This is a genomic window from Bradyrhizobium sp. LTSP857, assembly GCF_000938285.1.
Lineage (GTDB): Bacteria > Pseudomonadota > Alphaproteobacteria > Rhizobiales > Xanthobacteraceae > Bradyrhizobium.
Genome location: NZ_JYMS01000045.1, coordinates 57672 through 173014, shown reverse-complemented (window position 1 = coordinate 173014; position 115343 = coordinate 57672). Strand labels below are relative to the sequence as shown.

Genomic DNA, 115343 nt, shown 5'->3' with positions numbered 1-115343 from the left:
CTTCGTGCTCCATTTGCTCGACGGCGTTGGGGTCGCCGCCGTGCAGGGCGCGGCCTACGGGCTGTCACCGTATTTCCGTCTGTCGATCGCGACCTCTATGGAGGCGATCGAGGAAGCCTGCAACCGTATCGAGACGGCTTGTCGGGCGCTTCGTTGAGAATGTGTCTCAGTGCCTGAGAGAGCAGTCTGTCGAAATCGGCGGGTCCGGAAAGAATCTCATTGAAATCAATGATCTAGATAACGGATAGTGCCGGACGGGCTGGTGTTTTCACAAACGGTCGTGCGAGACAGATGAGCGTCGATTTCAGGAAGCTGAAGAGCTTCGTCAAGGTCGTCGATGCGGGCAGCGTCTCGCGCGCAGCCGGTCTGTTGCGCACGGCGCAGCCGGCGCTGTCGCAGCAAATCGTGGCCCTCGAAAGCCATTTCAAGCACAAGCTGCTCCTGCGCAGCAATCACGGCGTCGTCCCGACCGAAGCGGGCCTCATTCTCTATCGTCATGCCCAATTGCTGCTGAAGCAGATCGAGCAGGCGCAGATCGACATCGAGCAATCGACCAAGGCGCTGGCCGGGCGCGTCTCGATCGGGCTTGCGACTTATTCGGCATCAAGCACGCTGTCGCTGCCAATATTGAAAGAGATGTCCACGCTGCATCCGCAGATCATCGTCCATATCAACGACAGTTTCGGCCATGTGCTGAGTGAGCTCATCATGACTGGCAGGATGGACATGGCCATGATCTACGGCTCCGGCCCAATCAAGGGCGTCAAGCTCCAGCCGCTGTTTCGTGAGGAGCTCTATCTCGTATCCCGTTCGGAGCCGACGGCGAAGAAGCAGACGGATGAGCCGCTGCCGCTTTCGGCTCTTGCCGACGTCAAGCTGCTGCTGCCCAGCCAGGGCCATTTCCTGCGACGACTGATTGATGAATCCCTGGCACGGGCACGGGTGACGCCGAACGTCGTATCCGAGATCGAATCCGTTTCCTCGCTCGGCGCGGCCGTGACGGAGGGGCTTGGCTCGACCATCCTGCCGGCCTCGGTCGCAGCGAGTGCGTTGAGCTTTGGCGGCGTCGAGGTGCGGCGGCTGGTTCGCCCCGCGATCGAAGCGACGGTCTCCTTGTGCATCTCCGACCATCTGCCGCTGTCGGAGCCGGCGCTTGCCACGCGATCGGTGCTTCTGACCGTTGTCGAGAAGCTGATGCGCAGCCATCCGCAGGGCATCAAGGCTGTTTGAGTCTCAAATTGCGGCTCAAGCGCCCGCGCCATAAACAAAACCTATGGCGGCAGACGGGAGTTGTGGTGGTCGGTTGCAACCGCATTTCCTACGCTCGAAGACAATCGCTTCGAGGACACAGATGGCCAAGCTCGCATTCGATACCGGGGGAACTTTTACCGATTTCGCGCTGCTCGACGACAAGGGCGAACTGCATCTCCACAAGGTGCTGAGCACGCCGGCCAATCCGGCCGAGGCCGTGGTTCGCGGCGTCTCCGAGCTGCTCGCGCAATTCGGCGACGGCGTCGATCTGGAAGGGCTTCAGGTGCTCGGCGCCACCACCGTCGTCACCAACGCGGTGCTGGAGCGCAAGGGCGTCAAGACCGGCTTCATCTCGACCGCCGGCTTCCAGGACATGCTGCGCATCCGTAACGAGGGACGGTACGATCTCTACGATCTGAATTTGAAATATCCGGACCCCCTGGTGACGCGCGCCAACAGCTTTGGCGCCGTCGAGCGCATCTCCGCCGGTGGCGAAGTCGTCACCGCACTGGAAGAGGAGACGGTCCGCGAGATCGCCGGCCGGTTGCGCGAGGAAGGCATCAAATCCGTCGCCGTCTGCCTGCTGCACGCCTACAAATATCCGACCCACGAGCAGCGCATCGCGGCGCTGCTGCGCGAGGAAGATCCCGATATCTTCGTGTCCCTGTCCTCCGAGGTCTGCCCGGAGGTGCGCGAGTTCGACCGCGCCTCGACCACGGTCGTCAACGCCTACACGCGGCCGCAGATGTCGGGGCACGTCGCCCATCTCGAGCGCGAATTCGCCGCCAAAGGGATCAGCCGCCAGGTGCTCTGGATGACCTCGTCCGGCGGTCTCGTGCCGAGCAGCCGGGCCGCGGAGCTGCCGGTGCGCCTGATCGAATCGGGGCCGGCCGCAGGCGCGGTCGCTGCCGCCGAGTTCGGCCGCATCGCGGGCGAGGGCAGCGTGCTCTCCTTCGACATGGGCGGCACCACTGCAAAACTGTGCCTGATCCCGAACGGCGAGCCGACGGTCGGCACCGATCTCGAAGTCGCGCATCATCATCGCTTTCGCAAGGGCTCGGGCTTCCCTCTAAAAATCCAGTCGATCCGTATGATCGAGATCGGCGCCGGCGGCGGCTCGATCGCCGCGAAGAATCCGCTCGGCCTGCTCGATGTCGGGCCGCGCTCGGCCGGCGCGATGCCGGGACCGGCCGCCTATCAGCGTGGCGGAACCGAGCCGACCGTCACCGATGCCGATATCCTGCTCGGCTATATGGGCACCGAGTCCTTCATCGGCGGCTCGTTCGAGGTGTCGAAGGATGCCGCGCACACCGCGATGACTAAGCTTGCGGCCTCGCTTGACGTCAGCGTTCCCCGCTGCGCCTTCGGCATCCACGATCTCGTCAACGAATCCATGAGCAAGGCGGCGGCGGTTCATGCGACCGACCTTGGCGTCGATCCGCGCAGCCTGCCGATGGTCGCGTTCGGCGGCGCAGGGCCGGTGCATGCCTATGGCATCGCGCGCAAGCTCGGCATCAAGCGCATCATCTGCCCGACGGGCGCCGGCGTCACGTCGGCGATCGGCTTGCTGATTGCGCCGGTCGCGGTCGATCTGTCCGCGAGCTTCCCGATGCAGGTCGATAATTGGGATTTCGCGGCGATGGATCGCCTGCTCGGCGATCTCGCGACGCAGGGGGCGGACGTCGTCCGTGCCGCCGGCATTGCGCCGGAGGCGATCACCAACACCTACACCGTCGATATGCGTCACGTCGGCCAGGGCCATGAGATCACGGTCGCGTTGCCGGAGCGCGGTTTGCCGCCAAAGCAGTTCCATGAGCAACTGCTCGGCAATTTCTACAAGCTCTATCGCGAGCTGTTCGGCCGTACGGTCGCGGGCTCCTCGGTCGAGGTGATCACCTGGCGCTTGCGCTCCAGCGGCCAAAAGGATCAAGTCACCCGCCCGCACACAAGACACGCCGCCGAGGCCAGGAAAGGCGCACGCTCGGTCTATTTCAGCGAGCGCGGCGGCTTCGTCGAAACGCCGGTCTATGATCACTACAAGCTGCCGGTCGGCGAGGAGATCAAGGGGCCGGCCATTGTCGAGCAGCGAGAGTCCACCGCGGTCGTCGGACCGAGCGGCAGGGCCCACGTCGATATCAATGGCAATCTCGTGATCAACATCGCCTGAGGACGACGCCCTATGTCCGTTAACGCTGCCGATTTCAACGATCCCATCAATCTCCAGGTGATGTGGAATCGCCTGATCTTCATCGCCGATCAGGCCGACATCGTGCTCGGCCGCACCGCATTTTCGCCCATCGTACGCGAGAACCACGATTATGTGACCGTGCTGCTCGACAGCCGCGGCCGCGCGCTCGCACAATGCACCTGGTCGATACCGGTGTTCATCACCTCGCTGCCGGTCGCCGCACAAAAATACTTCCTGCCGAAATTCCCAGCCGGGACGCTCACGGAGGGCGATGTGCTCGCGACCAACGATCCGGAGATCGGCACCGGACATCTGCCTGACGTGACGATGATCACGCCGATCTTCAAAAAGGGGAAGGTCGTGGCCTATGCCGGCTCGATTGCCCATCTGCCCGACATTGGCGGCGCTCCCTTGCATTCCGAAGCCAGCGATATCTTCGAGGAGGGCATCCGCTTCCCGATCGTGAAGCTGCATAAGGCCGGCGTTCCCAACCAGGACGTGCTCGACATCATTGCCGCCTCCGTTCGCCTGCCGACCGAGGTGATGGGCGATCTCGAATCCATGGTCGCGGCCAATAATGTCATGGGCCGCGAATTGGTAAAATTCCTCGACGAGTATGACCTCGATAGCATCGACGAGCTGGCCGATGCGATCCACACGCGCTCCGAAGCGCAGACGCGGCGCGCGATCCGGCAATGGCCGAACGGGACCTATTCCGCCGAGGTGCTGCTCGACGGCTACGACACCGACGTGACGCTCAGGGCCTCCGTCATCGTCCGCGACGATTCCGTCCACGTTGACTATGCCGGGACGTCGGACCAGGTGCTTCACTCGATCAACTGCCGGACCAATTATCGCTACGCCCACTCGGTCTATGCGCTGAAATGCCTGCTCGACCCGGACACGCCGAACAACGAAGGCTGCATCAACCCGATCACGGATGAAGCGCCGCTCGGCTCCATCCTCAATCCGCAGCAATGGACGGCAGGCAATTCGCGCAACCTGATCGGGCACGTCATTCCCTCGCTGATCTTCAAGGCATTGGAGGGCGTGGTGCCGGACAAGGTGATGGGCGACAGCGGCGGCGCGCCGATCTGGGCCGCCAATTGCGTTGGCCGGCACGACGACGGCACGCAATACGGCTCGGTGCAGAATTTTCACGGCGGACAGGGCGCCCGCGCCGAGTTCGACGGTCTCGACACCTTGAGCTTCCCGTCCAATTGCAAGGTCACGGCGATCGAGATGTTCGAGATCGCAGTGCCCGCGCTCACCGAATGCAAGGAGCTGATTCCAGATTCCGGCGGCGCCGGCAGGAGCCGCGGCGGTCTCGGCCAGCGCGTCGTGCTGCGCAACCTCGGGCGCAATCCGATGAACATCTATCTGGCATCGGAGCGCGTGCGCCATCCCTGCTTCGGCGTCGTCGGTGGTAAATCCGGGAGTGCCGGCAAGGTCTTCAGGAACGGCGAGCCGCAATTTCCCAAGGGCAAAGTCGTCCTGAAGACGGGCGATCGCCTCGAAGTCGAGACGCCGGGCGGCGGCGGATGGGGACACACGTCCGAGCGCGCGGCGGCCGCGATCGAGCTCGACCTCGCCGAGGGCTTGATCACGCCCGCAGCCGCGAGGCAGATTTACGGCTATCAACGCCCAAGCGTGGCGGCGACCGCAGCTGAATAGAGGAACCATGGGCCTGCTTGACGGAAAGATCGCGCTCATCACTGGCGCGGGGACGGGGATCGGGCGCGAGACTGCGATCCTGCTCGCTCAGGAGGGCGCAACGGTCGTCGTGACCGGCCGCCGGACAGCCCCGCTTCAGGAGGTCGCCGGTGTGATCGAGAACGCGGGTGGCAAGGCTGTCGCACGGGCGTTCGACGTGGCGTCGCGCGATGCGATTCTGGAGGCTGTTGCCTGGGTGAAGTCAAATGTCGGACCGATCGACATTCTCGTGAACAATGCCGGCAGCGCCAGCAAGGTTTTGAACGCGCGCTTCATCAGTGAGGCGGAGTGGAACACCACGGTCAACGTCAATCTTACCGCCGTGTTCAACCTCACTCAGGCGGTGCTTGAGGACATGATTGCGAAGAATGAAGGCACGATCATCACCGTCTCTTCGCTGGCGGTCGTCAATCCGAACCTGCTCGGCGGCGCCGCTTACGGGGCGGCCAAGGCGGGCGTCAAGAACTTCATGACCTTCCTGCACAACACCTACCGCAACCAGGGCATTCGCGCGACGACGATCCTGCCGGGTGAGACCGATACCCCGATCATGGACAATCGCGCCCGGCCGCCGCTCGAGCGCGAGCGCGCCGTGATGCTCAATCCGCACGACGTCGCACGCGCGGTTTTGCTCTGCGCGTCCTTGCAGAAGGGGGCGGTAATCCCCGAGCTGCACATCTGCCCGACCTTCATGCGCGATACCTCCGCCGACATCGAGACGGCGCGCTGGGTCGGCGCGCCCGAAGGCCTCAGCGACAAGCCGAAGAACTGACAGAGAAGGATCTCCCATGAATGGAGCCAAATTGCGCGAGCGCCTCGTCAAAGGCGAGGCGGTCACCATGCTCACGCCGCATCATTCCTCGTCGGGACTGGCGGTTCGCTTGGTGGAGCTCGGCGCCGATGCCATCTTCGTCGATTGCGAGCACGGCACCTGGAGCTTTGAGGACGTGCGCGGGACAGCGCAGGCGATCCGCGGGGCAGGCGGCGCGGCCATTGTGCGTCCGCATTCCCATGAGCGGCCGCTTCTGATCCGCTATCTCAATGCCGGCGCCGATGGCCTGATGGTGCCGATGGTCGATACCGCGGACCAAGCACGCGCCATCGTCGATGCGGTGCGCTACGCGTGCCCCGCTGACCACGAGAAGCGGTTGATCATCGCCATGATTGAGACGCCCAAGGCGATCGACAACATCGATGAGCTGCTTGCGGTGGAAGGGATCGATGTCTTCTTCATCGGTCCCGGCGATTTGTCCCAGAACATGGGGTATCCGCCGGCTCCACCGTTCGGGCAAGCTCGGCCGCAGGCTGTCGTCGAGCGGGTGGCTTACGCGGTCAGGAAGATCAGGGCGGCGGGCAAGGTCGCCGGCACACTCGTGACGTCGGACGAATTGCCGTCCTGGCTCGAGCACGGCGTGCGGTATTTCTACATCCATTCCGATCCGTTCCTGCGCGTCGGACTGGCAGCCGTCAAAAAGATGCTCGCTCGGTGAGGGGACCCGGTTGGCGTTCGGTGGCTGAAGCCGGCTCTAACCTGCCCACGACGGATTGGAGCGAGAGCTTAGGCTTTTCAATCGCTTAGACGGTCATGTGGGCACGACGCGTGCACCGGGGACCGAGAAAAATCTATTGAACGCACATATCGGCGGTCGGTCCTTGGTGTGATCCGACCTCCGCTGAGGCGTGGGCGCTAACCTTCCTCCACCAACAAGACGTGCCTCTGGCTGCGATCCGAGCCCGCATCCGTACCGCCGATTGACAGGCAATTATTACATGTCTAAAAATATGCAAATTCATATAATTCACGAGATGCCTGAATGGACGTGCATCCGCTCAAGCTCAAGGTCAGGTCGTATGCCGCGGAGACGCCGTTCATACGGAGCCTTGTGCTTGACGTGGAGGACGGCGTCGTGCCGCGATGGCAGGCCGGCGCACATATTCGCGTGGCGCTCCTGAATGGAGGAGACCGGCCCTACTCGCTGATGGCTTTGCCGGGCCTGCCCGAGGGTACGCTGGCGCTCGGGGTGCTGCGCGAGGAGGCTTCGACTGGCGGCTCGCAGTTCATGCACGCGCTGAAGATCGGCGATGTCGTGACGGCAAGTGCGCCGGTGAACAATTTTCATCTGCATGAGGACGCAGCGCCCGCGCTGCTGTTTGCCGGCGGCATCGGTGTCACGCCGATCCTGTCGATGGCGGCGGAGCTTAACGCTCGCGCAAATCCGTTTCGCCTGCACTATGCGGGCCGCACGCAAGGACTGCTGGCGTTCCTGCCGCATCTCCAGGAGATTTGCGCTAAAAGTCTGTCCGTTCACTACGACGGCGACGAGTCCCGTCTGGACATCGCAACGGCGCTCGGCGATGCAGCCGCAAACTCCCACATCTATGTCTGCGGCCCCGCGGGCATGATCGAAGCGGTGAGGGCAGCCGCGCTTGCCGGGAGCATTCCGGCCGACCGCATCCACTACGAGCTCTTCAAGGCGGAGCAGCCGGGTTCGCCCGACCGGCCGTTCGAGGTCGAGATCAGATCGACCGGGCAGGTCGTCGGCGTCGCAGCCGGTCAGAGCATCATCCAGGCGCTGGAGGCGGCAGGTCTCGACGTCCTCTACGACTGCCAGCGTGGCGATTGCGGCATCTGCCAGTGCGGCGTGATCGAAGGGGTGCCGGACCATCGCGACGTCATCCTCAGCGACGACGAAAAGGCGTCCAACAAGGTCATGCAGATCTGCGTGTCACGCGCGAAATCGGAACGCCTGGTGCTGGACTTATGAGGGAGGCGAGGGACGCCATGACGAAATACGGACGGAAGGCCCACGCGATCGCGGCGCTGGTGCGCGAGGCCGAAGTGCATCGCGACGTCTATGTCGACCCCGAGATCTTCGAGCTCGAGATGGAGCATTTGTTCCCGAACAGCTGGGTCTATGTCGGGCATGCGAGCCAGTTGTCGAAGCCCGGCGATTTCATCACCGCCACGATCGGCCGGCAACCGGTGCTGGCGAGCCGCCATACCGACGGCTCCATCCACGTCTTCTACAATCGCTGTCCGCACAAGGGCACGAAGATCGCGTCCGAGCCCTGCGGCAACACCGGAAAGTTCTTCCGCTGTCCCTATCACGCCTGGTCTTTCAAGACCGACGGCTCCTTACTCGCGATTCCCCTGAAGAAGGGTTATGAGGGGACGGGTTTCGGCGACACGCAGGCGAATGAGGGGCTGTCGAAGATCAAGAATGTCGTCATCTACCGCGATTTCATTTTCGCGCGACTGAACGACAGCGGCGTGTCCTTCGAAGAGTATTTCGGCGAAAGCCTCTCGACCATCGACAACATGGCCGACCGCTCCCCGGAGGGGAAGGTGGCCGTCATGGCCACGCCGATCCGCTACATGCACACCTGCAACTGGAAGATGCTGGTCGAGAACCAGACCGACACCTGCCATCCGATGGTCGCGCATGAGAGCTCGGCCGGCACCGCGGTCAAGGTCTGGAAGCGCGAGCAGGGCGATTCCACGGAAACGCCGATGGCGGTGCAGCTCTACGGTCCCTTCATGAGCCCGTACGAGTTTTACGAGCAAAGCGGCATCAGGATCTGGCCGAACGGCCACGGCCATACCGGCGTCGCCAACTCCATCCATTCGAACTACTCGGATGTCACAGGCTATCTCGACCAGATGGTCGCGGCCTATGGCGAGACGCGGGCGCACGAGATCCTGGGAGAGGTCCGGCACAACACCGTGTATTTCCCGAACATCATGGTCAAAGGCGCCGTCCAGATCCTGCGCAACTTCATCCCGATCGCGGTCGACAAGACGCTGGTCGAGAGCTGGGTCTATCGCCTGGTCGGCGCGCCCGACAAGCTTTACGAGCGCGCGTTGATGTATAACCGCTTCATCAATGCGCCGACTTCAATCGTGGGCCATGACGATCTCGAGATGTATGAGCGGGCTCAGGAAGGGCTGAAGTCCAACGGCAATCAATGGGTCAATCTCCGCAGGCTCTACGAGAGCAACGAAGAGCAGGACGTCACCGCCGTCATCAACGGCACCTCCGAGCGCCAGATGCGGAACCAGTTTCATGCCTGGGCCAAGTTCATGACCATGGACATGGACAAGCACGCCGAGGCCGCCGAATGATCACCGAAAAGACGATCACCGATTTGATCTACCGGGAGGCCGATCTTCTCGACACGATGCAATGGCAGGAATGGCTCGATCTGTTTCACCCGGAAGGGCGTTACTGGATGCCGCTGGAATGGCAGCAGCAGGATCCGGTGCTCCAGCCGTCGTTGATGTATGAGGACCTGCTGCTGCTCAAAGTGCGGGTCGAGCGCCTGGCCGGCGAGCGGACCTTCAGCCAGAAGCCGAAGAGCCGTTGCCATCATCTTCTTCAGGCGCCGCAGATCGTGGCGTGTGACCCGACCGCAGGCGTCTTCAAGGCGCGGACGTCCTACATTTACACCGAGACGCGCGGCGATATGCTGGAGCGCTATTCGGGTTGGGCGTCGCACGAATTCGTAGAGGTCGGCGACGCCCTCAAGATCAAGCTCAAGCGCGTCGATCTCGTCAATTTCGATGCGCCGTTCGGAAACATTCAACTCTTCATGTGAGTATGCCTTGACCGCTACAGTCTACGCCCGCTTTCGTGAAACCGCGCTGCGCCGGGGCGAGGCGGGTTTCCTCAACGTGCTGCCGGAGACGGCCGGCATCTACGGCATTGCCGCAGGAGAGATCTCCTATCGCGCCATGCTTGATCGCGTGGAGCACTGGCGGGCTGCTTTCGCGAGCCGCGGCTATGGCGAAGGGCACAGGGTCGGGCTGCTGCTCCAGAACAGGCCGGTCTTCATCGAGCTGTGGTTCGCGCTGAACGCACTCGGCGTCTCCGTGGTGCCGATCAATCCGGATTTGCGGATCAGCGAGCTCGAATACATCATCTCGCATTCCGAGATGAGTGCGGCATTTGTTCTCGCCGGGCGGCGCGACGAGCTGGAGACGGCAGCCCGCCAGGCCGGCCGGCCGATTCCGGTCGTGACCGACCGCGACGATACCCCCGCGCCGCTCGGCGACGCACGACCCGCGACCGCGGGCGACGGCGATACCGAATGCGCGCTGCTCTATACGTCCGGGACGACCGGGCAGCCGAAGGGCTGCGTGCTCACCAACACCTATTTCCTGCACTCCGGAAACTGGTATCGCGATGTCGGCGGGCTGATCGATCTCAGGCACGAGGGCGAGCGCATGATCACGCCACTGCCGCTGTTCCACATGAATGCAATGGCGGTGTCGCTGATGGCGATGCTGTCGGTCGGCGGCAGCCTGACCATGCTCGATCGCTTCCATCCGCGGACCTGGTGGCAATCGGTGCGCGACAGCCGCGCCACCTGCCTGCATTATCTCGGCGTAATGCCCTCGATGCTGATGAGCGCGGCGCGATCGGAACAGGACCGCGCGCATTATGTGCGCTTCGGGTTCGGTGCCGGCGTCGACAAGCTCTTGCATGCGCCGTTCGAGGAGCGCTTTGGCTTTCCGCTGTTGGAGGCCTGGGCGATGACGGAGACGGGAAGTGGCGGCGTCATAGCCGCCAATGTCGAGCCGCGCAAGATCGGCACCAGTTGCTTCGGCCGCCCGGCAGCGGAGGTGGACGTTCGTATCGTCGATGACAGCGGACATGAGGCGCCGGTCGGGATGCCGGGCGAGCTGCTGGTGCGGCGGGCGGGCGCAGATCCGCGCTACGGCTTCTTCCGGGAATACCTGAAGAACCCGGAAGCAACCGCCGAGGCCTGGGACGGCGGCTGGCTGCACACCGGCGATATCGTGTCGCGCGATGCGGACGGCGATCTCCATTTCGTCGATCGCAAGAAGAACGTGATCCGCCGTTCCGGCGAGAACATTGCCGCAGTCGAGGTCGAGTCCGTCCTCAACCGCCATCCCGCGATCCGGCAGGCCGCGGTCGCGGCTACCCCCGATCAGGTGCGCGGCGACGAGGTCGCAGCCGTCATCATCGCGGACCGGGCAGGGGCAGACCGCGCGCTTGCCGAAGACATCGTCCGCTGGAGCCTGGAGCAGATGGCCTATTACAAGGCGCCGGGCTGGATCTGCTTTGTCGACAGCCTGCCGCTGACCGCAACCGAGAAAATCCAGCGCGTCGGGCTGAAGGATTTTGCCGCCAAGCTGATGTCTGATGGCGCGTTCTTCGACATGCGCGATCTCAAGAAGCGGCAGGTCTGATCATGAGCGAGATCCGTACGACACTGATCACTGGCGGCAATTCGGGGATCGGCGAAGCCTTGGCAAAAAAGCTGGTCGAGCGAGGGCAGCGCGTGGTCTCGGTCGGGCTGGAGAAGCCTACCTGGACCCATGATCTGCTTGCAGCCTATCGCGCTGATCTGACCTCCATGGAGGAGACGCGCGCGATCGCGCAGGAGATCGGCCGGGATCACGCCGTCGATAGTATCGTGCACAATGCGGGCGTCATCCTGCCGAACCTGCTGCCCGATGCGAAGCCGGAAGACATTTTGACACTCGCGCAGTTGCACCTCGGCACGCCAATGCTCCTGACCCAGGCGGCGCTGGAGGGGATGCGTTCGCGCCGCTTCGGGCGCATCGTGTTCGTCAGCTCGCGTGCCGCGATGGGCGCGGCGACGCGCTCGGCCTATTCGGCGACCAAGGCCGGCGTGCACGGGATGGCGCGGACCTGGGCGCTGGAGCTCGCCGCTGGTGGCATCACCGTGAATGTCGTCGCACCGGGGCCGATCCTGACCGACAATTTCTGGGGCATCATCCCGAAGGGCTCCGAGCAGCAGGAGCGGATGGCACGCAACGTTCCGGTCGGCCGGCTCGGCTCGCGCGAGGATGTGGCGCACGCGATCGAATTCTTCCTCGACGAGCGGTCCGATTTCGTGACCGGCCAGGTTCTCTATGTCTGCGGCGGCACCAGCCTCGTCGGGCTTGGTCCCTAGATCTGGTTCTGCCGGATATTCTCGACCATCTTGGCCAGCACGCGCGCGCAAACCTCGATGTCGTCGGGGTCGATGCCCACGATCAGCCGATCGTAATTGGTGGCCATGATCGGCCAGATCGTTCGCAGCAGCGCCTCGCCCTCCGGCGTCAATCCCACGACGCGGCGGCGCTGGTCCTCTTCCGCGATCTCGCGCTTGACGAGGCCCGATGACACCATGGACTCGACCATGCGGCTGGCGGTCGACTGCTCCGTGACGGCAAGAACGGCGATCTCGTTGACGGTGAGCGTCTTGTAGATGAACAGGACCGACAGCGTCCGGAACACGACATTGTTGACGCCGTGCTCGCTCAGATCGCGGTTTTGATCTAGATTCCAGCGATTGGCGAGCCGGTTGAACAGATACGGAATGTAGTTTTGCAGCTGGTCCTTCGTCCGCGGCGGACCCGATTTCCATCTGCTCTTGGATTCTTTGGCCATTATTTCTTGCGACTTTGCTTCTTGCTCTCGGAGCGAAGTTTCGAGGAGAGAGACCGCAGCACCGACAACGCGGTGTCGAGCTCGTGAATCGGGATGTTCTCAAGCCGCGCGCTGAGGTGCTTCTTGTGAACGGCGGCCGCCTTCCTGAACAGGACTTCGCCCTTCGGCGTAAGACGCACGATGAACGAGCGGCGGTCCTCGCTCGACATCTCCCTGCTGATGAGGTCGTCGGCGAGCAGGCGCTGCACCAGCCCCGAGACGTTGCCGCCGGATACCTTCAGGTTCTGCGACAATTGCCCGAGCGCAAGTCCGTCCCGGGTGCGATCAAGCTGAGCCAGCACGTCGAATTTTGCGAGCGACAGGCCAAACTCGGAGCTCAGCATCGCATTCAGCGACCCGAAGAGTTCGCCATGCAGAGACAGCAATTGAAGCCAAAGCCGGGTTTCAATCTGCCCGGGGACGGGAACAATGTTCTCTTTGAGTGCTGCCGGCATTGCATGACCATCGAGGACAAAATGTCTCGTCAATTGGAGGAATTACCGCGGATCTGTAGCTCCGATTAGCAACCTGAGAATCGTAGTCAAGCCGTCCGATCCTGACGTCTTGTGGGGCGAACGGCAATCCAATCCCGCGTCCCCCTCCGATGGAATCATGCAAAAGTCTTGATGGTCTGGATCACGCCGTCGAGGTCCTTGCCGGCGCTGTCTTTCAGTGCGGCCTCGCGCAGGCGGCGCGCCCAATCGGCAGCATCATCGCGCCGCTCGACCAGCTTGATAGCCGCCAGCGTCTTGTCGAATTTCGACAGCCCCCGGGCGTGGGTATCGGAATAGCCCTTCACCAGGCGTCGGCATTGCAGGATTTCGACACCGAGCTGGTAGTTGGTGCCGACCACCTCGGTCGCGGCCTTGAGCCATTCGTCGCGGTGAGCAGTCTCGACGGCGTGACGCAGCGAGCGGCGGCGCAGGCCACGCATCCCGCCCACGACATAAAGCGCCAAAAACCAGGGCAGCGAGTAGGTCCGCACCCGCCGGCCTTTGTTGACGCGGCGATCGAGCCAGCCGAGCAGGCGCGGCCGCGCGCCGAGCCAGCGACCGAATCCCACCGGCAGCATGCCCATGACCTCCTCCATGCGGGGATGCATGAATTCCGTGGTCTGGAGCACCTGGCCATCCGACAATTCCAGCTCGTCCTCGATGCGCGCGCGGCGACCGGCGCGCGTCTTGAGGTCGGCGACGCGGATGACGTCATCATAGGTCATGGCGTTGGCGAGGTATTTTGCCGCGGTCTGCGTGAAGCCATAGCCCCGGGCCGCACCGCCAGAGTTTAGGTCGGCCGTGTGCAGCGTCTTGAGGATGTCGAGATATTCGGCGCCGTAGGCGACGTCCTGGAAGTCGACCACCTTCGTCAGGCCGGCGCGGCCCATGGCCAGCGCGGGCTCCGGCAGCTCCTGCTTCAACCTTGCGACAAGCGCTGCGAGATCCGGGTCTGGCGTCGCGGGAGAGGGGATATTGTCGGCCTGCTTCGATGGCGCTGGCGCGGCAACCTCGGGAGCCCCTGTCTTGACCCGGTCAAAGGCCGCTTCAAAGGTTCGAATGCTTGCCTTCGCGCCTTTCTCGCCGGCGCGGATGACGTCGAGATAGCTGTCGCGGCTGAATGGCAGCACGCTGGCCGCGGCGAGCGCGCCGAACATCGCAGCCGAGATGACGCTGCCGTTCGCGATGGCGAGCGCGTTGAGGTCGAAGATGATCTCGGTCTTCGCGGCGATCCCGATCGCGCCGGTGACGGCGCCGTCGTCGGCAATGCCGTTGCCCGGCACGATCTTCTCGCCGATCGCAAGCGATCGGTGGTTGGACGCGATCAGCGTGGTGCGGTCCGGCGTCACGAGGCCACGCAGGATCGATCGCCCGGCCTCCATGAATTCCGCCGCCATCACCACATCGACGTCGCCGGGCGTCGGCATCAGCGACAGGATCGGCTTGCGGCCGTCGAGCGGCGGCATCGCCTCGATGTAATAGATCGTGGCGCCGGTGCGCTGGGCGACGCCGGGCACCGAGGTCGATTGCGCGACCCAGCCATGGTTCTCGGCGAGCTGCACGATCCAGTCGGTCAGGACGCCGCCGCCCTGGCCGCCCATCGCGACGATCGCGAGCGAGATCGGCCGCTCGGTTGCTTCACCCGCGGCAGGCAGCGTCAGTCGGACCGTCTCGTCTCTCATGCCAGCGCCTCGAGCGCGGGACGCCGGCGATCGCGCCGCCGCTGCAGCCAGCCGATCACGGCCATCGCAACCTTCGATTTGAAGGTGTCCCAGCGGGTCGGATTGTGAATGACGTCGGCGCGGTAGAACGAGGGGCAGAGCACAGCGGCCTCGGCGACCTCGCCGCAATTGCCGCATCCAACGCAGGAATTGTCGATCGCCGCGACCGGATCGTCGCGCAAGGGATCGTCCAGCTGCTTCACCGACAGCGACGGGCAGCCCGAGAGCCGGATGCAGGCATGGTCACCCGTGCAGACGTCCTCGTCGACGCCAAAGCGCTCCTTGACGGTGCGGATGCCGTCCTTGATCGCCTTGTTCATCAGCGGCTTCACGCGGCGCTGCTTGTTCAGCATGCATTCGGAGGAGGCGACGATGACCTTGGGGCCTTCGTCCTTGGTCGTCAGCGCTTCCCTCAGCGTGTCCCGCATCTTGCCGACGTCATAGGTGCGGTCGATCTGGCGGACCCACTGCCCGCCGATGCCCTTCACGGCCTTGACGATGGAATTGTTGGTGTCGCGCCGCTTGTTGGTCGCGCGCGACGACAGGATGTCCTGACCGCCGGTTGCCGAGGTGTAGTAATTGTCGACGATGAGGAAGACGCCGTCATGCTTGTTGAACACGGCATTGCCGATGCCGCTGGTCAATCCGTTGTGCCAGAAGCCGCCGTCACCCATCACCGCGATCGAGCGCTTGTCGGCCTTGACGTTGAAGGCCGAGGTTGAGGCCGGACCGAGACCGAAGCCCATGGTCGTTGCGCCGATGTTGAACGGCGGCAAGATCGAGAACAAATGGCAGCCGATGTCGGCCGAGACGTGGTGCTGGCCGAGCTCTTCTTCGACCAGCTTCATCGCGGCGAAGATCGGCCGCTCCGGGCAGCCGGTGCAAAGCCCGGGCGGCCGCGCCGGCACGACCTGCTTGAGCTTCTCGACCGCGGGGTGATTGAGCACGGACGCAGCGTCCGGCGCCGGCGGCCGGTTGCCAAGCAGCCGCGGCTCGGTCTTCTCCAGGAATTCGCGAACGCCTCCAAGCAAAACCTGCGCGGTGTAGTCGCCGCCCATCGGCAGCACGTCCTTGCCGTGGATGCGTGCATTGATGTCCCTGCGCCGCAGCACCGTGTTGATCGCCTGCTCCAGATATTCCGGCTGGCCTTCCTCGACGATGAGGATGGCCTCCTTGTCGAGGCAGAATTCCGCGACCTCGGTATCGATCACGGGGTAGGTGACGTTCATGACGTAGAGCGGGACTTGCGTGTTGCCGTAGGCATCCGACAGCCCGAGATATTGCAGCGCGCGGATGACATTGTTGTACATCCCGCCCTGCATGATGATGCCGACCTTGCCTTGCTTCGGTCCCATCCATTCATTGAGCTTGTTGTCGCGGATGAAGCCGATCGCGGCCGGCATCCGCGTCTTGATCTTCTCCTGCTCGTGCTCATAGGCCGCCGGCGGCAGCACGATGCGGTTGACGTCGCGCTTGGGATTGTTGAGCGCGTCCTTGATGGTGTGGGCCGGCTTGACGTTGTCCTTGCAGGCAAAACTTCCGTGCATGTGGCAGGCGCGAACACGCACCTCGAGCATCACGGGCGTGTTGGAGAACTCGGAGAGCTCAAAACCCTTCTCGATCAGATTGACGATGCATTCATGGTCGGGGCGTGGGTCGAGCAGCCAGATCTGCGATTTCATCGCAAACGCATGGGTGCGCTCCTGCATGATGGAGGAGCCTTCGCCATAGTCCTCGCCGACAATGATCATGGTGCCGCCGGTGACGCCGCCCGAGGCGAGATTGGCGAGTGCGTCCGAGGCGACGTTGGTGCCGACGGTCGATTTCCACGCGACCGCGCCGCGCAGGGGATACATCACCGAGGCCGACAGCATGGCCGCTGCCGCCGCTTCATTGGCGGAGCTCTGGAACACGACGCCGAGATCGTCGAGCACGTCCTTGGCGTCGGCGAGCACGTCCATCAGATGCGAGATCGGCGAGCCCTGGTAGCCGCCGACATAGGCGACGCCCGATTGCAGCAGCGACTTGGTGATGGCGAGGATGCCTTCGCCGCGAAATGTATCGCCATCGCCGAGCCGGAGATCCTCGACCTCGCGAGCAAAAGACCGTTCAGCCATTGCACCCTCCAGAAATATGCGATAGCATACGTTTACATGTGAAGTAAGTCAACGCCGCGCCATGCTATCACGCTTGCGGATCTCTGCTCCGAAAGCGATCATGAGCCAGCGACAGGGTAGGGCCAATGCTGAAGCTGCCTCGCTTTAGAGCCGCCGCCGTCCAGGCTTCACCTGTCTATCTCGACCCGAACGCGACGGCCGACAAAGCGGCTTCACTGGTCCGTGAGGCCGCGGCCAATGGCGCCAAGCTCGTCGCGTTCCCCGAGGTGTTCGTTCCCGGCTATCCCTACTGGAATTGGATCACCGATCCTATCACCGGGAGCGCGTGGTTCGAGAAGCTCGTCAAGGCGTCGGTGCTCGTGCCGGGTCCGGAGGTTGATGTCGTCCGGAAGGCCGCGCGCGATACGGGCTGCTATGTCGTGCTCGGCGTGAACGAGCGTAGCCCGGTTTCGCTCGGCGCGATCTACAACACGCTGGTTTTCATCGGGCCGGATGGCGCGCTGCTCGGCAAGCACCGCAAGCTGGTGCCGACCTGGGCAGAGAAGCTGACCTGGACCGGCGGTGACGGATCGAGCCTGCGCGTCTATGATACCGAGATCGGGCGTCTCGGAGGCCTGGCCTGCGGCGAGAACACCAACACGCTGGCGCGCTTTGCCCTGCTGGGGCAGGGCGAGCTCGTGCATGTCGCCAGCTACATCTCGCTTCCCGTCGCGCCCCCCGACTATGACATGGCGGAGGCGATCAAGTTGCGCGCAATTGCCCATTCCTTTGAAGGCAAGATTTTTACGATCGTCTCCTGTTCGACGGTGTCGGAGGAGATCATCACCGCCATGGAGACCATCGTTCCCGACGCACGCGCGCGCCTGCAACGTAAATCGAGCGCGTTCTCCGGCATCATCGGACCGGACGGTCGCGTGGTCGGAGATGCCCTGATCGACGATGAAGGCATCGTCTACGCCGACATCGACCTCGAGCGCTGCATCCAGCCGAAGCAGATGCATGACATCGTCGGGCACTACAACCGGTTCGACATTTTTGATCTGCGGGTCAACCGTCGTCCGCTGGCGCCGCTGGACCTCGCAGACAGTCAAGGCGAAGCTGCGGAGCAGGGCGGGTTCACGCCGATACCACTGAGATCGGATTAGGACTTGCAATAGGACTTTGGAGGACAGGATGCGCGAGAACGTCGTCGGCCGGGCCAATGTCGAAGACACGCCCGAGCTCAAGGCCTACTACAAGGATCTCGAAAAATACGAAGCCGGCGCCTTGTGGACGGTCGCCAACAAGATCGAGCCATGGGCGCCGCAATCGGCGTCCGTTCCCGTGCTCTGGCGCTACAGCGATCTGCGCGAGCACGTGCTGCGGTCGGTGGAACTGGTCTCGCCGGAGAAGGCGGGGCGCCGGGTGATCTACCTCAACAATCCCGGCCGCCGCGACGTCTCGGCCGCGGTCGGCTGGCTCTATTCGGGATTGCAGGTGATGCACCCCGGCGAGGTCGCAACGGCGCACGCGCACTCTGCTTCAGCCCTGCGCTTCATCATGGAAGGGGCGGGCGCCTACACCATCGTCGATGGTCACAAGATGACGCTGGGCGCGCGGGATTTCGTGCTCACGCCGAACGGCACCTGGCACGAGCACGGTGTCGAAGGCAACGGCTCGGTCTGCATCTGGCAGGACGGCCTCGACATCCCGCTGGTGAACGCATTGGAGGCGAACTTCTTCGCGGTCCATCCAAAGGTTCAGCAGGAGGAGTCGGGCTATCCCGTGGACGGCACGACCAAGACCTGGGGCAATCCCGGTCTTCGCCCGGCCGGCGCGACATGGTCGAAGGGCTATTCTCCCATGTTCAAATATGAGTGGGAGCCCACCTACGATTCCTTGCGCAAATATGCCGCCGCGACCGACGGCTCGCCCTTCGACGGTATTCTCATGAACTACGTCAATCCGATCACCGGCGGTCACGTGATGCAGACGATCGGCGCCAGCATGCAGCTGCTGCGGCCAGGCGAGAAGACGAAGTCGCATCGGCACACCGGCAGCTTCATCTATCAGGTCGCCAAGGGCCGCGGTTATTCCGTGATCGGCGGCAAGCGTTTCGAATGGGAGGAGCGCGACATCTTCTGCGTGCCGTCCTGGGCCTGGCACGAGCATGGCAATCTCTCTGGCAGCGAGGATGCCTGCCTGTTCTGCTTCAACGATTTGCCCGTGATCGAAAGTCTCGGCTTCTACCGCGAAGAGGCCTATGGCGACAATGCGGGTCATCAGCCCGTTGCCGCCTGACGTTCTATCGCTCGCGTCCAAAATTCACCTGAAAGAGTCGGATCAAGCTTCCATGCGCCTCGTCACCTACACTTTGGGCTCCAGCGGTGCCCGCCTCGGCGTTCTCGTCAACGGACTGGTCGTCGATGTCGAGCATCTCGGCGCGTCCAGCGGCGTGACATGGCCGAGCGACATGCTGTCGTTCATCGACAACAGCGTGACCCTGTTGCCCGCGCTCAAGGACGCACTGGAGGATGCAAATGGCCGCTTCCCAGCCGGCTCCGCCGTTCCGCTCGAGGACGTAAAGCTGCTGGCCCCGATCCCGCGCCCGCGGAAGAACATTTTTGGCATCGGGCTGAACTACCGCGCGCATGTCGCGGAGTCCGCCAAGAGCCTGGATACGGACAAGGATCTGCCGAAGCAGCCGGTCGTCTTCTCCAAGCCGCCGACATCCGTGGTCGGCCCGGGCGCGGCGATCCAGCATAACGCGAAGATGACGCAGCAGCTCGACTGGGAGGTCGAGCTCGCCGTCATCATCGGAAAGACCGCGACCCGCATCGCGACCAAGACAGCGATGGACCACGTCTTCGGCTATTCGGTGATGATCGACATTTCCGCGCGCGACAACCGCCGCGCCGGCCAGTGGATCTTCTCCAAGGGCATGGACACCTATGCGCCGTTCGGCCCCTGCATCGTGACCGCGGATGAAATCCCCGACCCGCATGATCTCCGGCTCTGGCTGACGAAGAACGGGGTCATGAAGCAGGACTCCAATACCAAATACATGATCTTCGACATCCCGGTGCTGATATCAGACATTTCATCGGGCATGACGCTTGAGCCTGGCGATATCATTGCCACGGGAACGCCGGAGGGCGTCGGCGCCGGCAGGACTCCCCAGGAATGGCTATGGCCGGGTGACGTGGTCGAAGCCGGGGTCGACGGCGTCGGTGTCATCAGGCACCCCGTCGTTGCGATCTGATGACGATGTTCTCGTTCGATCGCGCGCTGCGGTTCGGGGATTGCGATCCCTCAGGGATCGCGTACTTCCCGTCCTACCTGAACATCCTCAACGGCGTCGTCGAGGAGTTTTGGGCTGCGATCGGCTTTCCATGGCCGGAGTTGATCAATGTCCGGAAGATCGGGACACCCACGGTGCATTTGACCTGCGACTTTTCCCGACCCTCGATGTTCGGCGATCTCCTGACGTTCAAATTGCGCATCGGCCGGGTCGGCGGATCGTCGCTCTACTTGCAGCATGTCATTTCGGGCGCGGACGGCATGCGCTGGCGCGCTCGCCAGATCCTTGCTGCGACGTCGCTCGTCGATCACCACGCAATTCCGTGGCCCGACGACGTTCGCGCGGCCCTGGTGGCGCATCTGAGTGTCGATGCGGAAATTGAGGCAGCGCCATCATGATCTCCTTGTTCATGACGTTCTCCGATCCGGCAGGCGAACGGCGGGTTAGACCGGACGTACTGGACGCCGCCGCAGTGCTGGTCGGGGCGGTCCCGCAGATGACCGAGGGCCTGCTGTTCACGCCGCTGGAGCAGTCGGTGGATCATCCTTTCAAGGCTGACGGTCTCGGGCCAGTCTTCGCGCTCCAATTACGGTTTCCGGACCTGCTCGCTTGCGAAGCCGCGCTGGATCGCGGCGGAGCGCTCGCCAGCCTCGCGACCGGCGGCGGATTATCGAGCCTCAGCGGACTAGACGTCACGCACCAGGTGATGCTGACACGCGCGTTTCCCGTCGATGTCGCAGAACATCCGGCAGGAACGACAACGCCGTGCAGCTACCTCGTGCACTATCCCGGCCCAGCGGAGAACATGAACGCCTGGAATCTGCATTACCTGGAGCACCATCCGTCGATCATGCGGACGTTTCCAAACGTCCGCCAGATCGAAATCTACACGCGGATCGATTGGGTCGACCGGTTGCCGTCGCAGCGCGTCGAGCACATGCAGCGCAACAAGCTGGTGTTCGACAGCCCGGAAGCACTCGCGCACGCACTCAGCTCCGACGTGATCAAACGCATGCGCGCAGACTTCATCCAGTTCCCGCCATTCGCGGGCGGCAACAAGCATTTTCCGATGCTGACGCGGGTGGTCAGGCCGAAGCCCTAGAGAACCGAAAGCGTAGAAAAAGGGGCCGCGAGCCACAAATTCAGATTGATCGCCAAATGTCCGCTTTGGCGCCGATTTCGGACTCAAGTGGAGCGTCATGGCCCTTCCGAAACGGGCCAAGAGGCGACATCGGCCACTGAAGAAGTTGTCGCCTGCTCCCCGATCATGGCCCAAGCTATTCCCGTCCGCCCTAGTCGGGATCGTCGTATGACCCGCGCTCGCGGCGCTTGCCGATCAATCGGTTGTCGTTAGGATCGTCGAGGACATCTAGGTCCAGTTTGAGTTCTCGCCGCGCAATCAGGACAAAAAACAACAGCCAACATAAAAGTACGGCCACTCCTACGGCCACTTCTATGTAGCTACTGTGGCTACCTCCCAATAAGATTAGAAAACCGCCGCCCCATAAAAGACCCTCGCTACAAAGGTAAGCCACCATTCCTTCGGCCTCATCGTGAACCCAAGAGCCGAGCCGTGACTTAGGGTCGCTCAAGGCCCCCCAAGCTACTAAGGCAAAAAAAGCGCCCGCTGCAGCGACCAAGGCGATAAGTGCCGCCATCAACCAGGCTGGCCAAGCTGGCGATGCCGCGACACGATATTCTTGTTGCACCAGAGCGAAGACCACGCCGAACAGGAATAGCGATATCCCGCCAAAGACGAGTGCAGCGACGCGGTAGAGCGGGACATCTCGTGGTTTTTTCATAGGCGCAACATCGTTTGCGAGGTACGTCGCCCGTTTAGGAGGTGCTATTTAAACCGCAATAGGCCAAAAAGGAAAATTCATCTGCCGCGATCCACTGTCGGAAATGGGTCAATATGCGAAGAACCCAACCTGAGCAAATTTAGTCCGCCATGCCGTATTGAGCGGACATCAACGAAACGCGCCGTTGCTTCGGTGATGGGCCAGAAGCCGACTTATCCACCAAAGCCTTGGCGGTAGCCGTCAGTTGCCTTCAGCCAGTTGCTCATGGAAAAACCGCGCTACGCTCTCGTTAAATTCGCGATGAAACGCTGACCTATCAAATTCCGCGGGCTTGTCGGTGCAGATGCGAGGCAGCGCGGCCCTGAGTTGCGGCGAGCATGGCGCTAGGAATGCAAAGTGGCTGGCACGCACGCTGTGAACCTCCGGCTTTCCCGGTAGCGCACGTGCGACCCGCGCCGTGCCTTCCGGATCGATAATCCCGATTCCGACCTCCGCTCGCCAGAACTGCAGCGGAATCCTGATCGCGGCCAGATTGGATTGCGTGAAGAAACCTGGTATCGGATCGGCGATCACAGCGGCCCGAATGCGCGCATCCTGCGCCAAGGCGGGAATGTCGCCGCTTCTAAGTTGCTCGCAGAATTTCGACGCATCCGTGCAACCGCGCGCATAACGGCCGAAGTCCGGTGCGGCACCGATCAGTGCCAGACCAGTGTAGCCTCCCTTGGAGAATCCAAACAGTCCAATTTTCGACGGATCGACGACGGCCCTATCTTTCCAGTCTTGAAGCATGAAATCGAGCAGACGGACCATGTCTGTCGGACGCAACACGAAGGATGACAGATCGTCTTTTTTTGAGGAATCCTTCGCGTTGTCGCCCGGATGATTGATTGCCGCGACGACGAATCCGGCATCCGCTAGCGCAGCTGCCGTGTCATGGTGCCCGCCGAACCATCCGACATAACCGTGGGAGACGATGACCAGCGGCAGCTTTGCCCCAGTGACGGGGCAATCCTTCACACCGATTAGACCATAGTCGACGCCCACCCCCAGGTCGCCAAGCTCCACATCTTTCGGTTTGGCCTCGCATGGATACCAGATCGCGCCTGCCAAGTTAGGGCCATGGTAGAAAAGCTGGATGCCAGCGGCGTCGGCGGAAGAAGCCGAGCAAAGAAGCGCAACAACTAAAGACCGAAATACCTTGCGCAAGTAAGTCTCCCAAGCGTTGAAAGAGGGAACAAGCGAAGAAACGCCGGCTAAATTATGTCCGCGTCGGGTCAAAAGCGTTGGTCTAGCGCTCGGCTGCAAACTTCCGGTCTGCCCTAATGAACCGACCTAAAGCTGCACCGCGTCAATGGAAGCGATAGGCCAGAAGCTGACGTCCGCATTGGGATTCGGTGACAGTGCACTTAACTAGACGTGGGCAGAGCCGGGTTGAGTGCACTGTCACGTAATACGCACGCGCTGAGCTCGGACGTGATCAAGCGCATGCGTACAGTCTTCGTCCAGTTCCCGCCATTCTCAGGCGGCAACAAGCATTTTCCGATGCTGACGAGGACGGTTCAGTCCAAGTCTTAGAGAATCGAGAGCTCAAAAAATTAGGGCGTGAACCCGTATATCCAGTTTGGTCAGCGGACGTCCGTTCTGGCGCTCGTGCTCAAGGAGCGCTCTCCCATATGCTCATCGGCCACTGCTCGGCCAAGCTCGGCTATTCGGCGGCGTTCGCCGTTTTCGTCACTCGCTTCATACGGATGGCATCGCGACGCAGAAGCTCGGCAAGACTATCTGCGATGTTCCGACGGCCGAGAGCATCCAACATCGCAGTCTCGGCGTCGGTGGCGACCTCCGCAAAAAACGCGTTGATATTGGCGCTGATCCTGCATCGGGGCGCGACATCCTCCCGGCCGACAAGGAGCTTCTTGTCCTCCATCACTGCAAGATAGAGATCTCGCAATGTGATCTGCTCGGCCGTGCGGCCGAGGTGAAGACCGCCGCCTTTGCCGATCGCTGCTACGAGCATGCCCTCGCGAGTCAACGGGATCAGCAACTTGCGAATAAAGCTCGCGTTTGTGCCGAGGCCCTCCGCCAAAGTTCGACTCGTGCACCGGAAGCCATCTTGATCCGCGAGGGCCACGCTCAGCACCATCTGGAGTGCGGTCGAAAAGCGTAGATCAATCATGTGTTTACCTCGCCGCCGCAGTGCAGCCGCACACATTTCTGTGAGAATGTATCTGACATGGTTGCATTTATGATTTTAAATGTATCACATAAGGGTGCATTTGAGGAGGGTGGTTCTCCATCCACGCCTGACTCCGCAGGAGCACAAATTGTCTGCCGTCCAAATGAAAATCTCTGGCTCTCTCGAAATCCTGTTCAAGCCTACCCGGATTGGCGGTCTCGAACTGCGCAACCGTATCGCGATGGCCCCGATGACCCGCGCCATGTCGCCCGGAGGCGTGCCGGGTGAGAATGTCGCCCGCTACTATCGGCGGCGAGCCGAGGGCGGCGTCGGGCTCATCATGACTGAAGGCACCTTCATCCCTCATCCCAGCGCGGGGCACGATGAAAACGCGCCCCGCATCTACGGCGATGACGCTCTCGACGGATGGCGGCGAGTGGTTGAGCAAGTACACGACGCGGGAGGGCGGATCTTCGCGCAGCTCTGGCACGTCGGGCTGGTCCGCAAGCCGCAGGTCGACGGCGTGGGGCGTCTCTATGACGGTGGTCCCGGCAGCGACGACCGCTTCAGCCCTTCCGGCATCATTGGAGGGAACGGTCTGCCTTTCGAACGGGTCGGGCGGCCGGCGACCCTCAGCGAAATTCGTAGCGTGATAGAGGCCTACGGCGTAGGAGCGCGCACCGCAAAGGCGCTGGGCTTTGACGGCGTCGAAATTCACGGCGCCCATGGCTATCTCATCGATCAGTTCCTCTGGGATCAAACCAACCTGCGCGAGGACGCGTATGGCGGCGACATCGGCCGCCGAACCCGTTTCGCCGCCGAGGTCATTCAGGAGATCCGCGCGAATGTCGGGCCTGATTTCCCGGTGGTGCTGCGGCTGTCGACCTGGAAGCAGCAGGATTATAGCGCACGGCTCGCGGCCAGCCCGGACGAATGGGCTGCTATCGTTCGCCCCCTCGCGAGCGCTGGCGTCGATGCATTCCATCTGTCCCAACGTCGATATTGGGAAGGTGAGTTCGGCACGGACGCGAATCTCGCGACCTGGACGAAGCGGCTGACGGGAAAGCCGACCATCACTGTCGGCTCGATCACGCTCGACAACTCGATGGCCGAGATGATGCGCGGCGAGGGCAGCCTGCCCGAGAACAATCTCGCCCCGCTGCTTGCAGGGTTGGAGCGCGGCGACTTCGACCTCGTGGCGGTGGGAAGAGCGCTGATCGCCAACCCGGATTGGCCGCATCGCGTCCGAAACGGCACGCCTTTCGTCCCTTACAGCCTCAGCATGCTTCAGACCCTCGTCTGACGTCCCTCTCTCCCTAGCCCCGCAAGAGAACCATCATGTCCAATCAAAACTCCACACCCAACATCATCCTCGTGACCGGTGGTGGCCGTGGTCTCGGCCGCAACACGGCGATATCAGCTGCAAGAAGCGGCTTCGACGTCATCATCACATATCATAGCAACAGAGATGCAGCGGCCGAGGTCGTGAGCGAGATTGAAGGGCTCGGCCGCAAAGCGGTCGCCCTACGATTGGATACCACTGACATCGGTTCTTTCGACGCCTTTGCCGCCGCTCTGCGCAGCGAGCTCGGTCGGCTCGGACACGAGACCATCCACGCTCTCGTCAACAACGCCGGCATCGGGCTGGATGCTCCCTTCGCGACGACGTCGGAAGAGCTGTTTGATCGCCTTGTCAACGTTCATTTCAAGGGCGTGTTCTTCCTGACACAAAAGCTCCTGCCGATCATTGCCGATGGCGGTCGTATCGTGAACTTGTCGAGCGGCCTTGCGCGGGTCGCTCTGCCCGGCTTTGCCGTCTATGGGGCCCTGAAGGGTGCGATCGAGGTGCTCACGCGTTATCTCGCGAAGGAGCTTTCGGAGCGCAAAATAGCCGTGAACGTCGTCGCGCCCGGCGGAATCGAAACGGATTTCGGCGGAGGGGCGCTGCGCGACATCCCTGAGGTGAATGCTTTCATCGCGTCGCAGACAGCGCTGGGGCGCGCCGGAGTGCCCGACGATATCGGACCTGTCATCGCTGCGCTGCTGTCTCCGTCTCATCGTTGGATCAACGCTCAGCGTATCGAAGTGTCCGGGGGCTGGGCGCTCTGAGCCTCCGCGCAGCGCGAGACCTGGACCAGTAGGATAAGGGTGTGAGCCCGTAAATTCAGATTGATCGCCAGATGTGCGCTTTGGCGCTCGTTTCAGACTTAAGTCACACGTCACGGCGCTTCTGAAACGGGCCAGAAGCTGACTTAGAAGCGACGACTTGAATTGCCTCCTCGTCCTCAGTTGCGGACCGAGGACGGAGGACCGAGTTACTGGACCTCGGCGATCTTCGGTCCAGATGACGGCATCTGCGCGTTAGTTGCCGAGGGCCGGTTCGACGGCGATGCCGGGTCCGGCGATCGGACAGCGGCGTCGGGCGGCGCTCCCTGGGATGGTCGACGGGCAGCGGTGGTCGGAAGCACGATCACTTTTGCTCCGACTTTCACCCGCTCATAAAGGTCCACGACATCCTCATTGTTCAGCCGGATACAGCCGGACGAAACCCGTTTCCCGATCGTATCGGGCTTGTTGGTGCCGTGAATTCTATATTCGGTCTCGCCGAGATACATCGCCCGGGCGCCGAGCGGATTGCCGGGACCGCCTGCCATAAACCGCGGCAGATAAGGCTGACGCACAAGCATCTCTGTAGGCGGACGCCAATCCGGCCATTCTGTTTTACGGGCCACAGTCTGTTCACCGGACCATGCGAAACCTTCGCGGCCAACACCGATGCCGTAACGCATCGCTTGCGCGTCGTTCAGAACGAAATAAAGGAATGTGTTTTTGGTATCGATGATCACGGTACCTGGCGTCTGGTGGCTGGCATAGTCAACCACCTGCCGAACAAATGCTCCGGGACCGTCAGCGGCTTTTGGTGGTTCGACCAGAGGCGCCGGGGCCGGAATCGGAGCCGGAGCTGGCGCCGATGCATGAACCGGAGTTGCCACGTAAACCGGAGTTGACGATGCCTGGGCCTGGGGTACGGACGGCTTCCGTATCGGTTGCACGCTCGCAGGGCGAGACAGCAAACCGTACCCCAATGCGGCGACGGCCACGGCGCCAATTGCAACTCTCGCGACCATGGGTATCGCGAGCGTTTCTGCCTTTCGACGTTTGGCGCGCTTGCTCATATCTTTCCCCAGGTCACCATGCCCAAAAGAGGTAACCAGCAACATTTAAGAAACTTCGAAGCGATGCCGCTCAGACTGGAACTCGTTAACGGTGGTTAACGCCGAACTCTTGTTCGGCAACGTAAAAATTGGGAGTATCGCTTGATAATTTAGCAAGCGACGTGGACGACGCGCTTCTCATCGCGGAACGAGTCGGGGTCTGAATCGCCCGGCGGAGCGGACACACTCCGGTCTTTGATCAACGGCGGCTTCAGGTAGAACTCAACCTGAGCAAATCTGGTCCGCATGCCTCACTGAGCGGACCAGATGAGGTGCGCCGCTACTTCGCTGATGGGCGACGAGCTGACGCTCGGCGATTTCTCAAAACGCCTATTCATCGGCTCGGGCAGCATTTATTCTGTTGGCCGCACGCCCCAAGCCGACTGGATTGGAAGTTGAGCAGGCCATGACCGAAGACAGTGAGTTCGTCAATTGGTTGGCGAGCGGCTATCACGACAGTGATCTCTGATGGGATCATGAAAATTATGAGATCGAGGCCTTGCTTCGCTACAAGAAAAATGACGTCGTTTATCTGGTGTGGTTAGACGATGCCAAGCCCAATGGTGTCGATTTTATGCTTTGCAAGAATCACACGTCTCGCGCGAGAGAGACGCAATATTGCTTGATCCCATGCAAGTCGAAGGAGGACGCGAGGCAACTTTGGAAGATGTTTGGCGCTCGCGCAGGGTGGTTAGTGCCGGCGTTGCTCTCAGCACTTTCGCTTTGGCCTTGAGGCCAAGGCCAACAGCCGACATCGCTGATGCTTTACTCAATCGCTTCATCTGCGATGCCCCGCGTGGGCGGTATCGTTGCCCCCAAGCGCCTTCGCGGTCTTGCGGAAATTAGCGCGCGAATTTGTAGTGAGCCACGCCGCCGAAGTGACCGTAAGCAATGCCGAAGCAATCCAGATCGGGCCCAGCATAAAGATGGCTATCGCGCCCTGCCCACAGGCACCGCATGCAACCGAAAACAATATCGGAAAAAAACATAGCAGGATGACTACGGCAAATCCTGTACTGAGCCAAACTCCTCTCGCCGCCCATCGCGCACCAAAAAACCATGGAATGGCGGGAAAGCCGAAAGACAGAACAACCAAGAGGATCATCAGATCGTCGAACATGATTGGCTCTTGGTCGCTAACACGAGGCCGACGGTTCAAACGCATACGGCTGTGGAAGCCATCTTCTATCCATGCGAGGCGATGATGGTATCATGCCCCTGTTTTGCCCGACGGAGCAAATGCATTTCGTAAAATCCGCAGTCGTCGACCGTTAAGCCATTGATATCGCCGTCACCGGCTACTGTGCATGGGGTTGTTTTCGATGTTTATGTTGCGCGGCCCGTTGGGCCTGATCCTGGCCGGCTCTAGTGGCCGCCGAGATAAGCCGTGATCAGCCTGGGATCGTGGATCAGATCCTTGGCGGGGCCCGATTGCACGACCTCGCCCGTCTCAAGCACGTAACCGTAATCGGCCGTCTCCAGCGCGGCGCGGGCGTTTTGCTCGACCAGCAGGATCGACACGCCGAGATCGCGCAGCGAAGCAATGGTGCGAAAAATCTCGCGCACGATCAGCGGCGCGAGGCCGAGGCTCGGCTCATCGAGCATGAGCAGTTTCGGCTTGGCCATCAGCGCGCGCCCGAGCGCGAGCATCTGGCGCTCGCCGCCGGAGAGGGTGCCGGCGGCCTGGCGCTGACGCTCTTTCAGGCGCGGGAAGCGATCATAGACCTCGTCGAGTGTCTTCTGGACGCCGGAGCGGTCACGCAGGCTGTAGGAGCCAAGCAGAAGATTGTCGGCGACCGACATGTCGGAGAACAGCTCGCGCTTTTCCGGCACCAGACACAGCCTGCGCTCGACACGGTCCTCGACGGACATCTTTCCGATATCGCCGCCCTGAAACACCATGCGCCCGCGCGAGGCGAGCAATCCGATGGCGGCCATCAGCAGCGTGGTCTTGCCGGCGCCGTTCGGGCCGATGACAGTGACGATCTGGCCTTCTTCGACCGACAGCGACACGTTGCGGACTGCTTCGACATTGTCGTAGCAGACAGTCACGTCGGTCATGGAAAACATCTGGCTCACGCGACGCCTCCGAGATAGGCCTCTTGAACCCGCTCGTCGCTGCGGATCGCGGCGGGCGCGCCTTCGCAGAGTTTTGATCCGAAATCGAGCACCACGATGCGGTCGACCAGCGACATCACGAACTCCATGTCGTGCTCGACGATCAGGATGGTCAGATGGTCCGACCGCAGCGAGCGGAGCAGCTCCGCAAGCCGGAGCTTCTCCTGGCGGCGCAGGCCCGCGGCCGGCTCGTCGAGGACGAGCAGGGCGGGATCGGCGGCCAGCGCGCGCGCGATCTCCAGGATGCGCTGATTGCCGAGCGGCAGATTGCCTGCGAGCTCGAACGGCTTTTCGCCGAGCCCGACGCGCTCGAGCTGCATCAGCGCCTCATGCCGGACGCTGGCCTCCTCGCGCTGATTGAGGCGGAAGGCACCGGCGAACAGGCCCGCGCGCGTGCGGGCGTAGGTGCCGAGCATGACGTTTTCCAGCAGGCTCATGCGCGGCCTCAGCTTCACATGCTGGAAGGTCCGCGCGACACCGGCTTTGGCGATGCGGGATTGCGCGTCACGCGTGATCGGGCGCCCCGCAAAGACGATCTCGCCCTTGTTGACCCGGAGCGCGCCGGTCAGGCAGTTGAACATCGTGCTCTTGCCGGCACCGTTCGGCCCGATGACGGCGAGGATCTCGCCGGAGCGGACCTCGAAGCTGACATTGTTGACGGCAACCAGGCCGCCGAACCGGCGCTCGGCGCCATCGACCTTCAGAAGGAGTTCGCCCGGCGTCGGTTGCGCGCGGCGGGGCAGGGCGGGCGCCGGGTGTGGCCGTTCGCGCTTCACCTTCGGCAGATAGCGCGCAACGAAGGGCACGATGCCCTGCCGCGCCCATTGCAGGAACAGGATGAACAATGCGGAGAAGGCGACGATCTCGAGCTGCCCGGAGGCGCCCTTCGCGATCAGCGGCAGATAGTCCTGCACGCTGTTCTTGAGCAGGGTGACGACGGCCGCACCAACGACACCGCCGAGAAGGCTGCCGGCGCCGCCGACCATCGACATCATCAGATATTCGATGCCCATGCCGGCGTCGAACGGGCCCGGGCTGATGAAGCGGCTCATATGGGCGTAGAGCCACCCGGAAAGCGAGGCGAGGAAAGCCGCGATCACGAAGGTCACGAGCTTGATCCGGAAGGCGTTGATGCCGAGGCTCTCGACCAGCGTATTGCCGCCACGCAACGCGCGCATGGCGCGACCGAGCCGCGAGTCCAGCAAATTATAGCCGAGCAGGAGGACGGCAGCGACGATGCCCCAGATCAGGAAATAGATCTGCGAGCTCGAGACCAGCGCGAACGATCCGATGCTGATCGGCGGGATCGACGAGATGCCGTTGAAGCGGCCGAGCCCCTCGACATTGCCGAACAGGAAGCCGATGGCCAGGCCCCATGCGACGGTCGAGAGCGAGAGGAAATGGCCCTGGAGCCGCAAGGTGACGAGGCCGAGGACGGCCGCGACGCAGCAGGTCAGCACCACGCCGAACACGAGGCCGAGCCACGGCGAGTATCCGTTCAGCGCGGAGACCCAGGCGGTGGCATAGGCGGCGATGCCGACGAACGCTGCCTGCCCGAACGACACGATGCCGCCGACGCCGGTGAGGAGCGCAAGGCCAATGGCGACGAGCGAATAGATGCCGATATAATTCATCAGCGTGATGCTGAAGGGGCTCAGAACGAAGGGCGCGAGCGCAATGCACACCACCGCTGCGATCGCCGCAAGCTGAACGTGAAGGCGCGTCATTCCTCGATCTCCTCCTCGGAATGCAGCGAGGCGAGGGATCGCCAGATCAGGATCGGGATCAGCAGCGAGAACACGATGACGTCCTTCAGCGCACTGCTCTCGAAGGATGCGAAACTTTCGAGGATGCCGACGCCGACGGCGCCGATCGCAGCACCAGGATAGCTGGTCATGCCGCCGACGATGGCGCCGACGAAGGCCTTGAGGCCGATCAGAAAGCCGGAATCATAGAATACGGTGTTGACCGGCGCGATCAGGATTCCGGATACGCCGGCCATCAGCGAGCCCAGCAGATAGGCGATCGTGCCGGCGCGGGCGGGCCGTATCCCCATCAGGCGGGAGCCGGTCCGGTTCACGGCCGTGGCGCGCAGCGATTTTCCGACCAGCGTGAAGTCGAAGAACAGATAGAGCAGTCCGCTGAAGACGAGGGCTGCGAGCACGATCAGCATGGTCTGGCCCGAGACCAGCACCCCGGCGAACTCGGTCGAGAACGACGTCAGCGGTTCGGTTCTGACACCTTCAGGTCCGAAGACCAGCAGCCCCAGACCGACCAGTGCGTAATGCAGTGCGACGGAGACGGTCAGCAGCAACAGCACCGTTCCATCCGCGATAGGGCGGAACACGATCCGATCCAGAAGTGGAGCGATCGGCGTGATCAGCATCAGCGCAAGCACGAGCCTGACGGCAAGCGGCGGGTCGGCGCGCATCGTCAGCCAGGCGAGACCGACCACGGCCAACGGAAGCGCGAGATAGAAGAACAGCGCGCGTGGCAGCAGCCGAAATTCGCCGGCGCGCACGAGCGAGATGATCTCGATCAAAGTTGCAAGGCAGGCCAGGATGACGACCAGCGCTCCGGTGCCCGGAAAGCGCTTGGCGTCGAGGGCAGCCAGCGTCAGCGCGGTGAATGCGGCGATGTCGCCAAAGGGAATGAAGATGACCCGTGTCACCGTGAAGATGAGGACGGTCCCGATTGCCACCAGCGCATAGACTGCGCCGGTGGCGATCCCGTCGATCCCAAGGATGGCTGCGATGTCGCTCGTCATTGAGACGTCGTTTCCCCGTTCTGACTGCCAGTCTTCCGACTACGGCGCGTATTTCCAGGCGCCGCCCGTCAGGCGCACCACGACGAGCGAGCGCTCGTCGACGCCGGTCACCGCACCAGGCTTGAAGTTGTAGACGGCATGCACGCCCGGCAACTCCTTGGTGCTGAGGATCGCGTCCCGCAGCGCCGTGTGGAATTCCGCCGTTCCGGGCTTCGCAGTCTTCAGCGCGCGCTCCGCAGCATTGGCGAAAATCAGCCAGGCGTCGAAGGAATAGGCGGAGAAGCCGTCAGTGGTCGGGATGTTATGGGTCTTCTGGTAGACCGCGCGGAAATCCAGCGCGATCTTCTTGGCGAAGTGCTCATCGGGAAGCTGCTCGGCCACGATCACGGGGCCGGCGGAGACCTGAATGCCGTCGGCCGCTTTGCCACCGACGTTGACGAAGTCTGGATTGACCAGCGCCACCGTGCCGTAGGTGTTGCCCTTGAAGCCGCGGTCGGCGAGGCTGAGAAGAGGCAGCGCACCTTGGGTGCCCGAGCCGCCGTCCAGCACGGCGTCCGGCCGGGCGGCAAGCACCTTGAGGATCTGCGCGGTGACCGAGGTGTCGGTGCGGGCATATCGCTCGTTGGTCTGCATCTTGATGTCACCGGCGGCTTCGGCGGCCTTCGCGCCGTTGTAGACGAGATCGCCCCAGGCGTCGGTGAAGCCGATATAGCCGATGTTCTTCATGCCATCACGCTTCATGCGGTCGGCGACGATCTTGACGAGAAGGGAAGCAGGCTGCGGCACCGACACCACCCACTGCTCGGGCGAGTCCGGAAGCTTGCCGATCGGCGAGATCGCGATCATCGGCACTTTCAGCTCGCTCGCCACCGCCGCCATGGCGATGGTCGACGGTGCCGTCGCCGTGCCGATCAGGAGGTCCACCTTCTCCTCTTCGACGAGCTTGCGCGCGTTGCGGGTCGCTGCCGACGGGTCGGAGCCGTCGTCGAGCTGGATCAGGCGAATGGTCTCGCCGTTGATGGTCTTCTTGTATTCATAGGCGGCGTTGATGCCGCGCCCATAGGGGATTCCGATCGACGAACCGTTGCCGCTGAGCGACGTGACGAAGCCGATGGTGATGTCGGCCTGCGCAGCCGGGGCTGCGAAGACCCCGGCGGCAAGTGCGAGTAGGCTCACAGTCTTGCGCATTTACGTTATCCTCCGTTGGTGCTGGATAGGAATGCCTCGAAGCCGCCGCGCGGGAACCCCGAACGACGAACGAACCGATTGAAAGCGTTGCTGTAGCGCCGAAACCCGGGCGCGACCGAAGAGAGCTTGCTCGGCCGGGCGTCAGCAGCCATGGGGTTGCTTGCCGCTCGAACAACGGGCCCATCGGCGAATGCGGGCGGGCCTTTTCTGAAGCGATGAGAAGTCGTCGACGCCGCCGCGATGCGCGACCGGCGATGCTGCTGCTGCCGGCTGTTCGAGCACGGCGACTGTCCACACGATTGAGTTTCTCAAAATCGGTGCCCTGCAACGTCATTGTCGTGGCCACCGGTCCTTGACCGGCGAGGAATTACTTAAAGCCTAAAGTATTATTGGTGGGGCCGTCAACACGTGTCACGGCGCTGTCAGAAAAAAATGTTGTTGCATACAATTTCGTCGGAGTGCGGCGTTTCCTCGCCGCTCGGCGGTACGAAAAGGCCATGCTCGCCTGGCCGTGACGGCGCCCGTCGTCGGCGCCGCCGCGCGCATTTGACGCGTCAATTAGTTTATGGTTGAAATATATTTATCGGCAGCCGACGACCGATCCTCCGATCACCGCTTGAGGAGAAGGACGATGCGCATCTTCTGGCAGAGCTTCGTTGATGCGAGCGTCAACGCGCCCTACATGGCGCGGCTGTCGGAATACCTCAACAACATCGCTGCATCAGGTACGACGGTTCACGTCGAGGGCATTTCACCGCCGGACCGGGAGTTCGGACGGCTTGCGGAATTGCGCTGCGCCGTCCAGGCGATCGACAACGGCATCGCGGCCGAGGAGGGCGGATTCGATGCCTTTGTCATGGGGCATTTCCAGGATCCTGGACTCTACGAGCTGCGCTCGGCGCTCGACATTCCCGTGATCGGGACCGGCGAGGCGACGTTGCTGGCGGCCTCACAGCTCGGTCGGCGGCTCGGCCTTGTGACGCTCGATCCCGTCTTCGAGGTCTGGCACTACGAGCAGGCGGAGCGTTACGGCCTGCGCGATCGTGTGGTCCACGTGACCAATCTTGGCTGCAAGCCTGAGGATTTCGCCGATGCATTCGCCGGAGACCAGGCCGCGCAAGCCCGCATGATCGAGGATTTTGTCGCCTGCGCACGTCCGCTGGTCGAGCGCGGCGCCGATGTCGTGATCCCCGCCGGTGTGCTGCCGGGCCTCCTGATCGGGAGGGAGCACGGCCTGAAGGTCGGGCACGCGCCGGTGGTCAACTGTGCGGCCGTGGCTCTGAAGAGTGCCGAGATGTGGGTGCAGCTCCGGCAGCTCAATGGCACCGAGCCCAGCCGCGGGCCGAGCTTCAAACGGGCGAGCGCCCAGGCGCGCGCGGATTTCCGTGCGCTGCTTGCCCGTAACAACCGTTAGTCCTGGATAAGCTAGTCTTGGAGAACACGTCATGATGACCCCCGAAAAGATCCTGTACGAGACCGAGGTGACGGCGACCGGAGGTCGGGATGGCAAGGCCGCCAGCGTCGACGGTCTTTTGTCGGTGTCGCTGTCCTTGCCGAAATCGATGGGCGGCCCCGGTGGCGAAGGCACCAATCCCGAGCAGCTCTTTGCGGCCGGCTACGCCGCGTGCTTTCTCGGTGCGGTCAAGCTCGTCGCGCGCACCCGGAAGGTTGCGCCATCCGCCGAGCCCTCCGTGACCGCAAAGGTCGCGATGGGTCCGATTCCCGTGGGATATGCGCTCGCTGTCGAGCTGAGGGTCAATCTGCCCGGTGTTGAGAAATCGGTGGCCGAAGAGGTCGTCGCGGGCGCGCACGAGCGTTGCCCCTATTCGAACGCAACCCGTGGCAATATTGCCGTGAAACTGACGGTGGTCTGAGGCGGATGAACCAGGCGGGCGGTCGGTGACCAATACCTTACGCACACCGTATGATGGCGTCGTGATTGCGGCTCCCGTCACGATTCCCTATGTGCGCTACTCCATCGAAAGCGCGCAGTGGTGGATCGGCCGTGCGCTCAGCGCGATCGTCGCACAGGCCGGAATCAAGGTCTCCGACATCGACGGTCTGTGCGTCTCCAGTTTCACCATGGGGACCGATAGCGGGATCGGACTGACGCAGCATTTCGGGCTCTGCGTGCGATGGCTGGATACGATTCCGCTCGGTGGCGCGAGCGCGATCGCCGGATTACGAAAAGCGGCGCGCGCGGTTCAGGCCCATGACGCTGACATCGTGGCCTGCGTGGCAGGCGACACTAACCACGTCGATTCCTTCCGGCTGACGCTCGAAAATTTCTCGCGCTTCAACCAGGATGCCGTCTATCCCTACGGCGCGGGCGGCGCCAATGCGAGCTTCGCACTGATCGCACGTAACTATATGCGAACTTTTGGCGTCACACGCGAGGATGTTGGCAGGATCGCGGTCGCCCAACGCGCCAATGCGTTACGCAATCCGCACGCCCTGATGAAGGCACCGTTGACGCTCGAACAATATCTGGCGGCCCGGCCGATTTCTGATCCGATCCACCTGTTCGACTGCGTGATGCCCTGCGCCGGCGCCGAGGCGTTCCTCGTCATGCGCGAAGAGACTGCGGCATCGCTGGGCCTGCCGGCCGCACGACTTCTGTCGACGATCGAGCGGCACAATGCCTTTGCCGACGACCCGATGCAGGTGCGCGGCGGTTGGGCGATGGACATCGGCGAGCTCTATGCGATGGCCGGCGTGAAGCCTGACGATCTCGACGTCGTGCAGACCTATGACGACTATCCCGTCATCACGATGATGCAGTTCGAGGATCTCGGCTTCTGTAACAAGGGGGAGGGGGCTGAGTTCGTGCGCCAGCACGATCTCACCATTGACGGCGACTTTCCGCACAACACGTCGGGCGGGCAGCTCTCGGTCGGGCAGGCCGGCGCCGCCGGCGCCTATCTCGGTCTTGTCGAGGGGCTGCGGCAGGTTCTGGGGACTGCGGGCCCCACCCAGGTCAGGAATGCGAGCCTCGCCTTGGCCTCGGGGTTCGGTATGATCAACTATGACCGCGGTCTCGCCTCGGGTGCCGCGATCTTTGCAGGGCCTTCGCGATGATAGAGCCGATCAAGCCGCCCCGGCGCAAGAACCCGCTGCTGCGGACGCGGCTTCCTGCATCACCGCCGCGAGCGCGAAGCAGGACGTCGCACGGGTACACGCGGGGCGCCGCCGAAGGCCGCTTCTTGCTGCAACGCTGTGAGGCTTGCGGCGCCTTTGCTTATCCGGCGCGGGAGGCATGTCCGTCGTGCCTGTCGTTCGGCCTCTCATTCGTCGATGCGCCGCGCCGGGGCACGCTTCTTTGCGAGACGACGGCACGCGTGCCGAGCGACGTCTATTTCCGCGAACGGACGCCCTGGCGCATCGGCCTCGTCAAGATGGATTGCGGTCCGACGATCGTCACACATCTCCACGCCGATTGCGCGGAGGGTGCGCCGGTCCGCATGTCGTTTCAGCTCGACAAGAGCGGTCAGGCGGTGGCCTTTGCCCATCCCGAGGGGGAGACTCCCAACATGGCGGACGACAAGCAGTGGCGGGAAATGACGGCCGACCCGAAATTCCGGCGTGTGCTCGTGACCAACGGCCGCAGCGTGGTCGGCCAGGAGGCCGTCGCTGCCTTGAAGGGCGCAGGCGCCAAGACGGTGTTCGTCGGCGTTGCCGAACCATGGCGGCCTTTCGCTGGCGAGAAGCTGCTGCGCGGTCAGGACGGGATCGAGATCGTCACCCTTGACGCAGCTGACGAAAAATCTACGGCCGATCTCGCAGCCGACATCGGCGGCAAGGTCGATATCCTCATCAACACGACCGAATATGTGCGGCCGGGCGGCCTGCTCGACCGCAGGGGCACGAGCATCGCGCGGGACGAGATCGACCAGGCCTATCTCGGCTTCATCAACCTCGCGCAGGCTTTTGGTCCCGCGGTGCGGATGCGCGGCGCCGACGGCGTCAACAACAGCGTCGCATGGGTCAACATCCTCTCGGTCTATGCGCTGGCGAACTGGCCTGCCTTTGGCGCCTATTCGGCCTCGCAAGCGGCGTGCCTGTCGTTGTCGCACTGCCTTCGCGCCGAGCTCAGGCCCGGCGGCGTCAGGGTGATGAATCTGTTCACCGGCCCTGTCGACACCGAATGGTTCCAGACCGTGCCGCCGCCGAAGGTCGCGCCGCGCGCCATCGCGCAGGCGATCGTGGCGGGGCTGCGAGGCGGCCTCGAGGAGATGTATGTCGGAGATGTCGCCGAAGAGATCCGGCAACGTCTCGCGGCCAATCCGAAAGCGCTCGAGCGCGAGCTCGACAGGTGAGATGCAGATTTCAACCAAGCCGCAGGACGTGACGATGCAGAGCAACAATCTCCTGGAACTGGCGGGTGCGATTTCCTCCGGCGCGGTGCGCGTCGTCGATCTGACCTTTACGCTCAGTCCGGACTTTCCGGTCATCGTGCTGCCACCGGAGTTCGGCCAGGCAGCGCCGGTCCGCATCCAGGAAATCTCGCGATACGATGGCCGCGGCCCGGCCTGGTACTGGAACAACATCACGTTTGGCGAACACACCGGCACGCATTTCGACGCGCCGATTCACTGGTTCACCGGCAAGAACCTGCCGAACAATGCCGTCGACACCATGCCGGCCAAGGACATGATCGCGCCGGCCTGTGTCATCGACTGCTCCGCGCAGGCGGCCCAGGATCCCGATTTCCTGCTGACGGTCCCACTCGTCGAAGCCTGGGAAGCAAAGCATGGCCGGATCCCGGACCGGAACTGGGTGCTGCTGCGGACCGACTGGTCGAAGAAGGGCTGGCGCGACTACGCCAATCTCGGGGATGACGGCGCGCACACGCCGGGCCCCAACGCGGCTGTCATGAAATGGCTGGTCGAGGAGCGCGGCGTCATCGGGTTCGGCAACGAGACCATCGGTACGGATGCGGGGCAGGCCGGGCATTTCGAGCCGCCTTATCCCGCGCATCACTTCCTGCACGGCGCGGGCCGCTACGGCCTGCAATGCCTGTGCAATCTGGATCAGCTTCCGGCCACCGGGGCCATCATCGTGGCCTCGCCGCTGAAGATCCAGAACGGCTCCGGCAGTCCGCTTCGCGTCATCGCGCTGGTCTCGTCGACCTGAGGCGAAGGCATGGCGCTTGCCGATCAGAACAAGAAACCCTCACGAAAGACAGGTGCCATGAACTTGATCAAGAGCTTGCTGGCCTCCACTGCATTGCTTCTTGCCGTCCCGCACATCGCGCAGGCCGAAATCCTCGTCGGATTCGTCACCGGCCTCAGCGGGCCGGTATCGTCGATTGGAATTCCGAACGGCAAGGGGATCGCGGCGGGCCAGGCCTATATCGGCGAGATCAGCGGCGAGAAGATTCGGGTCATCCAGCTTGATGACGGCTCCGATCCGACGGCGTCGGCGCGCAACGCCCGCAAGCTCGTTGAGCAGGAGAAAGTCGATGTCCTCATCGGCACGTCCGGCGCACCCCAGACGCTCGCGATGGCGACTGCGGCCATCGAGATGAAGATTCCGATGATCGCGGTGTCCCCGATCGCGCCGGTGCCGCCGGGCGATGGCGGCCCCTGGGTGGTCCAGACCCCGCAACCGACGCCACTGCTGTTGCAGGGCATTGTCGACAATATGAAGGCGAAAGGATTGAAGAGCGTCGCGTTCATCGGTTTCTCCGACGCGTTAGGTGACCTCTTCTACGATTCCCTGGTGCAGGCCGCCAAGTCGGCGGACATCAAGGTGATCGCCAATGAGCGCTACGCCCGTTCGGACTCATCGGTCACAGCGCAGGTGCTGCGCGTCGTCGCCGCGCATCCCGATGCGATCATGCTGGGTGGAACGGGAACGCCCGGTGCGCTGCCGGTCATCGCCTTGTCCGAACGCGGCTACAAGGGGCCGCTCTACGGCAATCACGGCATGATCAGCGCCGATTTCCTCCGTCTTGCCGGCAAGGCCGCCAACGGCATCATCTGCCCGACCGGGCCGGTGACCGCGGCCGAGCAGCTTCCGGCCAGCAATCCGATCCAGAAAGTTGCGCTGGATTTCCGTGCGGCCTTCGAGAAGGCGAACGGCGAGGCGCCGACGGATTCATTCTCGTCCTATTCCTTCGACGGCTGGCTGGTGTTCGCAGATGCCGCCAAGCGCGCGATGGCAACCGGCGCCAAGCCGGGTTCGCCGGAATTTCGGACCGCGCTGCGTCAGGCGCTGTTCACGACCAAGGAGGTCGTCGGGACACAGGGTGTCTACACCTATACGCCGGCGGATCGGTATGGCGTCGACGGTCGCTCGCGCATCATGGTCCAGATCGAGGACGGCAAATACAAGCTGTTGCCCTGAGGCTGGAGTATGATTGTGATGGAGAACGAGATGCCGGCCTGGGCGCACGCAGTCGAGCTGTTTCCCCCGTCCGACCGGATTCTCTCCACCATTCTCACGCGGCAGGCCGAACGGAATGGCGATCGCGTCCTGCTCGTTGCGGGTGAGACGCGCTGGACCTTTGCGCAAGTAGCGGCGATCGCGGCCGCATCGGCCCAGGCGCTCGTCGATGCCGGGATCAAGCCTGGCGATCGGGTCGCGCTGATGTGCTCCAACCGTCCGGAGTTCTTGCAGGTCTATCTCGGCTGTGCCTGGCTCGGGGCCATCGCGGTCCCGATCAACACCGCGCTGCGCGGCTTCCAGCTCTCCCACATCTTCCGCAACTCGCGTCCTGCGCTCCTTGTCGTCGAGGCTCAGTTCGTTGTCGCGATCGAGAGTGTCGAGGCCGGTGTCGAGCTGCCGCCTCGGACCTGGATCATCGGAGCTGCCGAGGGGGCAATCGATGCCAGGCCTTCCGCGCTACCGTTGCCCGCTCTCGGCGCCGCGGCCCCGGCGGGCGCCGTCCGCCCCGGCGACACCGTCGCGATCCTCTACACATCGGGCACGACCGGACCTGCAAAGGGTGTGTGCTGTCCGCAGGCGCAGCTGTTCTGGTGGGCCATCTATTCGGCGCGGGCGCTCGGCGTTCGCGAGGGCGACGTGCTGTTCACGACACTGCCTTTGTTCCACACTAACGCGCTGAATGCGTTCTACCAGGCGCTCCTGAACGGATGCACCTACGTACTAGAGCCGAAATTCTCCGCCTCCGGCTTTTGGGCCGCCGCGCAACGGCACAATGCAACCGTCGGGTATCTGCTCGGCGCGATGGCGTCGATGCTTCTGGCACAGCCGAAGACTGCGAATGATTCCGCGCATCGTCTTCGCGTTGCGCTTGGCGGCGGCGTGCCGCCGCAAATCCACGGTCCGTTCCTGCAGCGGTTTGGCGTGCCGCTGGTCGACGGCTACGGATCGACTGAGACCAATTTCGTGTTCGCAGGCGCAATCCCCTCCGATCGTCCGGGGACGATGGGCTATCTGGCCGACGGGATCGAGGCGCAGATCGTCGACGAGAACGATTCTGCGCTTCCTGATGGAACGGCCGGCGAGCTGGTGCTTCGCGCCAAGGAGCCCTTCGCTTTCGCCAGCGGCTATTTCGGCATGCCGGACAAGACGGTCGAGGCCTGGCGCAATCTGTGGTTCCACTCGGGCGACCGGGTCGTTCGGGACCCTGACGGACACTATCGCTTCATCGACCGCATGAAGGATTCGATCCGCAGGCGTGGCGAGAACGTATCCTCGTGGGAGGTCGAGCAGACCATCCAGTCCCACCCCGCGGTCGCCGCCTGCGCGATCTACCCGCTGCCGTCGGAGTTGGGCGAGGACGAGGTTGCGGTTGCGATCCTGCTGGAGCCGGACCAATCGCTGGAGCCCGTCGACATCGTCAGGCATTGCGAAGGGCAGATCGCCTATTTCGCCATCCCGCGCTATGTGCGCATTCTGAGCCAGATGCCGCTGACGGAGAACGGCAAGATCAAGAAGGGCGTGTTGCGCGACGCCGGCGTCACCGCGGATATTTGGGATCGCGAGGCGGCCGGCGTGAAGTTGAGACGCTAGAGCATGGTCCGGACCCGAAGGGCCGCGTCAGCTCAGGGTTTTTGCAGCGCGTCCCTGACGGCACCCTTGAGGTCGTCGAGCTCGCCGATCAATCCGTCGAACCGGTCCGCCGGGAAATCCGCCAGCAGCTCGGCAAGCCATGCGCCGTGGCTCTTGGCCATTCGCCTGAAGGTCTTGCGGCCCTCGACCGTCATGCAGACAATCTGGACGCGGCGGTCGAGGTTCGACGGCGTGCGGGTGATGTATCCATCCTCGACCAGGCGATCCACGATCGGCGTGAGGTTCCCGGCCGAGACCATCAGGCGCTTCGGCAGCTCCCCCAGCACCAGCCCGCTCGGTTCGCGGTCGAGCTGGGCTAGAACGTCGAAGCGGGGCATCGTGAAATCGAACTCTTCGCGAAACCGGCGCCGCAGCTCCCCTTCGATCAGGGTCGTGCAGGCGAGCAGCCGGAGCCAGACCCGGGTTTGAGCCCTGTACTCGGCCTCCTGATCCGCCCCGTTCTTGGCTGAAACAGGGGTGGGCTCCTTCGCGAGTGCCAATCGAATCTCCCGGGCTTCGTGGCTTGTTGAAAGCTGGCGCAGCTCTCACGGACGATGGCAAGATAGTTCGTGCCAAAAGTAAATTCAAGGCTCAGCCCGAGGGTCCCGGAATCGGCTCCGCCGTGTGTCCAATTTGCATTGTGTCTAAAGATCGAGGCTGGGGGCTGCGGTCGTCGCCTGGGGGCTTTGCAGAACCCATCTTGACAAGGCCCGCGCCGACGAAATACTTTAGGCTTAAAATAATTCGGGTGAAGCTCAGCACACGGCGCGACGCGCGAAAGCGAGGGATCATGCGCATAGTCTGTATCGGCGGCGGTCCGGCCGGTCTCTATCTGGGCCTGCTGATGAAGCGGCGGCATCCAGAGCACGTCGTCACGGTCGTCGAGCGCAACAAGCCCTACGATACGTTCGGCTGGGGCGTGGTGTTCTCCGACGCCATGATGTCCGCGATGCGGATTGCCGATCCCGAGAGCGCGACCGAGATCGAGGATGCCTTCAACCATTGGGACGACATCGAGCTCGTCTTCAAGGGCACGCGCCAGCGCACGAGCGGCCACGGTTTCATCGGTATCGGGCGCAAGCATCTGCTCAACATCCTGCAACGGCGCTGCGAAGCGCTGGGTGTCGAGCTCGTCTTCGAGCGTGACGTCGAGTCCGATCTTGAATATCCCGACGCCGACCTGATCGTCGCCTGCGACGGCGTCAATTCCAGGATCCGCGCCCGCTATGCCGAGCAATTCAAGCCCGACATGGTGATCCGGCCGAACCGCTTCATCTGGCTCGGCACCAAGAAGGCGTTCGACGCCTTTACGTTCGATTTTCAGAAGACCGAGCACGGCTGGTTCCAGGCGCACATCTACAAGTTCGACGCCGAGACCTCGACCTTCATCGTCGAGACCACGGAAGAAGCCTACCAGGCCCACGGGCTTGGCGAGCTCGATCAGCAGGGCTCGATTGAGTTCTGCGAAAAAATCTTCGCCGAGACGCTCGATGGCGCGAAACTCCTGACCAACGCCCGGCATCTGCGCGGTTCGGCGTGGCTCAATTTCAGCCGGCTGATCTGCGGCAAATGGAGCGTGTTCAACGGCAAGTCGCATGTCGTGCTGATGGGCGATGCCGCGCACACAGCGCATTTCGCCATCGGATCCGGCACCAAGCTCGCGCTCGACGATGCCATCGAGCTCGCCAACCAGTTCGATCGCCATGGTCACGGTCGCGCCGGCATCGAAACCGTGCTGGAAGCCTACGAGGAGGTGCGCCGCGTCGATGTCGCGCGCATCCAGAACGCGGCACGCAACGCCATGGAATGGTTCGAGGTGGTCGGCCGGCGCTATGCCGATACGCTGGAGCCGCCGCAGTTCTTCTATTCGATGCTGACACGCTCACAGCGCATCAGCCACGAGAACCTTCGTCTGCGCGATCGCACCTGGCTGGAGGGCTTTGAGCGCTGGTTCGCTGCGCGCTCCGGCATAGTCGTCAAGGATGGCGAGCGGGTGCCGCCGCCGATGCTGACGCCGCACCGCGTGCGCGGCCTTGGGCTTGCGAACCGCATCATGGTCTCGCCGATGGCGATGTATTCGGCGCAGGCCGGGCTCATCGACGACTTCCACATTGCCCATCTCGGCGCGCGCGCCATGGGTGGCGCAGCGCTGGTCTTTGCCGAGATGACCTGCGTCTCGCCGGATGCGCGGATCACGCCGGGTTGCCTCGGACTCTGGAACGATGCGCAAGAGGCGCAGTGGCGCCGCCTGGTCGATCTCATTCACAGTGTCGGACACGCCAAGGTCGGCATTCAGCTCGGCCATGCCGGACGCAAGGGCGCGACTAGAGTGCCCTGGGAAGGAATCGATCAGCCGCTGGTATCAGGAGATTGGCCGCTGATGTCGGCGTCGGCGCTGCCCTATCTGCCCAACAGCCAACTGCCGCGCGCCATGAACCGCGACGACATGGACCGTGTGCGTGACGATTTCGTCGCGGCGACCCGCCGTGCGGCTGCGGCCGGCGTCGACTGGCTCGAATTCCATTGCGCCCACGGCTATCTGCTGTCGAGCTTCCTCTCGCCGCTGACCAACCGGCGCACCGACGAATACGGCGGTAGCCACGAAAACCGTGCGCGCTTTCCGCTCGAGGTGTTCAAGGCGATGCGCGACCTGTGGCCGTCCGATCGGCCGATGTCGGTGCGCCTGTCCTGCCATGACTGGACCGAGGGTGGCAACATTCCGGCCGACGCGGCGATCTTCGCTGCGATGTTCAAGGAGTCGGGAGCAGATCTGATTGATTGTTCGTCGGGGCAGGTCTGGAAGGAGGAGCGGCCGATCTATGGACGCCTGTTCCAGACGCCGTTCGCCGACCTGATCCGCAACGAGGTCGGCATCGAGACGATTGCAGTCGGCGCGATCTCCGAGGCCGATCACGCCAACTCGATTCTTGCGGCCGGCCGCGCCGATCTCTGCGCCATTGCGCGGCCGCATCTTGCCGATCCCGCCTGGACCTTGCATGAGGCTGCGCGCATCGGCATCACGGCAATCAACTGGCCGAAGCAATATCTGTCCGCCAAAGGACAGTACGAAGCCAATCTGGCGCGTGCAGCCGCTGCGGCCGCAGTGCAGTGAACGGAGGAGGGATCAGATGAGCTCCGTTGCCAAAGTCATCAAGCGCGAATGGTTGGACTGGCCGTTCTTCGAGCCGCGTCACCAGATCATCGGCGAGGCGCTCGATCGCTTCGTCCAGTCGGGAGCGATCGACAAGATCGACCACAGCGACGTCGACGTCGCCTGCCGCCGGCTCGTGCGCGCGATGGGCGAGGCGGGGGTGCTTGATTGCGCGGTCGCGGCACCCGACGGTGATGCGACGACAATCGATTCTCGCTCGATCTGCCTGTCGCGCGAGTCGCTCGCCTATGCCGATGGCCTCGCCGATTTCGCCTTCGCGATGCAGGGGCTCGGCTCCGGCGCGATCGCGCTCGGCGGCTCTGCGGAGCTGCGCAAGGCCGTGCTGCCGAAGGTTCGCTCCGGCGAATGGCTTGCGGCCTTCGCGCTGTCGGAGAAGGAGGCGGGATCGGACGTCGCGGCGATGTCCTGCACCGCGCGCGCCGACGGCAACGACTACGTCATCGACGGCGAGAAGACCTGGATCTCCAACGGCGGCATTGCCGACGTCTACACGCTGTTTGCGCGAACGGGCGAGGCGCCGGGCGCCCGCGGCATTTCGGCCTTTGTCGTCTTTCCCGATGATCCCGGGTTCAGCATTGCCGAGCGTATCGACGTCATCGCGCCGCATCCGCTGGCGACGTTGCGCTTTGCCAATTGCCGGATTCCGGCGAGCCGCCGCCTCGGCGCGCCGGGCGGCGGGTTCAAGCTCGCGATGCAGACGCTGGATATTTTTCGCGCATCGGTCGCGGCCGCTGCCCTCGGCTTCGCGCGGCGGGCGCTCGACGAAGCGCTGTCGCACGCGCGTAGCCGGCACATGTTCGGTGCGACGCTGGGCGATCTCCAGCTGACTCAGGCCGCGCTCGGCGACATGGCGACCGACACCGATGCTGCCGCGCTGCTGACCTACCGTGCGGCCTGGCGCCGCGACGTCCAGAAGCTGCCGACGACGCGCGAAGCTGCAATGGCGAAGCTGACCGCAACCGAGACCGCGCAGCGCGTCATCGACCGCGCCGTCCAGATGTTCGGCGGCCGCGGCGTGCGCAAGGGCGAGGTCGTCGAAAGCCTCTACCGCGAAATCCGGGCGTTGCGCATCTATGAGGGCGCGACCGAGGTTCAGAAACTGATTGTGGCGCGCGACCTCCTGAAGCCGCGCTGAGAGGATTGAGAATTCCGCATGAGTACGATGACAAAGCCAGAAGCCGCGGCGACCAACGGTCTGCAAGTGCTTCAGCCCAGCGGCTGGCCGCAGCCGAAGGGGTATGCCAACGGCATCATGGCCGAGGGACGCCTCGTCGTGACGGGTGGTGTCGTCGGCTGGGACGTTGCAGGCCGGTTTGGTGATGGATTCGTCGCGCAGGTCCGGCAGACGCTCGAAAACATCGTCGCGATCCTGGCCGAAGGCGGCGCGCGGCCGGACCATCTCGTGCGCCTGACCTGGTATGTCGTCGACATGGACGAATACATCACGAATCTGAAGGCGCTCGGCAAAGCCTATCGTGAGGTCTTGGGCACCCACTACCCCAGCATGGCGCTGGTGCAGGTCGTGCGCCTCGTCGAGCCATCCGCGCGCGTCGAGATCGAAGCGACGGCCGTCGTCCCGCGCTGACGACGGCGCGCGCGTCGGCTACGGGCCGAGATTACTGCGCGGCCGCTTGGGCAGACACGAAAGCCTGCTCCAAATGCGCGCGCATGCGGGTCGAGGCCTCCGTCAGATTGTTGGCGGCAACGGCTTCGATGATGGCGAGGTGCTCGCGGCACCATTCGCGGACACGGCGGCTGTCGAAATAGCTGCCGAATTCAAGCAGGCGCCGAAGCCGGTTCTGGTATTGAACCGCCTGCGCGAAGAATGCATTGCCGCAGAACTCGGCGCACATCTCATGAAATGTGGCATCCGTCTCGAACAGCTGTGTGCTGGAGACGGAGGCGATGTCGGGGTGCGAGACCAGATAAAGGTGCTCCAGGCGCATCCGTTCGATGGCGGCGAGATCCGGCTTGAATGTCGGCAATAGAAAGCCTGAAGGCTCCAGCGTCAGGCGAAATTCGTAGCTGGCGCGGAGCGAGACAAGGGAGTCCAGTGTCGGCAGGAACGTCCAGCCATGCCCCTGCTTGCGTGCGATCAGGCCATCTTCGGCGAGCCGCGAAAGGGTGCGCGCCAGGACCACACGATCGACATTGTACCGACGCGCGATCTCACTCTGCGTAATGGAGTTCGGAATGCGGTGTTCGAGGCGATCGCGAACGAGTTTTGCATAAAGCTCTTCGTCGATCGTCGAGGGGATTTCGATCTCGATCCGGTGCAGAGAATCGAACGGCTTGCGCAGGAAGAAGCCGTGATTTTTCCGCGTCTCCGCGATGCCACGCTCGGCCAGGAGGTCGAGTGCAGACCGGATTGGCGTCCGCGAGACACCGAGCAGGTCCGCAAGGTGCTGCTCGCGAAGATGATGCCCGGGCTCAAACTTGGCGTCCCGGATGACAACCAGAATCTGGTTGGCGAGACGAAAGCGGCTTTGTTGGGTTGACCGCGCCATGGGAGGGGGCTTTGGGATCCGTCCTAAAGTACGAGTTGCAACTTCTGATACAATAGCTTCGGGCGACGATCTGCGTCAAAAATCGTCTGACCAAAGCTTAGTCAGAAGATGCCCGCTGATAGGGCTTGACGCCGAATGCATCAAGGATTGTATAATAGTCAACAATAGAACAATCAAGCTACAGGGGTCACCCATGTCTCGTTTGCGCCTTGCCTGCGGAGCCCTGTTGCTTTGTCTGTCCGGCTCGGCGATGGCCGCCGACCTCTCGTCGGCCACGCTGGTGGAGAAGGGCGCGCTGACCTACGGCGTCGCCGGTACATTTGCGCCCTTCGAGTTTCAGAAGGACGGCAAGCTCTCGGGCTTCGACATCGACATGATCGGCCTCTTGAGCAAAAAGCTCGGCGCCGAGGCCAAGCCGATGAACATGGAATTCAAGGGGCTGATCGTCGCGCTGCAAGGTGGCCGCGTCGATCTCATCAATTCGGCGATGTATATCAACGAGCAGCGCGCCGCTCAGGTCGACTTCGTTCCCTATCTCAAGATCGGTACGCTCGTCGTAGTGCAGGCGGAGAATCCCGCCAAGATCACCGGCCGCGACGATTCCCTGTGCGGCAAGACCGTTGCCGTCACCCTTGGCGGTATCCAGGAAACCTACGCACGGCAGGACGACAAGCGCTGCCGCGACAAGGGGCTTGCCGCCATCAATGTGATGACGCTCCCCACCGCGCAGGATTCGGCGCTCACGCTGCGGCAGGGCCGTGCCGATGTCCTTTTCAATTCCACGCCCGGCGTGGTCGAGCTGATGGACAAGGTGCCGGGCGTCTACGCCGTGGCTGGCCCGGAGTTCGAGACCAGCACGCAGATCGGCATCGCGGTGCGCAAGGGCGACACTGCGATGAAGTCGGCGGTCGAGGCCGCGCTCAAGGAGATCGTCGCCGACGGCTCCTACAAGAAGTTGATCGCAACCTGGAAATTTCCTGCGTCAGTGTCGCTGTTTGACTAAGGGAGCCAGCCGGTGTCCGTCGAACTCGTCCTGAAATACCTCACCTCGCCAAACTTCCTGCACGGCGCCGAGATGACGCTGCTGCTGACGATCGCATCGCTCATCCTCGGCGTTCTGATCGGTCTCGTTCTTGCGCTGATTCAGGAGAGCCAGACCCGGATCGGCACCTTCGTGACGCTGGTCTATCTCTGGCTCTTCCGCGGCACGCCGGTGCTGTTCCAGATCATCTTCATCTACAATGTGTTGCCGTCGTTCGGCATCAAGCTCTCGGCATTCGTGTGCGCGGTGCTGGCGCTGTCGTTGAACGAGGGCGCCTACATGGCGGAGATCCTGCGCTCGGGCCTTCAGGCGGTGAAGAAAGGGCAGCGCACGGCCGGCCTCGCGCTCGGCATGACCGGAACCCAGATGATGCGCCACGTCGTGATTCCCCAAGCCGCGCGGATCGTGCTGCCGCCGATGGGGAACCAGATGATCGGCATGCTGAAGCTCAGCGCGCTCGTCTCCGTGATCGCCGTGGAGGAGCTGCTGCTGGTCGCAAACCAGACGGCGAGTGCCGACTTCCGCTACTTCGAGGCGTTGACCGCTGCCGGCATCTATTATCTCGCGATGACCACGGCCTTCATGGGGCTGCAAATCCTGTTGGAAGCCGTGCTCGATCCCAAGAAGCGGCAGCGGATGCGACGGCTTTCGCTGACCGAGCGGATGCTCGGGATGTCGAAGCTGGCGGTGCGGTAACACGCATGCAGCATCTTCTCGAGATCGTCGGCATCAACAAGAGCTTCGGCGCGACGCAGGTGCTGAAGGCCTGCACGCTGGCGGTCGATCCTTCCGAGACGGTCGTCCTGATCGGGCCATCAGGGTCGGGCAAGTCGACGCTCCTGCGTTGCGTCAACCTGCTGGAAACGGTGGACAGTGGCGACATCTTCTTCGAGGGCGAGAACATCACGAGCGCCCGGCGTACGGCTCATCTGTTGCGCCGTCAGATCGGCATGGTTTTCCAGAACTTCGAATTGTTCGCCCATCTTTCGGCAGCCGAGAATGTCATGCTGGCGCCGGTGAAAATTCTCGGAATCAGCCGAGCCGATGCCCATGACATCGCGGTCGACCTTCTGCGCAAGGTGCAGATCCCCGAGAAGGCGGACGCCTTCCCGGACGAGCTGTCCGGCGGCCAGCAGCAGCGCGTCGCGATTGCGCGTGCGCTTGCGATGCGGCCCAAGCTGATGCTGTACGATGAGCCGACCTCTGCGCTCGATCCGGAAATGATCCGCGAGGTGCTTGATGTCATGGCAACCCTCAGCGCCGAGGGCATGACGAGCATCGTCGTCACCCATGAGATGGGCTTCGCCCGGCGCGCCGCCGACCGGATCGTCTTCATGGAGCACGGCGAGATCATCGAGACTGCGTCGAGCGATCAGTTCTTTGGCGGCACGGTCAACGACCGGACGCGCCGTTTTCTTGATCAGATCCTTCACTGACCCCGATATCCGGAGCCCGTCGATGTCCAGTTCTCCCGATGTCGCCCGCATGAAGCGAGAGCTCGCAAGGCTCGTCGCGATCGACACGCAGAATCCTCCCGGCCACGAGGCTCCTGCCGCGCAATATCTGCGCGAGCTGCTTGCGACCGAGGGCTTCGAGGTATCGTTCCAGGAGTACAAGCCGGGACGCATCAACGTCGTCGCGCGGCTCGATAGCGGTGCCGGCCCGGTGTTCGCGTTCAACACCCATATGGATGTCGTGCCGGTTGGCGATGGCTGGTCCTCGGATCCCTTTGCCCTGACCGAGCGCGATGGACGGCTCTACGGCCGCGGCGCTTGCGACTGCAAGGGACCGCTGGCGGCGATGTTGGAGGCCATGCGCATGCTGGCGGCCGATCGCGCGGCGTGGTCGGGCACGCTGCTTGGTGTCTTCGTGGCCGATGAGGAGATTGCCAGCGAAGGGGCGAAATTCTACGCCGCGGGTCGCCCAAAGATTGATGCTGCGGTTGTCGGCGAGCCGACCTCCAATGCCATCTTCTCCGCGCACAAGGGCAGCCTGCGCCCGGTGGTGCGGGTGCACGGTGTATCAGCGCATTCCGGAACGCCGCATCTTGGCGAGAACGCGATCTACCGGGCCGGCGAATTGCTTGGGCTTGTCGCCGAGCATCACGACAAGGTGGTGCGTCACCACAGCCATCCGCTGGTCGGGGCGGCGAGCCTCACGGTCACCAGGATCAATGGTGGCCATGCCGATAACGTGTTGCCTGGCGCCTGCGACCTTCTGCTCGATCGCCGGATGGTGCCTGGAGAGGATGAGGAGGCCGTCAAGCGCGAGATCGATCAGCTTCTCGTGGTCGCGCGCGAGCGCTTCGGCCTGCGCGCCGAAATCGTCGACTACAAGGCGACGACGGGCGGGGCGACGGAAACGGCGGCGGATCGTCCGATCGTGCAGGCGAGCCTTGCTGCAAGCCGTGCCCACGGTGTGACAAAGCCGGGTCCGTTCGGCTTCCAGGGCGCTTGCGATCTCGTGCATTTCAGCAGCGTCGGTGCGCAGGGGACCGTGATCGGTCCGGGCGATCTTGCCGTTGCCCATAAGCCCGACGAGTTCGTGCCGGTCGACGAATTCATCACCGCCAGCCTGATCTATCGCGATGTGGCGAAAGCCATGCTGCGCAACTAGGACCTGAAACTTTGCGCGTCTCGTTGCATTTGGCCGATCTGCACTACGGCGGTGGGCTCGTTCTCCACACCGCATCGTCGGGCAGCATCGCCAGCCTGAAGGAGATTTACCTGCGGCTCGATGACGGTGACACCGTCGGCATCGGCGAGGTGCGGGCCAACATTGCCTACCTCAATGGCTATGATGAGAAGACCGTGGTGGAATTCGCGATCGCCGCCGTTCACGACGTCGACTGGAGGCGCGATCCGCTCGATCTGATCGCGATGATGACGCTTTGGGAGGCGCCCTACATCGCACCGGTCCGTACGTTGATCGATTGCGCGTTGCATGATCTCGTCGCGCGTCGGGAGCGCAAATCCGTTGCCGCCTGGCTTGGCGCGCCGCGACGGGATGTGACCTGCAAGACGAACCAGACCCTGTTCTGGTCCTCGTACGAAGACTTCCTCGCCCAAGCGCAGGCTTACGTCGATCGCGGCTACAGGGATCTCAAGGTGCGCATTGCCGTCGGAGACTTTGCGGAAGATCTGCGCCGTATCGCGGCCCTGCGTGAGCGTTTTGGCGGGCGGGTGAAAATCGCAGCCGACGCAAACGGACGCTGGACAGCCGATGAGGCGCTGGCAAAGCTTGATGCGCTCGCCGGGTACGATCTCGCCTATGTCGAGCAGCCCGTTCCGCCCGGCGACTGGGCGAGCATCGATGAACTTGCGCGGCGAAGCCCGATTCCCGTAATGCTCGACGAGAGCATCGCCACGACCAATGATGTCGCCCAGATATGCTCATATGAGGGGCGGGTGTTTGCGCACCTCAAGCTCGTGAAGCTCGGCGGCATTGCGCCAACCGTTGCGGCCGCGCGAAAACTGTCTGAGGCCGGCGTGCCCTTCATGATCGGTCAAATGAACGAGGGGGCCGCTGCCACCGCGGCGGCGCTGCACGTCGCCTGCGCGACACTGCCTGAATTCGCCGAGCTCTATGGAGCTGACGGGCTCGTCGATGATCCGGTTTCGGGCATCTTCTACACCGCTGGGGCGGTCCATGCGGAGCGTACCCCCGGCCTCGGCGTCGCCTTCGACGCCGCCACCACCAAGCTTATTGGAGACTACAGATATGGCTAGCGACGGCGTCGAGCAGGGCTCTGAATCAGCATTCCCGAAACAGGAGTACGACGGGCGGGTCGCGCGCGCACGCGCGCTCCTTGCAAAAGCCGGCATCGACGTCATGGTCGTTACCGGGCCCGAGAACATCTTCTACCTCACGGGCCAGCAGACGCCGGGCTATTACACGTTTCAGGCGCTGGTCCTGCCGGTGGAGGGCGAGCCTGCCTTCGTTGTCCGGCAGCTTGAATATTTCAACTTCATCGCAAACACCTTCATCGCCGACGCGCAAGTCTACCAGGACGGCGATCAGCCGGTGAATTTCCTGGTTGATGTCATCAAGGATCGCGGCTGGGCGTCGAAGCGCATCGCGATCGACAAGCGCGGCTGGTTCTTACCCGTCGCGACTTATGAAGCGCTCCAGGACAAGCTCGGGACAGTGCATGACGGTGCCGGGATCATCGAGCAACTCCGCATCGTGAAATCGGCGGCCGAGCTCGAGAAGATCGCCACCGCGGCATCCTATGTTGACGCCGGCATGCGTGCGGGCCTCGCGGCGGTGAAGCGTGGTGCAAGCGACAACGACCTGGTCTCCGCCATGGTCGGAACGTCGATCGCCGCAGGCTCCGAATATGTCGGCATGGAGCCGCTGGTCTCGGTCGGCCGCCGTTCCGGCGTGCCGCACGGCACCTGGCGGCGCGGACGGATCGGGGCGGACGATCCCGTGTTCCTGGAAATGGCAGCAAGCCATGACCGCTACCACGCCGCGCTGATGCGCAGCGCCTGGCTCGGCACCATGCCGCAAATCGCGATCGATATGGAGAAGACCTGTCAGGACGGGCTTTCCGCGGCGCTGGAGGCGATCAAGCCGGGCGCGATCTGCGAGGCGCCGCATCTGGCCTGTCAGCAGGTCATCGACCGTGCCGGCTACACCGAGAACTTCAGGAAGCGTGTGGGCTACAGCATCGGTATTGCCTTTGCGCCCGATTGGGGCGAAGGCGGCGTGCTCAGCCTCTACACCGGCGTCACCACTGAGCTGCGGCCGGGCATGACGTTCCATCTGCCGGTGGCCTTGCGGATTTTCGGCCAGTTCACGGTCGGCGTCAGCGAGACCGTGATGGTCACCGAAACCGGCTGCCGGCCGCTCAGCACGATCAATCGTCCGATCCTGCGCATCGCAGGCTGAATCACGGCATGCGGGATTTTGCCAGGACGCAGTGAATGCCCTTGTTGCCGTCGACCATCTGGGTGACCCGGAGGTCGGCGGCGATGGAGCAGAGCGTGTACGCATCCTGCGCGCTGAGGCCGCATTTCTCGCGGATCAGGGCGATCATATCGCGCAGCGCGGCCTTGGCCGCATCATCGAGATCTTCGTCGAATCCCATCGTGATCCAGTCGGATGCGGTTTCCGCGCGCGGCGAGGCGAGGCGTAGATCGCGCCTGATATGGAATTCGAAGGTGCCGGTGAGGGCGGCCTCGATCGCGGTCAGGCAGACTTCGCCGTCGCCCTGAAGCGCGTGGCCATCGCCCGCGGAGAACAGCGCGCCCGGCACGAACACGGGAAAATAGATCGTGGTGCCGACGCCGAGTTCCTTGTTGTCCATGTTGCCGCCAAAGGCCCGCGGCTCCTTTGAGGACAGCCGGCCCCAACCCGGCGGCGGCGCGACGCCGAAATTGCCGAAGAAGGGGGCGAGCGGAAGCTCCTGTCCCCACGGGAGTTTTGCGACGTTGCGCGCGCGGTCCAGCGGAATGTGGATGCGGCGAAACTCGGGAAAATCCTCCGGCAGCGTGCCGAGCGTCGGGACCTGGAGATTCCAGCCCCAGTTGCAGCGCAGTTCGATATTCAGAACGCGAACTTCGAGAACGTCGCCCGGCTCGGCGCCCTCGACGTGGATTGGTCCGGTGAGGAGGTGCGGCCCCGGACCGCGGAACGTGCTTGCCAGCACCTCCGCATGTCCGGGAACGACGTCGAAGCCGAGCGACGGATCTGGCAGATCATCCGGCTCGCCGGAGAGGGTCTCGATGGTCACGCGGTCTCCGGATGCAATCCGGAGTACCGGCTTCAGTTGTCCATCCCAAAGTCCCCACTGGACGTTTCCGGGCGTGGATCGAAGAACGAAGTCCATGATCTCCCCCTACATGACCCGCCGTCACCTCCCTGCGGTGCTCGCAACGATCGAAGAGCTCGAGGTCACGTGCTTGCCGAGCACGAGATAGACCAGGCCTGCGACCCCGATCCCGAACAGCCAGCTCAGATCGGCGCCGCCCAGCAGATTGATCGAGACCGGCCCCTGGAGCGCGCCAACCAGGCCGTCTTCCACCGACCATCCGGCAGCGAGACCTGCAAGGAAGGCGATCATGCCGGCCCAGTTGATGTCGCCATAGGCGCTGGTCTCCGGCGACCGATAGAGCTCGGCGACGTCGATCTTGCCCTTTCGCTTGATGAAGAAATCCGCGAGCACCACGCCGGCCCACGGGCTCATCCACAACAGCAGGCTGATCATCCAATTGTCGAACGCCTTGGCGAAGGACGGCGCGAAGATGAAGTACAGCGTGACCAGATAGCCGGCGACGCCCACGATGACGGTGAGCCAGAAGCGCGAGAGCTTCAGCCCCGCGCTGAGCGCCGCCAGTCCCGCCGAATAGACGTTGAGGATGTTGGTGGCGATCGGGCCGTGCAGCACCATCAGCAGGACCAGGATGCTGACCGGTCCGCCGAACACCGCGCTGACCATCTTGGCGGGATCGGTGTCCAGCGTCGTCGAGGCGATCGTCGCGCCGAGCGTGGCGAGCCAGACCGTCGGCACGAACATGCCGATATAGCTGTACCAGAACACGGACTTCGACGGCACGCTGCGCGGCACGAAGCGCGAATAGTCGGACGCCCAGGTGACCCAGGAAATGCCCCAGCCGACGCCGATCGCGGTCATCAGCAGCGTCAGCATCGCAAGATGCGCGCCGGGCGGCAGCGACGTCGTGAGCCCCCAATTGACGACGCCGGGGCGTGTCCACGCCAGGATGCTCATGAGCACCATGATGGCGATGGTCGGCGGCACCGTGTATTTCTCGAAGGTGCGGATGGCGTAGAAGCCGTAGACCCCGATCAGGACCTGCGCCGCCATCACCAGCGTGATGATGACGATCTCGATCAGCCAGGTGTCGGGAACGCCGAACTGGCCGAGGATGCCGATCGAGATCTTCACCGGGAAGTAGGTGTTCACACCGATCCAGCACAGCGTCATCAGGAACATCAGGATGCTGGGCAGGTAGGCGCCGCGGACGCCGAAGGCGGATCGGCTGAGCACCATCTGATTGACGCCGGTCTTGTGTCCCATCACCGTGAAGGCGGCGAAGATCGCGCAGCCGACGATGTTGCCGATGATGATGACCGCGATCGTTTCCATCAGTCCCAGCTTGAGGATGATGCCGAGCGCGCCGAGCGCCCAGTTGACCGGAGCGATGTTGGCGCCCGCCCAGATCCACATCTGCTGTGGTCCGGTCGAGTCCCGGTCTGCGTCGGGAATAGGCTCGATGCTGTGAATGTCAGCGCGAAGTTCAGTATCCGTCATGGCGTCCCCCAATACGAAGCACACTTCGCATCGGTTGCAGCATAAATCGTGCCACTGCCTGCCGGGTGCCGGCGGCAGGGATGATGCGACTGCCGGATGCGGTGTGCCTGCGCTGGATTGCACTTGAGTTTTCAAGCGCGAGCCGATCTCATGCGTCGAGGCATTTGCTTCGCTGCCGGGATGTCTGACGCGAAGGAGTCCGTCGCGGCGGCGAGCAGCGGTGCGATGACAAATTGGGCAACCCAACTCAAAAGCGCAGCAGTCGGCGACTATTCAAATAGGGCAGCAGCGCTGTCACGGGTGGGATTGCCGGCCACGATGCGCTGCATCATCTCGATGAACAGCGCCTGTTCCTTCTCGCTCAGATCACCCAGCGTCGCGCGGTGCGCCCGTCGCGCCGCGCCTTCGATCTTGACGAGCAGGGCGGCGCCGGCCGGCGTCAGGCGGCACAATCGCGCCCGGCGATCGTCCTTGTTGACGGCGCGTTCGACCAGGTTTCGCGCGGCGAGCCGCTTCAGTGCGCCGGTTGTCGTGGTCCGATCGAGGGCGATATCGGCCGCCAGGCTGGTCTGATCGGCCGTTTCGCGCGCCGCCAGCGCAGAGAGCAGGCTGTATTGCAGCGGCGTGACCTCGAACGCGCCGCATGCCTCCTGGAACAGCGCGACGTGAATCTGGTGCAGCCGTCGGATCAGATATCCGGGACGTTGGGACAATGGCCAGGGGCGATGCTTGGCCCCGCTGCGACGTGTCTTCGCTTGCCGCAATGCACGCTCTCCCGACTTGGAACTCCGTCGCGCTTAGCTCGATTCGAGTGCGCTCGCCACCACCAGATCATGGCACGAAGTTTGCTTTTGTAAAATACGAAGCATGCTTCGTAATTCGAGGGCGGGGCAACCGTCTGCGCGAGATAGAGGAGAGCGCCATGTCCGCCACGACCAGCTCCGTCACTGCCAGCTTCGATCTTGTGCTGCGAGGCGGTCGCGTGATCTGCCCGGCGTCCGGCGTGGACGGTATCAGGGACGTCGCCATCCGCAACGGCAAGATCGCGGCGGTCGCGCCGGACATCCTGCCGACCAGCGCGAAGGAGGTGGTCGATGTCGGCGGCAAGCTCGTGCTGCCCGGGCTGATCGACACCCATGCGCATGTCTATCAATATGTCTCCGGCCGCTTCGGCATGAATGCCGACATGGTCGGTGTGCAGTCGGGCGTGACGACGCTGGTCGATCAGGGTGGTCCGTCCTGCATGACGCTGCCAGGCTTTCGGCACTTCATTGCGGAGCCCGCGGCCTCGCGCGTCTATGCTTTTCTGTCGGCTTATCTCGTCGGTGGCCTCGAAGGGCACTACTATCCGAAGCTCTATAGCCCCGACGGTGTCGACATCGACGCGACCGTCAAATCGGCCACCGCCAATTTCGACCTCGTACGCGGCATCAAGGCACATGCGGAGATTGGCGGCTTCGCGCGCTGGGGCATTCGCGTCATCGAGATGGCGGCGGAGATCGGCAAGCGCGCCGATTTGCCGGTCTACGTGCATTTCGGCCAGCTCTGGGGATTGCCCGAGAGCGGCGCCAATGGCGAAGATGCGGACACGATCCTGACGCGCGTGATCCCGCTGCTGCGCGAGGGCGACATTCTCGCACATCCCTTCACGCGCCATCCCGGCGGCTTCGTCAACCGCGAGGGCGAGGTGCACCCAGTGATCCAGGCCGCACTCGATCGCGGCCTGAAGGTCGATGTCGGTCATGGCAGTCACTTCTCGTATCGGCTCGCGAAAAAGGCGATTGCCGCCGGCATCGTTCCGGCCACGCTGGGCGCCGACATTCACGGCTACAACACGCATGTGCCAGCTCCAGCCGGGACGCCCGATCAGCACGAGGACGACGAGAACCATCCCTTCGCGAGCCAGGCCAAGTTCAGCCTGGTCCAGGCGATGAGCTCGATGATGGCGCTCGGCCTGTCGCTCGAGCAGGTGGTGCCGATGGTCACGTCCAATGCGGCCAAAATGCTCGGCCGCAGTGGGGAGATCGGTGCCCTCAAGGTTGGCATGGACGCCGACATCTCTGTGCTCACGGAGCAGAACGGCCGCTTCGTCCTCAGGGACAACGAGAAGAACGAGGTGATCGCGGAGCGTCTGCTTCAGCCGGCCTTCTGCCTGCGCGCCGGTATGCGCTTTGACGCGGTCGCGCCGATCCTGCCGCAGGCTGTTGCGGCGTAGGCCGCACGGTGAAGGAGAACGCGGAGTTGCGCAACGAGCGGGAGTTTCCTTCTAGCAAGTCCGGGCAGGGCGTGGGCGCACGGCTGCCGCGGAAGGAGGACGACCGCTTGATGCGTGGCCGCGGCCAGTTCGTCGCCGATATCAGGCTTGCGGGCCTTCAGGACGTCGCGTTCGTGCGTAGCCCGCTGGCGCATGCGCGGATCCGTGGCATCCATGTGCCCGAGCGCTATCGCGGCAGCGTGTTCACGGCGGCCGATCTCGTTGGCATCAATCCGATCCGGGCAGTCTCCGCGCTGCCGGGTTTCAAGATTTCCGAGCAGCCGGTGCTCGCGACCGGCAAGGTGCGTCAGGTCGGCGAGCTCGTCGCGATGTGCGTCGCGCCGACGCGTGCCGAGGCGGAGGACATCGCAGCATCCGTGACGCTGGATCTGGAAGAGCTGCCCGCGGTCTACGACATGCTGAAGGCGCGCGAGGCGGGCTCGGCCCTGGTGCATGAGCATTGGGGCGACAATGTCTTCCTCGAAACCAACTACGAGGCCGACATTTCCTTAGCGCTCGACGCGCCGATCAAGGTGACGCGCGAGATATCGACCGCGCGGCAGTGTATGTCGCCGCTCGAAGGCCGCGGTGTGGTTGCGACCTTCGACCGGCGACTCGACCAGCTCACGCTGCATTCCGCAGCTCAGATGCCGCACATCACGCGCAGCGGGCTCGCCGAATGCCTCGGCATGGAGGAGGGCCAGATACGCGTGATTTCGCCCGATGTCGGCGGCGGCTTCGGCCACAAGGGAATTTTGTTGCCTGAAGAGGTCTGCCTGTCCTGGCTGACGATGCAGCGCGGCCATCCCGTGCGTTGGACCGAGGATCGCCGCGAGCATCTCGTCGCCAGCTCGAACTGCCGCGAGCATCATTACAAGATCACGCTCTATGCCGATCGCGACGGGACGTTGCGCGGCATCGATTGCGAGGCGACCGTGGATTCCGGGGCCTACTCGTCCTATCCGTTCTCGGCCTGTCTCGAAGCAGCCCAAGTCGCAAGCATCCTGCCCGGTCCCTACAAGATGCCGGCCTATCGATGCCGGACCTTCTCGGTCGCCACCAATAAATGCCCGATCCTGCCCTATCGCGGCGTGGCGCGGACCGGCGTGTGCTTTGCGCTCGAATTGATGCTCGACCTCGTGGCTGTCGAGGCCGGGCTCGAACCCGGCGAGGTGCGGCTGCGCAATCTGGTGCAGCCCGAGCAGATGCCGTTCGACAACATCACCAAGAAACATTTCGACAGCGGCGATTATCCGCAAGCCATGCGGCGCGCGCTGGCCGCGATCGATATCGATGCCATTCGTGCGCGCCAGCGTCAGATAGAAGTCGACGGCCGACGGATCGGCGTCGGCATCTCCATCTACTGCGAGCAGGCCGCGCACGGCACATCGGTCTATGCCGGCTGGGGCATTCCGATGGTGCCCGGCCACGAACAGGCATCGGCACGGTTGACGCCGGACGGCGGCCTCGAGCTGCGCGTCGGCGTGCATTCGCACGGGCAGGGCATGGAGACGACGCTCGCTCAGGTCGCGCATGAGATGCTGGGGGTCGACGTCGCAAAGATACGCATCATCCTCGGCGACACCGCGATGACACCCTATTCGACCGGCACCTGGGGCTCGCGCTCGATGGTCATGGCGGGCGGCGCGGTGGCAACCGCTTGCCGCGAACTCGGCGAACGTGCGAGGCGGATCGGCGCAAAATTGTTGCAGCATGATCCGGTCTCGGTCGTATTGCAGAATGGCGAAGTGCGCGGCGTCAATGGCAGCGTCAGCCTCCAGACCATCGCCCACACCTGGTATCGCCGTCCGCAGGATCTCCCGGCCGATGTCGATCCGGGCGGACTGGAAGTGACGCAAGGCTACAAGCCCGTGCGCGACAGCGGCACCTTCAGCTACGCCGCGCATGCGGCTGTCGTTGCGGTCGACCCTGATGTCGGCGAGGTCGAAATCCTCGACTATGTCATCGTCGAGGATGGCGGCGTGCTGGTCAATCCGCTGGTTGTCGACGGCCAGATCTATGGCGGACTCGCGCAAGGCATCGGCACCGCGCTCTACGAGGAAATGCCGTTCGATGCCTCCGGCCAGCCGTTGGCGACGACGCTTGCCGACTATCTGCTTCCCGGTGCGACCGAAGTTCCCGCGGCCCGTCTCGATCACATGGAGACGCCGTCGCCCTATACGCAGTTCGGCGTGAAGGGCATCGGCGAGGGCGGGGCGATCGCGCCGCCCGCCGCGATTGCCAACGCCGTCAACGATGCGCTGCGGCCGCTCGGTGTCGAGCTGATGCAGTCGCCGATCACGCCCCATCGCGTCGTCACCGCCGTGCTGGCCGCGCGCGCTGCCGAAAGGAGCGCGGCATGAAGCCTGCGCCCTTCGGCTATGAGCGTCCACGCGATCTCAATGCGGCGCTGTCGATGCTGGCTGCGGCCAGCGGATCGGCGAAGATCATCGCCGGTGGCCAATCGCTCGGCCCGATGCTCAATTTGCGGCTGGTGCAGCCCGAGCTGGTGGTCGACATCTCCGGCCTTGCCGAGCTCAAGCAGGCGGAGCTTCGCGACGGCGAGCTGGTGCTCGGCGCTTTGGTCACGCATGCCGACATCGAGGACGGGCGCACGGCCGACGTCACCCGCGGCGCCATGCGGGGTGTCGCGGCCAACATCGCCTATCGCGCCGTGCGCAACCGCGGCACCATCGGCGGCTCGCTCAGCCATGCCGATCCCGCCGCGGACTGGATTTCGGCGCTCGCCGCGTTGGGCGCGCGGGTCACGCTGCGCAGCCTGGCCGGGGCGCGCATCATGGCCATCGAGGCGTTCGTCGTCGGCGCTCTCGAATCGGCGCTGCACGCCGGCGAAATCGTCGAGGCGGTCCATGTGCCGCCACGGTCGGTCTCGGCGCATTGGGGTTATGCCAAGAGCTGCCGCAAGACCGGCGAGTTTGCCCACGCCATTGGCGCGGTGCTGGTCGATCCTGCCAGGGCTTCCGCCCGCGTCGTGATCGGTGCGATCGACACAGTGCCGATCGTTTTGACCGACGCGGCCGAGCTGTTCGGAGGACGGATTGCAGCCAACTACAAGCAGCGTTTCGATGCTCGCGTTGCCGATGCGCTGCTGGCGAAGGCGGGCATCAGTGACGCAGCGGAGCGCCATATCCATGTCAGCGTGTTGAAGCGTGCCGTCCACGAGGCCGCAGCATGAACACGATCGCCCTCAACGTCAACCGTCGCGCGGTGGAGGTGCTGGCCGAGCCGCGCACCAGCCTTGCTGACTTCGTGCGCGACAAGCTCGATCTGATCGGCACGCATCTTGGCTGCGAGCACGGCGTCTGCGGCGCCTGCACCGTGCTGCTCGACGGCGTGCCGGCGCGCTCCTGCATCACCTATGCAGTGGCCTGCGAGGGCGCCGACATCACCACGATCGAAGGCCTCGACGAGGACGAGGTCATGGTCGAGCTGCGCGGCGCCTTCACCCGCGAGCATGCCCTGCAATGTGGCTACTGCACCCCGGGGATGCTGGTCTCTGCCCGCGACCTGGTGCTGCGTCTGCCGGATGCCGACGAACGGCGAATCCGCGTCGGCCTGAGCGGCAATCTCTGCCGCTGCACCGGCTATGTCGGAATCGTGCGCGCGGTACAGTCCGTGATTGAGGCCCGGCGCGCGCGCAACATCGCGCCGCAAGCCGATGGTGGACGGACCATCCTTGGTCCTGTCGGATCGGGGCACGCGCTCGACTCGAACGAGCAGCCGCCGCCTGCGCGGCAGGATTTCGCGCCGGCATCGGACGGCGTCGCGCCGGGAGTCATTCCGGACTTCATCCCCGCAACCGTTCTGGAGCAGCGCTTCACGCTGCCTCATGCGCCGGCAAAAGTGTTTGCGATGTTCGACGATATCGCGGGCATCGCAGCCTGCCTTCCCGGCGTATCGCTGACGGCGCCGCCAAGCCCGGAGCGCGTCGAGGGCGCGATCCGCGTCAGGCTCGGGCCGATCGCGGCGGCCTTCGAAGGAGCCGCACGCGTCGAACGCGATCCCGCGACGCTCTCAGGCCGCATCATTGGTATCGGCACCGACCGGCGCAGCCATTCGGCGACGCAGGGGGAAATCCGCTATCGCCTGGTCCCGCTCGATGGCGGGGCTGCCACAACCGTCGAACTGTCGATCGGCTACACGCTCACGGGAATGCTGGCCCAAATCGGTCGTCCCGGCTTGGTGCGCGATCTCGCCAGACGTCTGGTTGCAGAGTTCGCCGGCAATCTCGATCGGCACATGTCGGGTGCGTCGCCGGGAGAGGCCGGCCCGGCGGAGCTCAGCTTCTGGTCGATTGTCTCCGGCGTCGTCCGTGCCCGCATCGCGCGCTTCTTTGGCCGCGGGGACGAGCCGGGATGACGGATCGGTGTGTGCGCACACCGCGGGAGTGACGAAACCTGGACTGCCATAGAGATTAACAGCGTGAGATTTGGAGAGACAACATGACACGAGCACTCGGACTGGTTCGGACAATCGCGCTGGCGACGGCCCTGTTCGGCGGAGCCGCAGGGGCGCAGACCATCAAGATCGGCGTCAACGAACCGCTCACCGGCGCGTTCGCGGCGTCGGGCACCTATGTCGTTAACGGCGCCAAGATCGCCGCCGACGAGATCAATGCCAAGGGCGGCATTTTGGGCAAGAAGATCGAGCTCGTGATCGAGGATAACAAGAGCAACCCGACCGAAGCGGCGGCCGTGGCTGAGAAGCTCATCACCAGCGACAAGGTGCCGGTCCTGATGGGCGCCTGGGGCTCGAGCCTGACGCTCGCCGTGATGCCGAAGCTGATGGAATATGAGACGGCGATGGTGGTGGAGACCTCGTCCTCGGGCAAGATCACGACGACCGGCAATCCCTTCATCTTCCGCATCTCGCCGCCCTCGGCGGTCGAGGCGGCTGCGTTCAAGGGCATCGTCGACAAGCTCGCCTTGAAGAAGGTCGACTTCCTCGTCATCAACAATGACTGGGGCCGCGGTACCGCCGAGGACTTCAGCAAGATGATGAAGGACAAGGGCATCAGCATCGGCCTTGTCGAAACCATGGATCAGGGCGCGCAGGACATGAGCGCTCAGCTTTCCAAGATCAAGAGCTCGGATTCCGAGACGGTCATCGTCACGACCGCGGTCGATCAGCTGACGCTGATCTTCAAGCAGGCCGCCGCGTTGGGCCTGAAGAAGCGCATCATCACCACCGGCGGCTCGCAGAATCCGGATCAAATCATTGCGCAGGCCGGTGCTGCCGCCAACGGCACCATGCATCTGACAACCTTCCTGCCTTGGTTCCCCGACAAGACGCCGAACCCGGAAGCGACCAACTATTTCATCTCGGAATGGAAGAAGCGCGGCTTCGAGTTCGCCGGTTGCACCGAGAGTTTTCGCGGCTATGACGGTATCCGCACTGTGGCGGCCGCGATCGAGAAGGCCGGCAAGGCCGAGCCGGCTGCGATCAAGGCGGCGTTCTGGGACATCAATATCAAGGGGCTCAACGGCGACATCGTGTTCCGCAAATCCGGTCCGGAAGGCAAGGAGAGCGGGCAGAGCCAGCCGAACGTGTATCTGATCGAGATCAACGACGGCAAGGTCGAGATGAAGACGCTCTAGAGCATGATCCGGAAAAGTGTGAAGCGGTTTTCCGAAAAGATCATGCTCAAACAATAACCTCGGCGATCATGGGCGAGGGCGGCACATCGCGGCCCTCGCTCATATGCGGCTCATTCGGAAACAGCCTTGAGCGAATTTCTTCAGCATCTGGTCAACATGCTTGTGCTCGGCGGCACCTATGCGCTGCTCGGCATCGGGCTCACGCTGATCTTCGGCATCATGAACGTCGTGAACTTCACGCACGGCGTGCTGTATACGTTCGGCGCCTACGTCATGTTCATCGTCGTGCAACAGCTCGGGCTGAACTTCTTCCTTGCACTGCCCGTCGCGGTGCTGGCCGGATGGCTGTTGGGCGCGGCCATCGAGCTGACATTGCTGCGGCCGCTGCGCGGTTCCGACATCGACACCACGATGCTGGTGATGATCGGCGCCTGGATCGCCATGCAGTCGGGCACGCTGTGGATCTGGGGCGGCGTCGCGAAATCGGTGACAACGCCGTTTCCGGAGTCGCCGCTCGTGCTGGGGCCGGTGTCCGTGTCCTGGCTCCGCTTGTTCGTGCTCGCCGCCGCGGCATTGTTGATCGTGGTGACGTACCTCCTGATCAACAAGACGAGCCTCGGCCGCGCGATGCGGGCGACGTTCCAGGACCACGACACGGCGTCGCTGATGGGCGTCAATGTCGACATGATCTACACCTCGACTTTCGCAATCGGGTCCAGCCTTGCCGCCGCGGCGGGGGCTCTGCTCGGTCCGGTTTACGTGATCTTCCCGCAGATGGGCGACCTTGCCGCCGTCAAGGCGTTCGCAATCGTCATTCTGGGGGGCCTCGGCAACATCACCGGCGCGGTGATCGGTGGCTTCATCCTGGCGTTGGCGGAGGAGCTTGGTGCCGGCTACGTCTCGTCCGGCTATCGTGACGCGATGGGCTTCCTGATCATCATCGCGGTCCTCATCTTCAAACCGACCGGCTTGTTCGCGCGCGCGGAGCGCGTCGGATGAGGATAGTCGTCACCATTCTCGCCGTCGCAGCCCTTGCCTCGGTGCCGCTCTGGCTGCGCGATCCCTACCTTCTGAACGCGCTGATCACGACCGGAATCTTCATCATCGGCGCGATGAGCCTCAATCTGCTGCTCGGCTTCACCGGGCAGCTCAGCCTCGGTCACATCGCCTTCTTCGGCATCGGGGCCTATGTCAGCGCGCTGACATCGCTCGGCTTCGACATCGGCCTGCCCGGCGGCGTGCGCCTGGTCCACGAGCCCTGGCCGCCGATCGTGGGACTTGTGTTTGCAATCCTGATTGCAGGACTGTGCGGCTATTTTGTCGGACTGCTCTCGTTCCGGGTTCGCGGCGCCTATTTCGTCATTGTCACGATCTCCTTTGACGAGGTCGTCCGGCTGGTCGCGTTGAATTGGGTCGAGCTGACGCAGGGACCGCTGGCGCTGACCAACATTCCCTCCATCGTGCTGCCTTTGTCCGGCTTCGGCGAGCTGACATTGCGGACCAAGCTACAGAACTATTATCTCGTGCTGGTGGTGGCTCTCGTTGCCTATCTCCTGATCGCACGCCTCGTTCATTCGCATTTCGGCCGTGCAATGCGCGGGTTGATGGAGAACGAGACGCTGGCGGTCTCCGTTGGCATCGACGTGACGAAGACGCTGACGCTGGCGGCGGTGATCTCGGCTGCGATCGCAGGCGCGGCCGGCAGTCTCTACGCGCACTATATCCGGATCATCGATCCGGAGGTGTTTGCCTTCATCAACACCGTCACCATGGTGATCATGGTCATCAGCGGCGGCAAGGGCTCGCTCGCAGGCCCCGTCGTCGGCGGCCTGATCTTCGGTCTGCTGCCGGTCGCGCTGCGTCCGATCATGGCGCCGGAAGCGCAGTGGATTGCCTATGGCGGTGTGCTGATGGCCATTCTGTTCGTGCTGCCGCGCGGCATCGTGCCGTCGCTCGCGCAGCGATTGGTGCGGAGACGGAGCGGGACGGCGGCGCTGGCGCCGGTGGCCCTCGCCGAGACAGCCGCCAAGGAGCAGGCGTGATGACGGCGCGCAGCGTTGCCATGACGATCGAGCAGGTCGCGGTCCGCTTCGGCGGGCTCGTCGCGATCTCCGACATGAGCTTCACCGTCGGAGAGGGCGAGATCGTCAGCCTGATCGGGCCGAACGGCGCCGGCAAGACCACCGCCTTCAATGTCATGACCGGTTTCCTGGAGCCGAGCGCAGGGCGTGTCACCTATCGCGACACCGCGCTCAACGGATTGAAGCCGCATCAGATCGCGGATCTCGGCCTGATCCGGACGTTTCAGCGCACCAGCGTGTTTCCCAACGACACCGTCTACGACAATCTCCTGATCGGGCTGCATCGCCAGGGCAGGGTGCGGCTGCTTGACGCGATCCTGGGGTTGCCGGGCGCGCGCGCTTCGGAGCGCAAGTTGCGGCAACGCGCGAGCGAGCTGATCGAATGGGTCGGTCTCGAACGCCGTGCCCACGATGCAGCCGGGTCGCTCTCCTATGGCGAGCAACGGCTGGTCGGCGTCGCGCTGGCGCTCGCAGCGGAGCCATCGATGCTGCTGCTCGACGAACCCGTCTCGGGCATGAATGCCTCCGAAACCCACCGGTTCGTTGAACTCATTCGCGACATCCGCAGCCGCGGCATCACGATCCTGCTGGTCGAGCATGACATGCCGATGGTGATGACCGTCTCTGATCGCATCGTGGTGCTCAATTACGGCCGCATCATCGCCGAGGGGAGCCCGGATGTGATCCGCAACGATCCGGCCGTGATCGAGGCCTATCTCGGACATGGAGCGGGGCGTGCTTGAGATCCGCGACATGGTGTGCGGCTATGGCGGCGTCACCGCGCTGCGCGGCATTTCGCTCGACGTGAAGGCCGGGCAGCTGGTCGCACTGATCGGCGCCAATGGTGCCGGCAAGAGCACGACGCTGCGCGCCATCTCCGGACTGGTGCCACCGCGCGCCGGGCAGATGCGTTTCGAGGGCATCGACATCACCGGGGCCAAGCCGCCGCGCGTGCTGGCGAGCGGGATCGCGCATTGTCCGGAAGGGCGGCGTGTGTTTCCGCACATGAGCGTGGAAGAAAATCTCGACATGGGGGCTTACCTCCGCAGTGGTTCGGGTGAAATCGCAGCCGATCGCGACCGCATCTATGTGGAATTTCCGCGGCTTGCCGAGCGGCGCCGGCAGGCGGCGGGCACGCTGTCCGGAGGCGAGCAGCAGATGCTCGCGATCGGACGGGCGCTGATGTCGCGGCCGCGGCTGATCATGTTCGACGAGCCGTCGCTCGGGCTTGCCCCCAATATCGTTGAGCGGACCTTTGCGATCATCCGCAGCATTCGCGATGCCGGCACCACGGTGCTGCTGGTCGAGCAGAATGCATTTGCCGCGCTCGAGATGTGCGACCACGCCTATCTGCTCGAGAACGGCCGCATCGTGCTGTCCGGGGCCGGCACGGATCTGATCGAGAACGCGCATGTGCGGAAGGCCTATCTCGGTGGATGATGCCGGTGTTCGTTCAGACGAGCCGGGATGGATTCCAGTCTGCGACCTCAGCCGGCTGAAGGCAGAGACGATCGTTCGTGTCGCCGGGCTCGACATGCTCTTGATCTGGAACGAGGGCGATGTCGTCGCCTGCGAACGCGCCTGTCCTCACGAACAGGCCGATCTCGGCCTTGGCCACGTTGCGGCAGGACGATTGTTCTGCCCACGCCATGCGGCATCGTTCGATTTGCGCGACGGGGCGATCACGTCGGGATGGCCGAGCCCACCGCTGCGGCTCTATCCGGTACGGGTCACGGGAGAGCAGGTCTTGGTTGATGCGGGGGCGGGACAGTCGGGGCGATGATGGCATTGTGCCTCTGTTTTGCCCGACGAGTCAAAGCGGTCCGCGGCGTAGATTTTCCTTAGGAAACAAGGGCGTTCTACTGTGCATGGGGTTGTTTTCGCACTTTTTAGTCCAGCAGCCGGCGAGCAGCGTCCACTAGAATACCATCAGGCCGACGCAGCGACTCGAGAATGGTGAAATGGTCCGCGCCTTCAATCGGGATCAGCTTGCCTGGCGCCTTGGCGGCCGCGCGCTTCTCATGGAAGTTGATTGAATCCAGCACGAGTGCCGGAAGCTCACTACTGCCATAGGCGATATCGAGCCGCTTGGGCGTCGCCGGCAGGTGAAGCGGCGAAAGCCTCGCAATCTCCTCGTCCGTCAGCTTCAGCGCGTTGTTCAGTCCGGTATCGCGGATCGGCGCGAGATCGTAGACGCCGGACATCGCCAGTCCGGCATGTACGCGCGGATGGTCCAGCGCCATCGCAACGAGGTGGGCGCCCGCCGACCAGCCCGACAGCACGACCGGCCCGGAGATTCCATAAGATGCGCCGTGCGCGGCGAGCCAGTCGAGCGCGCGCGGGATTTCGGCAACGATGTCGGTCAGCGAAAACTCGGGCGCCAGCGAATAGCCGGGAATGGCGACCGACCAGCCATGTGCGGCGACGCCTTCGACGAGCATGGCGAACAGCTCGCGCGAATTGCGCTGCCAATAGCCGCCATGCAGGAAGACCAGGCAGGGCGCATCAGGCTTCGCGGCAGGATAGAGATCGATCTTGTTGTTCGCCCGCACGCCGTAGGGCAGATCGAGGTGGGATTTCAGCGCACCCCGCAGCCGCTTCGACGCTTCGTTCCGTTCGGCGATCAGGGCCGCGCTGTTCTTGACCGCCGTGTTGTTGTCATAGGCGGCGTCGCGTTCGGCCTGGGAAAGCGCGGACCAGTTTGTACGGGGATCGAGGGGCCGTTGTGTTGGGCGGGGGTCGTCAACCATGGAGTCTCCGTGCCGTCACGCGGCGGCTTGATCCGTCGGCTCGATTGAGGCGTTGGACCATTCGCGCCAAATATGGACCGAGATGGAGATCAAGAAAAGTGCCACGCCTGAATGGCCCGTATCCCGGTCCTGCGTTGCTCAGACCTGAAACACTTGCCGCGGCGAGCGTGTCAGGCACTCATGCCCGGTCGCGGTCACCAGCACCGTCTCGCTGATCGCGATGCCGTCGGCGGAGACGTACATGTGGAACACCATGCCTTCTTCCAGCGTCCAATGGGCCGTGGGCAGGAAGATGTGCGAGAAGTCGCTGGTGCGCGGGGTATGGAGCGGATAGCAGCCGAGCGAATAGCCGGTGATGTTCGGGTAGTCGGGCCGCAGGCCATCGGCGAGCATAGCCTTTCGCGCCAGAGCATCGACGTCGGCGGCGTTGGCGCCGGGCTTGATCGCCTCGAATTGCCGGTCCTGGATCTCGATCAGCCGCCGCGCGAGATGCGAACGGTGTGGCTTGATTTCGCCGATCACCGCCGAGCGCATCAGCCGGGCGCTGTAGCCGTCGATATAGGGTAACAGCTCCATATGCAGGATATCGCCCTCGGCCAGCTTCTGCTTGGTCAGCCCGCCATGCAGGAACGCGTTGCCGACGCCGGCCGTAATGACGCCAGCGCGCGCGGCATCTGCGCCCTCCTGCATGAACACTTGATAGACGGCCGCCGCAGCGTCGCGGGCCGACTTGCCGGCGCCGGCAGCCTTGAGCGCCGCCGCGATACCGAGATCGCCGATCTCGCTGGCGCGCCTGAGCACGGCGATCTCTCTTGCGCTTTTCCTGGTGCGCAGCGTCGCCATGACGCCGGAGAAGTCCACGAAGCTTGCGCTCGGCAGTCGGGCTGTGAGCTGCTTGAAGCGGCGGAGCGGCATGCAATAGGAGTCTTCATCCAGGCCGATCCGTCCTTGAGCGCAGCCCAGCCGGGCGATCGTGTCGGCGAGCACCTGGATCGGGTCTTCCCAGTCGGCGAAGGCGACGGAGCGTGAAAGCCAAGAGCTCTCGGCGAACGGGCCAAGGTCGACAGCACGCAGGATCATGATCGGTTCGCCGTCGCGCGGCAGGAGGCATGCCCGGTACATGTTCTCCGATATCGAGAAGCCGGTGAGGTAGACGAGGAATTCGCTCTGGTCGATGATCAGGACATCGAGTTCGCGCGCAGCCATCTGTTCGCGCACGCGCGTAACGCGCGCTTCATATTCGTCGATCGGAAACAACATTGGAATTCACCCTCGGCATTCTCAGGCACAGATATCCAGAATGGCCAGCATGTAGATGCGGATCATGTCGATGAAGTCGACGATATCGACCCGCTCATCGGGCATCGTGTTGTAGCGGCCGCCGGGGCCGCAGACGATGCCCTCCATTCCGCCGAAATAGTGCAGATGCCCAGCATCGGTCCCGTAGAAGCAACTCGGGGCAACGGCGCCCGTCGGCTGTTCTTCTCCACGTACTGCGCGATAAGCGCGGTTGACGGCCGCGACGATCGGGCTCGTGCGTGCCACTTCGAATGGCGGCATGGTTGGAACGCCGGAGCGGTCTTCCGACATGATCTCGGCCTTGAGGCCGGGAAACCGTGCTTCGAGCGCATCGAGCTCGCGACGCATGTCGGCCATCGCGCCGGCCTCGGTCTGGCCCGGTGCATAGCGGCCCGAGCCCTTGATCCGCACGAAATCAGCGACCTGGGGCGTGCGCCATTCGTGCAGCTCGCGGCCGAGCGCGCCGTGGACCACGCCGACATGGACGCGATTGATCCGCTCATGTTCCGGCGAGAGGGCGCCCGAGAATTTCATCGCATTGAGGTGCGGAATAAGGTCGCACGCGGCTGTGATCGCATCGACCGCTTCTTCGCGCTTGGACAGATGACGGGTATTGCCGGTCAACTCGATGATGAACATGAACGCCGCGGCGTGCATCGTCATGGCCTTCAGATCGGTCGGCTCGGAGTTGATGAAATAGTCGGCGCGAAGTCCTTGCTCGACCAGCGAGTAGGTACCGACGCCGCCTTGCAGCTCGCCAACCACAAAGGTGAGGATGACGTCGCCGCTGAGTTTGACGCCGGCGTCAATCAGCGTCTTGACCGCGCAGAAGTAGGCGGCATCGCCGGCCTTCATGTTGGAAACGCCGATGCCGTAGATGAAGGCGTCGTCGACCTTGCCTGCCCAGGGGTCGACGGTCCAGCCCTCGGTCACCGGGTTGGTATCGAGATGACCGTTGAACATCAGGCTCTTGCCGCCGCCGCTGCCCTTCCAGCGGCCGACGGCGTTGACCCGGCCCTCATTGCCGAAGGGCGAGAGCTCGGTCTCGAGGCCGAGCTCGCGCATGCGGCCAGCCATGAAGGCTGCGAGCTGTTTCTCGCCGTCCGATTTGGAGTAACTCTTGTGCTGCACCATGCGTGACAGGAGATCGAGGGCGGCGGGCACGTCGATGCGTGCGAGAAGTTCTTTGGCATTGTGATGATCCATGGAAGGAGATCCTTGTCGTCAGCCGACCGGCACGGGGGAAGCAGCCATCAGTTCGCGGGTATAGGGATGAACGTGGTCCGCATCGAAATCTTCGAAGGGCAACAGGTCGACCACTTCACCCCGGCGCATCACCGCGATGCGGTGAGCGATCTGACGGATGAGGTTGAGATCGTGAGTGATGAAGAGAAAGGCGGCCCCAGTCGTCTCCCGCAGCGACAGAAGCAATTCGATGATCTGGGCCTGCACGGAGACATCCAGCGGCGCGGTGATCTCGTCGCAGATCACGAGTTTCGGCCGCGCAGCGAAGGCACGCGCGATGGCAATGCGCTGCTTCTCGCCGCCTGAAAGCTGATGTGGCCAGCGATGGGCGTAGGATGCAGGCAGGCGCACCTGGTCGAGCAGGCGGGGGATATCCGCAAGATCGCCGCCGTAGAGCTTGAGAGGACGCGACAGGATCTCGTCGATCCTGTGACGCGGATTGAGCGACGAATCCGGATGCTGGAAAATGATCTGCACGTCGCGGCGGTAGGCGGCGTTCATGTCGCGCATGCCGTTGATCTCGTGCTCCTCGAAGAAGATCTTGCCTGAGAAGCGTGCAAGCCCGGTCAGGGCGCGAGCCATCGAAGACTTGCCAGAGCCGGACTCGCCGACGAGACCAAGGATCTCGCCGCCGCGAACCTCGAGCCCGATCTTTTTCGTCGCCGGCGGCGGCGCGTCGCGGAACAGCCCGCCGCTGCCATATTGGACTTCGATGTCGGAGGCCGCGAGAAGGACCCGGTCAGGCGGCTTGTCATGGACAAGGCGGCGTTCCGGTCTCGGCACGGCGTCCACGAGTGCGCGCGTGTTGGCATGGCGCGGCGCGCGGAAGATGTCGGCCGCCGGTGCCTGCTCGACCAGGCGGCCGCGCTCCAGAACCGCGACCCGGTCGGCGACGCGCGTCACAAGTGCAAGATCGTGGGAAATATAGAGCGCGGCAACGCCTGTCTCCCGGCGTAGTCGCGCGAACAGTTCGAGGATGCGCGCGCCGGTGATGACGTCGAGTGCGGTGGTTGGCTCGTCGAAGAGGATGACGTCGGGCTGGCAACCAAAGGCGGTGGCAATGACGACGCGTTGCTTTTCCCCGCCGGAGATTTCATGCGGATAGCGTCTCATGACCGCAGCGGGATTGTTGAGATCGACGTGACCGAGCAGCTCGATGGCGAGCGAACCGGCGTCGCGCCGCTTCAGGCCGCGATGCCGTATCAACGCTTCCGTGATTTGCGTTCCGACGGTGAGCGTCGGATTGAGCGATGTCGAAGGATCCTGAAACACCATCCCGAGACGGCGTCCCCGGATCCCGGTCAGCTCGCGCGGGCTCAGGCGCTGAAGGTCGACATCGCCCAGCTGCAGCGAGCCTGCGACTTCGCGAGCGTTGTCGGGGAGATGGCGCATCAGTGCCCAAGCAAGCGAGCTCTTGCCTGAGCCGGATTCTCCAACGAGGCCCAGCACCTCGCCCGGCGCGATCTGGAGCGAAATGTCGTGCAGTACGCGCACCGGTCCAGCGGTCGTGATGTAATCGAGCGTGTAGTTCTTGATTGAGAGTGCGGAGGTCACCGCTCGTCCTTCGGATTGAGGGCGTCGCGAAGACCGTCGCCGACCAGGTTGAAGGCAATGGCGGTGAGCGCGATCGCGGCCGATGGCGCGATCAATCCCCACGGCGCCTGATGCATGTACTGGCGCGCGTCCGCCACCATGAGCCCCCATTCGGATGCGGGCGGTTGGGCGCCGACGCCGAGAAAGCTCAGCGTTGCGAACAGCATGACGGCAAACGAGACGCGAATGGTGGATTCGATCACGATCGGCGCCATGACGTTCGGCAACATCTCGCGGAAGATGATCCAGGGCGCTCCCTCGCCACGCGCTATGGCGGCCTTGACATAGTCTTGATTGCGCACGTTGAGCGCGGCCGATCGGGTCACCCGCGCCATGCCCGGCGCAAAGGCCACCGCGATGGCAATGACGGCATTGCCGGCGCCATTGCCGAGCGTTGAGACCAGCAACAGGGCCATCAGAAGGCCTGGGATTGCCATCACGGCGTCGTTGGTGCGCATGATGGCCTCGTCGGTTCGTCCGCCGAGATAGGCCGAGCCAACGCCGATGACCGCTCCGGCTGCGCTGCCGACGAAGGTGGCGATGAAAGCGAGCGGCACGGTCGAACGCGCGCCGACCATCAGGCGGCTCAGGATGTCGCGGCCGAATTGATCAGCGCCAAGCCAGTTCTGCCAGCCGGGTGGGCGAAACCGGCCGAGAAAATCGATCTTCTCCGGCGCATAGGGCGCCAATGCGGACCCGAACAGGCAGGTGGCCGCGATCAGCGCCAGGAGTACGACGCCGACAAAACCCTGTGGTCTTCGCATCAGGCGGATCAACAGCTCAGTCATAGCGGATCCGCCGGTCGAGAGACGCATAGGCCATGTCGGCGAATGTGTTGGTGAGGGCATAGGTCGCAGCCATGATCAACGCGCCCGCCTGGATCGACGGCAGGTCGCGCGTGGTGATGGCGACCATCAGCGCCCGCCCGATGCCGGGAAGGGCGAATATCTCCTCGATCACGATGATGCCGCCGAGCAGGTAGCCGACGTCGAGCGCGATGATGGTGACGACCGGCAACAGCGCGTTGCGGAGCGCGTGGCGAAACAGCACGGTGCGCTCCGGCAGGCCTCTCAAGCGCGCGGCGCGGATATAGTCCGATTTCAGCACGTCGAGCGTCTCGGAGCGCATCATGCGCATGACGTGCGCGACGAGGATGACCGAGACGGTGAGCACAGGCAGCGCCAGATGACGGATGCCGTCGCCGAAATCCTCCAGTGGGGAGACGTAGCCGGTCGCCGGCAGCCAATGCAACGTATCGGCCAGCAGAAGGGCAAGCAGCGTCGCGGTGACGAATTCCGGCAGCGAGACCCCGAGATAGGCAATGAGGCTGACGCCCGTGTCGGTGAGCCTGCCTTGCCGTAGCGCCGCTATCACGCCGAGCGGCACGGCAACAGCCAGCGTGACCAGGATGGCCGAGACGGCAAGCAGCAGCGAGCGCGACAGCGCTGCGAGCATTTCCGGACCGACCGGCAGGCTCGTGCGCATCGAGATGCCGAAATCGCCGGTGAAGACGTGGCCGGCCCAGCGCGCATATTGCAGCCAGGCCGGATCGCCGAGCCCGAGCTTTGCCCTGAGCGCGGCCAGCATTTCGGGCGTCGCATTTTCCCCGAGCAGCGATTGGGCAGCGTCCGCCGGCAGAATTTGCGTGATGGTGAACACCAGCATCGAGACCACGATGACGGTGTAGACCATCAGCATCAGACGACGCGCAAACCAGGCCAACGACACGAGCGTCTCCGGCGTCAGGCGCGCTTCGGCGCGCCGGCGCCGAGCGAGACCACGTCGAGGCGGAATACCGATCCGCGTGGGTGCAGCACGTAGCCGTCGACGTAGGAGCGCTGTGCCGCGAGCAGGTCGAAGAATGCCGAAATCACCGAGGGCACCTCGGCGTTCATCATGTCCTGTGCCTTGGCATAGAGCGCCGTGCGCTTCGCATCATCGGCCTCGACACGGGCTGCATCGATGACTTTGTCGAAGTCCGCGTTGTTCCAATGGGTCTCGTTCCAGGCTGCGTTCGACGTGTAGAGCAGGTTGAAGATGGCGTCGGCGGTCGGCTGCATGTTGTAGAAGCCGACGTAGAAATTGCCTTTCTTCCAGACCTGGTCGAGATAGGTGGCATGCGGCATGGTCTGCACGTTGATGCGGAAGCCAGCTGCGGCCGCCATCTCGCGGACCGCGACGCCGAGCTGCGTGCGGGTTGACGGCTTGTCGGATGCGACCAGCGTCAGATCGATGCCGTTGGGATAGCCCGCGTCGGCCAGGAGCTTCTTCGCCTTGGCGATGTCGGGCTTCTTCAGCGGAATGTTCTTGTAGAAGTGGTAGGCGGAGCTCAGCGGCGTGTCGTTGCCCGGCGTGCCATAGCCACCCGCAACGAAGCCCACGGTCGCCTCGCGATCAACCGCCAATGCCAGGGCCTGGCGAACGCGCACGTCGTTGAACGGTTTCTGGTCGCATCCGAGGTTGATATTCAGGAATTGGCCGGATGGGGTGCGTAGGGCCTTGACGCCATCGGCCTTGACGAGGCGCTCATATTCGCCCGGCGTGGTCGTGAGCAGCAAATCGATCTCACCGGAGATCATGGCGGACGCTTCGGCGGTGCGGTCCGGATAGACGAGCAACTCGATGCGGTCGAGGTAGGGCCGCGCCGGATCATAATAAGCCGGGTTACGTTCGACGACGATGCGGCGATCGGGCTCGTAGGACGCCAGCTTGAATGGGCCGGTACCGTTGGCGGTGGTCGAAAGGCTCGCGAGGTCGCTGGCGATGACCTTGGCCGGAACGATACGCGCGTTGAGATAGGTGAGTGCCACCGGCAGGTCGGCATAGGCGCCTGTGAGCGTCAACTTGACGGTCAGCGGATCGACCGCGGCGACTTCCTTGATCGGGCCGACATTGGTGCGGCCGGGAGAAGCGGTCTTCGGATCGAGGATGGCGTTGATGGTAGCGACGACATCGTCGGCGGTCAGTGGTGAGCCGTCATGAAACGTCACACCCGGGCGCAGCTTGAAAGTCCACTCGGTCAGCGTCGCATTGGGTTCCCAGGAAATCGCGAGGTCCGGCTCGACGGTCATGTCCGACTTCAGCCGGGTGAGGTTGGAGTAGAGCAGTTCGGTGACGAGATATTCCGGGTTCACGCGCGCCTGCATCGGATGGATGACCGACGCGGCCTGGTCGACCGACATCCGGAGCACGCCACCGCGTTTCGGGGCTTCGGCGAAGGCGATCCTGGGCAGACCGGCGAGGCCGATCGCGGTTCCCGCAAGGAAAAGTCGGCGACTGACGGACAGCATGGATTCGTGCTCCTTGAGTTAGCGGGCGGCGTTTGTTTCGGGAGACAGATCGGGACGGAATTCGGCGGCCAGATAGGCAAGGACCGATTTCGCCAGCGCGACAATGTCGGCGCGCGTGGTGAATTCGCCGGGCGCGTGAACGCGGCTCTCCGGCCGACCGAGGCCGGTCAGCAGGATCTCCTGCATTCCGGTCTGTTGCACCCAGCCGAAATCGGAACAGCTCGTCGCACCCCATTTGGCGAAATCGTCCGGTGCGTATCCGAACCCGACCGAGAGCGCCTCCTGCCAGCGCGGCCAGTGCGGGCCTGTCGGATCGGATGTCGGCATGAGGTGGCCGGTGAGAACCAATTCGACGGCAGCCCCAGGGGCCGCCGCAAGGACCGCGTTCTCGATTTCGGTACGCGCGGCCTGAAAGTCTTCCTCCGGCGCATAGCGCCGACAGACGAGAACCTCAAAGAGCGATGGAATCTGGCCGCCGCATTGGCCGCCATGGGCTGCGGAAATATCAAGCTGGGCTGCGAGCGGATGCGTCGCATGCGGCGGCGCGGGCAGGGCGGACGTCCGCGCGGCGATCGTCGGTTTCAATGCCGCGAGCGCATTGAGGATCGGCAGTGCGGCCTCGATGGCGTTGGCGCTTGAGCCCGCGGTCCCGGCTTCGCTTGCGTGAACTGTCTTGCCGTGGACGCGCACCAGAAGCGTGAAGAGGCCAAAGCAGCCGGCCCAGATGCGCGGCGCCGCGGCTCCATTGAAGTTGAGAACGTGGCCTTCGAGCAAACCTTGTTCCGCCAGATAGCGCACGCCGGGATAGAGTCCGCCTTCTTCGTCGGTGCAAAGCAGCAGCATCGGGTCGTAGCCGAGCGGCAGGCCGATCGCGTCGGCGGCACGCAGCGCGAGCAGCACGGCCGCGATGGTGCCCTTCATGTCGGCAGCGCCGAGGCCGATCAGGCGGTCGCCGTCGCGCGTCAACTGGAAAGGGTTGGAGATCCACCCGGGCGCTGCCGGCACGGTGTCGACATGAAAATACAGCCCGAGCACCGGCTTGTCGGAGCGGCGGCGGGCGATGAGATTGGTTCTGCGCCCTTGCGCCGGGCCGCCCGCTACGCGCCACAAATGTTCGGGGACATCGACGCGTTGGCAATCCAGGCCGAGCGCTGCAACAGCGCTCTCCATCAAGGCGGCAAACGCTTCGTACCCCGCGCCGGGCGGGAAAGTCGTGTCGATTGCCACCATCCGCGCAAGATCGTCGATCGCACATTCGGCTGTGCGCTCGATCTCGGCGAAACCGTCGGCCAGCGTCGGGCTGACCAGTCCAAGGCCTGGCGATGGAGAAACCATTTGCGGCGGCTCATTTCTATATTCTATAAAGAAATAGGCGAAGCCGATTGCTGTCAATTCCAAAGAATGAGGCAGGCGTGACCGGTAAGCAGGCAAAAGCAGCGGCGAGCGACCCATCGAGCCTGCCGGTTCCGTTGTACGAGCACGTCAAGCGACAGATCGCCGAGGCTATCCTGGTGGGCGAACTGTCTCCGGGCACGGTGCTTCCCGGTGAAGTTGCGCTTGCTGCGCGATACGGAGTTGCGGTAGGCACCATCCGCCGCGCACTCGCGGACCTGACGGCCGACGGCATGCTGGTGCGCCGGCGCAAGACCGGGACGGTGGTGACCGGCCGCGCACCGCAGCACAGTCTGCGCTTTTTCTTCCAGTATTTCCGGCTTCATGGCGAAGACGGCAGCCTCCAGCGTTCCGCGCCCGAAGTCTTGTCCGTGGTGCTGCGGCCGGCAGATGCAGAGGAGGCGATGCTCTTCACGGAAGCCGTGGGGGAGCCGCTGCTCTGTCTTCATCGCATCCGACGGGTTGGCCGCGTGCCGGTGATGCATTCGCGAATACGGCTCGTTGCACGCCGCGTGCCTGATTTCCCGCACAAGCCGGCGAGCGTGCCTGCGCTGCTCTACCTCCATCTGCTCGACACCTACGGCATTCGCATTGCAGCGATCCGCGAGAAGCTCCTGGCAGAGCTGGCCGACAAGGAGGACCGGCGTCTACTTGCGCTAGCTTCGCCGAGCGCCGTTCTGGTCATCCGCGAGGAGGCGTACGATCAAGCTGGTGCGCTTGCGATCCTGAGCGAGCACCGCACCACGACTGCGCATCATCACTACGTGAACGAGATCCGCTAATCTGTTTCGACCGGTGCCACGCACCCCTGACCCTTGCTATTGACCGACGATCGCGTCGATTTCTTCCTTCAGGAGGGCGCCGTAGTGTTCGAGGACGCCGGGCCCCAGCTTCGCGCAGAGCAGCGTGAAACTGAGCGCGGCGCCTGGTTTTTCGCCCGGCGTCATGATCGGCATGCCAACTCCGGCAATGCCGGGAATGAGTTCGCCCACGTCCACCGCGTAACCGCGGCGGCGGGTGTCGGCGATCAGCTGCCGAATCTTGTCCTCGGTGAGGTTGCGATAGGAGGCGTAGCGCCCGAGGTTGGCGCGGATGATGTAGTCCTGCTCGTCCTCATCGAGGAATGCGAGCATCGCGATCGAGCCTGGGCCTACGCCGAGGGGCACGAAGCCGCCGATCGATCCCGTCAGCGTTGGCACGATGCATTCGCCGTCGCGCCGGTCGAGACAGACGGAATCGTGGTTGAAGCAGGCCATCAGGTGGGTCGTGTCGCCGGTGCGGCGCCTGAGTCGTGACAGCGCAACCTCGCAGCGGCTGATGATGCCGGGGCCGCGAGCAGCGCGCACGCCATAGATCGCCATGCGTGCACCCAGCCTGTAGCGCCGTTTTTGGTTGTCGCGGGCAAGCAGCTTGTGACCGACCAGTGTGTTGAGGATGCGGTGACAGGTGGCGGTGTTGAGCCCGGAGCGAGCCGCCAAGTCCTTGAGCGATAGGCCCTCGACGCCGCCATCGGCGACGAGATCCAGCAGGATGACGGCCCGGTCGAGCAGCTGGGCCCCACCGGACGGCGGTTGGACGATCGCCGGCATAGAATCTCACATTATGAAAAAAGAGCTCTCGGTAACTTGTATATTGAGAAAGATGCGTCTCCAATGATGAAAATTAGGTCGCTTGAGAAGCATGCATATTCTTTGAGCGGCCCGATTTCTGCATTTGCAAAAAGCTGATGGCTGACGCGGCGTTGCAGTAGCAGCGCCGGGGGGCGCGATTTTTCCAGAGGGACAGGGATGACAGGCTTCAAAAGGATAATGGGCGTTTCCGCCCTTGCGCTCGCTGCCTTCTGTGTTGGTAGCGCCGCCGTGGCGGGCACGCTTGAGAACGTCAAGGCGCGCGGCAAGCTCGTCGTCGGCGTGAAGAATGATTACGTCCCGTATGGCTATCTGAACGATAAGGGCGACGTCGTCGGCTTCGAGGTCTCGCTTGCCAAGTACGTTGCCAAGGAGCTCCTTGGCTCGGAGGACAAGATCGAACTCGTGCCTGTCGTCGCTTCCAATCGCATCGAATTCCTGACCGCCGGCCGCATCGACGTGATCTTCGCCACGCTCGGCGTCACGGCCGAGCGCGCCAAGGTCATCGACTTCACGACGGAATACGTTTCCGCTGCCGGCCCGTCCGTGCTGGCGGCCAAGGAAGCGACGCTCTCCAAGTGGGAAGAGCTGAAGGGCAAGTCAGTCTGCGGCATCCAGGGCTCCTACTACAATAAGAAGATGACCGAGGAGTTCGGCATCACTCTCGTGGCCTTCAAGACCCAGCCGGAAGCCTATCGGGCGTTGAAAGACAATCGTTGCATCGGCTTCGTCTTTGACGACATGACGCTTCAGCAGAAGCTCAAGGAGCCCGATTGGGCGAGCTACAAGATCGCGGTCGCACCCTATGAATTCCAGCCGATGGCGGGCGGTCTCCGCAAGGGAGACGCGGAATTCCGCGAAGCCGTCGACAAGGCCATCGGGAAGGCCGAGGCCGAAGGCAAGCTGATCGCGTGGGAGACCGAGTTCGGCATGCCGCACTCCGACTACATTGCCGCGCGGGCGAAGGCTGCGGCTGCGAAGAACTGACGCACACGGAGCGGCCCTTGTTCGGTCTCGATTATTCCTGGCTCGCGGATCCTGCGTACCAGCAATGGCTGCTGACCGGTGTCATCAACACGCTGAAGCTGGCGACGCTCTCATCGAGTGTCGCCATCCTCATCGGCATGCTGGGGGCTTTCGGGCTCACGCTGCGGATTTTCTGGCTCGATGCCCTGATCGAGTTGTTTGTCGAGGTGTTCCGCAACACGCCGCCGCTGTTGCAGATGCTGTTTGCCTATTTCACCCTCTCATCTCTCGGCCTCAGGGTGACCGATCCGTCGACGGGATTATCGGTTCCGCTTCTCAGCGCCTTTGCCTGTGCTGCGATTTCGCTCAGTCTCTTCGGCGGAGCGCTGGCGATCGAAGCCTTCCGCTCGGGCATCGAAACCATGCCGCGGTCGATCATCGATGCGGCACGGTCACTTGGTTACGGTCGATGGGCCCGCTTCTGGCGCATTGAGGCACCGATCGCCACTCGCATCTGCCTGCCGGGACTGACGAACATCCTGACCAACCTCTTCAAAACGACGTCACAGGCATCCGTCATCACCGTGCCGGAACTGATGTATTACGCGGGACAGATCTACAATGACACGTTTCGCACACTGGAGGTTATGATTCTGGTCCTCCTCATCTACGTGGTGCTGGTGTCCATCCTCACATTTGCAATGGCGAGGCTCGAAGCCTTCATGGCCTTCCCGGGTTACGGGAGGGGGCATTGATCGCGGGCTCCATGCTCTCCTATGAGGGAAAGAAGCGCGCCGTTCTGCTGTCGATCGCCCTTGGCGTGGTGATCTGGATCGCGGTCGATGCCGCGGCAGGCGGCTCGGCGCATTGGAGCCGCGTGCTGGTGCGGCTTCCTCTGCTTCTCACCGGCTCGGCATCCGGCTGGCCGATCACGGGCGGCTTTGTCCTCAATATCATTCTCTCGATCGCCTCTATGGCACTGGCGACGGTGCTCGGTACGATCATGGGATTTGCGACGCTTGCCAGGTTCGGACCGATCCGGGTCCCATCCTTTCTGCTGATGAATTTCCTGCGCAATTCACCGTGGCTCGTTTTGCTCTTTGCAACGCTCTATTTCCTGCCGTTCGAGATGCACGTCTTCGGCACGACCATTCCGTTCCCGCCGTTCGTGAAGGCCGTGATTGGCCTTGCGCTGCCGACGGCGGCGAATTTCTCCGAGGTGATCCGGGGTGCCGTTCAGTCCATTCACAGCGGCCAGTGGGAAGCGGCGCGTTCGCTCGGCTATAGCGCCGGCCAGATCTATCGCCACGTGATCATGCCACAGGCGCTGCGGCGCATGATCCCAGGCTGGACGAATCTTTACGCGCTGCTGATGATTGCGACAGCGCTGGCCACGGTCACCGGTATCCAGGACGTGCTGACGATTCTGAACACTTTGCTCGCCGTGGAGAACGAGCGGGTGATCGTCTACTTCTATTTGACCGTCCTCTTCCTGTTCATCGCCTATTGCTATCCGATCGCGGCCCTCGCGCGTCGGCGGGAGCGCGCCGTGAAGGGAGAGAGCCTGTGAACCGCATCGACGCTCTGATAGAGCTCGACAACGTCCGCAAGTCCTTCGGTGACGTCCCTGTTCTCAAGGGCATTTCGATGTTCGTGCAGAAGGGCGAGGCAGTCTGCATTATCGGCCCCTCCGGGTCGGGCAAGTCCACCATTCTGCGCTGCATCAACGGCCTGATTCCCGTGGACGAAGGCTTTGTCCGCGTCGGCGCGCACCGGGTGCATGAAATGAAGTCCGAAAGGCAGATGCGGGCGCTGCGCCATCAGGTGGCGATGGTGTTCCAGCAGTACAATCTTTTTCCGCATCGCACGGCGCTGGAAAACATCATGATGGCGCCGATCCAGGTTCTCGGACACGATCGCGCCGAAGTCGAGGAGCGAGCCCGCAAGCTCCTGAAGAAAGTGCGGCTCTCGGAGAAGGCGGACAGCTATCCGGGGCAGCTTTCCGGCGGCCAGCAACAGCGCGTGGCAATCGCCCGCGCACTCGCGATGCAGCCGGACGTGATCCTGTTCGACGAGGTGACGGCTGCGCTCGATCCGGAAACGGTGAAGGACGTGCTCTTCGCGATCCGCGAACTGGTCGAGGAAGGCCTCACCTGCATTCTCGTGACTCATGAGATGAAGTTCGCCCGGGACGTCTCGCAACGCGTCTGTTTCACCGATCATGGTCTGATCGTGGAGAGTGCGCCTCCAGCAGAACTCTTTGACAATCCGCAAGACCCGCGCACTCGCGAATTCCTCGGTCAGGTTCTCTGATCGCACACGTGCAATGAAAGGTGAGCCGCAAGGCCCAATGTATCATGCCTCGTTTTGACGACATCTACGCCACGGACTTCAAGGAGACGCCTTACTGGTGGGAGGCTGCGGAACCGGAGACCGATCTCGATCCGCTGCCGCAGCGAGCCGACGTCGTGGTCATTGGCTCGGGCTATGCCGGGCTGAACGCGGCGACCCATCTGGCGCGCGCCGGGCGCTCCGTCGTCGTCATCGACGGCGATCGGATCGGGGAGGGAGCCTCGACGCGTTCGGGCGGCATGGTGTCGAGTGGCCAGAAGCTGGTGGTGAGTGGCGCGATCAAGGGGATCGATCCCGCGCTCTTCTCGCGCCTGATTGGCGAGAGCAACGAGAGCTTCGATTATCTCAAGATGCTGGTCAGGACGGAGAAGCTGGACGCGGGTCTTGCGCTCACCGGCCGCTTTTTCGGCGCCCACGCTGCGGGCGATTACGAAACCCTGAAGCGGCATGGCACGCTCCTGGCGGAAAAGACCGGCGTGACCGTGCATTTCCTCGATCGCGCGCATCAGCGATCGGCGATCGGTTCGGACTACTATCATGGCGGCATGGTGATCGACGAATATGGCGGTCTGCATCCGGGCAAGTATCACAAGGCGCTGCGCGACCGGGCGCGCGCCGCCGGCGTCATGCTGCGCTCGCATGCACGTGCAGGTGTCGTACAGGATGGTGCGAGCGGAGAGAAGGTCGTGCCGACCGCTCGAGGCAGCATTCGGGCTGCGCACGTCGTCGCAACCACGAACGGTTATACCGCCGCTGATGCGACACCGAGCCTTGCCAGCCGTATCGTGCCGGTCAAGAGCTATCAGATTGCCACCGTGCCGCTGCCGGCCGATCTCTTGGCCGAGCTCATTCCGCAGGCCCGCATGGTGTCCGACACGCGCCGTGATTTGATCTATACCAGGCCGTCGCCTGACGGGACCCGGCTTCTGTTCGGTTCACGCCCGGGCATCTTCGACATGCCTGACAAGCTGGCCGCGAAGCGGCTTTATGCGCGCATGCTGGCCATTTGGCCGCAGCTTGCGGGCGTGAAGATCACTCATGCCTGGAGCGGGCGCGTGGCCATGACCGTCGACAAGATCGCCCATCTCGGCGCCCGCGACGGCACGGATTTCGCGGCTGGTTGCAACGGCAACGGAGTCGCGCTGATGACCTTTCTCGGCTACCAGACAGCGCGTAAAATTCTCGGCGAGCAGAACATGCCTTCGGCCTTCGACCGCGAGACATTCACGGCCGTGCCCTTCTATTCGGGCAAGCCGTGGTTCATGCCGCTCTTTGCCGGCTGGTATCGCCTGCGCGATTTCCTCGATCGTCCGGGACGCTGATCCCGAGCGACCCGCTTGGCCTTCTGCGCGCTTGTTTCAAGGAGGACAATTTGTCCAGAATTATTCCCGATCTTGTTGTCGCGCCGCAGGAGCTGCCTGCGCGTGTGGATGTCGTTGTGATCGGCGGCGGCATCATCGGCGTATCGACCGCGCTTTCGCTGGTCGAACGTGGCGTCACCGTTGCCTTGTGCGAAAAGGGATTGATCGGTGCAGAGCAGTCATCGCGAAACTGGGGCTGGGTGCGCCAAATGGGGCGCGATCCGGCCGAGTTGCCGCTTGCGATCGAAAGTCTTCGGCTCTGGCGCGGCATGAACGAGCGTATCGGCGGCGAAACCGGCTTTCGGCAGGCCGGCATCGCCTATCTCTGCGACACGGATGCCGACGTTGCAATGTATGAAGAGTGGTTGAAGCACGCCGCGGCGCTCGACCTCGATTCCCGCCTGGTAAAGGGCGAGGCGTTGAAGACGCTCATTCCCGGTGCTGCGAAGCATTTCCGTGCCGCCTTGCATACGCCGAGCGACGGCAAGGCCGAACCGTTTACCGCAGCTCCAGCAATCGCGCGCGGCGCGGCCGCCAAGGGCGCGCATATTCTCACCAACTGTGCAGTCCGTTCCATCGAGCGATCGGCGGGCAGGGTGAGCGGCTGTGTCACCGAGCGCGGCGAGATCCGCTGTTCGTCCGTCGTTCTGGCGGGAGGGGCTTGGTCGCGCCTCTTCGCCGGCAACATGGGCATCGATCTTCCGGTCCTGAAGATCCTGGGCAGCGTCGCCCGCGTCTCCTCGGTCGACGGTGTTCCGGATTTTGCCGTTGGTGCAGGCAACTTCGCCTTCCGACGCCGTCTGGATGGCGGGTTCACCGTCGCCCAGCGCAACGCGAACATCGCCCCGATCACACCGGACAGTTTCCGTTTGTTCTGCGACTATACGCCGACGCTCATCAAGAGCTGGAACGAACTGACGCTTCGCATCGGCGGTCAGTTCGTTCGCGAGCTGAAAATGGCCCGCAGCTGGAGGAGTGACGAGGTTACACCTTTCGAGCAGGTCCGCATTCTCGATCCCGATCCGTCGCTGCGGTTCGTTCATGGCGGCGTCGCCCATCTGTGCGAGGCCTTCCCGGCGTTCCGCGACGCCAAGATCCTGCAAATGTGGGCTGGCCTCATGGATGTTACGCCGGATGCCGTTCCGGTTATCGCGCCGGTCGGCTCCGTTCCAGGCTTCTATCTTGCGACCGGCTTCTCAGGGCACGGTTTCGGTATCGGCCCCGGCGCCGGCGCCCTGATGGCCGATCTCGTGACCGGTTCGAAGCCTTGCGTCGATCCGGCCCCCTTCCGGATGGAGCGCTTCAAGCGCCTCAAGAAGGCCGCCTGATTTTTGATGCCCACGTCCGACAGGATGAAGTCGGCGCTTCCGTCTCGAGCATTCGCCGCGGCTTAATCCACGTCGAACCTGACGCCCTGGGCGAGCGGCAGGGTGCGGCCAAAGTTGATGGTGTTGGTGGCGCGACGCATATAGGCCTTCCACGCATCCGACCCGGATTCACGTCCGCCGCCGGTTTCCTTCTCGCCGCCGAATGCGCCGCCGATCTCGGCGCCCGAAGGGCCGATGTTCACGTTGGCGATGCCGCAATCGGAGCCGCGCGCCGACAGGAAGGCTTCGGCCTCGCGCAGATCGTTGGTGAAGATCGATGACGACAGGCCTTGCGGGACGGCATTGTGCAATTCGATCACGGCGTCGAAGTCGCTGTATTTGATGACATAGAGGATCGGCGCAAAAGTCTCGCGTTCGACCGGTCCGGTCTGTCCGCCGATCTCGACCAGCGCCGGGCGGACGTAGAAGGCCGCGTCTGCACCCGCGACGGTGACGCGATCACCGCCGACAATGGCCGCACCCGCGATCTTGGCATCGCGCAACGCGCGTTGCATCGCTTCATAAGCGAGGCCGTCGATGAGGGGGCCGACCAGGTTGCCGGTGAGGGGATTGCCGACCGAGACCGACGCATAGACCTTTTTCAGCCGCGGCACGAAGCTGTCATAGATGCTCTCATGAACGAAGAGGCGGCGCAGTGTGGTGCAGCGTTGTCCGGCCGTGCCCATGGCCGCGAAGGCAACGCCGCGCAGCGTCAGGTCGAGGTCGGCGGTCGGGGTGACCACCGCGGCATTGTTGCCGCCGAGCTCCAGAATGGCGCGGGCGAAGCGTTGGGCGAGCTTCGGAGCGACGGCGCGTCCCATCGCGGTCGAGCCGGTCGCCGAGACCAGGGGAACCCTGGTGTTATTGACGAGGGCCTCGCCGATCTCGCGTCCTCCGATCAGTACGGCCGACAGCCCCTCGGGCGCCAAGCCGCCGTCGGCCTTGAATCGCTTCAACGCGCGTCCGAACAGCGCATCCGTCGCCAGCGCGGTGAGAGGAGTCTTTTCCGAGGGTTTCCAGACGATGCTGTTGCCGCAGACCAGTGCCAGCGCGGCATTCCAGGCCCAGACCGCAACCGGAAAATTGAACGCCGAGATGATTCCGGTGACGCCAAGCGGATGCCAGGTCTCCGCCATGCGATGCTCGTGGCGTTCGGTGGCGATCGTCAAGCCGTAGAGCTGGCGGGAAAGCCCCACCGCGTAGTCGCAAATGTCGATCATCTCCTGGACCTCGCCGAGACCTTCGGACTCGATCTTGCCGGCCTCGATGGACACGAGCCGGCCGAGCGCGCGCTTGTTGGCGCGAAGCTCTTCGCCGAGCAGCCGCACGAGTTCGCCGCGCTTGGGAGCAGGGACCATGCGCCATTGCAGGAACGCTGCGTGAGCCTTGTCGATGACCAAGGTCGCCCCGGCGGCATCGATTTCTCTGACATGGGCCACGGTCTCGCCGGTGATGGGGGTTTTCGCCGCCAGTGTGCCATTGCTGTAGCTGCCGGCGTCAACACCGAGTTCAACCAACAGCGCGTCGACCTCGGCCCTGAGCGAGAGGTTGCCGGTCTGATTGGATAAGGTGGCGGACATGAGGGGCTCTTTCCGGGGGGCTGGCTGTCAGCCACAGCGCCGTCAGGGGATTCGTCCGACGGCGTCATGCCACCTCATAGAAAGGACAATGATCAGGCATTTTCAAACGATAGAAGCTCAACAAGTCATTCCAATGGTGAATGACAGGGGGTTAGGCGCTGAGGGCTGCGATAAGCCGGCACACCCCACCCTTTCAGGGGGCGGCCATCACCGGTCCGGTGCCGTTTCCAGCAGAAGCCATTCCCGGAAAGCAACAAGTGGCGGATGGGATGCGCGATCGGTCGGCCAGACCAGATAGTAGGCCTCGGCGTTTTTCATCGGCAGATCGAGGGCGCGCACCAGCTTGCCGGTGCTCAGCTCCTCCTCGATCAGGAATTCAGGGAGCAGCGCGATGCCGAGCCCGGAAATCGCCGCCTGCGATGCGGTGGCGAACTGATCCAGCAGCATGCCGTGCACGGCATGGGCGTCCACGTTGTGCAGCGTGAGCCATTGCTCCCATGCGTCCGGGCGCGTCGTCAAATGCAGGAGAGGGGCCTTCCGGAGATCGCTTGCGTCCTTGAAATCATATTGCTCTCGCAGTTCTGCACTACAGGCGGGGACCACGGTCTCCGACCGGAGCAACGCCAGCTCACCCCCTTGCCATTCCGGACGCCCGAAATGGATCGCGGCATCGACGGGCTCCAGCCTGAAGTCGAAGCTCGACAACCGCGTAACCAGGTTGATGGTGATGCCGGGATTACCGGCGAGAAATTTGGGCAGCCGCGGCGCCAGCCATCGCGTGCCAAAGGTCGGAAGGATTGCGAGGGTCAGCGTGCCACCGAACGGATTGGCACGCAGATTGAGCGAGGCGGTGCTGATTTTGCGCAACGCATCGCGTATCTCGCGGGCATAGGCGTCGCCGCCCACGGTCAGGCGGATGGTCTGCCGCTCGCGATGAAACAGCTCGACCTCGAGCTGCTCCTCCAGCGCCTTGACCTGGCGGCTCACCGCGCTTTGCGTCAGCGACAGCTCCCTGGCTGCGGCTGTGATGCTCCCGGTCCGCGCCGCCGCTTCAAAGGCGGCCAGCAGGGGCAGTGAGGGTAAGAAGCGGCGAGGGCCTTGCACATCATTCTCCAGCCGAATGAGGTCTTGACCAAACATGACTTGGCCCGCCGCCGCTGGCAACGCTAGATTGCTGCTCGGCCTCGCAGTCCAGGTCTTCGGCACCCCTGCAATGTCGGCACCTCACTTGCCGAATTGGAATGAACCAGTCAACGCGCTTCGGACAACTCGACCCTGCGGGCGGATATCAACGAGGACGTCGGAGCCGATGCTAGACAACGCCAGATCCCACGGTCTTTGGGAATTGACCGCGCCGCCGCCGCCTGAAACCGCCGGACTGAACGGGTTGATCAATGTCGATACGGCCATCGTTGGCGGTGGTTATACCGGTCTGTCGGCCGCGCTCCATCTCGCTGAGGCGGGCGCCAATGTCGCGCTGCTCGAGGCGGTGGAGATCGGCTTTGGCGGGGCCGGCCGAAACGTCGGTCTGGTCAATGCCGGCATGTGGGTGATGCCGGACGTCCTTGGCGAGGTGCTCGGTGGTGACTACGGCGAGCGTCTGCTCGAATTGTTGGGCGACGCCCCGAAATTGGTGTTCGATCTGATCGAGCGTCACCGCATTGAATGCGAGTTGGAGCGTGCCGGCACGCTCCATTGCGCCGTCGGGCTCAAGGGGTTGAGGGAACTGGAGCAACGCGCAGCGCAGTGGATCTGTCGCGGCGCGCCGGTTAAGTTGCTGAACGCTGCCGACACCGCCGCGAAAATTGGCTCGTCGGCCTATGCAGGATCGTTGTGGGATCGGCGCGCGGGGACGATCCAGCCGCTGGCCTATGCGCGGGGCCTTGCCCGCAGCGCCTTGAATGCTGGCGCGAAGATATTCACCCACAGCGCGGTCACCTCGGCCGAGCGGATTGATGGAAAGTGGAAGCTGCACACCGCGGGCGGTCACGTCATTGCCGATCGCGTCATCGTGGCGACCGATGCCTATGCGACGGGACCCTGGTCCGAAGTCAGAACGGAGCAGATCCATCTACCCTATTTCAACTTCGCCACCCAGCCGCTGTCCGACAACATTCGCGCATCCATTCTTCCCGAACGGCAAGGCGCCTGGGACACCAATGAGGTGCTGAGTTCGTTTCGCTTCGATCGCGCCGGCCGCCTCGTGTTCGGAAGCTGCGGCGCGCTCCGAGGAGCCGGTGTTGCCGTTCATCGGTCCTGGGCAAAACGCGCGCTCAAGAAGCTTTTCCCGCAAATCGGCGACGTCAGGTTCGAAGCGGAATGGTACGGCTTGATCGGCATGACCGACGATCACCTGCCGCGCTTCCACAAGCTCGCCGAAAACGTGTTCGGCTTCAGCGGCTATAACGGGCGCGGCATTGCGCCCGGCACGACGTTCGGGCGTTTGCTCGCCCTCTACGCGCTCGGACAACTCGACGAGAAAGACCTGCCGCTTCCTGCATCGTTGCCGATCAAGCCCAATTTCCGGAGCGCGAGGACGGCGCTTTACGAGGTCGGGGCGCAGCTTGTCCATCTGATCGAGGCGCGGCTGTAGTCCGGAATTCCGAAGCGTGACAAAATGATCCTATCGGAAATAAGTTGACGATAGGAAACTTTTGATCAAGGATGGATCTGCGGTCTGGTCCAAACCCGTTTCGTCAATCTGCGATCCAGACGTCAGCAGGGCAGAGGCATGACGGACGGCGCCGTTTACGCTCTGGAGACTCGCGGCCTTAGCCGCGCGTTCGGCGGCTTCTTCGCCGTTAACGGCGTGAACTTCCGTCTTGCCCGCAACAGCATGCACGCCGTGATCGGCCCGAACGGGGCCGGCAAGACCACCCTGTTCAATCTTCTGACGAAATTCCTTCCACCTTCGGCCGGCACGATCCTGCACGATGGCGAGGACGTCACCCGCCTCAGCATGCCGGCGATGGCCAAGCGCAGCGTGGTGCGCTCCTTCCAGATCTCCGCGGTTTTCGCCGGATTGACCGTGCGCGAGAATATCGAGCTCGCGCTGCTGCGCGAGCACGGCCTCGCCTGGAATCTGCTTGGCCGCATTGCGCGTCATCGTGGCGTGCTGGAGCGCGCCGATGCGTCGCTCGAACGCTTCGGCCTGTCTGAATATGCCGGGACGATGGCGGGCAGTCTTTCCTATGGCCGCAAGCGTGTGCTCGAACTGGCGACGACGCTTGCGCTGGAGCCGAGCGTGCTGCTGCTCGACGAGCCGATGGCGGGGCTCGGTCATGAAGATATCGGGCGAGTGACGCAATTGATCCGCGAGGCCGGCAAGGGCCGCACGGTATTGCTGGTCGAGCACAACATGAATGTGGTCGCCGAGCTCGCCGACAGCATCACCGTGATGGTGCGCGGCGAAGTGCTGGCGCAGGGAAGCTATGCTGAAGTGTCCTCGCGCGCCGACGTGATGGCTGCCTATACAGGGCAGACGCATGAGTGAGAGTCTCGCGGTCGGCAATCTCCAGGCCTGGTACGGTGAGTCCAAAGTCCTGCATGGAATGGATTTCAGCGTCCGCATCGGCGAGGTGGTGACGCTGCTCGGCCGCAATGGCGCCGGAAAGACCACGACACTGAAGTCAATCATGGGGCTGCTGGACAAGCGCTCGGGCTCGATCGCGCTCGACGGTGACGAGCTCATCGCTGCCGCGCCCTACGACATCGCGCGCAAGGGCATCGCCTTCTGCCCGGAGGAACGCGGCATCTTCGCGAGCCTCAGTGTGCGCGAAAACCTGCTGCTGCCGCCGAAGGTCGCCGCCGGCGGCATGACGGTCGCGCAGATCCTCACGCTGTTTCCAAATCTGAAGGAGCGACTCGACAGCCAGGGCACCAAGCTGTCCGGCGGTGAGCAGCAGATGCTGGCGCTCGGGCGCATTCTGCACACCGGCGCGCGCATCCTGCTGCTCGACGAGCCGACCGAGGGGCTCGCTCCCGTGATCATCCGTCAGATCGGCCGGACGATCACCGAACTGAAGGCGCTCGGCTTCACCATCCTGCTGGTCGAGCAGAATGTCGGCTTTGCCGCCGGCCTCGCCGACCGGCACTACGTCGTGGAGCTCGGCCGCGTCGTCGAGGAAATTCCGGGCGCTGAGTTCGAAGGCAGATCGGGCGCGCTCAAGAGCTATCTCGGACTTTAAAGGGCATCATGACCACGATCTTCGGTGTCCCTTCCGCAGTGCTCTATGGCCAGCTTCTGCTCGGGCTGATCAACGGCGCCTTCTACGCCATGCTGAGCCTAGGGCTGGCGGTGATCTTCGGCATGATGAACATCGTGAACTTCGCGCATGGCGCGCAGTACATGATGGGCGCGATGGGTGCGTGGCTGCTGATGAATTATCTCGGCATCGGCTATTGGTGGGCGCTGATCCTGGCACCGCTCATCGTCGGTGCGATCAGCATTGTGATCGAGGTGCTGCTGCTGCGGCGCCTTTACAAGCTCGATCATCTCTATGGCATGCTGCTCACCTTCGGTCTCGCGCTGATGGTGCAGGGCGCATTCAGCAACTGGTTCGGATCTTCCGGCCAGCCCTATTCGATTCCACAGGCGCTGACGGGAGGCCGCAATCTCGGCTTCATGTTCCTGCCGAATTACCGGGCCTGGGTGATCGCAGCCTCGGTCGTGATCTGCCTCGGCACCTGGTACGTCATCGAGCGTACCAAGCTTGGCGCCTATCTGCGCGCGGCGACCGAAAACCCGATGCTGGTTCAGGCCTTCGGCATCCGCGTCCCGCGCATGATCACGCTGACCTACGGCGCCGGTGTCGGGCTCGCCGCGCTGGCGGGCGTGCTGGCCGCGCCAGTTTACCAAGTCAGTCCGCTGATGGGCGCGGATCTATTGATTGTTGTCTTTGCGGTGGTGGTGATCGGCGGCATGGGGTCGATCATGGGCGCGATCGTGACCGGCTTCCTCGTCGGTGTCATCGAGGGCCTGACCAAAGCCTTCTATCCCGAAGCCTCGACGACGGTCGTCTTCGCGGTCATGGCGGTGGTGCTGCTGATCCGCCCGGCGGGATTGTTCGGCTCCAAGCTCGAGGCGGCGCAGGGGCAACCGCAGTCCAGCCTGTCGGCGACTGCGCCGTCAACGCTTACACAGACGCTGATCTTTTTGGCGCTAGCCTGTTGTCTCGCGGCCGCGCCGCTCGTCGTCTACCCCGGCTTCATGATGAAGGCGATGATCTTCGCGCTGTTCGCCTGCGCCTTCAACCTGGTCGCCGGATACGGACGGCTGGTTTCCTTCGGCCACTCGATGTTCCTGGGTTCGGCCGGCTATGTCTGCGGCCATGCCGCCAAGATATGGGGACTACCTCCGGAGTTTGCGATCCTGGCCGGGACTGCAACGGCGGCGATGCTCGGTTTCGTCACCGGCTGGCTCGCCATTCGGCGCAGCGGCATCTACTTTGCGATGGTGACGCTCGCCTTCGCGCAGATGATCTATTTCGTGGCGCTCCAGGCGCGCTTCACCGGCGGCGAAGACGGGTTGCAGGCCGTTCCGCGTGGCATGCTGTTTGGCCTGATCGACCTTTCGCAGCCGGCAAATCTCTACGGCTTCGTACTGGTGATATTCCTCGGCGGCTTCTTCCTGATCATGCGGCTGGTGGGATCGCCGTTCGGGCGCGTACTGAAGGCGATCAGCGATCACGACGCTCGCGCCCAGTCGCTAGGCTTCGAGACCGCCCGCTACAAGCTCGTGGCCTTCGTGCTCTCGGCCGCACTGGCGGGGCTTGCGGGTTCGACCAAGGCGATCGTCAGCCAGCTCGCCAGCCTCACCGACGTGCACTGGTCGATGTCGGGCGAAGTGCTGCTGATGACGTTTCTCGGCGGCGTCGGCACGCTCTACGGCCCACTCGTCGGTGCCTTCATCGTCGTCGCCATGCAGAACTACCTGGCGGCATTCGGGCAATGGGTCACCGTCATTCATGGCCTGATCTTCGTGATCTGCGTGCTCGCCTTCCGGCGTGGCATGGTCGGCGAACTGATCGAGCTCTGGCATCGCCTGCGCCGGACAGCGGCTGCGCCCGCCGCGCTCCGCGAGGTGGCGGTCGCGCAGCGGGAGTGAACCGAGACATTTCGAAACACGCTTCGCCGTCCGGCGAAGCGGGACAGGACCGGGCCAAGCCCGCTCGCAAGAGCGGATCTGATAACAGGGAATAGATCATGCAACAGACGCCTTCCAAACTCCTGCGCGGGATCGCGGCCGCGTTCTGCCTCGGCTCGTTCGCCGTCGCTGGCCACGCTGCGGCCCAGGTCAGCGACGATGTGGTCAAGATCGGCGTGCTGACCGACATGTCCGGCCAGTACTCCGACCTGAACGGGCCGGGCTCGCTCCTGGCGGCGCAGATGGCGGCAGCGGACTTTGGCGGCAAGGTTCTCGGCAAGCCCATCGAGATCATCGGCGCCGATCACCAGCAGAAGGCCGACATCGGCATCGGCATCGCCCGGCGCTGGATCGAGAACGAGAAGGTCGACGCGATCTCGGACGTCACCAACAGTGCCATCGCGCTTGCAGTGCAGCAGTTGACGCGCGAGACCAACCGCGTCGCGCTGTTCTCGTCGCCGGGCACCACGGATTTGACCGGCAAGCAGTGTTCGCCGACTGGCTTTCAGTGGGTCTACGACAACTATTCCAACGCGGTCGGACCGATGAAGGCCCTGATCGACAAGGGCAACGACACCTTCTTCATCATCACCGCCGATTTCGCCTTTGGACATTCGCTGGAGAAGATCGCGAGCGAGGCGATCAAGGCCAATGGCGGCAAGGTGCTGGGCTCCGTCCGCCACCCCTTCGGCGCGAACGATCTCTCGGCGTTCCTCCTGCCGGCGCAGGCATCGAAGGCGAAGGTCATCGTTCTCGCCACCGCCGGCAAGGATATGACGACCGCGATCAAGCAGGCCAATGAGTTCGGCATCATCGCGGGTGGTCAGGCCGTCTCCGCGCCGGTGGTGTTCATCACCGACGTCCACGCGCTAGGTCTGTCGACCGCGCAGGGGATCTCGTTCATCGAGGGCTTTTATTGGGACCAGAACGATGAGACGCGCGCTTTCGCCAAGAGCTTCTTCGAGGTGCGTAAGGCCATGCCGACCGCGCCGCAGGCCGGCGTCTACTCCTCGATCCGGCACTATCTCAAGGCGATCCAGGCTGCCGGGACCGATGAGGCGAAGGCGGTGGCTGCCAAGATGCGCGAGCTGCCTGTCGACGACTTCTTCGCCAAGGGCGGCAAGGTGCGCGAGGACGGCCGCATGGTCCACGACATGCTGCTGGTCCAGGTCAAGAAACCCTCCGAATCGAAGCAGCCATGGGACTACTATAATGTCGTGGCGACCGTCCCCGGCGAGCAGGCCTTCCAGTCTCTTGCCCAGAGCGAATGCCCGCTCGTAAAGAAGTAAGGCGAAGCCCCGGCAGCGCCGCGCCGCCGGGGCCGCACATGCGCAAAAAAGGGAGAGAACCGCGATGAAGAAGACTGCGACGCGACCGTCGCTGAGGGAGACCGCGGCCGCCGAGATCGTGCCAGCGCGTTTCTCGGCCGACGTCGCGCCGGCCGAGACAAGCGACGATCTCGGTCAGAGGCTGAAGCGCGTGCGGATCGACAAGGGTTGGACCTTGAAAGAGGTGAGCGAACGAACGGGGGTCGCGCGTTCGACCCTGTCGAAGATCGAGAACGGCCAGATGTCGCCGACCTATGACGTGCTCCAGAAGATCACGCGCGGGGTCGATCTCGACATTGTCGAGCTGTTCGACCAGCGCCGCCAGAGCGCGCCCTTTGGCCGCCGCAGCGTCACCCGTAGCGGCGAGGGCAAGCCGCACCTCACCGATACCTACGACTACGAAGTGCTGGCGACCGACCTTTCGCAAAAACACATCCTGCCGTTCAAGGCACGGATCCGGGCGCGCAGCCTGGACGATTTTCCGGGCTGGGTGCGTCACGAGGGCGAGGAGTTCTTGTGTGTTATGTCCGGGACCGTCCGGGTGTTCACCGAATTCTATGCTCCCGTCACGCTCGAGGTCGGTGACAGCACCTATTTCGACAGCAAGATGGGCCACGCCATCGTGTCGTTGAGCAAGGAGGATGCCGAGGTCATCTGGATTTGCACCGGCATCAGCGCACTTTCATGATGAGGACGGGATGATATCGATGCTGCGCAGTTACTCCGCTGCCGACGTCCATGCCGCGCTTGCCTTTCCCAGGCTGATCGAGGCATTGCGCGAAGCTTTCAGGCGCGATGGCGAGCCGATGCCGTTGCGGCAGGCCTACGAGGTCGGCGTCGACGGCGCGCCCGCCAGTCTCCTGACGATGCCGGCCTGGGTCCGCGGCGAGGCGCTCGGCGTCAAGCTCGTCACTGTGTTTCCGCAGAATGCCGAACGCGGTCTCGGAGCGGTGTCGTCGCTCTATTTTCTGCTCGACGGCCAGACCGGCCAGCCGCGCGCCATGATCGACGGCGAAGCCCTGACCAACCGGCGCACTGCGGCCGCCTCGGCGCTGGCATCCGACTATCTGTCGCGCGCCGACAGCCGCACACTGCTTGTCGTCGGAACCGGCCATCTCGCACCTCACCTCGTCGCAGCCCATTGCGCCATACGTCCGATCGAGAAGGTGCTGGTCTGGGGACGCAATTCTCAGCGTGCGCTGGCCCTGGCCGATACGCTTGTCCGGCAGGGCATCAACGCGACCGGTGCGGCCGATCTTGCCGAGGCCTTGCCGCAGGCTGACATCGTCAGCTGCGCCACGACCTCGACCGAGCCTTTGGTCAAAGGGGTGCTGCTGCGGCCGGGAACCCATGTCGACCTCGTCGGTGCGTTCAGGCCGCAGATGCGTGAAAGCGACGATGACGCCGTGTTGCGTAGCCGCGTCTTCGTCGATACCTACGCCGGAGCACTCGCCGAGGCGGGAGACCTGCTGCAACCCATCGCCGCCGGAAGCTGGAGCGCCGACAGGATCAGCGGCGATCTCCATGAACTGACAAAGGGCACGAAACCGGGCCGCCTTGACCGCAACGAGATCACTCTGTTCAAGTCGGTCGGTGCGGCGATCGAGGATCTCACGGCTGCAAGCCTGCTGGCCAATCCGAGTTCCCTCGTGCGATCTCCCGAGCGAGGGCGCGCGACAACCAAGGCCTGACGATGTCCGAGCAGGAAAAGCCTGGCTTCTGCACGCTGTGCCGCTCTCGCTGCGGCACGCTCAACGTGATCGAGAATGACAGGCTTGTCGCTGTGCGGCCGAATCCGGCTCATCCAACCGGCAAGGCGTTGTGCCCAAAGGGCAGGGCTGCTCCAGAGATCGCGCACTCAGCCCGTCGCCTGAAGACGCCGTTGCGACGCACCGCGCCGAAGGGCGCCACCGATCCGGGTTTCGTGCCGATCTCCTGGGAAGAGGCGCTGAGCGAGATCGCGGAACGGCTCGGGCGCTACCGCGAGGAGACAGGGCCGGAATCCGTCGCGTTCGCAGTGACCTCCGGTTCCTCCTCCTCGACATCAGACAGCCTGGACTGGATCCAGCGCTTCATCCGCGGCTTCGGCAGTCCGAACAATTGCTTCTCCACCGAGATCTGCAACTGGCACAAGGACCATGCCCACGCTTTCACTTTTGGCTGCGGGTTGCCGACGGCAGATTATCGCAATTCCGAGCTGATCCTGCTCTGGGGCCACAACCCCGCCAATGTCTGGCTTGCCCAGGCTGAGGCGATCAGCGCCGCGCGGGCGAGGGGGGCGAAGCTTGCGGTGATTGATCCGCGCCGGACTGGCTCGGCGCGCGACGCCGATCTGTGGCTGCGGATCCGCCCCGGCACCGACGCCGCGCTGGCGCTCGGCCTTGCGCGCTGGCTGATCGCCAACCGCGCCTACGACGCGGAGTTCGTACGGCAATGGACCAATGCGGCCTTTCTGGTCCGCAACAGCGACGGCTGCTTTCTGCGCGCCGGCGATGTTGGGCTCCAAGGGGATGGCTTCCTGGTCTGGGACGAGGCCGCGGGCCGCGCGGTGCTCGCCGAGGATAGGCTCGCTGTGGCTGCGCTCGAAGGAAGCTTCGAAGTCATCGGTCCCGACGGTCCGATCGCCTGCCGCACCGGTTTCGATCACTATGTCGCGGCGGCCGAGCCTTACGATGCCGCAACGGTCGAGCGCATCACCGGGATTCCGGCGGCGCAGGTTGAGCAGCTCGCGGCCACGATCTCGGCGGCGGCGTCGGTCTGCTATCACGGCTGGACCGGGCTCGGACAGCACACCAATGCCTCGCAGACCGAACGCGCCGTCGCCACGCTCTATGCGCTGACCGGTTGCTTCGATGCGCCGGGCGGCAATGTCAGGATGCCGAGCCTACCGGCGCCCTCGCTGCATTCGATCGAGATGATACCGCCGGAGACGCGAGCGCGCACGCTCGGGCTTGCGGAGCGTCCGCTCGGTCCGCCGACCGACGGCTGGATCACCTCCAGCGATTTCTACGACGCGGCGCTGACCGGCAAGCCCTACCGCGTGCGCGCACTGTTCGCGTTCGGCTCCAACCTTCTGGTCTCGCATCCGGCGCCCGAGCGCGGACGGGAAGCGCTGAAAGCACTCGATTTCCAGGTCCATTGCGATCTGTTCCTGAACCCGACTGCCGAGATGGCCGACATCGTGCTGCCGGTGTCGAGTCCCTGGGAGCACGAGGCGCTGCGCCTAGGCTTCGAGATTTCGCCTGAGGCGCAGGAATTGGTGCAGCTGCGCCCGCAGATGATCCCGCGGCAGGGCGAGGCCCGTTCGGATATGTGGATCGTGTTCCAGCTCGCCAAACGGCTCGGCATGGGCGAGCTGTTTTTTGACGGCGATGTCGAGAAGGGCTTTGAGCATCTGCTCGCCCCGCTCGGACTCGACCTCGAAGCGCTCCGCGCGAGGCCGGAAGGCATTCGCGTGCCGCTCAAGCATGTCCATCGCAAATATGAGACGACTGGCTTCGCCACGCAGACCGGCAAGGCCGAACTCTATTCGGAACTGCTGCATCGCCATGGCTATCCCGCGGTACCGCGCTTCATCGAGCCGGCCGAGCAACGCGACGAGGCGTTTCCGCTGACGCTGTTCTCCGCCAATAGCGGCTATTTCTGCCATAGCCAGCATCGCGGCATCAACGCGCTGCGTCGCAAGCGCGCGGAGCCGACGGCCGAGATTCACCCCGAGCTCGCCCGTCGCAGGCAAATCCAGGAAGGTGACTGGATGCGCGTGCGCAGCCGCATCGGCACGATCCGGATGCGGGCCGTCTTCAACGATGCGCTCGCGCAGGACGTGGTGGCAAGCGACTATGGCTGGTGGCAGGCGGCACCCGATCTTGGCCTGCCGGGCTATCTGCCGGACAAGGCACGGCCGGTCGGCGCGAGCTTCAACGCCATCATCGCGGAAAATGGCCGCGATCCCCTGAGCGGAGCGCTGGCGCTGCGCTCCTTTGCCTGCGATGTCGCGCCTGACGAGAGTACGTCCTGGCAAGGCTGGCGCTCATTCGCCGTCGCGGAGCGCCGCGAGGAATGTTCCGATGTGGTCGCGCTGACATTGCGGCCCGTCGACGGCGGCTCGCTTCCGGCTTTCCGGCCGGGTCAATATGTCAGCCTCCGAATAGGCGAGGTGATCCGCTCCTATTCGCTCACCGGAGCCGCAGTCGCGTCGCCCGAGGCCTACGACATCGGCGTCAGGCATATCGAGGGCGGGCAGGTCTCGACGGCGATCAGGCACGCGCTCTCGCCTGGCGACGTCGTCGAATTGCAGTCACCGAAGGGCGGCTTCGTGCTGCCGCTACGCAACGAATTTCCGGTCGTTCTGATCGCCGGCGGCATCGGCATCACGCCATTCCTGTCCTATCTCGAAACGCTGGAGGGAACTACCGACGAGCCGCGCGTCACGCTGCATTACGGCTGCCGGGATGACCAGAGCCGGCCATTCCAGCGTCGGCTCGAGGCGCTGCGGCAGAGGCTGCCGAACCTGACCCTGGTCACATATTTGAGCCGGCCGCGAAGCGGTGACCGGTTTGACCGGCAGGGCAGGTTCACGGTGTCGGATATCGATCCGGAATTGCTGAACAAGCGTGCGCGCTTCTACATGTGCGCATCCGATGCGATGATGGAAGAGGTGAGCGCAGGTCTCCAGGCTCGTGGCGTGCCTACATTCGAGATCTTCAGGGAACGTTTCCGTTCGCCGGCGCCACCTATGCTCGAGGGCCTCGTGCAGCGCCGGATTCATTTCGCCCGCTCTGGCCGAACGCTGACATGGTCGCCGCAGGCGCCGCTGACCAGCATTCTCGCGGCGGCCGAAAGCGCCGGGCTTACGCTTCCGAGCGGCTGCCGTGTCGGACAATGCGAAAGCTGCGCTGTGCCGATGAAGAGCGGCGAAGTCCGCCATCTCATCGATTGCGCGGATCTGGATGAGGGGCATTGCCTGACATGCCAGGCGGTTCCGCTCTCCGATCTCGTCATCGACGCATGACGGGGTAGCGGAAGCAGGGTCAGCTAGCGATCAATCGCCTCTTGCGTGCGTAGAGAGAGTCAGCCCGCCTTTAGCGGGCTGTCACATGGCGCAACGCCCGACAAGTGCACAAGCATTGATCAAGAAAAGCAAATTAGTGCGGCTTGCTAACGAAATATGCCTCCGACTATGCTGCGTCGCAGCGCGATATTCTTCCTCGCGGTGCTAGGCGCGACAACGGAGGCACGATGATGTGCTCTGCCCTCAAGGTGCTCTCGTGGTGCGGCGTAATGGCCGGCCTCATTGCTGGAGGGCTGGTCGCCCCCGCGCCGTCGGCCCGAGCGGCCGGCGTCTTGAAGGTGGCGATGACCGCGGGCGATTTGCCGGTCACGACGGGCAATCCAGATCAAGGTTTTGAAGGCTTTCGCTTCGTCGGCTGGAATCTGTACGACGCCTTGATCAACTGGGACTTGTCCAAGAGCGACAGGGCGTCGGACATCAAGCCTGGCCTTGCAACCGAGTGGCATATCGATCCGGCCAACCACAAGCGCTGGATATTCACCCTGCGACAGGGCGTGAAGTGGCATGATGGCTGCGATTTCACGGCCGACGACGTCGTCTGGAACTTCCAGCGCATCAGTGACCAAAAGGCGCCGCAGTTTTTCACGCAGCAGTTCGCGCTGTCCCGCGCCTACCTGACCAACTTCGAGAGCATCGAGAAGATCGACGACCACAGCGTCGCTATCACCACGAAATTCGTCGAATCCCTGTTTCCGTATGACATGTCATACGTACTGATGATTAGCCGCTGCCGGGCGCAGGCGCTGAATTACGACTGGACGGCCTACGCCAATCAGCCCTCCGGCACCGGCCCATATCGCTTCGTCAGTATGACCGCGCATGAACGCATGGAGCTGGTGCCGAACAACGATTACTGGGACAAGGCGCGCGTGCCGAAGCAGGACCGGCTGGTGCTGCTGCCGATGCCGGAGGCTGCGACCCGCACCGCGGCGCTGCTCTCCGATCAGGTGAACTTTATCGAAGCGCCGGCGCCGGATGCGATCCCGGTGTTGAAGCGTGCCAATATGCAGATTGTCTCCAACGTCTATCCGCACAACTGGCCGTACATTTTGAACTTCACCCGGGGTCCCTTCACGGATCTTCGCGTCCGCCAGGCGGCGAATTACGCCATCAACCGCGACGACGTGGTGGACCTCGTCGGCGGCATGGCGACACCCGAATATGCCGAGGTGCCGCCGTCCCTGCCGTATTACGGCAATCCGGTGATCTACAAATTCGACAAGGCGAAGGCGCGCGCGCTCTTGAAGGAGGCCAACTGCCTGCCCTGCAAGGTGACGCTGGCGATCTCGACCTCCGGCTCCGGCCAGATGCAGTCGCTGCCAATGAACGAACTGGTCAAGCAGCAATTGGAAGATTCCGGGTTCGAGGTCACGCTCAATGTGATGGATTGGAACGCGCTGCTGGACGTCAGCCGCTCCGGCGTTCCGAAATACCCGAATATCGACGGGATGAACGCCTCGCGCGGCCTGCTGGATCCGGTGAGCGCGATCATCAAACCGGTTGCCACGGCCTATTGGTCGCCGGCCGGCAGCAATTGGGGCCATTTCGGCACGCCGGAAGCCGACGCGCTGGTCAAGCAGATCTTCGAAGAGTTCGAGCCCGAGAAGCGGCTGGCTCTGCTGACTAGGCTGCACGAATACGAATCCGAACAAGCGCTGATGATCTTCGTCGTGCACGACCTCAATCCGCGCGCGCTGTCGCCGAAGGTGCATGGCTTCGTGCAGGCGCAGAACTGGTTCCAGGACCTGACGCCGATCTCGGTCGATCCGTAAAGTAGAGGAGCGGGAATGCTCGGCTACGTCATCCGCCGTATCCTGTTCGCGATCCCGATCGCACTCGGCGTCAGCGTCGTCTGCTTTTCCCTGGTCTATCTGGCGCCGGGCGACCCGTTGCAGACGGTGCTGCCGCCGGACGCGACGGCCGAGACCGTCGCGATCGTCAAGCACGCCTATGGCTTCGACCGGCCGATCCCTGTGCAATACGCGATCTGGCTCTGGCACGTTCTGCATGGTGACTTCGGTCGCTCGATCGCCAGCCAGCGCGCGGTCACGCTGGAGGTGTTCGGCGCGCTCAGCAACACGGCGATGTTGGTGCTGTTCGCCGCGCCGATCTCGTTCCTCGTCGGCTACGGCATGGGAGCGCTGGCCGGCTGCTTCCCCGGGCGGCCCACGGACCGCATTGTCACGGGCGTGGCGGTGATCGGCGTCAGCCTGCCGAACTACTGGCTGGGGCTGGTGCTCGTCATCATCTTCGCGGTCGAGTTGATGGTGTTGCCCGCGAGCGGAATGGGGCAGTCCGGCTCGGCTGCCTTCACACTATGGCACTGGAGCGACGCGAAATTCCTGGTGCTGCCGGTGACCACGCTGGCGATGATCCCGATCGGCATCATCGCACGCACGACGCGCGCAGCCGTGGCGGAGGTTCGCAGCCAGGATTTCGTTACGACGCTGCGCGCCATGGGGCTGGGCGAGGGCGCGGTGATCCGGCATGTGCTCAAGAATGCCTCGCCACAGGTGCTGGCGGTGTTGGGGCTGCAATTCGGCTATCTGATGGGCGGCTCCATTCTGGTGGAGACCGTGTTCACCTGGCCCGGCAGCGGCTTTCTGCTGTTCAAGGCGATCATCAACCGCGACATCCCGGTGCTGCAGGGCTCGATCCTCGCGCTCTCGCTGATCTTCGTCGCCACCAATCTGGTGGTGGACCTATTGCAAGCGGTCATGGACCCGAGGATCCGCCGAGCATGAACGAGAGAGCGGTGGTGGCGCAGGGCGCAATCCCGGCGGATTCAGAGATCGACGGCGCGCACGCGATTGCGGTACGCGGCTATTGGCAGTCGGTGCTGCGTCGGCTGCGCTATGACTGGGTGACCATCATTTTCGGCCTTGTGGTGCTGGCGATCGTCCTCGCGGCGATCGCGGCTCCGCTGATTGCGCCGTTCGATCCGTACCAGCAGAGTATCGTCGGCCGGCTCAAGCCGTTCGGCTGGCGCGGCCATCCCTGGGGCACCGATGAGTTGGGCCGCGACATGATGAGCCGGCTGATCTATGGCGGCCGTATCTCGCTGGTGATGGGCCTGGCGCCGGTTTTGATCGCAACATTGGTCGGCGGCATGCTGGGCGTGATCGGCGGCTTCGCCGGGCGCGTGGCCAATACCGCCATCATGCGCACCATGGACGTGTTCTATGCCTTTCCGTCTATCCTGCTGGCGGTCGCGATCTCCGGCGCGATGGGCGGCGGCATGATCAACGGCATCATTTCCTTGAGCCTGGTGTTCACGCCGGCGATGTGTCGCGTCGCGGAGACAGCGACCGCGCAGGTGAAGAACCTGGACTACATCGAGGCCGCCCGCGCCAGCGGTGCCGGCACGCTGACAATCATCCGCCACCACGTGCTGGGCAACGTGCTGGGCCCCGTGTTCATCTATGCCTCCAGCCTCGTCAGCGTCAGTATCCTGCTCGCTTCGGGCCTGTCCTTCCTGGGCCTGGGCGTGCAGCCGCCTGAGCCGGACTGGGGCCTGATGCTCTCGACCTTGCGCCAGTCGCTTTATGTCAACCCGCTGGGCTGCGCGCTGCCGGGCATTGCGATCTTCATCACCTCGATCTGCTTCAATCTCGTCAGCGACGGCGTGCGCGGCGCAATGGACGTGCGCGGATGAGCACCGCCGTCGAGATGCTGCCCTACGTGGATCCGCGCGACCGCGGCGGCGCCGCGCAGCCGATGCTGATCGCGCGCGAGCTGCAGCGCCATTTCCGGGTGAAGGGGGCCGGCAAGGGCGCGGTGGTGCGCGCCGTGGATGGCGTCTCGTTCACGCTGTTCAAGGGTGAAACCCTTGGCGTGGTCGGCGAGTCCGGTTGCGGTAAGTCAACGCTGGCGCGGCTCTTGCTGCATCTGGTGGTGCCGGACTCCGGCGAACTGGTGTTCGACGGCGACGCCGTGGGCGAACGCGGCGGCGTCAACGTGGCTGATTTGCGCCGTCAGGTGCAGATGGTGTTCCAGGACAGCTACTCCTCGCTCAACCCGCGCATGCCGGTGCAGGATTCCATCGCCTTCGGCCCGATGGTGAACGGCCGCAGCAAGACCGAGGCGCGCCGGATCGCCCACGAGATCCTGGTCAAGGTGGGTCTTCGGCCGGATCTGTTCGGCCCGCGCTACCCGCACGAGCTGTCCGGCGGCCAGAAGCAGCGCGTCAACATCGCCCGCGCGCTCGCGGTCGGCCCGCGCATGGTGATCCTCGACGAAGCCGTCTCCGCGCTGGACAAGTCGGTCGAGGCCCAGGTGCTCAATTTGCTGCGACAGCTCAAGCGCACTTTGAACCTCACCTATCTGTTCATCAGCCACGACCTCAACGTGGTGCGCTATATCAGCGACCGCGTCCTGGTGATGTATCTGGGACAGGTGGTTGAGCTTGGTCCGGCGGCCGAGGTATTTGCCCGAGCGCGCCACCCTTACACAAGGGCGCTGCTGGGCTCTCGCCTGTCGATGGACGCCGGACGGCGGATCGAAGCGCCGCCTCTGGTGGGCGACCCGCCGAGTCCGATCGACCCGCCCTCGGGCTGCCGTTTCCGCACCCGATGTCCGCATGCGGAGTCCGTGTGCGAAGCGCGGATGCCGACACTGGGACACTGGGAGGACCGCTCCTCTCATGTCGCGGCGTGTCATATGACGACGCCGGATTCCGGTCACAGCCTGGCGGGGTCCGCCTGATGGACGGTCACACCGAGGCGGCCGCGCCGCTGCTGGACGTGCGGGATCTGACCGTGAAGTTCGTGAGCCGCGAGGCGACGGTGACCGCCGTCAACGGAGCCACGTTCAGCCTGCGCGCAGGCGAAGTGCTGTGTCTTTTGGGCGAGTCTGGCTCGGGCAAGTCCGTCACGCTGCGCGCACTGATGCGGCTATTGCCGAAGCAAGCGCAGGTGGCAGGTCGGGTCGAACTCGGCGGACAGGATGTTCTTGCGTTGCAGGGAAAGGCGTTAGGGGCCTTTCGCGGCGGGGAGGTCGCGATGGTGTTCCAGGAGCCGATGACCGCGCTGGACCCGGTCTATACCATCGGGCAGCACCTGGTGGAGATGATCCGTCGACACAAGGGCGGCACCAAGGTCGAGGCCCGCGCCCGCGCGATCGAGCTGCTGGATCTGGTCAAGATCCCATCTGCCGCGCGCCGGTTCGATGCCTATCCGCATGAATTGTCGGGAGGGCTGCGGCAGCGCGCGATGATCGCGATCGCGCTGTCCTGCGGGCCGCGGCTCTTGCTGGCAGACGAGCCGACCACGGCGCTCGACGCGACGGTGCAGATCCAGGTGCTGATCCTGCTGCGCCGCCTGCAGCAGGAACTGGGGATGGGCACCATCTTCGTCACCCACGATCTGGGTGTGGCGGCGGAGATCGCGGATCGCGTGGCGGTGATGTATGCCGGGCGGGTGATCGAGGAGGGGCCGGTCGCAGACGTCTTGCGCGCGCCGGCGCATCCTTACACCGCAGGTCTGTTAGCCTCCACCGTGCACGACCAGGCGCCGGATCAGGATATCGCCGCGATCCCGGGGAGTCCGCCTGATTTGCGGCGGCTGCCGGGCGGTTGCAGCTTCGCGCCGCGTTGCGGTCTCGCCACCGAGGCATGTCGCCAGGCTTTCCCCGACCCGGTCTACCCGGCGCCGGGCCGGATGGCTCGCTGCCTGCGCGTCGCGGGCGTGTTGCCAGGTTTGCTAAGAGAGCCCGTATGAAAGGCGACAGTGCATGAGTGAGAAAACGAAGTTCGTGAACGATATGGTCGCCTCGATCGCGACCTGGCATGGCGTGCAGCCGCCGAACGAGGTGGCCCTGCGGATGCTCGGCGACCTGGAGAAGCTGATCCGCGACTTCGAGGCGCTGCGCGGCACCATGCGCTTCGAGGATGAGCCCGCGAGCTTCGAGGCAGCGCTGGTTGAAGCGGCATCGATCGGGGTGCGCGCATGATGGCGGCAAGGCTTGATGTTGCCGACCTGTCGCTGGTCGAGGCGGCGGATGCGGTGCGCAAGGGCGAGGTGAGTGCGGTATCGCTGCTGGAGGCGTGCCTCGCCAATCTCGACTCCCATGAGGAGGCGGTCAACGCCACGATCTGGGTGGACAAAGAGGCCGCATTCGCTGCTGCCCGTGCCGCCGATGCCAAGCGCGCCGCGGGCGGACCGATCGGGCCGTTACACGGGCTGCCGCTGGCGCACAAGGACATGTACTATCAGGCCGGCCGTCTCTCCAGTTGCGGCTCGGTCATTCGCCGCGATTTCGTGCCCGACTACAGCGCGACCGTGATCGAGCGGCTCAGCGCTGCCGGCGCTTATGCGTTTGCGGGCCTCAACATGGCGGAGTTCGCACAGAACGGCACCGGCCACAACCGTCACCATGGCGACTGCCACAATCCTTGGAATCTTTCGTATATCACCGGCGGCTCCTCCAGTGGATCTGGCGCGGCGGTCGCGGCCCGCTTCACCTTTGCCGCACTGGGCTCCGACACCGGCGGCTCGATCCGTCTTCCCGCCGCGGCCAACGGGGTGAGCGGCATCAAGCCGACGCAGACCCGCGTCAGCCGCTACGGCGTGATGCCTTTGTCCTTCTCGGCCGACAACGTCGGTCCGCTCGCCCGTACCGCGCGCGATTGTGCCCGGATCATGAGTGTCATCGCCGGGCACGACCCGCGCGACCCGACCAGCGCCGAGATGCCCGTGCCTGACTACGAGGCGGGGCTGACCGGCGACCTTCGCGGTATCCGTATCGGCATGCCCTCGACCTACTTCCTCGACGAGGTGGACGCGCCGGTGCGGGTGGCGATCGAGGCTGCAGCTTCCGTGCTGGCCGGGCGCGGCGCAACGATCGTGCCTCTGACATTGCCGCTGATGGATGCGGTCGCGACCTATGCCTCAGTGGTGTCGCGTGTCGAAGGCGCCACGATCCACGCCGAGTGGATGCGCCAACGGCCGCAGGACTTCGCCACCCATATCAATGGGCGGATGTTTCCGGGCTATGCGATCCCCGCCACCTATTACGTCGAGGCCCTGAGCCGGCGCGGCCCGATCCTGAAGGCGTTCGCCAAGGAGGTGTTCAGCCAGGTCGATCTCTTGGTCACGCCCACCATCCGCACCTGCCTGCCGACGCTCGCGGCCACCGATATCGACAACGGTCCGCCGGGAACGGAGCAGGTGGCGCTGGGCATCTCCACCAACACGCGGCCGTTCAACTATCTCGGGCTGCCGTCGATGAGCATTCCCTGCGGCTTCGATCCGAACGGCTTGCCGATCGGCTTGCAGATCAGTGGGCGTCCGTTCGCGGAAGCCGCGGTGCTGCAGGCGGCCGACGCCTATCAACGTGATACCGACTGGCATGCGCGCCGGCCGGCGATCGCCGCAATCTGAACAATGAAACGCTACAACGACAAGAACGACAAGAAGGATGATCATCATGCCGGAAACGCCCGACGAAGCCGCGCTTGCCCTTGAATTCGACGTTCTCGCCAAACGCGCTGGCCTTGCCATTCCCGAAGACCGCAAAGCTGCGCTGTTCGCGGGCTTCAAGGATTTGCGCCGCATGCTGGCCACGATGCGCCAGCCGCGCACCGCGGCAGACGAGCCGGCCGGCACATTCTCGATCCAGAGCGTGACGCGGGGGCTTTGATCATGAGTGATACGAAATTGTTCGAACTCAGCATCGCCGACGCCGGCCGCAAGCTGCGCGACGGATCGATCACCTCGACGGCGCTCACCGAGGACGCGTTGTCGCGCATTGCCGCGATCGATCCCGCGCTCGACAGCTTCATCACCGTGACCGCCGATCGCGCCCGTGCCGATGCTGCGGCCGCGGACGCCGCATTCGCCAAAGGGATCGACAGCGGGCCGATGCAGGGCGTGCCTTACGCGCTGAAAGACATCTACGACACCGCCGGTATCCGTTCGACCTGCCATTCCAAGCTGCGGCTGGATCATGTGCCGGCCGCCGATTCCGTGGTGGAGAGCAAGTTCAAGGCGCAAGGTGCGGTGCTGCTCGGCAAGCTTGCCACCCATGAATTCGCGCTCGGCGGTCCGAGCTTCGATCTGCCGTTTCCGCCGGCGCGCAATCCCTGGAATCGTGAGCACATTCCTGGCGGCTCGTCCTCCGGTTCGGGGGCTGCGGTTGCCGCCGGGCTGGTGCGCATGGCGATGGGTTCGGACACCGGCGGCTCGATCCGAGGCCCCGCCGCCTATTGCGGCACGGTCGGGTTGAAGCCGACCTACGGCCTGGTCTCCCGACGCGGCGTGTTTCCGCTGTCAACTACGCTCGACCATTGCGGCCCGTTGTCGTGGACGGTCGAGGATAGCGCGATCGCGCTGCAGACGATCGCCGGTTATGACGCGCTCGATCCGGCCAGCGTCGATATTCCCATACCGAACTATCTGGATGGGCTCGATCGGGGTGTGGACGGGCTGCGGATCGGCCTGCCCAGGCATTTCTTCGCCAAGGCGGAAGATGTGTCGGCCGAGGTGGTTGCCGCGATCGACCGCGCCGCGGAGCGGCTTGCGAAGCTCGGCGCCGTGGTCGAGGAGATCACGCTGCCGGACTACGACCTGTTCAATGCCTGCGGCCGCATTATCATGTACACCGAGGCGTTCGCGATTCATGAGCAGGACTTCCAGAGGCGGCCGCTTGATTTTGGCCAGCTGACCTATCTGCGGATGACGCTCGGCGCTTTTGTAACCGGGGCCGATATCCAGCAGGCGATGAGGTTGCGTCGCGAGCTCTCGCGCGCGGTCAATCTGCAGCTCAAGACCTATGATGCGCTGATCACGGCGAGCGCACTGATGCCGGCGCCGGCCTTCGCCGATATTGATCCGAACAGCCCGCCCAACTGGCCGATCCAGACCATGCCGTTCAACGTCACCGGCAATCCGGCCATGTCGATCCCGACCGGCTTCTCGGCGTCGGGCCTGCCGCTGTCGATGCAAATCGTCGGCCGCGCCTTCGATGAAAGCATGGTGCTCCGCATCGGCGCCGCCTTCGAGTCCGCGACGGGGCTGAGCACCCGGCGCCCGACGCTTGCTAGGGGCTAGGCGATAGGTTGCCTGCGATAGTGTCAGTCAGTCTGATCGCGAGGAAGCTCAGCCCCATCGCATGGGTTTCCCACCATTCGCCGCACTCTCCTGAGCGAGTATTGCGATGCGCGTGGCGCGCAGGGCCTCGCTTGCAGGAATTTGCAAGGTCTTGCCATGGGCAAGATGATCAAAGACGAAGCCGGCAGGCGAGGCGCCCACGGGCAGGTCGACTTCGCGCCGGGGTCTCGTCGCCGTCTCGACGAGCAGTCGGTTTTCCGCGAAGAGAACGTCAGCACGGCCCTTTGTCCCGGACATCCGCATGGCATAGTCGCCATGCCGTGGCGACGCTTCGGGCTGGATCCAGTCGACCTCGATCGCGAATTGCGGGCCGCCATCGCAGGCGAGGATGGCACGCCCCAGCGCGGGAAAGTTCGTCGTGCCGGCCGCCGGGGTCGGCGAGATCCAGCCGCTGATCGTGCCACTGCTGTACCCCGTCAACCAAAGCGCGAGATCAATGTCGTGGACTGTCAGGTCAGCGAGGATGCCGCCATAAGTCGCGGGCTCGAACATCCACGCCGGGCGGCGGCTCGGGACGAGCTTGTGTGGCCCGGTTGCGCTGATGGATACGACGTCCCCCAGTTCGCCGCTCTCGATCACTGAGCGGAGCGCGAGCGTCACCGGATAGAACCGCTTCTCGAGCAGAAGCGTCAGCAAATTGCGCCCGGCAAGCGCGTCTTCGATTGTTGCGAGCTGGGCCAGGGTCACCGCCATGGGCTTGTCGGCGATCGCGAATATGCCGCGGCGCAAAAGTTCGGCCACGATCGGAGCGCGAAGACCGAACTCGGTGAAGACCGCCGCAGCCTGAATCGGATACGCATCCAGAAGCGTATTCGGGTCGGCGTAGCCAGGCGCCATCGTGCGTCGTTCGAGCTCGGCGCGCCGCGCCGGGTCATGGTCGGCGATGGCCACGACCCTGACGTCGGTTCGGTTCGCAATCTCTGACAGCACATATTCGACATGCGGGTGAGCTGCACCAATGATGGCGATGTCGATCGTCTCGGAACTACGCGCCGGCATGACTGACCTCCGGTGCGATCTCGCTGGGGCTGACGGCCCGACCTTCCGCGGCCGAGCGATAGATGGCGTCAACCAGTCTCGCAGCTTCGAATCCGTCCCTGAACGAGCTCGCGGGCGCCCGTCGCTCCCGGACAGCCTGGACGAAGTCGCGCCATTGCGCGATATGCCCGTCGATCCCGATGGCCTTGGGATCGCTGGCGGCGCTTCCGACCCCGGCCGCACATGGCGGCTCCGCAACGCCAGCAAAATCCCAGCGGACGATGCTGTCGTTTGCGAGCTCGCAACTGCCCCGGTCCGTGAACAGTCGAAGCATGGCCGGTCGCCCCGGCGGCAGCGCCGTGCTCGTCACGATCACGCCGAGCGTGCCGGATGCGAAGGAGAGCAGCGCCGCTGTCGTGTCCTCGACGGCGTGGTTGTGTCCGAGCGTTGCCGTCTTACCCTGAACACTGTCAACGGTCCCGAACAGCCAGAGCATCAGATCGAGATTGTGAACCCCCTGGTTGAACAGCGAGCCCCCGCCGTGCCCTGCTTCGCTGCGCCAGGGTTTCTCCGCGTAGTAGGCGTCAGAGCGGTACCAATGGATCGCCGCCTCGATCAGGCGCGCCTGTCCGAGACGTCCTGTGTCGAGCAGGTTCTTGATCGCCTGATGCTGGGGTTCGAGACGCCGTTGTGAAACCACGCCGCATGTCAGTTGCGAGCGCTCGGCGGCGCGGACCAGGGATGCGGCCTCGGCCGGATCGACGCAGAGCGGTTTCTCGACAAGCACGTGCCGTCCGGACTCGATCGCAGCAAGTGCGGCGTCATGGTGAGCACCGCTCGGGGTGCAGACCACGACCGCGTCGATCTCGGCATTTGCCAGCATCGCGTCGGTGGTTGCGAATGTCGGAATGGGTTCGCCGTTCATGCACGCTGCAATTTGCTCGGGCGTGCCGCCGGCGATCGCGGACAGAACGGTTTCATCGAGTGCCCGTATCGCCCGCGCGTGCGTTTCTCCGATTGCCCCTGGACCGATCAACCCGATGCGAAGCCGGTTCATGTCTCAGTCCTCAAGGAGTGAACGGGTACGGCCGGCCGGCGACATAGACCGTCTCGGGCACGAGAGATTCATCCTCGCCGAGACGGAAGCGCAGCAGATCGGCGGGCGCCCCGACCGTCAGCGCAGGAAGGTTGAACGGTATACGGGGATTGATCGTTGCCAGCCTCAGCGCCTCTGCCAGGGTCAATCCGGTCATGCGTCTGGCCGTGGCTATTCCGAACATGAGGCTGACGGCAGTTCCCGCCAGAAAGGACGTGCCGACGACCTCCAGCCGGCCGTTCGCTTTCAGCTCGACCTTGCCGCCGATCGGCGCGTCATAGATTCCAGGTGCGCAACCCGCGAGCGCGGCAGCGTCTGAAACCAGGATCGATCGCTCCAGTCCCTTTGCACGCAGCATGGACTTGAAGGCCTCGGCGGGAAGGTGATGGCCATCAGCGATGAAGCTCGCCCACAACCTGTCTTCTGCCAGTTGGGTCCAGATCGGGTTGGGATGTCGCGGCAGCGTGGCCGCGATGCCGTTGCCAAGGTGCGTTGACAGCATCGCTCCGGCCACGACGGCCGCAGAGATCTGATCCTGCGTCGCGCTGGTATGGCCGAGCGCGACATGAACTCCGCGAGCCCGAAGGCCGCGCACATACGCGTCAGTTTCCGGCCAGTGCGGCGACAATGTCACGAGGCTGATGAGGTTTCCGCTGGCGGCTTGCCAGGCGTCGAACTCATCGAGACTTGGCGGCCTGACATGCTCGGCCGGATGCGCACCGCGGGGACCGTCCTCCGGCGCGATATGCGGTCCTTCAAGATGGACGAAGGGCATCGCGTGCTTGAGGAGCGGATCGCTATCGCGCGCCTGCGCTATAGCCTGTAACGCATCGATGATCGCATCGTGCGACGCCGTGATGAGCGTCGGGGCAAATCGCGACACGCCGCTGTTGTGGACGGCTGTGGCGAGGTCGCGGACCGTCTGGGGATCGGGGCGCGCATTGAGATCGTGGCCGGCAAAGCCATTCAATTGCAGATCGAACAGGCCGAGTGACAGCCATAGCCCGTCATCAGGTCCGCCGGGAATGATCTCCGAGATCCGGCCGCCCTGAATGACGATCGTGCGGAGCTCCCCGGTGTCCGGGTCGCGGCCCGAGACGCGCGTTGCCGGATCGGTCATGCGCACCGGTGTTTGCAACGAGAGCTGCGGCGGCGTGGACTCCTGGTCGAGATACAGCGTGCATCGCGGATGCGTGCGGAGCGCACTCGCCGGGCAGGCCGTCCCGATCGGGCCGTACAGGGATCGCTCGACGGCGGCTCGCTTGGACGCGCCGGGTACGACGCAGAAAAGCTGGCCGGCGTCCAGCAGCCGGGGAATCGTCAGCGTGATCGCGTGTGTCGGGACGTCCCCGAGTGTCGAGAAACAGCCATCGTCAACTTGTTGCTGCCGGCAGATCGCGTCGAGTTCGACAACTTTGACCGGCCTCGTGTCATGCAGGTCGGCGACCGGCGGGTCATTGAATGCCAAGTGCCCATTGACGCCGATGCCGAGGCAGATGATGTCGATCGGGGCCTCGCTGAGAAGAGCCGCATAGCGCGCCGCTTCGCGGTCCGGATCTGGTTCTTGCCCGATCAGGTGAACGGCGCCGAAAGCGATACGCGAGAACAAATGACGCGTCAGCCAGGCCCCGAAGCGCTCCGGTGCATCCGCTGGAAGTCCGAGATATTCGTCCATGTGGAAGGCCGTGACGCGCCGCCAGTCGATATCGCGCTCGCATGCAAGGGCGTCCAGCATCTCCGCCTGGCTCGGCGCCGCGGCAAAAATCATCCGCACCGTGCTCTGCCGGGCGAGGCGGTCGCGCAGCACGGCAGCGACATCCGCGGCAGCCGCCCGGCCCATCGCACCCCGCGTTTCAAATGTCAGGATTGAGGGAGGTGCCGAAGCCGTCATGCGCATCCATGGTTCTGCCGGGCCCACTCGTTACCCCCGAGCGACGAGAATGTAATGCAACCGGTTGCATGTCAAGCTTGCGCCCTAGGCCCTATCAAGGCATGTGTAATGGCATGCCATGCAGTGGAGGCGGCCTGCGGTGAAGCGCGATTCCGAGAGCGGCGGGGAGCGGCGTCCAGCGGTCGTGCCGACGATCAGTCAGGTTGCGAAGGCCTCCGGGGTTTCGCGCGCGACCGTATCGCGCGCCTTCTCGCGACCTGAGATGCTGACCGAAGAGACTGTCCGGCGCGTCAAGGAGGTCGCCGATAAGTTGGGCTACGTGCCGAACCAGGTCGCTCGCGCACTCTCGACTGGACGCCACGGCAATGTCGCGCTCATCGTCTCCGATGTCGCCAACCCGTTCTTTCCGCCGCTGATCAGGGCTGCGCAACTGCGCGCCGACCAGGCGGGGCTGTGCGTTTTCCTCGGCAATTCGGACGAAGATCCCGCGCGCGAGGAATTGCTGGTCGGCCGCTTCATCGGCCAGGTGGAGGGGCTTGTCCTCGCCTCATCCCGTCTGGATGAAGAGCACATAAGGCGCCATGCGACGCGTCGGCCGTTGGTGCTCATCAATCGCGATATCGAGGGCATTACACGGGTATTGATCGACACGGCGCCAGGTGTCGCAGCTGCGATCGCGCATCTTGACGAGTTGGGGCACCGGTACATCGCCTATGTCAGCGGCCCCACAACGTCGTGGTCCAACCAGCAACGACGCAACGCCGTCCGCCGCGAGGCGGAGAAGCGCGGGATCAAGGTGATCGCCGTTCCCGCGCGCCCACCGTCCTACGACACCGGCCGGCTGGCAGCCACCCAGATTGCCGCCAGCGGCGTCACCGCGGCGATCGCGTTCGACGACCTTGTCGCTCAAGGCCTGCTGGCAGGGCTCGCGGCGCTCGACGTCGAGGTGCCGAAATCATTCAGTGTCGTCGGCTGCGATGACGTCCTCGGCGAAACCACCTATCCACCGCTCACCACCGTGTCGGCGCGCTGTGCCGATGCGGGCGATGTCGCGGTCGGTCTCCTGCTCAGCCAGATGAATGGCGGCGTGTCGGGAGAGATCCGCCACAAACTGAATTCTCATCTCGTCATTCGCGCCTCTACCGGCCCGGCGCCGGCGAAGCGGCGAGGCCGCTGACGATTTAGTCAACGGCCTCGGAAAGCGGCAATGGATCACAATTGACACGCAACCGGTTGCATGCGAGCTTTTTTGCAGGATTTGTCCCATTCCGTATTGCGAGAATGACCCTCATGGTGAAACCCGTCGGCAGGTTCGGCTATATCACGCGTCTCGAGGACAGCATTCGCCCGGCGAATTCGGGTCGCCGTTCCCTGATGTCAGCCGCGCTGTCACTGGCGCTTGCTGTTGCAGCACCAGTATTTGCTTCGCCCGCATCGGCCGAGAAGCTGACCATTTGGAGCGGCTGGCCCGACCTCGCCCCGTTCTACAAGCGGGTCGGCGACCAGCTGAAGAGCAAATATCCGGATCTCGAAGTCAGCGTCGAGGCGATTGCCCTGCGTGAGCACGAGAAGCGGCTTGCGCTGTCGCTTCCATCCGGCGCGGCCGGTGACGTCATCGAGATGGAGGTCGAGGCGGCACGATATCTCGAGGCTGGCCTCATCCCGGAGCCGCCGGCGTCGATCGTCGATTTCGTCAAAGCCAATTACGACATGACGCGTGTGAAGACCGCCATGTACGACGGCAAGATTTTCGGTGTGCCGTTGTTCCAAGGGCAGGGCGCGCTGTACTACAACACCGACATGCTCGCCAAGGCCGGCCTCGAGGGTCCGCCCAAGACCATGGCCGACTACACGGCCTATGCGCAGAAGCTCGCGCAACGCGATGCGTCCGGCGTGCTCCAGGTGAGCGGATGGAGCTTGCGTCTCAGCGGCGGCGGCTCGGGCATCGCGGAGAAGTACTGGACTATCCTCTATAATCACGGGGGCACGCTGCTTGAGGAGAAGGGCGGAAAATGGCGCGCCGCCTACGCGAGCGAAGCCGGCCGCACCGCGCTGAAGCAATATCTCGACAACGTCGTGGTCTACCGGACGGTGACCCCCGAGATGAAGGCCGATGCGGAAGCCTTCGAGCTCGGCCAGACGGCAATGTTCATTCGGGAATCCTGGGTGATTGGCGACGTCGCCAAGAAGGCGCCCAACCTCAAATACGCCACAGCCCCATTGCCCAAGGGCACGCTGATGGTCCCGGTCGATCTCTACGTGCCGAACAAGGGACCGAAGAGCCAGATCGCCTGGGACTTCGTGCAAAAGGCAAATGAGCCGGAAAATCTGCTCTGGCTGCTTGAGAACACGGCCTGGGTCCCCAACCGCAAGGGCCTCGACTACTCCGCCGTTCTCAAGAAAATCCCGCAGCTCGACGCTTTCGTCAACGTCCCGGCTGACCACGTCTTCTTCACGGTTCCGGCGATCAGTCCTGCCAGCGAAATCCTCACCCGGCTTGCGGCGCGACTGGAGAAGGCATTCACCGACAAGTCGCTGGCAGGGAACGACGCCGCGATCGATGCTTTCCTGAAATCTGCGGCCGAGGAAAGCGACAAGATCCTCGCCCGGGAAGACCTGCTGGCCAAACCCTAGACCTTCACCGACAGGGGCGACCCGCCCAATCCAGGCGTCGGCCGCTGACCGGCGCTTGCCGGAGGACCCATGCGCACCACGCCGAAATGGCTGTTTCCAGTTCTGGCGTTGCTTCCGGTCCTCGGGCTCTATGGCTGTATTCGCGTCTATCCAATCATCGAGACGCTGCGGCTCAGCCTGTTCCAATGGAATATCATCTCGCGGCGCAAGCCATTCGTCGGGTTCGCCAACTTCGTCGAGCTGGCGAGCGACCCGCTGTTTCTCGAGGCGATATTCAACACCACCATCATCGCCTTCAGCGTCGTGGCGATCACCATTCCGGTCGCGCTCGCGCTCGCCGCCCTGATCAATAGTCGGCAGGGGCTGCGGCGCAGCGGCGTCTACGAAGCATCGGTTTTCTTGCCGCACGTCGTCTCGTTGGTTCCGGCTGCAATGGCCTGGAAATGGATTTTCGACGCCCGGCTCGGACCGCTCAACGCCCTGATCGGACTGGTCGGAATTCCGGCCCAGTCGTGGTTGTTTGACCCCGTGCTGTCTCTGGTGTGCCTGATTGTTCTCTGCTCCTGGCAGGCGATCGGCTATGCCGTCCTCATCTTCCTTGTCGGACTGAAGAACGTTCCGGATGCGCTTTACGAGGCCGCGCGCCTCGACGGCGCCTCGTCGCTTCAGGCCTTCCGCTACATTGCCGTGCCGCTGCTGAAGCCTGTCATGTTGTACGTGTCGGTCATTACGCTGATTTCGTCCTACAATATCTATGCGCAGGCCTTCGTGCTGGCATCGGACGTCCAGGGTGCGCCAGGACACCTCG

General features: G+C 63.7%; 103 protein-coding genes and 1 pseudogene (2 of these 104 cut by a window edge). 72 read left to right on the top strand and 32 right to left on the bottom strand.

From position 1 onward, the window contains the following. The 11 genes from UP06_RS28750 to UP06_RS28700 form a co-directional block, all read left to right on the top strand. Positions 1-157: the 3' end of an aspartate transaminase gene (locus UP06_RS28750; RefSeq protein ID WP_045007045.1), read on the top strand. The gene continues 1052 nt to the left of window position 1, outside the view; the window shows 157 of its 1209 coding nt (coding positions 1053-1209); the start codon falls outside the window, past its left edge; it ends in the stop codon at positions 155-157. Positions 158-291: 134 nt separating this feature from the next. Continuing rightward, positions 292-1230 carry a nitrogen assimilation transcriptional regulator NAC gene (gene nac / locus UP06_RS28745; RefSeq protein WP_045007044.1) on the top strand — a complete coding sequence of 313 codons (939 nt, stop codon included), beginning with the start codon at positions 292-294 and terminating at the stop codon, positions 1228-1230. Between the two features lie 121 nt (positions 1231-1351). Beyond that, positions 1352-3418, top strand: a complete 2067-nt coding sequence (locus UP06_RS28740) for a hydantoinase/oxoprolinase family protein (protein WP_045007043.1) — start codon at positions 1352-1354, stop codon at positions 3416-3418. A 12-nt stretch (positions 3419-3430) separates the two neighbouring features. Beyond that, positions 3431-5113, top strand: a complete 1683-nt coding sequence (locus UP06_RS28735) for a hydantoinase B/oxoprolinase family protein (RefSeq protein WP_045007042.1) — start codon at positions 3431-3433, stop codon at positions 5111-5113. A gap of 7 nt (positions 5114-5120) precedes the next feature. Then, positions 5121-5924 carry an SDR family NAD(P)-dependent oxidoreductase gene (locus UP06_RS28730; protein ID WP_045007041.1) on the top strand — a complete coding sequence of 268 codons (804 nt, stop codon included), beginning with the start codon at positions 5121-5123 and terminating at the stop codon, positions 5922-5924. 16 nt (positions 5925-5940) lie between these two features. After that, positions 5941-6642, top strand: coding sequence for an HpcH/HpaI aldolase family protein (locus UP06_RS28725; RefSeq protein ID WP_045007040.1), 702 nt, complete (start codon positions 5941-5943; stop codon positions 6640-6642). Between the two features lie 324 nt (positions 6643-6966). Beyond that, positions 6967-7917: a PDR/VanB family oxidoreductase gene (locus UP06_RS28720; protein WP_045007039.1), complete on the top strand. Its 951-nt coding sequence runs from the start codon at positions 6967-6969 to the stop codon at positions 7915-7917. A gap of 17 nt (positions 7918-7934) precedes the next feature. After that, complete coding sequence (locus UP06_RS28715; RefSeq protein WP_045007180.1) at positions 7935-9275, top strand: aromatic ring-hydroxylating dioxygenase subunit alpha; 1341 nt, start codon at positions 7935-7937, stop codon at positions 9273-9275. Further along, entirely contained in the window at positions 9272-9748 is a 477-nt protein-coding gene (locus UP06_RS28710) for an aromatic-ring-hydroxylating dioxygenase subunit beta (RefSeq protein ID WP_045007038.1), read from the top strand. The genes UP06_RS28715 and UP06_RS28710 overlap by 4 nt, the downstream gene beginning before the upstream one ends. 7 nt (positions 9749-9755) lie before the next feature. Continuing rightward, positions 9756-11366, top strand: a complete 1611-nt coding sequence (locus UP06_RS28705; RefSeq protein ID WP_082081676.1) for an ATP-dependent acyl-CoA ligase — start codon at positions 9756-9758, stop codon at positions 11364-11366. A gap of 2 nt (positions 11367-11368) precedes the next feature. Beyond that, on the top strand, positions 11369-12097 hold the full coding sequence (locus UP06_RS28700) for an SDR family NAD(P)-dependent oxidoreductase (protein ID WP_045007036.1): 729 nt from the start codon (positions 11369-11371) through the stop codon (positions 12095-12097). Here UP06_RS28700 and UP06_RS28695 read toward each other — a convergent pair. From UP06_RS28695 to UP06_RS28680, 4 genes are all read right to left on the bottom strand, one after another. Then, positions 12094-12576 (bottom strand): MarR family winged helix-turn-helix transcriptional regulator, encoded by a 483-nt coding sequence (locus UP06_RS28695; protein ID WP_045007035.1) that lies wholly within the window; start codon positions 12574-12576, stop codon positions 12094-12096. The two genes, UP06_RS28700 and UP06_RS28695, sit on opposite strands and share 4 nt — an antisense overlap. Continuing rightward, positions 12576-12959, bottom strand: a complete 384-nt coding sequence (locus UP06_RS28690; protein WP_245305569.1) for a MarR family winged helix-turn-helix transcriptional regulator — start codon at positions 12957-12959, stop codon at positions 12576-12578. Before UP06_RS28690 ends, UP06_RS28695 begins: the two co-directional genes overlap by 1 nt. Before the next feature lie 266 nt (positions 12960-13225). After that, entirely contained in the window at positions 13226-14791 is a 1566-nt protein-coding gene (locus UP06_RS28685; RefSeq protein WP_045007033.1) for an indolepyruvate oxidoreductase subunit beta family protein, read from the bottom strand. After that, complete coding sequence (locus UP06_RS28680; protein WP_045007032.1) at positions 14788-16947, bottom strand: thiamine pyrophosphate-dependent enzyme; 2160 nt, start codon at positions 16945-16947, stop codon at positions 14788-14790. The genes UP06_RS28685 and UP06_RS28680 overlap by 4 nt, the downstream gene beginning before the upstream one ends. A 125-nt stretch (positions 16948-17072) precedes the next feature. On the opposite strand from UP06_RS28680, the gene UP06_RS28675 reads away from it, so the two are divergent. Genes UP06_RS28675 through UP06_RS28655 form a run of 5 tightly spaced genes read left to right on the top strand, consistent with a single transcriptional unit; the run spans position 17073 to position 21329 of the window. Further along, a complete protein-coding gene (locus tag UP06_RS28675) occupies positions 17073-18092 on the top strand; it encodes a carbon-nitrogen hydrolase family protein (protein WP_045007031.1) in 1020 nt (339 codons plus the stop codon). Positions 18093-18120: 28 nt separating this feature from the next. After that, positions 18121-19227, top strand: a complete 1107-nt coding sequence (locus UP06_RS28670) for a cupin domain-containing protein (RefSeq protein ID WP_045007030.1) — start codon at positions 18121-18123, stop codon at positions 19225-19227. Positions 19228-19279: 52 nt separating this feature from the next. Beyond that, positions 19280-20188 carry a fumarylacetoacetate hydrolase family protein gene (locus tag UP06_RS28665; protein WP_045007029.1) on the top strand — a complete coding sequence of 303 codons (909 nt, stop codon included), beginning with the start codon at positions 19280-19282 and terminating at the stop codon, positions 20186-20188. After that, entirely contained in the window at positions 20188-20625 is a 438-nt protein-coding gene (locus tag UP06_RS28660) for an acyl-CoA thioesterase (protein ID WP_045007028.1), read from the top strand. Before UP06_RS28665 ends, UP06_RS28660 begins: the two co-directional genes overlap by 1 nt. After that, the gene (locus UP06_RS28655) at positions 20622-21329 is read left to right on the top strand and encodes a hypothetical protein (RefSeq protein WP_045007027.1); all 708 of its coding nucleotides are present in this window, start codon (positions 20622-20624) and stop codon (positions 21327-21329) included. Before UP06_RS28660 ends, UP06_RS28655 begins: the two co-directional genes overlap by 4 nt. Positions 21330-21519: 190 nt before the next feature. On the opposite strand, the gene UP06_RS28650 is transcribed toward UP06_RS28655, so the two are convergent. The 3 genes from UP06_RS28650 to UP06_RS28640 form a co-directional block, all read right to left on the bottom strand. Beyond that, positions 21520-22029 carry a hypothetical protein gene (locus tag UP06_RS28650; RefSeq protein WP_045007026.1) on the bottom strand — a complete coding sequence of 170 codons (510 nt, stop codon included), beginning with the start codon at positions 22027-22029 and terminating at the stop codon, positions 21520-21522. Between the two features lie 240 nt (positions 22030-22269). Further along, complete coding sequence (locus UP06_RS28645) at positions 22270-23235, bottom strand: alpha/beta hydrolase family protein (protein ID WP_045007025.1); 966 nt, start codon at positions 23233-23235, stop codon at positions 22270-22272. 499 nt (positions 23236-23734) lie between these two features. Beyond that, the gene (locus UP06_RS28640; RefSeq protein WP_045007024.1) at positions 23735-24205 is read right to left on the bottom strand and encodes an RrF2 family transcriptional regulator; all 471 of its coding nucleotides are present in this window, start codon (positions 24203-24205) and stop codon (positions 23735-23737) included. A 148-nt stretch (positions 24206-24353) separates the two neighbouring features. Between UP06_RS28640 and UP06_RS28635 the strand changes: the two genes are divergently transcribed. Both UP06_RS28635 and UP06_RS28630 read left to right on the top strand, forming a co-directional pair. Continuing rightward, positions 24354-25508 (top strand): NADH:flavin oxidoreductase, encoded by a 1155-nt coding sequence (locus tag UP06_RS28635; protein WP_245305568.1) that lies wholly within the window; start codon positions 24354-24356, stop codon positions 25506-25508. 35 nt (positions 25509-25543) lie between these two features. Further along, the gene (locus UP06_RS28630) at positions 25544-26314 is read left to right on the top strand and encodes an SDR family NAD(P)-dependent oxidoreductase (RefSeq protein WP_045007022.1); all 771 of its coding nucleotides are present in this window, start codon (positions 25544-25546) and stop codon (positions 26312-26314) included. Between the two features lie 206 nt (positions 26315-26520). On the opposite strand, the gene UP06_RS28625 is transcribed toward UP06_RS28630, so the two are convergent. The 6 genes from UP06_RS28625 to UP06_RS28600 all read right to left on the bottom strand — a co-directional run bounded on the left by UP06_RS28625 (position 26521) and on the right by UP06_RS28600 (position 33493). Further along, positions 26521-27381, bottom strand: coding sequence for a L,D-transpeptidase (locus tag UP06_RS28625; RefSeq protein WP_045007179.1), 861 nt, complete (start codon positions 27379-27381; stop codon positions 26521-26523). Between the two features lie 817 nt (positions 27382-28198). Continuing rightward, complete coding sequence (locus UP06_RS28620) at positions 28199-28540, bottom strand: hypothetical protein (RefSeq protein WP_045007021.1); 342 nt, start codon at positions 28538-28540, stop codon at positions 28199-28201. A 245-nt stretch (positions 28541-28785) separates the two neighbouring features. Then, the gene (locus tag UP06_RS28615) at positions 28786-29499 is read right to left on the bottom strand and encodes an ABC transporter ATP-binding protein (RefSeq protein WP_045007020.1); all 714 of its coding nucleotides are present in this window, start codon (positions 29497-29499) and stop codon (positions 28786-28788) included. After that, complete coding sequence (locus tag UP06_RS28610; RefSeq protein WP_045007019.1) at positions 29496-31265, bottom strand: branched-chain amino acid ABC transporter ATP-binding protein/permease; 1770 nt, start codon at positions 31263-31265, stop codon at positions 29496-29498. The genes UP06_RS28615 and UP06_RS28610 overlap by 4 nt, the downstream gene beginning before the upstream one ends. Beyond that, on the bottom strand, positions 31262-32305 hold the full coding sequence (locus UP06_RS28605; RefSeq protein WP_045007018.1) for a branched-chain amino acid ABC transporter permease: 1044 nt from the start codon (positions 32303-32305) through the stop codon (positions 31262-31264). Before UP06_RS28605 ends, UP06_RS28610 begins: the two co-directional genes overlap by 4 nt. Before the next feature lie 39 nt (positions 32306-32344). Next, complete coding sequence (locus UP06_RS28600) at positions 32345-33493, bottom strand: ABC transporter substrate-binding protein (RefSeq protein ID WP_045007017.1); 1149 nt, start codon at positions 33491-33493, stop codon at positions 32345-32347. 631 nt (positions 33494-34124) lie between these two features. Here UP06_RS28600 and UP06_RS28595 point away from each other — a divergent pair. The 7 genes from UP06_RS28595 to UP06_RS28565 are packed head-to-tail and all read left to right on the top strand — an operon-like array spanning position 34125 to position 41473. After that, complete coding sequence (locus UP06_RS28595) at positions 34125-34907, top strand: aspartate/glutamate racemase family protein (protein ID WP_045007016.1); 783 nt, start codon at positions 34125-34127, stop codon at positions 34905-34907. A 31-nt stretch (positions 34908-34938) separates the two neighbouring features. After that, a complete protein-coding gene (locus UP06_RS28590; protein WP_082081674.1) occupies positions 34939-35367 on the top strand; it encodes an organic hydroperoxide resistance protein in 429 nt (142 codons plus the stop codon). A 25-nt stretch (positions 35368-35392) separates the two neighbouring features. Then, positions 35393-36571: a thiolase family protein gene (locus UP06_RS28585; RefSeq protein ID WP_045007015.1), complete on the top strand. Its 1179-nt coding sequence runs from the start codon at positions 35393-35395 to the stop codon at positions 36569-36571. Beyond that, positions 36568-37809: an SDR family NAD(P)-dependent oxidoreductase gene (locus tag UP06_RS28580; protein WP_082081672.1), complete on the top strand. Its 1242-nt coding sequence runs from the start codon at positions 36568-36570 to the stop codon at positions 37807-37809. Before UP06_RS28585 ends, UP06_RS28580 begins: the two co-directional genes overlap by 4 nt. A gap of 34 nt (positions 37810-37843) precedes the next feature. Continuing rightward, the gene (locus UP06_RS28575; RefSeq protein ID WP_045007176.1) at positions 37844-38626 is read left to right on the top strand and encodes a cyclase family protein; all 783 of its coding nucleotides are present in this window, start codon (positions 37844-37846) and stop codon (positions 38624-38626) included. Positions 38627-38683: 57 nt separating this feature from the next. Then, entirely contained in the window at positions 38684-39841 is a 1158-nt protein-coding gene (locus UP06_RS28570) for an ABC transporter substrate-binding protein (protein WP_050032199.1), read from the top strand. A gap of 18 nt (positions 39842-39859) precedes the next feature. Further along, a complete protein-coding gene (locus tag UP06_RS28565) occupies positions 39860-41473 on the top strand; it encodes an ATP-dependent acyl-CoA ligase (protein ID WP_045007174.1) in 1614 nt (537 codons plus the stop codon). Positions 41474-41505: 32 nt separating this feature from the next. Here the strand turns inward: UP06_RS28565 and UP06_RS28560 are convergent, their stop codons facing one another. After that, entirely contained in the window at positions 41506-42012 is a 507-nt protein-coding gene (locus UP06_RS28560; protein ID WP_045007014.1) for a MarR family winged helix-turn-helix transcriptional regulator, read from the bottom strand. 290 nt (positions 42013-42302) lie between these two features. Between UP06_RS28560 and UP06_RS28555 the strand changes: the two genes are divergently transcribed. From UP06_RS28555 to UP06_RS28545, 3 genes are read left to right on the top strand one after another with little or no spacing between them, the layout of a single operon-like run. Beyond that, positions 42303-44624, top strand: a complete 2322-nt coding sequence (locus UP06_RS28555) for a bifunctional salicylyl-CoA 5-hydroxylase/oxidoreductase (RefSeq protein ID WP_045007013.1) — start codon at positions 42303-42305, stop codon at positions 44622-44624. Between the two features lie 16 nt (positions 44625-44640). Further along, the gene (locus tag UP06_RS28550) at positions 44641-45819 is read left to right on the top strand and encodes an acyl-CoA dehydrogenase family protein (protein ID WP_045007012.1); all 1179 of its coding nucleotides are present in this window, start codon (positions 44641-44643) and stop codon (positions 45817-45819) included. 18 nt (positions 45820-45837) lie between these two features. Then, positions 45838-46269: a RidA family protein gene (locus UP06_RS28545; RefSeq protein WP_045007011.1), complete on the top strand. Its 432-nt coding sequence runs from the start codon at positions 45838-45840 to the stop codon at positions 46267-46269. Between the two features lie 31 nt (positions 46270-46300). On the opposite strand, the gene UP06_RS28540 is transcribed toward UP06_RS28545, so the two are convergent. After that, complete coding sequence (locus tag UP06_RS28540) at positions 46301-47191, bottom strand: GntR family transcriptional regulator (RefSeq protein WP_045007010.1); 891 nt, start codon at positions 47189-47191, stop codon at positions 46301-46303. 193 nt (positions 47192-47384) lie between these two features. Here UP06_RS28540 and UP06_RS28535 point away from each other — a divergent pair, with 193 nt between their 5' ends. From UP06_RS28535 to UP06_RS28510, 6 genes are read left to right on the top strand one after another with little or no spacing between them, the layout of a single operon-like run. Then, on the top strand, positions 47385-48194 hold the full coding sequence (locus UP06_RS28535; RefSeq protein WP_045007009.1) for an ABC transporter substrate-binding protein: 810 nt from the start codon (positions 47385-47387) through the stop codon (positions 48192-48194). 12 nt (positions 48195-48206) lie between these two features. Then, positions 48207-48929 (top strand): amino acid ABC transporter permease, encoded by a 723-nt coding sequence (locus UP06_RS28530; RefSeq protein ID WP_045007008.1) that lies wholly within the window; start codon positions 48207-48209, stop codon positions 48927-48929. Positions 48930-48934: 5 nt separating this feature from the next. Then, a complete protein-coding gene (locus UP06_RS28525; protein ID WP_045007007.1) occupies positions 48935-49669 on the top strand; it encodes an amino acid ABC transporter ATP-binding protein in 735 nt (244 codons plus the stop codon). 22 nt (positions 49670-49691) lie between these two features. After that, the gene (locus UP06_RS28520; RefSeq protein ID WP_045007006.1) at positions 49692-50849 is read left to right on the top strand and encodes a M20 family metallopeptidase; all 1158 of its coding nucleotides are present in this window, start codon (positions 49692-49694) and stop codon (positions 50847-50849) included. An 11-nt stretch (positions 50850-50860) separates the two neighbouring features. Continuing rightward, on the top strand, positions 50861-51961 hold the full coding sequence (locus UP06_RS28515; protein WP_045007005.1) for a mandelate racemase/muconate lactonizing enzyme family protein: 1101 nt from the start codon (positions 50861-50863) through the stop codon (positions 51959-51961). Next, complete coding sequence (locus tag UP06_RS28510) at positions 51954-53126, top strand: M24 family metallopeptidase (RefSeq protein ID WP_045007004.1); 1173 nt, start codon at positions 51954-51956, stop codon at positions 53124-53126. Before UP06_RS28515 ends, UP06_RS28510 begins: the two co-directional genes overlap by 8 nt. Before the next feature lies 1 nt (position 53127). Here UP06_RS28510 and UP06_RS28505 read toward each other — a convergent pair whose 3' ends face one another. The 3 genes from UP06_RS28505 to UP06_RS28495 all read right to left on the bottom strand — a co-directional run bounded on the left by UP06_RS28505 (position 53128) and on the right by UP06_RS28495 (position 56273). Next, positions 53128-54066 carry an acetamidase/formamidase family protein gene (locus tag UP06_RS28505; RefSeq protein WP_045007003.1) on the bottom strand — a complete coding sequence of 313 codons (939 nt, stop codon included), beginning with the start codon at positions 54064-54066 and terminating at the stop codon, positions 53128-53130. Positions 54067-54090: 24 nt separating this feature from the next. Next, positions 54091-55509, bottom strand: a complete 1419-nt coding sequence (locus UP06_RS28500) for a cytosine permease (protein ID WP_045007002.1) — start codon at positions 55507-55509, stop codon at positions 54091-54093. A gap of 269 nt (positions 55510-55778) precedes the next feature. Beyond that, a complete protein-coding gene (locus UP06_RS28495) occupies positions 55779-56273 on the bottom strand; it encodes a MarR family winged helix-turn-helix transcriptional regulator (protein ID WP_045007001.1) in 495 nt (164 codons plus the stop codon). 158 nt (positions 56274-56431) lie between these two features. Between UP06_RS28495 and UP06_RS28490 the strand changes: the two genes are divergently transcribed. The 10 genes from UP06_RS28490 (at position 56432) to UP06_RS40255 (ending at position 67245) form a co-directional block, all read left to right on the top strand. Then, positions 56432-57724 carry an amidohydrolase/deacetylase family metallohydrolase gene (locus tag UP06_RS28490; protein WP_045007000.1) on the top strand — a complete coding sequence of 431 codons (1293 nt, stop codon included), beginning with the start codon at positions 56432-56434 and terminating at the stop codon, positions 57722-57724. Between the two features lie 8 nt (positions 57725-57732). Beyond that, entirely contained in the window at positions 57733-60126 is a 2394-nt protein-coding gene (locus UP06_RS28485) for a xanthine dehydrogenase family protein molybdopterin-binding subunit (protein WP_045006999.1), read from the top strand. Continuing rightward, complete coding sequence (locus UP06_RS28480; RefSeq protein WP_045006998.1) at positions 60123-60959, top strand: FAD binding domain-containing protein; 837 nt, start codon at positions 60123-60125, stop codon at positions 60957-60959. The genes UP06_RS28485 and UP06_RS28480 overlap by 4 nt, the downstream gene beginning before the upstream one ends. Further along, positions 60956-62143: a xanthine dehydrogenase family Fe-S subunit gene (locus UP06_RS28475; protein ID WP_045006997.1), complete on the top strand. Its 1188-nt coding sequence runs from the start codon at positions 60956-60958 to the stop codon at positions 62141-62143. The genes UP06_RS28480 and UP06_RS28475 overlap by 4 nt, the downstream gene beginning before the upstream one ends. Before the next feature lie 83 nt (positions 62144-62226). Continuing rightward, a complete protein-coding gene (locus tag UP06_RS28470) occupies positions 62227-63381 on the top strand; it encodes an ABC transporter substrate-binding protein (RefSeq protein ID WP_045006996.1) in 1155 nt (384 codons plus the stop codon). Positions 63382-63507: 126 nt separating this feature from the next. After that, the gene (locus UP06_RS28465; RefSeq protein WP_045006995.1) at positions 63508-64380 is read left to right on the top strand and encodes a branched-chain amino acid ABC transporter permease; all 873 of its coding nucleotides are present in this window, start codon (positions 63508-63510) and stop codon (positions 64378-64380) included. Further along, a complete protein-coding gene (locus tag UP06_RS28460) occupies positions 64377-65423 on the top strand; it encodes a branched-chain amino acid ABC transporter permease (RefSeq protein WP_045006994.1) in 1047 nt (348 codons plus the stop codon). The genes UP06_RS28465 and UP06_RS28460 overlap by 4 nt, the downstream gene beginning before the upstream one ends. Next, complete coding sequence (locus UP06_RS28455) at positions 65423-66205, top strand: ABC transporter ATP-binding protein (RefSeq protein ID WP_045006993.1); 783 nt, start codon at positions 65423-65425, stop codon at positions 66203-66205. Before UP06_RS28460 ends, UP06_RS28455 begins: the two co-directional genes overlap by 1 nt. Further along, complete coding sequence (locus tag UP06_RS28450) at positions 66198-66902, top strand: ABC transporter ATP-binding protein (protein ID WP_045007173.1); 705 nt, start codon at positions 66198-66200, stop codon at positions 66900-66902. Before UP06_RS28455 ends, UP06_RS28450 begins: the two co-directional genes overlap by 8 nt. After that, positions 66874-67245, top strand: coding sequence for a Rieske (2Fe-2S) protein (locus UP06_RS40255; RefSeq protein WP_082081662.1), 372 nt, complete (start codon positions 66874-66876; stop codon positions 67243-67245). The genes UP06_RS28450 and UP06_RS40255 overlap by 29 nt, the downstream gene beginning before the upstream one ends. Before the next feature lie 106 nt (positions 67246-67351). On the opposite strand, the gene UP06_RS28440 is transcribed toward UP06_RS40255, so the two are convergent. The 8 genes from UP06_RS28440 to UP06_RS28405 form a co-directional block, all read right to left on the bottom strand. After that, positions 67352-68212, bottom strand: a complete 861-nt coding sequence (locus UP06_RS28440) for an alpha/beta hydrolase (RefSeq protein ID WP_045006991.1) — start codon at positions 68210-68212, stop codon at positions 67352-67354. A gap of 138 nt (positions 68213-68350) precedes the next feature. Further along, a complete protein-coding gene (locus UP06_RS28435) occupies positions 68351-69472 on the bottom strand; it encodes a M24 family metallopeptidase (RefSeq protein WP_050032169.1) in 1122 nt (373 codons plus the stop codon). A 21-nt stretch (positions 69473-69493) separates the two neighbouring features. After that, positions 69494-70717 carry a M20 family metallopeptidase gene (locus tag UP06_RS28430; RefSeq protein ID WP_045006990.1) on the bottom strand — a complete coding sequence of 408 codons (1224 nt, stop codon included), beginning with the start codon at positions 70715-70717 and terminating at the stop codon, positions 69494-69496. Positions 70718-70735: 18 nt separating this feature from the next. Then, positions 70736-72310, bottom strand: coding sequence for an ATP-binding cassette domain-containing protein (locus UP06_RS28425; protein ID WP_045006989.1), 1575 nt, complete (start codon positions 72308-72310; stop codon positions 70736-70738). Further along, entirely contained in the window at positions 72307-73137 is an 831-nt protein-coding gene (locus UP06_RS28420; RefSeq protein ID WP_045006988.1) for an ABC transporter permease, read from the bottom strand. The genes UP06_RS28425 and UP06_RS28420 overlap by 4 nt, the downstream gene beginning before the upstream one ends. Beyond that, the gene (locus UP06_RS28415; RefSeq protein ID WP_045006987.1) at positions 73130-74077 is read right to left on the bottom strand and encodes an ABC transporter permease; all 948 of its coding nucleotides are present in this window, start codon (positions 74075-74077) and stop codon (positions 73130-73132) included. The genes UP06_RS28420 and UP06_RS28415 overlap by 8 nt, the downstream gene beginning before the upstream one ends. A 14-nt stretch (positions 74078-74091) precedes the next feature. Further along, positions 74092-75639: an ABC transporter substrate-binding protein gene (locus UP06_RS28410; RefSeq protein ID WP_045006986.1), complete on the bottom strand. Its 1548-nt coding sequence runs from the start codon at positions 75637-75639 to the stop codon at positions 74092-74094. Positions 75640-75657: 18 nt separating this feature from the next. Next, positions 75658-76974, bottom strand: a complete 1317-nt coding sequence (locus UP06_RS28405; protein WP_045006985.1) for a M20 family metallopeptidase — start codon at positions 76972-76974, stop codon at positions 75658-75660. Between the two features lie 77 nt (positions 76975-77051). On the opposite strand from UP06_RS28405, the gene UP06_RS28400 reads away from it, so the two are divergent. Further along, positions 77052-77813 (top strand): GntR family transcriptional regulator, encoded by a 762-nt coding sequence (locus UP06_RS28400; RefSeq protein WP_045007171.1) that lies wholly within the window; start codon positions 77052-77054, stop codon positions 77811-77813. Positions 77814-77849: 36 nt separating this feature from the next. On the opposite strand, the gene UP06_RS28395 is transcribed toward UP06_RS28400, so the two are convergent. Beyond that, on the bottom strand, positions 77850-78620 hold the full coding sequence (locus UP06_RS28395) for an IclR family transcriptional regulator (RefSeq protein ID WP_045006984.1): 771 nt from the start codon (positions 78618-78620) through the stop codon (positions 77850-77852). A gap of 198 nt (positions 78621-78818) precedes the next feature. On the opposite strand from UP06_RS28395, the gene UP06_RS28390 reads away from it, so the two are divergent. From UP06_RS28390 to UP06_RS28365, 6 genes are read left to right on the top strand one after another with little or no spacing between them, the layout of a single operon-like run. Beyond that, complete coding sequence (locus UP06_RS28390) at positions 78819-79646, top strand: transporter substrate-binding domain-containing protein (RefSeq protein ID WP_045006983.1); 828 nt, start codon at positions 78819-78821, stop codon at positions 79644-79646. Between the two features lie 17 nt (positions 79647-79663). Beyond that, entirely contained in the window at positions 79664-80380 is a 717-nt protein-coding gene (locus tag UP06_RS28385) for an amino acid ABC transporter permease (protein WP_045006982.1), read from the top strand. Further along, the gene (locus UP06_RS28380) at positions 80377-81195 is read left to right on the top strand and encodes an amino acid ABC transporter permease (RefSeq protein ID WP_245305566.1); all 819 of its coding nucleotides are present in this window, start codon (positions 80377-80379) and stop codon (positions 81193-81195) included. Before UP06_RS28385 ends, UP06_RS28380 begins: the two co-directional genes overlap by 4 nt. After that, the gene (locus UP06_RS28375; RefSeq protein ID WP_045006980.1) at positions 81192-81938 is read left to right on the top strand and encodes an amino acid ABC transporter ATP-binding protein; all 747 of its coding nucleotides are present in this window, start codon (positions 81192-81194) and stop codon (positions 81936-81938) included. The genes UP06_RS28380 and UP06_RS28375 overlap by 4 nt, the downstream gene beginning before the upstream one ends. A gap of 44 nt (positions 81939-81982) precedes the next feature. Further along, positions 81983-83299, top strand: coding sequence for an NAD(P)/FAD-dependent oxidoreductase (locus UP06_RS28370; RefSeq protein WP_045006979.1), 1317 nt, complete (start codon positions 81983-81985; stop codon positions 83297-83299). A 50-nt stretch (positions 83300-83349) separates the two neighbouring features. Beyond that, positions 83350-84666 (top strand): NAD(P)/FAD-dependent oxidoreductase, encoded by a 1317-nt coding sequence (locus tag UP06_RS28365; protein WP_045006978.1) that lies wholly within the window; start codon positions 83350-83352, stop codon positions 84664-84666. A gap of 62 nt (positions 84667-84728) precedes the next feature. Here the strand turns inward: UP06_RS28365 and amaB are convergent, their stop codons facing one another. Then, positions 84729-86285 (bottom strand): L-piperidine-6-carboxylate dehydrogenase, encoded by a 1557-nt coding sequence (gene amaB, locus UP06_RS28360; protein WP_045006977.1) that lies wholly within the window; start codon positions 86283-86285, stop codon positions 84729-84731. A gap of 207 nt (positions 86286-86492) precedes the next feature. Then, complete coding sequence (locus UP06_RS28355) at positions 86493-87425, bottom strand: LysR family transcriptional regulator (protein WP_082081660.1); 933 nt, start codon at positions 87423-87425, stop codon at positions 86493-86495. 169 nt (positions 87426-87594) lie between these two features. Here UP06_RS28355 and UP06_RS28350 point away from each other — a divergent pair, with 169 nt between their 5' ends. The 18 genes and pseudogenes from UP06_RS28350 to UP06_RS28270 all read left to right on the top strand — a co-directional run bounded on the left by UP06_RS28350 (position 87595) and on the right by UP06_RS28270 (position 107876). Then, on the top strand, positions 87595-88878 hold the full coding sequence (locus UP06_RS28350) for an NAD(P)/FAD-dependent oxidoreductase (protein ID WP_045006976.1): 1284 nt from the start codon (positions 87595-87597) through the stop codon (positions 88876-88878). Positions 88879-89016: 138 nt separating this feature from the next. Beyond that, positions 89017-89778 (top strand): ABC transporter ATP-binding protein, encoded by a 762-nt coding sequence (locus UP06_RS28345; RefSeq protein WP_045006975.1) that lies wholly within the window; start codon positions 89017-89019, stop codon positions 89776-89778. Further along, positions 89771-90472, top strand: a complete 702-nt coding sequence (locus UP06_RS28340; RefSeq protein WP_045006974.1) for an ABC transporter ATP-binding protein — start codon at positions 89771-89773, stop codon at positions 90470-90472. The genes UP06_RS28345 and UP06_RS28340 overlap by 8 nt, the downstream gene beginning before the upstream one ends. Before the next feature lie 8 nt (positions 90473-90480). Continuing rightward, positions 90481-91356: pseudogene (locus UP06_RS42595) on the top strand (branched-chain amino acid ABC transporter permease); the annotation flags it as partial. Positions 91357-91494: 138 nt separating this feature from the next. Then, a complete protein-coding gene (locus UP06_RS42590; RefSeq protein ID WP_349509948.1) occupies positions 91495-92391 on the top strand; it encodes a branched-chain amino acid ABC transporter permease in 897 nt (298 codons plus the stop codon). Between the two features lie 98 nt (positions 92392-92489). After that, the gene (locus tag UP06_RS28330; RefSeq protein WP_045006972.1) at positions 92490-93719 is read left to right on the top strand and encodes an ABC transporter substrate-binding protein; all 1230 of its coding nucleotides are present in this window, start codon (positions 92490-92492) and stop codon (positions 93717-93719) included. A 64-nt stretch (positions 93720-93783) separates the two neighbouring features. Then, positions 93784-94446, top strand: a complete 663-nt coding sequence (locus UP06_RS28325; RefSeq protein ID WP_045006971.1) for a helix-turn-helix domain-containing protein — start codon at positions 93784-93786, stop codon at positions 94444-94446. A gap of 19 nt (positions 94447-94465) precedes the next feature. Then, positions 94466-95449, top strand: a complete 984-nt coding sequence (lhpI, locus tag UP06_RS28320) for a bifunctional Delta(1)-pyrroline-2-carboxylate/Delta(1)-piperideine-2-carboxylate reductase (protein ID WP_050032196.1) — start codon at positions 94466-94468, stop codon at positions 95447-95449. 2 nt (positions 95450-95451) lie between these two features. Beyond that, positions 95452-98769 (top strand): molybdopterin-dependent oxidoreductase, encoded by a 3318-nt coding sequence (locus tag UP06_RS28315; RefSeq protein ID WP_045006970.1) that lies wholly within the window; start codon positions 95452-95454, stop codon positions 98767-98769. A gap of 227 nt (positions 98770-98996) precedes the next feature. Then, the gene (locus UP06_RS28310) at positions 98997-100601 is read left to right on the top strand and encodes an ABC transporter substrate-binding protein (protein ID WP_050032167.1); all 1605 of its coding nucleotides are present in this window, start codon (positions 98997-98999) and stop codon (positions 100599-100601) included. A 15-nt stretch (positions 100602-100616) separates the two neighbouring features. Continuing rightward, positions 100617-101573 carry an ABC transporter permease gene (locus UP06_RS28305; protein ID WP_045006969.1) on the top strand — a complete coding sequence of 319 codons (957 nt, stop codon included), beginning with the start codon at positions 100617-100619 and terminating at the stop codon, positions 101571-101573. Continuing rightward, positions 101570-102484 (top strand): ABC transporter permease, encoded by a 915-nt coding sequence (locus UP06_RS28300; protein ID WP_045006968.1) that lies wholly within the window; start codon positions 101570-101572, stop codon positions 102482-102484. The genes UP06_RS28305 and UP06_RS28300 overlap by 4 nt, the downstream gene beginning before the upstream one ends. Beyond that, positions 102481-103533 carry an ABC transporter ATP-binding protein gene (locus tag UP06_RS28295; RefSeq protein ID WP_245305565.1) on the top strand — a complete coding sequence of 351 codons (1053 nt, stop codon included), beginning with the start codon at positions 102481-102483 and terminating at the stop codon, positions 103531-103533. Before UP06_RS28300 ends, UP06_RS28295 begins: the two co-directional genes overlap by 4 nt. Further along, positions 103533-104546, top strand: a complete 1014-nt coding sequence (locus UP06_RS28290; RefSeq protein ID WP_045006967.1) for an ABC transporter ATP-binding protein — start codon at positions 103533-103535, stop codon at positions 104544-104546. Before UP06_RS28295 ends, UP06_RS28290 begins: the two co-directional genes overlap by 1 nt. A gap of 13 nt (positions 104547-104559) precedes the next feature. Then, positions 104560-104778 (top strand): hypothetical protein, encoded by a 219-nt coding sequence (locus tag UP06_RS28285; protein WP_045006966.1) that lies wholly within the window; start codon positions 104560-104562, stop codon positions 104776-104778. Continuing rightward, the gene (locus UP06_RS28280; RefSeq protein ID WP_197087413.1) at positions 104775-106208 is read left to right on the top strand and encodes an amidase; all 1434 of its coding nucleotides are present in this window, start codon (positions 104775-104777) and stop codon (positions 106206-106208) included. Before UP06_RS28285 ends, UP06_RS28280 begins: the two co-directional genes overlap by 4 nt. 46 nt (positions 106209-106254) lie before the next feature. After that, positions 106255-106467, top strand: coding sequence for a hypothetical protein (locus UP06_RS28275; protein ID WP_156163274.1), 213 nt, complete (start codon positions 106255-106257; stop codon positions 106465-106467). 2 nt (positions 106468-106469) lie between these two features. Continuing rightward, positions 106470-107876, top strand: a complete 1407-nt coding sequence (locus UP06_RS28270) for an Asp-tRNA(Asn)/Glu-tRNA(Gln) amidotransferase GatCAB subunit A (RefSeq protein ID WP_045006964.1) — start codon at positions 106470-106472, stop codon at positions 107874-107876. A gap of 48 nt (positions 107877-107924) precedes the next feature. Here UP06_RS28270 and UP06_RS28265 read toward each other — a convergent pair whose 3' ends face one another. Genes UP06_RS28265 through UP06_RS42225 form a run of 3 tightly spaced genes read right to left on the bottom strand, consistent with a single transcriptional unit; the run spans position 107925 to position 111907 of the window. Further along, positions 107925-108935, bottom strand: coding sequence for a Gfo/Idh/MocA family protein (locus UP06_RS28265; protein ID WP_045006963.1), 1011 nt, complete (start codon positions 108933-108935; stop codon positions 107925-107927). Then, positions 108922-109971 (bottom strand): Gfo/Idh/MocA family protein, encoded by a 1050-nt coding sequence (locus UP06_RS28260; RefSeq protein ID WP_045006962.1) that lies wholly within the window; start codon positions 109969-109971, stop codon positions 108922-108924. The genes UP06_RS28265 and UP06_RS28260 overlap by 14 nt, the downstream gene beginning before the upstream one ends. 10 nt (positions 109972-109981) lie before the next feature. Next, a complete protein-coding gene (locus UP06_RS42225) occupies positions 109982-111907 on the bottom strand; it encodes a 6-phosphogluconolactonase (RefSeq protein ID WP_245305564.1) in 1926 nt (641 codons plus the stop codon). A 133-nt stretch (positions 111908-112040) separates the two neighbouring features. On the opposite strand from UP06_RS42225, the gene UP06_RS28245 reads away from it, so the two are divergent. The 3 genes from UP06_RS28245 to UP06_RS28235 all read left to right on the top strand — a co-directional run. Next, positions 112041-113078, top strand: coding sequence for a LacI family DNA-binding transcriptional regulator (locus tag UP06_RS28245; protein WP_045006961.1), 1038 nt, complete (start codon positions 112041-112043; stop codon positions 113076-113078). Positions 113079-113191: 113 nt separating this feature from the next. Beyond that, the gene (locus tag UP06_RS28240; protein ID WP_197087412.1) at positions 113192-114535 is read left to right on the top strand and encodes an extracellular solute-binding protein; all 1344 of its coding nucleotides are present in this window, start codon (positions 113192-113194) and stop codon (positions 114533-114535) included. Between the two features lie 69 nt (positions 114536-114604). Next, positions 114605-115343: the 5' portion of a carbohydrate ABC transporter permease gene (locus UP06_RS28235; protein ID WP_045006960.1), read on the top strand. 149 nt of this gene lie beyond the right edge of the window; 739 of the gene's 888 nt are visible here — the first part of the coding sequence; it begins with the start codon at positions 114605-114607; its stop codon lies off the right edge, out of view.

Bases quoted from the DNA above. Each gene is read 5' to 3' on its own strand.
- amaB (WP_045006977.1), bottom strand. From the start codon at position 86,285: ATGTCCGCCACCTTATCCAATCAGACCGGCAACCTCTCGCTCAGGGCC.
- UP06_RS28290 (WP_045006967.1), top strand. From the start codon at position 103,533: ATGGACGGTCACACCGAGGCGGCCGCGCCGCTGCTGGACGTGCGGGAT.
- UP06_RS28455 (WP_045006993.1), top strand. From the start codon at position 65,423: ATGACGGCGCGCAGCGTTGCCATGACGATCGAGCAGGTCGCGGTCCGC.
- UP06_RS28545 (WP_045007011.1), top strand. From the start codon at position 45,838: ATGAGTACGATGACAAAGCCAGAAGCCGCGGCGACCAACGGTCTGCAA.
- UP06_RS28680 (WP_045007032.1), bottom strand. From the start codon at position 16,947: ATGGCTGAACGGTCTTTTGCTCGCGAGGTCGAGGATCTCCGGCTCGGC.
- UP06_RS28395 (WP_045006984.1), bottom strand. From the start codon at position 78,620: ATGCCGGCGATCGTCCAACCGCCGTCCGGTGGGGCCCAGCTGCTCGAC.
- UP06_RS28410 (WP_045006986.1), bottom strand. From the start codon at position 75,639: ATGCTGTCCGTCAGTCGCCGACTTTTCCTTGCGGGAACCGCGATCGGC.
- UP06_RS28590 (WP_082081674.1), top strand. From the start codon at position 34,939: ATGATGACCCCCGAAAAGATCCTGTACGAGACCGAGGTGACGGCGACC.
- UP06_RS28475 (WP_045006997.1), top strand. From the start codon at position 60,956: ATGAACACGATCGCCCTCAACGTCAACCGTCGCGCGGTGGAGGTGCTG.
- UP06_RS28300 (WP_045006968.1), top strand. From the start codon at position 101,570: ATGAACGAGAGAGCGGTGGTGGCGCAGGGCGCAATCCCGGCGGATTCA.
- UP06_RS28315 (WP_045006970.1), top strand. From the start codon at position 95,452: ATGTCCGAGCAGGAAAAGCCTGGCTTCTGCACGCTGTGCCGCTCTCGC.
- UP06_RS28700 (WP_045007036.1), top strand. From the start codon at position 11,369: ATGAGCGAGATCCGTACGACACTGATCACTGGCGGCAATTCGGGGATC.
- lhpI (WP_050032196.1), top strand. From the start codon at position 94,466: ATGCTGCGCAGTTACTCCGCTGCCGACGTCCATGCCGCGCTTGCCTTT.
- UP06_RS28735 (WP_045007042.1), top strand. From the start codon at position 3,431: ATGTCCGTTAACGCTGCCGATTTCAACGATCCCATCAATCTCCAGGTG.
- UP06_RS28490 (WP_045007000.1), top strand. From the start codon at position 56,432: ATGTCCGCCACGACCAGCTCCGTCACTGCCAGCTTCGATCTTGTGCTG.
- UP06_RS28420 (WP_045006988.1), bottom strand. From the start codon at position 73,137: ATGACTGAGCTGTTGATCCGCCTGATGCGAAGACCACAGGGTTTTGTC.
- UP06_RS28695 (WP_045007035.1), bottom strand. From the start codon at position 12,576: ATGGCCAAAGAATCCAAGAGCAGATGGAAATCGGGTCCGCCGCGGACG.
- UP06_RS28570 (WP_050032199.1), top strand. From the start codon at position 38,684: ATGAACTTGATCAAGAGCTTGCTGGCCTCCACTGCATTGCTTCTTGCC.
- UP06_RS28460 (WP_045006994.1), top strand. From the start codon at position 64,377: ATGAGGATAGTCGTCACCATTCTCGCCGTCGCAGCCCTTGCCTCGGTG.
- UP06_RS28690 (WP_245305569.1), bottom strand. From the start codon at position 12,959: ATGCTGAGCTCCGAGTTTGGCCTGTCGCTCGCAAAATTCGACGTGCTG.
- UP06_RS28580 (WP_082081672.1), top strand. From the start codon at position 36,568: ATGATAGAGCCGATCAAGCCGCCCCGGCGCAAGAACCCGCTGCTGCGG.
- UP06_RS28655 (WP_045007027.1), top strand. From the start codon at position 20,622: ATGATCTCCTTGTTCATGACGTTCTCCGATCCGGCAGGCGAACGGCGG.
- UP06_RS28270 (WP_045006964.1), top strand. From the start codon at position 106,470: ATGAGTGATACGAAATTGTTCGAACTCAGCATCGCCGACGCCGGCCGC.
- UP06_RS28630 (WP_045007022.1), top strand. From the start codon at position 25,544: ATGTCCAATCAAAACTCCACACCCAACATCATCCTCGTGACCGGTGGT.
- UP06_RS28595 (WP_045007016.1), top strand. From the start codon at position 34,125: ATGCGCATCTTCTGGCAGAGCTTCGTTGATGCGAGCGTCAACGCGCCC.
- UP06_RS28610 (WP_045007019.1), bottom strand. From the start codon at position 31,265: ATGACGCGCCTTCACGTTCAGCTTGCGGCGATCGCAGCGGTGGTGTGC.
- UP06_RS28355 (WP_082081660.1), bottom strand. From the start codon at position 87,425: ATGTTTGGTCAAGACCTCATTCGGCTGGAGAATGATGTGCAAGGCCCT.
- UP06_RS28685 (WP_045007033.1), bottom strand. From the start codon at position 14,791: ATGAGAGACGAGACGGTCCGACTGACGCTGCCTGCCGCGGGTGAAGCA.
- UP06_RS28675 (WP_045007031.1), top strand. From the start codon at position 17,073: ATGCTGAAGCTGCCTCGCTTTAGAGCCGCCGCCGTCCAGGCTTCACCT.
- UP06_RS28740 (WP_045007043.1), top strand. From the start codon at position 1,352: ATGGCCAAGCTCGCATTCGATACCGGGGGAACTTTTACCGATTTCGCG.
- UP06_RS40255 (WP_082081662.1), top strand. From the start codon at position 66,874: ATGTGCGGAAGGCCTATCTCGGTGGATGATGCCGGTGTTCGTTCAGAC.
- UP06_RS28575 (WP_045007176.1), top strand. From the start codon at position 37,844: ATGCAGAGCAACAATCTCCTGGAACTGGCGGGTGCGATTTCCTCCGGC.
- UP06_RS28390 (WP_045006983.1), top strand. From the start codon at position 78,819: ATGACAGGCTTCAAAAGGATAATGGGCGTTTCCGCCCTTGCGCTCGCT.
- UP06_RS28715 (WP_045007180.1), top strand. From the start codon at position 7,935: ATGACGAAATACGGACGGAAGGCCCACGCGATCGCGGCGCTGGTGCGC.
- UP06_RS28665 (WP_045007029.1), top strand. From the start codon at position 19,280: ATGCGCCTCGTCACCTACACTTTGGGCTCCAGCGGTGCCCGCCTCGGC.
- UP06_RS28370 (WP_045006979.1), top strand. From the start codon at position 81,983: ATGCCTCGTTTTGACGACATCTACGCCACGGACTTCAAGGAGACGCCT.
- UP06_RS28520 (WP_045007006.1), top strand. From the start codon at position 49,692: ATGTCCAGTTCTCCCGATGTCGCCCGCATGAAGCGAGAGCTCGCAAGG.
- UP06_RS28265 (WP_045006963.1), bottom strand. From the start codon at position 108,935: ATGCCGGCGCGTAGTTCCGAGACGATCGACATCGCCATCATTGGTGCA.
- UP06_RS28480 (WP_045006998.1), top strand. From the start codon at position 60,123: ATGAAGCCTGCGCCCTTCGGCTATGAGCGTCCACGCGATCTCAATGCG.
- UP06_RS28650 (WP_045007026.1), bottom strand. From the start codon at position 22,029: ATGAAAAAACCACGAGATGTCCCGCTCTACCGCGTCGCTGCACTCGTC.
- UP06_RS28500 (WP_045007002.1), bottom strand. From the start codon at position 55,509: ATGACGGATACTGAACTTCGCGCTGACATTCACAGCATCGAGCCTATT.
- UP06_RS28345 (WP_045006975.1), top strand. From the start codon at position 89,017: ATGACGGACGGCGCCGTTTACGCTCTGGAGACTCGCGGCCTTAGCCGC.
- UP06_RS28600 (WP_045007017.1), bottom strand. From the start codon at position 33,493: ATGCGCAAGACTGTGAGCCTACTCGCACTTGCCGCCGGGGTCTTCGCA.
- UP06_RS28305 (WP_045006969.1), top strand. From the start codon at position 100,617: ATGCTCGGCTACGTCATCCGCCGTATCCTGTTCGCGATCCCGATCGCA.
- UP06_RS28285 (WP_045006966.1), top strand. From the start codon at position 104,560: ATGAGTGAGAAAACGAAGTTCGTGAACGATATGGTCGCCTCGATCGCG.
- UP06_RS28670 (WP_045007030.1), top strand. From the start codon at position 18,121: ATGCGCGAGAACGTCGTCGGCCGGGCCAATGTCGAAGACACGCCCGAG.
- UP06_RS28330 (WP_045006972.1), top strand. From the start codon at position 92,490: ATGCAACAGACGCCTTCCAAACTCCTGCGCGGGATCGCGGCCGCGTTC.
- UP06_RS28405 (WP_045006985.1), bottom strand. From the start codon at position 76,974: ATGGTTTCTCCATCGCCAGGCCTTGGACTGGTCAGCCCGACGCTGGCC.
- UP06_RS28710 (WP_045007038.1), top strand. From the start codon at position 9,272: ATGATCACCGAAAAGACGATCACCGATTTGATCTACCGGGAGGCCGAT.
- UP06_RS28555 (WP_045007013.1), top strand. From the start codon at position 42,303: ATGCGCATAGTCTGTATCGGCGGCGGTCCGGCCGGTCTCTATCTGGGC.
- UP06_RS28295 (WP_245305565.1), top strand. From the start codon at position 102,481: ATGAGCACCGCCGTCGAGATGCTGCCCTACGTGGATCCGCGCGACCGC.
- UP06_RS28435 (WP_050032169.1), bottom strand. From the start codon at position 69,472: ATGTTGTTTCCGATCGACGAATATGAAGCGCGCGTTACGCGCGTGCGC.
- UP06_RS28565 (WP_045007174.1), top strand. From the start codon at position 39,860: ATGGAGAACGAGATGCCGGCCTGGGCGCACGCAGTCGAGCTGTTTCCC.
- UP06_RS28540 (WP_045007010.1), bottom strand. From the start codon at position 47,191: ATGGCGCGGTCAACCCAACAAAGCCGCTTTCGTCTCGCCAACCAGATT.
- UP06_RS28310 (WP_050032167.1), top strand. From the start codon at position 98,997: ATGATGTGCTCTGCCCTCAAGGTGCTCTCGTGGTGCGGCGTAATGGCC.
- UP06_RS28340 (WP_045006974.1), top strand. From the start codon at position 89,771: ATGAGTGAGAGTCTCGCGGTCGGCAATCTCCAGGCCTGGTACGGTGAG.
- UP06_RS28440 (WP_045006991.1), bottom strand. From the start codon at position 68,212: ATGGTTGACGACCCCCGCCCAACACAACGGCCCCTCGATCCCCGTACA.
- UP06_RS28260 (WP_045006962.1), bottom strand. From the start codon at position 109,971: ATGAACCGGCTTCGCATCGGGTTGATCGGTCCAGGGGCAATCGGAGAA.
- UP06_RS28625 (WP_045007179.1), bottom strand. From the start codon at position 27,381: ATGAGCAAGCGCGCCAAACGTCGAAAGGCAGAAACGCTCGCGATACCC.
- UP06_RS28720 (WP_045007039.1), top strand. From the start codon at position 6,967: ATGGACGTGCATCCGCTCAAGCTCAAGGTCAGGTCGTATGCCGCGGAG.
- UP06_RS28280 (WP_197087413.1), top strand. From the start codon at position 104,775: ATGATGGCGGCAAGGCTTGATGTTGCCGACCTGTCGCTGGTCGAGGCG.
- UP06_RS28660 (WP_045007028.1), top strand. From the start codon at position 20,188: ATGACGATGTTCTCGTTCGATCGCGCGCTGCGGTTCGGGGATTGCGAT.
- UP06_RS28510 (WP_045007004.1), top strand. From the start codon at position 51,954: ATGGCTAGCGACGGCGTCGAGCAGGGCTCTGAATCAGCATTCCCGAAA.
- nac (WP_045007044.1), top strand. From the start codon at position 292: ATGAGCGTCGATTTCAGGAAGCTGAAGAGCTTCGTCAAGGTCGTCGAT.
- UP06_RS28470 (WP_045006996.1), top strand. From the start codon at position 62,227: ATGACACGAGCACTCGGACTGGTTCGGACAATCGCGCTGGCGACGGCC.
- UP06_RS28350 (WP_045006976.1), top strand. From the start codon at position 87,595: ATGCTAGACAACGCCAGATCCCACGGTCTTTGGGAATTGACCGCGCCG.
- UP06_RS28725 (WP_045007040.1), top strand. From the start codon at position 5,941: ATGAATGGAGCCAAATTGCGCGAGCGCCTCGTCAAAGGCGAGGCGGTC.
- UP06_RS28275 (WP_156163274.1), top strand. From the start codon at position 106,255: ATGCCGGAAACGCCCGACGAAGCCGCGCTTGCCCTTGAATTCGACGTT.
- UP06_RS28620 (WP_045007021.1), bottom strand. From the start codon at position 28,540: ATGTTCGACGATCTGATGATCCTCTTGGTTGTTCTGTCTTTCGGCTTT.
- UP06_RS28550 (WP_045007012.1), top strand. From the start codon at position 44,641: ATGAGCTCCGTTGCCAAAGTCATCAAGCGCGAATGGTTGGACTGGCCG.
- UP06_RS28240 (WP_197087412.1), top strand. From the start codon at position 113,192: ATGGTGAAACCCGTCGGCAGGTTCGGCTATATCACGCGTCTCGAGGAC.
- UP06_RS28640 (WP_045007024.1), bottom strand. From the start codon at position 24,205: ATGATTGATCTACGCTTTTCGACCGCACTCCAGATGGTGCTGAGCGTG.
- UP06_RS28430 (WP_045006990.1), bottom strand. From the start codon at position 70,717: ATGGATCATCACAATGCCAAAGAACTTCTCGCACGCATCGACGTGCCC.
- UP06_RS28525 (WP_045007007.1), top strand. From the start codon at position 48,935: ATGCAGCATCTTCTCGAGATCGTCGGCATCAACAAGAGCTTCGGCGCG.
- UP06_RS28505 (WP_045007003.1), bottom strand. From the start codon at position 54,066: ATGGACTTCGTTCTTCGATCCACGCCCGGAAACGTCCAGTGGGGACTT.
- UP06_RS28730 (WP_045007041.1), top strand. From the start codon at position 5,121: ATGGGCCTGCTTGACGGAAAGATCGCGCTCATCACTGGCGCGGGGACG.
- UP06_RS28605 (WP_045007018.1), bottom strand. From the start codon at position 32,305: ATGACGAGCGACATCGCAGCCATCCTTGGGATCGACGGGATCGCCACC.
- UP06_RS42225 (WP_245305564.1), bottom strand. From the start codon at position 111,907: ATGCGCATGACGGCTTCGGCACCTCCCTCAATCCTGACATTTGAAACG.
- UP06_RS28325 (WP_045006971.1), top strand. From the start codon at position 93,784: ATGAAGAAGACTGCGACGCGACCGTCGCTGAGGGAGACCGCGGCCGCC.
- UP06_RS42590 (WP_349509948.1), top strand. From the start codon at position 91,495: ATGATGAAGGCGATGATCTTCGCGCTGTTCGCCTGCGCCTTCAACCTG.
- UP06_RS28535 (WP_045007009.1), top strand. From the start codon at position 47,385: ATGTCTCGTTTGCGCCTTGCCTGCGGAGCCCTGTTGCTTTGTCTGTCC.